Consider the following 111,961-nt stretch of genomic DNA (forward strand, 5'->3'; position numbering starts at 1 on the left):
ACCACCCCCCAGGTCATGCCTTCGACAGGGGGACACAGTCATGCCGGGCCCGGAGGCCAGCGGCCCCGTTGCAGGACCGCGAAGAACATAACGGGGGTGGGGGTTGTCGCCGGGGGCGGGCGTGCGGTTTCGGCTGGTCCGGGGTTTGGGGGCGGGGCGGTCTCCGTCCCGATCCCCCACCCACCCGCTGGGGGCGGACCTGCCTCTTCAGCCTGTCCGGCGTTTGAGGACGAGGCCCCTCAAGGGCCGACAGCGGGGGTCTGGGGGCGCAGCCCCCAGGGACGGATGGGAATGGGTAGGGGCGGCGGGGGCGAGAAAAACCGCCCCCTCAGACCCCTTCCGCCCGCCAGGGCAACTCCGCGGTGATCCGAGTGGGCCCGCCCACCGGCGAATCCACCACCAGAATCCCGTCCACCGAGTCCAACCGCCCCGCAAGCCCGGCCAACCCCGACCCACCCCCGGCCCCCCCGCCGGAGGCATCCGCTCCGCCCACCCCGTCATCCACCACCTGCACCATCAACCGATCCTCCACCCGCCACACATCCACCGCGGCCGACCGCGCCCCACTGTGCTTGCTGATGTTCTGCAACAGCTCCGACACGGTGAAGTACGCGATCCCCTCGATCGCCGGCGCCGGCCGCTCCACCAGGTCCACCTCCACCCGCACCGGCACCACGCACCGCGACGCCACCGCCGACAACGCCGCGTCCAACCCCCGGTCCGTCAGCACCGCCGGATGAATCCCCCGCGCCAGATCCCGCAGCTCCTGCAGCGCCGTCTTCACCTCACCGTGCGCGTCGTCCACCATCCGCGCCGCCTCCCGCGGATCCTCCCGCAGCTTCTCCTTCGCCAGCCCCAGATCCATCGCCAGCGCCACCAGCCGGGCCTGCGCCCCGTCGTGCAGATCACGCTCGATGCGCCGCAGATCGGCGGCCGCCGTGTCCACCACGACCCCCCGGTCCGACTCCAGCTCCACCACCCGCGCCCCCAGCGACGACGGCCCGAGCAGCCCGTGCACCAGCAGCCGGTCCACCGTCGTCAGCGCCCGCACGATCCACGGGGTGGCCAGCGTGATCAGCAGGCCCACCAGGGCCGTCACGGCGATCTCGAACGGGTTGTCGAGGTAGACGCTGTGCTGCTCGTCGCCGTACAGCTGAAGGCCGCCCTGACCGCCGTAGAGCGGAAAGACCCAGAACCACAGCGGATACGTCAGCATGCTCCAGCCGAACGACCACACGGTCACGGCGACGCCGAAGGAGAACACCGCCCACGGGAACTGCACCACCGCGTACAGCACGTTCCGCCACGACGTGCCGCTCTTGAGGACGGCCCCCATCCAGGCCATCGGGCCGCTGCCGCGCGGCCGCAGCGGCTCGGGGGCGGCGACCTCCAGGCCGAGCAGCCCGCGCGCCCGCGCCCGTTCCACCGCCCCGAAGCCCCGGCACGCGGCCAGCCCCGCCGCCAGCACCGGGATGCCGAGGAACGTCACCAGCAGGCCCGCACCCAGCGACAGCATCGTGACCGCGAAGGTGAACAGCACGATGCCGATCGGCAGACCGAGCAGGACGTAGAGGAGCTCACGCCAGTGACGAGCCGTGAGCGGCTCACGCAGCCCGGACGGCAACAGATGCCGGCGTTCCCCGCCCCGGCGCCCGTACCCAGGTCCGTGCTCGTCGTACCGGTCGTACTGGTCGTACTGGTCGTGCTCGTCGTAGTACTGCCCGTACTGCCCGTACTGCGTGGCCATCGGCGTCGTCCGTTCTACTCGTTCGTACCTGCTCGTCGCGCAGCTGTCGATCCGTACCTCCAACCCTCCTCGGCGGCCGGCGCGCGGACCATGGAGGCCGTCGGCCTCTTGAACGGGGGGTTTTCCCTACCTCGGACGGTCACGGCGCTCCAGGATCACGACCCCCACGGTCACCGACCCCCACGGTCACAGGCCCCCACGGTCACCGACCCCCAGGTCACAGGCCCCCACGGTCACCGGCCCGTACGGTCCCCGGCTCCCCGGTCCCGCCAGGGCAGTTCCGCGGTCACCGTCGTCGGACCGCCCACCGGCGACTCCACGACGAAGATCCCGTCGACGGCGTCCAGCCGCTCCGCCAGCCCGCGCATCCCCGACCCGCCGTCGAGCCGTGCCCCGCCCCTGCCGTCGTCCCACACCTGGACGAGCAGCCGGTCGTCCGACCGCCACACGTCGACCGACGCCGACCGGGCCCCGCTGTGCTTGCTGATGTTCTGCAGCAGCTCCGAGACGGTGAAGTAGGCGATGCCCTCGATGGCCTGCGCCGGCCTGGACGCCAGGTCGGCGGTCACCTTCACCGGCACCGTGCAGCGCGAGGCCACCGACGACAGCGCCGCGTCCAGCCCCCGGTCCGTCAGCACGGCCGGATGGATCCCGCGCGCGAGGTCCCGCAGCTCCTGCAGCGCGAGCTTCACCTCGCCGTGCGCCTCCTCCACCATCGCCGCCACGGCGTCGTCGGCCTGCCCCTCCAGCAGCTTCTCCTTCGCCAGACCCAGCCCCATCGCCAGATTCACCAGCCGGGCCTGCGCCCCGTCGTGCAGATCACGCTCGATGCGCCGCAGATCGGCGGCCGCCGTGTCCACCACGACCCCCCGGTCCGACTCCAGCTCCGCGATCCGCCGCTCCAGCTCGTCGGAGGGGGACAGCAGCCCCCGCACCATCGCCCGGTCCACGTTGGTCAGCCCGCGCGCCAGGAACGGCAGCACCGGCCACAGCACGAACAGCGAGGGCACGACCACGCTGAACGTCAGAATCCCCCAGGGCAGCCGGACGAGGTCGTACAGCACCGTGCGCCAGGCCACCGGATCCTTCAGCACCAGCCACATCCGCTGGAAGAAGCCGCCCGCCCTGCGCAGCGGCAGCGGGCTCGGCTCGTCGATCCGCACCCCGAGCAGCCGACGCGCCCGCCCGCGCTCGAACCGGCCCATCAGCCGCGCCCCGGCCAGCCCGAGCGCCAGCAGCGGGAACCCGACCACGGTGACGGTCATCGCGGAGCCGGTGACGATCATCGTCATCACATACGTGAACCCGATCAACGACATCGGCAGGTTGATCAGAAGATGCGCGATCTCCTTCCACGTCTGCGCGTCGTAGGCGAAGCGGGCCGGCGGCGGACGATCGTCGTCGTGCCCCGTTCCGCCCAGGTGGGAGGAGGGCTGGGAAGTGGTCATATGGGCTAGCGTGCCGCGCCGCGCGCCGCCGCGCCATGAGGTCATCCGCCTCCGTCCCCTGGGGAAAACCCCCGCCCCGCATCCCGAAGCGTGACGGGCTGCTTACCGTCCCTTTATCAGGGCCTAGACTCCCGTCCGTACAGATCGTCGAAGACGCTGAGGTCAGGGAGCGAGGGGACGGACGTGCGGGAACCGACCGTCGAAGTCGCGGCGGACTACTTCGAGTCCTATTCCGTCGTCGGACTGCTCGCCCTGGTCGGCGTGCTGTTCGTAGCCGTCGCCTTCGGCGCGGGACGCCTGCTGCGCCCGGTGGTCCCCACCCCCGAGAAGCTCCTGACGTACGAGTGCGGCGTCGACCCGGTCGGCGAGGGCTGGGCCCACACCCAGGTCCGCTACTACGTCTACGCCTTCCTCTACGTGATCTTCGCGGTCGACTCGATCTTCCTTTTTCCCTGGGCGACGGTGTTTGCTGGAGATGGGTACGGCGCGACGACGCTCGTCGAGATGTTCATCTTCCTCGGCTTCCTGGCCGTGGGACTGCTGTACGCATACAAGAAGGGCGTCCTGACATGGACGTGACCCCAGAAGCGACTTCCCCGGACGTGACTTCTCCGGAAGCGACGTCCGCCGAGCCGGTGCTGCTGCCCGAGCCGAAGCGCCTGGGCACCCTGGCCCGCCTCGCCCCCGAGCCGATGAAAGTGGTCCTGAACTGGGGCCGCCGCTACTCGCTCTGGGTCTTCAACTTCGGCCTCGCCTGCTGCGCGATCGAGTTCATCGCCGCGTCGATGGCCCGCCACGACTTCATCCGCCTCGGCGTCATCCCCTTCGCGCCCGGCCCGCGCCAGGCCGACCTGATGATCGTCTCCGGCACGGTCACGGACAAGATGGCCCCGGCCGTGAAGCGCCTCTACGAGCAGATGCCCGAGCCGAAGTACGTCATCTCCTTCGGCGCGTGCAGCAACTGCGGCGGCCCCTACTGGGACTCCTACTCCGTGACGAAGGGCGTCGACCAGATCATCCCGGTGGATGTCTACGTCCCGGGCTGCCCCCCGCGCCCGGAGGCCCTGCTCCAGGGCATCCTCAAGCTCCAGGAGAAGATCGCGCGCGAGTCCCTGGACGACCGCTACGCCACGCCCGCTACCCGCCCGACCGCGCCCCGCCCGTCGACGGCGGCCTTGCAGAGCGCCCTGGTACAGCCGCCCCCGGCCGCCCCTTCGCCCTCGGTACCGGAGGAGGGCCGATGAGCACGGTCGGCTGGCTCCCGGCCCCCGCCGAGGAACTCTTCGGCCCGCAGGCCACGGCCGAGGAGTCGTACGACGTCCTGACGGTGGACGTCCCGCCGACGTCCTGGACCGCTGCCCTGCGCGTCGCCCGCGACCGCCTGTCCTGCACCTACTTCGACTGGCTGAGCGCGGTCGACGAACCCGGCACCGGCTTCCGGGTCTCGGCCCACCTGGTCGCCCTGTCCCCGGTCCGCCGACTCCTCGTGCGCACCACGATCCCCCACGAGGCGCCCACTCTCGCCTCCGCCGTCGACGTCTACGCCGGCGCCGCCTGGCACGAACGCGAGACGTACGAAATGTTCGGCGTCACCTTCGAGGGCCACCCCGCCCTGAACCACCTCCTCCTCCCGGAGACCTTCGAAGGCCACCCCCTGCGCAAGGACTTCGTTCTCGCAGCCCGCGTCGCCAAGGCCTGGCCCGGCGCGAAGGAACCCGGTGAGTCCGAGCACGGCGGCCCCAAGCGCCGCCAGATGCTCCCCCCAGGCGTCCCCGACCCCAACGAATGGGGCCCCCTGAAAGGCCAACTCCCACCCGCCCCGGCCCGCCCGGCCCGAGCAGCAGCCCGCCCGGTCGGCGAGCGCCCGGTCCGCCGCGCCCGCACCACAGCAGAGGGCTCAGCAACCCAGACCCCGACGCCGACACCCCCGACCGAGACGCCCGCAACACCCCCGCGGCCCCCCTCGACCGGCCCCCGCCGAGCCCGAAGCGCAACCGCAGGCTCAGCATCACAACGGCCGGCGACTGCGGCGACTGCGGAGGCTGCTGCGACTGGGGAGGCTGCTGCGACCGCGGGGGCTGCGGCGACTGCGGCCACTGCGGGAGCTGCGGAGCCCGAGTCCGCCGCAGCCACGACGTCCGCCGCAGCCACGACGTCCGCCACGGAACCGACGGAACCGACGGCCCTCGAATCCCCGGCGCCTTCGCAGCCCCCGGCCGGCTCCCGCCGCACCCGAAGCGCAAGCGCCGGTTCGGCGTCACAGCGGGCGGCCGGCCCGGAACCCGCAAGTGCTCCGGAAACCGCGGAGGCCGCTGGTGCCGAGAGCGCCGCGGAAGCGGGGCCCACGGGTCCCGAGCCGACCCCGCAGCCCCCGGCCGGCCCCCGCCGCGCGCGCAGCGCCTCCCAGGGCTCGGCCTCCCAGCGCACCCAGCCCCCGACGACCGCCCCCGGCACCCCGACCCGCCCCGCCACGGCCCCCCGCAGCTCCGACGCCCCGTGGCACCACGCCCGCCCGGCATTCGACGAGCCGGAGCCACACCCGAAGCCAGAGCCAGACCCGGAGCCGAAGCCAGCTCCGGCTCCGGATCCGGATCTGGCTTCGGATTCGGAGCCCGAGCGGGAGCGGGAGCGGCAGCCGAAGCCACAGCAGAAGCCGGACCCGGAGCCGGATCAGAACGCACAGGCCGGGACTGGCACAGAGCCCAGGCCCAAGCCAGAGCCAGAGCCCAGGCCCAAGCCAGAGCCAGAGCCCAGGCCCAAGCCAGAGCCAGAGCCAGAGCTCAGGCCCAAGCCAGAGCCAGAGCCAGAGCCCAGGCCCAAGCCAGAGCCCAGGCACGGCGCACAGCCCGAGCAAGAGCCGGGGCAGTCCCACGCCGAGCAGTCCCACGCCGAGCAGTCCCACGCCGAGCAGTCCCACGCCGAGCAGTCCCGCGCCGAGCAGTCCCGCGCCGGGCAGTCGCCTACCGGGGAGAAGTCGGCGCCCGCTGAAGAGACCGAGCGCCCCCGCCCCGACGACCCCGCAGGAGGCCCGCAGTGAACGACGCTCTCGACGTCGCCCTGCGACTCCTGGTCGTGTTCGTCGTCTTCCTCACCTTCCCCCTGATCGTCGGCCAGACCGAGCACAAGGTGATGGCCCATATGCAGGGCCGCCTGGGTCCGATGTACGCGGGCGGCTTCCACGGCTGGGCCCAGCTCATCGCTGACGGTGTGAAGTTCGCGCAGAAGGAGGACATCGTCCCCGCGGGCGCGGACCGCCGTATCTTCCAACTCGCCCCTGCCGTGGCCCTCCTCCCGTATCTCCTCGTGCTTCTCGCCATCCCCGTCGGCCCCGGCGAGGGCGCCGTCGGCCAGGTCCTGGACGCGGGCATCTTCTTCGTGCTCGCCGTGATGGGCGTCGGAGTCCTCGGCTCCCTCATGGCCGGTTGGGCCAGCGCCAACAAGTTCTCCCTCCTCGGCGGCCTGCGCACCGCCGCTCAGCTTCTCGCCTACGAGCTCCCGATGCTGCTCACCGCCGCCTCGGTGGCGATGGCGGCCGGCACGGTCTCCCTGCCCGGCATCGTCGACGCCTTCGAGTGGTGGTGGCTGCCCTGGCAGATCACCGGCGCGATCGTCTTCTTCGTGGCCGGACTCGCCGAACTCCAGCGCCCGCCCTTCGACATGCCGGTCGCCGACTCGGAGATCATCTTCGGCGCGTACACCGAGTACACCGGTCTTCGCTTCGCTCTCTTCCTCCTCGCCGAGTACGCCGGAATCGTCGTCCTGTGCGGCCTGACCACCGTCCTCTTCCTGGGAGGCTGGCACGGCCCCTGGGGCGCCGACGGCCTCGGCTGGGTCTGGACCCTCCTCAAGACGGCCGTCCTCGCCTTCGTCGTGATCTGGCTCCGCGTCACCTATCCCCGCCTGCGCGAGGACCAGCTCCAGAAACTCTCCTGGACCCTCCTCGTTCCCCTCTCCCTCGCCCAGATCGCCCTCACCGGCGTCGTCAAGGTGGTGATCCAGTAACCATGGCCCCCATTCCCGGTAGTGGCCTCGCCAAAGGCCTGGCCGTCACCCTTCGCACGATGACGCGCAAGACCGTCACCGAGCAGTACCCGGACGCCCAGCCCGACCTTCCGCCCCGAACCCGAGGCGTGATCGGCCTGTTCGAGGAGAACTGCACGGTCTGCATGCTGTGCGCCCGTGAGTGCCCCGACTGGTGCATCTACATCGACTCCCACAAGGAGACGGTCCCGCCCGCCGCCCCGGGCGGCCGCGAGCGCAGCCGCAACGTCCTCGACCGGTTCGCCATCGACTTCTCCCTGTGCATGTACTGCGGTATCTGCATCGAGGTGTGTCCTTTCGACGCCCTGTTCTGGTCCCCGGAGTTCGAGTACGCCGAGACCGACATCCACGAACTCACCCACGAACGCGACAAGCTCCGTGAGTGGATGTGGACCGTCCCGGCCCCGCCTGCCCTCGACCCCGCCGCCGAGGAGCCGAAGGAGATCGCGGCCGCCCGCAAGACGGCCGAAAAGCTCGCCGAGAAGCTGGCGGCGGCCGAGGCCGAGCCGAACGAAGCCCAGGGAGGAGCATCGTGACCCTCGCTCAGGCGCCCCACGGCTTCCTCTCCCCGACCGGCGTGGAGATAGCGTTCCTGCTGGTCGGCCTGGTCACCTTCGGCGCCGCCCTCGTTACCGTCACCACCAAGCAGCTGGTGCACGCCGCCCTGTGGCTCGTGGTCACCCTCGGAGGTCTCGCCGTCGAGTACCTCCTGCTCACCGCCGAGTTCATCGCCTGGGTGCAGGTCCTCATCTATGTCGGTTCCGTCGTCGTGCTCCTCCTTTTCGGTCTGATGCTCACCAAAGCCCCCATCGGCCGCTCTCCGGACGCGGACTCCGGCAACCGCTGGGCCGCCCTCACCGTCGCCGTCGCTGCGGCAGCCGCCCTGATCTGGGTGGTCGTCGACGCCTTCCGTGCCACCTGGATCAACCTGGACGGCCCCGCCGCCGGCTCCACCGAGGTCACCGGTGCGAGCCTCTTCCAGAACTGGGTGCTTCCCTTCGAGGCCCTCTCCGTGCTTCTCCTCGCGGCACTGGTCGGCGCGATCGTCCTGTCCCGCAAGGCGAAGGCGGAGTCGAGCTCTCCCCCTGTGAACGCCCGGACCGCGACCAAGAGTTCCCCTCCGGTCACAGAGAGTTCCGAAAGATCGGCGAGTGCGTCGACCAGCCCGGACAGCCGTGAGAACCCGGCCGAGCAGGAAGGCGCCCGCTGATGCACCTCGCCTATCCCGCCGTCCTCTCCGCCCTCCTCTTCTGCACCGGCCTGTACGGCGTCCTCGCCCGCCGCAACGCGATCCTGATCCTGATGTCGGTCGAGCTGATGCTCAATGCCGTCAACCTCAACCTGGTCGCCTTCGACGTCTGGCTCAGCAAGGCCGCCGAGGAGACCCTGCACTCCGGCCAGGCCCTGACTCTGTTCGCCATCGCCATCGCCGCCGCCGAGATCGGCATCGGCCTGGCGATCGTCCTCGCCGTTCACCGCAATCGCGGCACCGCGGACATCGACCGGCTCCGCGACACCGCCGAGGGCCACGAGAGCCCCGTAGCCGACGGCCCCGACAGCGACGCCCCCGCGACCGGAACGGCCGTCGAGAAGGCTGAGGCCACTGCGTGACCACGACTACCCTCGCCGTCCTCGTCCCCCTCCTTCCGTTCCTGGGCGCCGCCGCCGGACTGCTCCTGGGCCGCACCGCTCCCGGATTCGTCCGCCCCCTCGCCGTCCTGCCGACCCTCGCCGCACTCGCACTGGCCGCGGTCGTCGCCGTACGCCAGGGCGGGGACGCCTCCGTCGACGCGGCCACCGAGCTGACCCCCACCGGGTCCGTCCCCGTCGAGCTCGCCCTGCACATCGACGGCTTCGCCGCGCTCGTCGCCGTCCTGGTCGCACTGGTCGCCACCTGCGTGCAGATCTACTCGATCGGCTACCTGCGCGAAGACCCGCGCTACCCCTCATATGCCGCGCTCGTCTCCTTGTTCACCTCGGCGATGCTGCTGGTCGTCTACTCCGGAGACCTGATCGTGCTGCTGGTCGGCTGGGAAGTCATGGGCATCTGCTCCTACTTCCTGGTCGGCCACTACTGGGAGACCCCGGAGGCCCGCGCCGCCTCCATCAAGGCCTTCCTGGTCACCAAACTCGGTGACGTCCCCTTCCTCATCGGCCTGTTCGCCCTCGCCACCGACGCGGGCTCCTTCCGGATCACGAAGGTCCTCGGCGCCGTCGCGCACGGCGAACTCGACCATCCGACCGTGGTCGCCCTGCTGCTCCTCGCGGGTGTCGCCGGCAAGTCCGCGCAGTTCCCGCTGCACACCTGGCTCCCCGACGCGATGGCGGGCCCCACGCCCGTCTCCGCGCTGATCCACGCCGCGACGATGGTCGCCGCCGGTGTCTACTTCATCGCCCGTCTCCTCCCCGTCTTCGAGGCCTCCTCAGCCGCGATGGTGGTCCTCGCCGTGATGGCCTCCGTCACGATGGTCGGCTCGGGCCTGGCCGCGCTCGCCCAGGACGACATCAAACGCGTCCTCGCCTACTCGACGATCGGCCAGCTCGGCTACATGACCGGCGCCCTCGCCGTCGGCGACCGCGGTGCCGCCGTCTTCCACCTCCTCTCGCACGGCGCCTTCAAGGCGCTGCTGTTCCTCGCCGCCGGCGTGATCATCCACGCCGCCGGCACCAACTCGCTGGCCGCCATGTCCCGCATGAGCCATCTGCGCGACCGCACCCCCGACGCCTACTGGACGATGACCGTCGCGCTCCTCGCGCTCGCAGCGATCCCACCGTTCAGCGGCTTCTTCTCCAAGGAGTCCGTCCTCGGCGCCGCCGAGCACGTCACGGCCGGCCACACCGAGCACGCCCCCGGCGCCGCAGGCTGGACCGTCCTCGTCGCCGGCCTGTTCACCGCCCTCCTCACTGCCGCCTACGCGACCCGTCTGTGGCTGCTGGCCTTCCGCGGCCGGGGCGCCGAGGCCCCCGACCACGGCCGCCAACCCCTGACCATGACCGTGGTCCTGTGGGTCCTGGCCGTCCCGTCCCTCGCCCTCGGCGGGTTCGCCTACCGCGTGCTCCCCGACTGGTTCGACGGCAACGACCTCGCCCCGGCCCTCACCACCTCCGTCCTCGGCACGGGCGTGGCTCTGGCCGGCGGACTCGTCACCTACGCCGCCTGGCGCCACCTCACCGGACTCGCCGCGCGCGTCCCGATCGGCGCGGTCGCCGCCCACCCCGAGGGCGACGCGGCCCAGGTCGAGGCCGAGGCCATCGCGACACACGCGCCCGCCTACGGAGACGTGGCCTCAGCCCCTGACCCGGCGGACCCCGGACGGCTCCTGCTCGGCCCGCTGCACCGCCACGCCGCCGTCGGCTTCCACCTCGACGCCGTCTACCAGGCGCTGTTCGTCCGCCCCGTCCAGGCCGCCGCGAGCCTCGTACGATTCCTCGACCGCGAGGTCGTCGAAACCTACGTACGCGGCGCGGGCGCCCTGCCGCGCTGGCTGGGGGCCGCCGTACGGCGCGCCCAGACCGGCAACGTCCAGACCTATGTGAGCGCGCTGCTCGCCGGCACCGTCGTCCTGGCGGTCGCCGCGCTTCTCGTCGCCTCGGGAGCGTGAGCAGTCGTGATCGATATCAACGAGTCCGTGATGCAGTTCCTTCTGGCGTTCATCGTGGTCGGCCCGCTCCTCGGCGCCGCCGCCGCGCTCCTGCCGGCCCCGCCCGGACTGAAGGGGAAGTCACCCGAGCAGGCCGTGCTGCGGCACGGCGTGACCGTGACCGGTGTGATCCTCATCGCCGCGATCGTCCTCGCGGTCGGCTTCGACCACGACCATCCGTCGAAGATGCAGGCCAGCACGGACATCAGCTGGATCCCCGCACTCGATGTGCGCATCCACCTCGGCATCGACGGCATCTCCCTCCCCCTGCTGGTCCTGACCGCGCTGCTGACCTTCCTCTGCGCGCTCTACTCCTACTTCAAGATGCCCGCGGGCCCGTCCCCGAAGGCCTTCGTCGCTCTCGTGCTCGTCCTCGAGTCCGGCACCCTCGCGACCTTCGCCGTCCTCGACCTGCTGCTGTTCTTCCTCGCCTTCGAGATGGTCCTCATCCCGATGTACTTCCTCATCGCCCGCTGGGGCGGCGAGGGCCGGACCCAGGCGGCCTGGAGGTTCATCCTCTTCACGCTGCTCGGATCCGTCGTCATGCTGCTCGGCCTGCTCCTGATCGGAATCAACGCGGGCACCTTCGACATGGTGGCACTCGCCACTGACAACGGCCGGTCGCTGACTACATCCGTGCAGGTCATCGCCGTTCTGGCGATCGGGATCGGGCTCGCGGTCAAGACGCCGATGTGGCCGTTGCACAGCTGGCTGCCCGACGCCCACACCGCCGCCCCGACCGTCGGCTCGGTCCTGCTGGCCGGCGTTCTGCTGAAGATGGGTACGTACGGGTTCGTCCGGATTCTTCTCCCGATTGCGCCCGACGGCTTCCGCACCTTCGCGCCCTACCTCGCCGCGTTCGCCGTCGTCGGGATCATCTACGGATCCCTCGCCTGCCTGGCCCTCGCCAAACAGGGCGCGAAGGGCGACCTCAAACGCCTGATCGCCTACTCCTCCGTCGGCCACATGGGCTTCGTCCTCCTCGGCATCGCGACCATGACCCCGACCGGCGTGAACGGCGCCCTGTTCGCCAACATCGCCCACGGCCTGATCACCGGCCTCCTCTTCTTCCTGGTCGGAGCCCTGAAGGACCGAACGGGCACGACCGACCTGGACACCCTCGCCGAGCAGACCGGCGCCGCCCTGTACGGCAGGACCCCCCGCCTCGGCGGCCTCCTCGCCTTCGCCGCCGTCGCCTCGCTCGGCCTACCGGGACTCGCCGGGTTCTGGGGCGAGATGCTGGCCCTGTTCGGCGCCTTCGACCCCGCCCACGACCTCAGCCGCCCCGCTTTCCTCACCTTCACGGCGATCGCCGCGTTCGGCACCCTGCTGACGGCCGCCTACCTGCTCGTCGTGGTCCGCCGCGTCTGCATGGGCACCGTCCCGCAGGACGCCCCGCACCTCGCCGACGTGCAGACCTACGAGTTCGCGGCCTGGACCCCGCTCGTCGCCCTCACCGTCGTCGCCGGCCTGTGGCCCAAGGCCCTCCTCGGCCTGACCGACCCGGCCGTGCAGCAGCTCCTTGCAGGAGGCACCCGATGAGCTCCCTGGCCCAGCCTTCGGCTGCCCAGCCCCTGGCCGAGTCGGTGGTCCAGTCCGTCGACTGGCAGGCCATCGCGCCGCCCACCCTCGCGGCGGTCGTCGCGCTCGTCGTCCTCGTCGCCGACCTCTTCGTCGGCGACGCCCGCAAGCCCCTTCTCGGCTGGCTCTCCGTCGCAGGCCTCACGGCTTCCACGGCCCTCCTCCTGCCCCTCCTGGACGGAGACCGCTCCACCTTCTGCCTCACCGGCGACCCGAGCGCATGCAGCTACACCGCCGACCGCTTCACCCTCGTCATCCAGTTCCTGGTGCTCGGGGGAGCGCTGCTGGCGGCCCTCCTGTCGGTCACCGCCCTGAAGGACGCGCGCGGGAGACTCCCCGAAGGGGAGTTCTGGTTCCTGCTGCTGTCCTCCGCCGCCGGCGCCGCCCTGCTGCCCGCCTCCCGCGACCTCGCCACCCTCGTCGTCGCCCTGGAGGTCGCCTCCCTGCCCGCCTTCGCCCTCGTCGGCATCCGACACGGCGACCGCAGGTCCTCCGAGGCGGCCCTGAAGTTCTTCCTGTCGTCCGTCACCGCGACCACCGTCAGCCTCCTGGGCATCAGCTTCGTGTACGCGACGACCGGCACCCTGTACCTGACCCAGGTCGCCGACCGCATCCAGCACGTCGACGGCCAACTGCACACCCTGCCCCAGACCGGCGTGGTCCTCACCCTCATCGGCTTCGCCTTCAAGACGGCCGCGGTCCCCTTCCACTTCTGGGTCCCCGACACCTACGTCGGCGCCCCCCTGCCCGTCGCCGCCTACCTGTCGGTCGTCGGCAAGGCCGTCGGCTTCTCCGGCCTCATCCTCGTCACCGTCATCGGCTTCCCCTCGTACGCCGACGTCTGGGGCCCCGCCCTCGCCGCGCTGGCCGCCCTCACCATGACTGCCGGCAACGTCGGCGCCCTCCGCCAACGAGCCACGCGCGCGTACAGCGCCGTACGTCTCCTCGCCTGGTCCTCCGTCGGCCAGGCCGGCTACCTCCTCGTACCGATTGCCGCCGCCGCGTACTCCGACGACGCCGAACACGCGATCGGCTCCACCGTTGCGTACGCCCTCATGTACGCCGCCGTGAACCTCGGCGCCTTCGCGGTGGCCGCCCTGGTGGGCCGTACGAGCACGACGAACCGGATCACCGACTACCGGGGCCTCTACGCCAGAAACCCCGCGGCAGCCCTCCTCCTGGCCTTCTTCCTGCTCTGCCTCGCAGGACTGCCGCCCGGCATCATCGGCCTCTTCGCGAAGGTCACCGTCTTCTCTGCGGCCGTCGACGCCGGCCTCGGCTGGCTTGCGGTCGTCATGGCCGTCAACGTGGTGATCGCGCTGTACTACTACCTCCAGTGGACGGCCCTGCTCTTCCGCGCCCCCGAGGGCGAGCTGGAGAAGCATCGCGTCCCCGCCCCCCTCACGGCCGCGATCAGCCTCACCGCGACCCTCGGCATCGCCCTGTCCGGAGCACCCCAACTGGTCCTGCGCTTCGCCGACACCGGCCTCTTCTGAGCCCCCACGCGCGCGTACGCCCCCGTCCTCACCCGGACGGCCCACGCCCCTGCCCGCAAGCACAAGGGAACTAGTGCCTCCCGCCTGGCGTTGACCAGTACGGGAAGGTGCACTGGGTGTGACACCACGACACCAGTGCCACCGGAGAACAGCAAGATCCGCAAGCAAAGGGTTCCCCTGCTGCACGACTTGGAGGGCGTACCGTGCACCGCCGGCACAACGGGCTCAGGACCGCAGTACTCCTCGGGGGACTGTCCGCACTCATCATCGTCATCGGCAGTTTCTTCGGCCGCACCGGGCTCGTCGTCGCGGTCCTGATCGCGCTCGGCACCAACGCGTACGCGTACTGGAACAGCGACAAGCTGGCGCTACGCGCGATGCGCGCCCGTCCGGTCAGCGAGTTCGAGGCCCCCGCCCTCTACCGGATGGTCCGCGAGCTCTCCACCCAGGCCCGCCAGCCCATGCCCCGCCTGTACATCTCCCCGACCGAGGCTCCCAACGCCTTCGCTACCGGCCGCAACCCGCGCAATGCCGCCGTGTGCTGCACGGACGGCATCCTGCGCCTCCTCGACGAACGCGAACTACGCGGTGTCATCGGCCACGAGCTCAGCCACGTCTACAACCGCGACATCCTCATCTCCTCGGTCGCCGGCGCGCTCGCCTCCGTGATCATGTTCCTGGTCAACTTCGCCTGGCTGATCCCGATCGGCCGCTCCGACGACGATGACGGCCCGGGCATCCTCGGCATGCTCCTGATCATGATCCTGGGTCCGCTCGCCGCAAGTCTCATCCAGCTCACCATCAGCCGCTCCCGGGAGTACGAGGCGGACGCCTCAGGAGCCCAGCTCACCGGTGATCCACTTGCCCTCGCGAGCGCCCTGCGCAAGCTGGAGAGGGGCACCAAGCAGCTCCCGCTGCCCCCGGAGCCCCGCATCGAGACCGCGAGCCACATGATGATCGCGAACCCCTTCCGCCCGGGCCAGGGAGTCTCCAAAATGTTCTCGACGCACCCGCCGATGGCGGACCGCATCGCCCGGCTCGAGAAAATGGCAGGTCGCCAACAGTGAAGACCATTCTGAACGTCATCTGGCTGATCCTGAGCGGCTTCTGGCTGTTCCTCGGCTACGTGCTCGCGGGCGCGCTGCTCTGCATCACGATCATCGGCATTCCGTTCGGCATTGCTGCCTTCCGTATCGGAATCTTCGCCCTCTGGCCCTTCGGCTACACGACGGTCGAGCGCCGTGACGCGGGCGCGCCCTCCTGCCTGGGCAACGTGCTCTGGCTGGTCCTCGCCGGCTGGTGGCTGGCCATCGGCCACATCGTCACCGGTTTCCTCCTCTGCCTGACCATCATCGGCATTCCGTTCGGCATCGCGAACTTCAAGCTGATTCCGGTCTCGCTGTTCCCGCTCGGCCGCGAAATCGTGCCCACCGACGAGCCGTTCGCCTCGCGCTGACGGCGCGAGCCCGACCTGCTCGCCGTCCACAACCGGACCGCGTCCGCGGCAGGCGGTTGTCCACAACGGGCGAGTTATCCACAGGCCGGCCCGATTGTCAGTGGCGGCTTGCATCATGAACGCATGACCGAGAACGAGCAGTTGCTGGCAAGGGTGGCGGCCAAGGCGGCCACCACCCGCCCGTGGGGCTGGCCTTCGCTCCCCGACCCCGTGGACGAGGCCACCCTCTCCCGCGCCGAGGCCGCCCTCGGCTTCCGCCTGCCCCCACTGCTCGCAGACCTCTACCTACGCGTAGGAGACGGCGGATTCGGCCCGGAGTACGGCCTGCTGCCCCTGTTCGACAGCCCTCCGGCCGGCGAACCCGCCGCCGTCACCCAATACCTCGCCCACCGCGAGAGCGGCCGCCAGGACCCCGACTGGCCCTGGCCCGAGGGCCTCCTGCCGATATCCCACTGGGGATGCGCGATGTACGCGTGCGTGGACTGTCACTTTCCACAGGCGACGGTCCTGCTTTTCGAACCCAACCCGGGCGACCCCGACCACGCCTGGTTCGTCGACGCCCCCAGCCTCACGGACTGGCTGCACGCCTGGCTCGACGGCACCGGCTGGTACGACGTCATGGACGAGGACCTGAGTCTGACTCCCTGGACCGAGTTCCGAATACGCACCTCGGCAACTCGGGCCACGACGCCGTAGAAAACACAGGAGAGGGGGCGAGGCAGAGGCCATAGAAGGATTCGGCGCCGTGGACGACGACGGCGGCAGCCGGCTGCCGCGCACGCGTTGAGCGGAGGCTTCCCACCGCCGTCCGGGCGACTGCACATCCGCCGAGCGCCGCCCCACGGGAACCCGCTCACATGCCGCCCCACCGGAACCGCACAGCCCACCCTCGGCCACGTTGCCCCACCCTCGGCCACGCTGCCCCGACCTCAGCCTCCGTTCCGGCCTCCGGCCTCCGGTCCCGGCCTCAGCCTCCAGTCCCGGCCTCCGGCCTCCGGGCGTGGCCTCCGGTCCCGGCTTCCGGCCCCCGCTCTCGGTCCACCCCGCCCTCGTACGGCTATCGCGCGCCCGCCCGCCGCCGTACCCCGTACGCGACCACGCCCACAGTCAGCACCCCCGCACCCACGACCACCGAAGTCCCCGGCAGCGCGAACGCGAGGACCGCGCAGCCCATGAGCCCCACGGCGGGCAGCACCCGCCGTGCGGGGGCCGAATCCAGCGTCCAGGCCGATGCGTTGGCCACGGCGTAGTACGCCAGCACACCGAAGGAGGAGAACCCGATAGCGCCCCGGACATCCACCGTGGCGGCCAGGACCGCGACCACCGAGCCCACAGCGAGCTCGGCCCGGTGCGGTACCTGGAAGCGCGGATGGACGGCCGCCAGGGCGCCGGGCAGATGCCCGTCTCTCGCCATCGCCAGCGTGGTCCGCGAGACGCCCAGGATGAGGGCGAGCAGTGAGCCCAGCGCGGCCACGGCCGCCCCGACCCGCACCACCGGCACCAGTCCGGGCACTCCCGCCGCCCGCACCGCGTCGGCCAGCGGCGCGCCCGCCCGCCCGAGGCCGTCCACTCCCAGCACGGAAAGGACAGCCACGGCCACACACGCATACACGGCCAGGGTGATGCCCAGGGCCAGTGGGATCGCGCGGGGGATGGTGCGCGCCGGGTCCCGCACCTCCTCGCCGAGGGTCGCGATGCGCGCGTACCCGGCGAAGGCGAAAAACAGCAGGCCGCCGCCCTGCAGCACCCCGCCGACGCCCCCAGAGACCCCGATATCCAGCCGCCCCGCGTCGGCGACGTCGGACGACAGGCACACGACCACCACGGAAGCGAGGACCGCCAGGACCACCGTCACGATCGCCCGCGTCAGCCAGGCCGACTTCTGGATGCCGCCGTAGTTCACCGCGGTCAGCGCCACCACTGCCCCGACCGCCACCGCGTGCGCCTGCCCCGGCCAGAGGTACGCCCCGACCGTCAGCGCCATCGCCGCACAGGAGGCCGTCTTCCCGACCACGAACGACCAACCCGCCAGATACCCCCAGAATGCGCCGAGCCGCTCGCGCCCATACACGTAGGTGCCACCCGAGGCCGGATACAGCGCGGCGAGTCGAGCCGACGACATGGCGTTGCAGTAGGCGACCAGCGCGGCGAGCGCGAGTGAGAGGAGCAGTCCGGAGCCCGCTGCGTGCGCGGCGGGAGCGAGGGCGGCGAAGACGCCGGCGCCGATCATCGAGCCGAGCCCGATGACGACGGCGTCGCCGACGCCCAGTGTCCGCCGCAGCTCGGCGGGCGATGCGGCAGGCGATCCGGGGGGCGATCCGGGCTGAGTCATGGGCCGCACCCTACTGATCGGCGGAACCACCGGGTGTCGTCGTGACGTCGTCCACATCAACACGGCACGAACCCGCGTGCGACGAAGGACGCGGGCAGCGCGGGGCGCGGCGAAAAGAGCACGGCCCGTCCGGAGCGAGCGACATCACAGTGCCCGGACAGCACGGGCACAGCACGGAAGGGCAGGTTCAGGACATGAGCATCATCAGCTGGATCATCCTGGGGCTGTTGGCCGGAGTCATCGCCAAGGTCCTGCTGCCTGGTCGTGACCCGGGCGGCTTCATCGGTACGACCCTCATCGGCGTCGCGGGCGCGTTCATCGGCGGCTGGATATCGGCCCGCTGGCTGGACCACCCGATCACCAAGGACTTCTACGACGGCGCCACCTGGGCGGCGGCGATCGGCGGTTCGCTCGTGCTCCTGATCGTCTACCGCCTGCTGTTCGGCAACTCGCGCGACTGAGCTCAGCCCTGAGCAGAGCAGTCCCTGACTGCGGCCGGGACGACCAGAAGGGTGGGCACCCGACGGGCGCCCACCCGGCCGACTACCGGTAGTTCACGAACTGCAGTGCGAAGTCGAAGTCCTGGCCCTTGAGAAGGGTGATGACGGCCTGCAGGTCATCGCGGCTCTTGGAGCTGACGCGCAGCTCCTCGCCCTGCACCTGGGCCTTCACGCCCTTGGGGCCCTCGTCGCGGATGAGCTTCGCGACCTTTTTCGCGTTGTCCTGGGAGATGCCCTCCTTGATCTCGGCGAAGAGCTTGTACTCCTTGCCGGAGAGCTGGGGCTCGCCCGCGTCCAGCGCCTTCAGCGAGATGCCGCGCTTGATCAGCTTGGACTGGAAGACGTCGAGGACAGCGTTCACCCGGTCCTCGGAGTTCGCCTCCATGAGGATCTTGTCACCGGACCACGAGATCGAGGCGCCGACGCCCTTGAAGTCGTAGCGCTGTGAGATCTCCTTGGCGGCCTGGTTGAGGGCGTTGTCGACCTCCTGCCGCTCGACCTTCGAGACGATGTCGAAACTGGAGTCGGCCATGTCCTGTGGCTCCTTGTATCGGGGTTGTATCGGAGTGCGTGTCGGGTGGGTATCGGCGTACGTGGGGGTGACCGCCGAGCCCGGCGTGATCCCGGGCCGCATCCGGACAAGCCTAGCCACCCCGCTCGCTCCGGGCGGCGAGGAATCAGGTGGCGGAGCACCCCTGGGCATCGGGTATCGTTTACGTCGTTGCCAGGGAGCACCGCCGAAAAGCGGTTCGAATGGGCAGCAAACCCGGCGGTGTGCCCGAGCGGCCAAAGGGAGCAGACTGTAAATCTGCCGGCTCAGCCTTCCCAGGTTCGAATCCTGGCGCCGCCACGCTGAGAGAGGGAACCCCTCCGTACTGCGGAAACGCAGCACGGAGGGGTTTCTTCGTGTGTGTGGGGGAAGTGCGCGGGGCGACGCGCTTCACTCTCCCTCAGGGGGTGTTTCCGAGGTGTCTCCCGGTGTCTTCGCCGCCCGTTTCACCTCCGCCTCGACGTCGGTGCGCGGTTTGTTCTCGTCCTTGGCGTGCTCGGTCACCGAGGCCTGCACGTCGCGGGCGAGGTCGCGCCAGGCGCGCCAGGCGGTTTCGTAGGTGTCGGTCTGGATCTCCGACCAGGGGGTGGCCGTGGGCGCGCCGTACGCGTCCCGCAGCTCTTCGACCCTCGCGTGTGCCTCGTCGGCCGCGCGTTGCTTCTCCACGAGTTCCTCGAAGGTATGTGCCACGTGTACGGATGCTAAGCAGGTGACCGCACTTCCGCGCGGCGAGCGGGGCGCGTTCCGCCACGGGGTACCCGCGTGGCCCACTGGGGCAGACTGGCTCCATGTCCAGCGCGTCCAGCCGTCGTAGAACCTGCCCCGAGTGCCGTCGCGAGATCGCCGTCGTCGCCGGACGGTTCGCCCGGCACGACCCGCCGGGGGCGCGGGAGAGCGGGGAGCTCGTCTCCTGCCCCGGCTCCCGTAGGACGGCGCAACTCGGCGCCGCCCAGCCGTCGTTGGACGGGTATGTGGTCCCGGAGTTCCCGGGACAGCTGCCTCTCTTCTAGCCCTTGCGGCGTGCGGCCGCCTCTAGCCCTGGCGGCGTGCGGCTGCCCTCAGTTCCCCGCCACCGCCTTCACCGCCACCGACACCGGCGCCGAGCCGCTGATCAGCTCCAGCGTGAGGCCGGACGTCGCCGGGGTGTCCAGCAGCTCCGCCAGCACGGCGGCCACGTCGTCGCGCGGGACGGGACCGCGGCCCGTACGAGCCTCCAGACGGACCAGACCGGTGCCGGCGTCGTCCGTCAGCGCGCCGGGACGCAGGATCGTCCAGTCGAGGGAGTCCAGGCCCTGCACATGCGCGTCCGCCTCGCCCTTGGCGCGCTGGTAGACGTCGAAGACATCGTCGCCCTGGTGAGCGGGGTCCGCGCCCATGGACGACACGACCACGAAGCGCCGTACGCCCGCCCGGACCGCGGCGTCCGCGAACAGCACCGCCGCGCCCCTGTCCACCGTGTCCTTGCGGGCCGTTCCGCTGCCCGGGCCCGCGCCCGCCGCGAACACCGCCGCGTCCGCGCCGCGCAGCCGCTCCGCGACCTCCTCGACGGACGCCGACTCCAGGTCCAGGACGACCGGTTCGGCACCGGCCGCCCGCAGGTCGTCGGTCTGTTCGGCCGTGCGGATGATCCCCGCGACCTCGTCTCCGCGCGCGGCGAGCAGTCGCTCCAGCCGCAGCGCGATCTGACCATGTCCACCAGCGATGACAATGCGCATGCTTCCGACCGTACGCCCGGACAGCCCCATCCGCCGCATGACTTCGGCCAGACCCCGCCCGTGTCCCCGACCACCCCACGAACCACCCCACGAACCCTCAAGCGCGCCCCTCCCGGCTGGGCGGCGGCCGCCCCAACTCCGCTGCGTCGCCGGCGTCCTCCGCGCCCTCGGCGCGCTACGAAAGCTCCCCCCGGCCCTGCCTCGGCAGGCCCAACTCCGTTGTGGCCGTCGAGTTCGTCGAGTTCGTCGAGTTGCAGTACTCGCGGGCCGCGCTCGTGCGGGCCACCACGCGCCCCCGGTGGATCACGATCCGGCTGTACGCCAGCGACAGGACGCCCGCCAGCCGGTCTCCGCGGACGGCCAGCAGGTCGGCCGGGAACCCTGCCTCCACACGGACCTCGGGCAAACCCAGAGCCGCCCGTGCGGACGTGCTCACGGCGTCATAGGCGTCCTCGGGGCGCAGGCCGTGGCGGGAGGCGAGCAGGTAAGCCGCATCCAGGGGGTCGCCGCGGCCGACCGGGTTGGAGACGTCCCGCAACGCCCCGCTGCCGGCCGCCACCCGCACCCCGGCCGCGCGCAACAGCCGTACGGGCGCGGCGCCCCGGTGTTGGGCGGCGCCGCAGCCTCCCTGGGGGAGGCAGACCACCGTCACGCCGACGGCGGCCAGTTGGTCGGCGGCGCGGCCGGCCGTCTCGACGGAGAGACGGTCGAGACCGCCGCAGGGGCTGAGGGTGACGCCGGGACGCAGACCGCCGGCCATCGCGGCGAGACGGGCGAGACGCGCCGGGTCGGCGGCGTCGGTGTGCAGGTCGACGGGGCAGCCGTGCTCGGAGGCGACCTCCAGGACGGCTTCCACGTAGCCTGTCGGATCGGGGTCCAGGTCCGGGCAGCCGCCCACCACCGAGGCCCCCATCTTCACCGCGTCGCGCAGCATCGCCAGCCCGTCCGCCCCGGCTGCCCCTGTCAGCACCCGGGGAACGGCCACCGCCGTCAGCTCGGCGAGCCCGCGCAGCGAACGCCCGGCCTGGAGGACGGCGGCCAGCGTGCCGAGGCCCTGGACGTCGCCCACCCGCACGTGGGCGCGCAGCGCGGTCGCGCCATGGCCGAGCTGCAACAGCGCGCCCTCCGTGGCACGGCGCTGGACCTCCAGAGGGGCGTACGAAACGGGGCCGTCGATGTCGGCCGTGAGCGCGGTGTCGGCGTGCGCGTGCGGCTCGGCGGGGGCGGGGAGCAGGAGGTAGCCCCCGAGGTCCAGGCGCGTGCCGCCGCGGGACGGATCGGCCGCCGGGCCCACCGTCAGGCTGCCGGCCGTGCCGACCGCCTCGATGCGCCCGCGGCCCAGCCGTACGTCCACGGTCCGGCCGTCCGTCAGAAGCGCCCCGCACAACAGGAGGTCGGCCGGATCCGGCGAGCCTCCCGAGGCATCGGACCAGGACGACCAGGACGACCAGGACGACCACGAGGGGGGCGGCTGCGGCTGACTGTCGGGCATCGCGCTCCAGGGGCTCGGCGACTGTGTCGTACGAGATCACGCGGGACGCAAGATCACGCAGAGTGAGTCGAGCCTAGGACGGCGGTTCGGCGCGGGCGGGGAGGAGCGCAATAGTCGTACCGGTGTGGTCCGCCGTGCCGGAGGCGCTCAGGAGACCGCCGGGACCTTGGGGAAACGGCCCTCCGAGCGGCCCCGGAGGGCCCCGCGAAACGGATTTGGGTGAACGGCTGCGGACCGTGTAATGTCTTCATCGCTCGCCCCAATAGCTCAGTCGGCAGAGCGTCTCCATGGTAAGGAGAAGGTCTACGGTTCGATTCCGTATTGGGGCTCTGGTGGGTGAGGTTCCCGTCGCAAGGCGGGACCTGATCCCATCAAAGCGGTGTAGCTCAGTCGGTAGAGCAAGCGGCTCATAATCGCTGTGTCACCGGTTCAAGTCCGGTCACCGCTACTGACAGTAGCCGATTGTGGGGTCGGTCCTTCGATCGGCTACTCTTCTATGCGTTAATCGTCCCATCCGTTCGTCAAGGAGCACTCCTGTGGCTGCCACCGACGTCCGCCCGAAGATCACGCTGGCCTGCGTGGAGTGCAAGGAGCGGAACTACATCACCAAGAAGAACCGGCGTAACAACCCGGACCGACTGGAGATGAAGAAGCACTGCCCGCGTTGCAACGCGCACACCGCGCACCGCGAGACGCGATAAATCAGGCTCGTATGCGAGGCCGTCCCCGAGTGATCGGGGGCGGCCTCGTGTCGTTGAGTGACCTGTACCGGTCGGTAAACCTGGTCGGTAAGGCTGATCAGTGAAGTCGGTCGGTAAAGGTGATCAGTGAAGCCGGTCAGTAGCCCGGTGGGTGTAGCCGGTCGGTGAAGTCGGTCAGTAATGCAACGCAGCGCAACCACGCAGAGCAACCAGGAGGTGCCGAGGCCCATGGCGCTCGATCAGTCCTTCGTAGGGCGGACCTATCCGCCCACCGATCCCTATGAGGTCGGCCGGGAGAAGATCCGCGAGTTCGCCGAGGCGGTGGGCGACGCCAACCCGGCGTACACCGACCCGGACGCCGCAAAGGCGCTCGGATACGCCGATGTGATCGCGCCGCCGACCTTCGTGTTCTCGATCACCTTCAAGGCGGCGGGACAGGTCGTGCGGGACCCTCAGCTGGGCCTCGACTACAACCGCGTGGTGCACGGCGACCAGAAGTTCGCCTACAAGCGTCCCGTGCGCGCCGGTGACCGGCTCACGGTCACCTCGACCATCGAGGCCGTCAAGTCCATGGCCGGCAACGACATCCTGGACATCCGTGGCGAGGTCCACGACGAGTCCGGCGAGCACGTCGTCACCGCCTGGACCAAACTCGTCGCCCGCGCGGCGGAGCCCGCAGAAGCAGATGGGGAGGCGTGAGGAACCGATGACGGCGAAGATCGCTTACGACGACGTCGAGGTCGGCACCGAGCTGCCGGGCCAGTCCTTCCCTGTGAACCGCGCCACACTCGTGCAGTACGCGGGTGCCTCGGGGGACTTCAACCCCATCCACTGGAACGAGAAGTTCGCCAAGGAGGTGGGCCTGCCGGACGTCATCGCGCACGGCATGTTCACCATGGCCGAGGCGATCCGCGTCGTCACCGACTGGACCGGCGACCCGGGCGCGCTCGTCGACTATGGCGTCCGCTTCACCAGGCCGGTCGTGGTCCCGAACGACGACCAGGGCGCCGTGATCGAGGTCGCCGGCAAGGTCGGCGCCAAGCTCGACGACAACACCGTGCGGGTCGACCTGACCGTGACCAGCGGCGGACAGAAGGTGCTCGGGATGTCCCGGGCGGTCGTGCGGCTGGGCTGACGGCAAGCGGCTGACGTCGAGCAGCTGACGGCAAACGACTGACGTCGAGCGCTGACGTCGGGCCACTGGGCCGGTGTCGGGCGGCTGCGATCGCGTATGTGAGTCGCGTAGGTGAGTAAGGGGCGTTCTCCAATTGTGGGGCGCTCCTTACTTGTTTGCGGCCCCCTACCTGCCCCAACGGGCGAGCTCGGGACGGCGTTCCGTCAGGTCCTTGGCCGCAGCCCCTCGCGGGCCCCTCCATGGCTCCTCGACGGCTCCCGGCTCCTCGACGGCTCCCGGCTCCTCGATGACTCCTGGTTCCGCTACGGCTCCTGGTTCCGCGACGGCCTCCTGGTTCCCTACCGCACCCTTGACGAAGTTAGTGATTGAGTACTAACTTATTTCCATGGTCAGGATGAGCGCAGAAGAGAGGCGTGAGAGCGTCATTCGGGCGGCGACCGCCGAGTTCGCCCGGGGCGGCTATCACGGCACCTCCACCGAGGCGATCGCCAAGCGTGTGGGTGTCTCGCAGCCGTATCTCTTCAGGCTCTTCCCGGGTAAGCGGGCGATCTTTCTCGCGGCCTCCGAGCGCTGCATGGACGACACCGTCCGTACGTTCGAGGAGGCCGCCGACGGGCTGAAGGGCCAAGAGGCCCTGCATGCCATGGCGAACGCGTACACCGCGGTCATCGCGGAGCGGCCCGAGTTGCTGCTGATGCAGATGCAGACGTACGTCGCGGTGGCCGCCGCCGAGGCGGAGGGCGACCGTGAGTTCGGCGAGGCCGTGCGGGCCGGGTGGATGAGGCTGTGGGAGACCGCCCATCTGCCGCTCGGCGCCGACGTGAACGAGACGACCACCTTCATGGCGTACGGCATGCTCGTCAACTGCCTGGTGACCATGGGGTTCGCGCCCGAGCACCGGATCTGGGAAGGGCTGTACCCGTCGGCTCGGAGCAAGGGCCGACTGGAGAAGTAGGGGGGCGGGCGGGGAGGGTGTGAGCGCTCTTTCCTGCCCCCAAAAGTTAGTCATCAATTACTAACCGAAATGATCCAACCGAAGCTCGATCAACCGCTTGGGGGAGCGATGTCACAACAGACCGCACGTCGCGGGGGAGCCGTCTGGGCCCTCGTCATCACCAGCGTCGCCGGATTCATGGCGGCCCTCGACAACCTCGTCGTCACCACCGCCCTGCCGTCCATCCGCGAGGACCTCGGCGGCGGGCTGGGCGACCTCGAATGGACCGTGAGCGCCTACACCCTCACCTTCGCCGTGCTGCTCATGTTCGGCGCGGCGCTCGGCGACCGGTTCGGCCGCCGACGGATGTTCCTCGCCGGCCTCACCGTCTTCACCGCCGCCTCCGCCGCCGCGGCCATGGCGCCCGGCATCGGCTCCCTCATCGCCGCCCGCGCGGTGCAGGGCGTCGGCGCGGCCGTCATGATGCCGCTGACGCTCACCCTCCTCACGGCCGCCGTGCCCGCCGCCAAACGCGGGATGGCGTACGGCATCTGGGGCGCCGTCAACGGACTCGCCGTCGCCTCCGGTCCGCTCATCGGCGGCAGCCTCACCGAACACGTGTCCTGGCACTGGATCTTCTGGCTGAACGTTCCGCTGGGCCTCGCCCTGCTGCCGCTCGCCCGGCTGCGCCTCGCCGAGTCGTACGGCGCCGGCGCCCCGCTCGACGTCCCCGGCACCCTGCTCGCCAGCGGCGGTCTCTTCGGGCTCGTCTACGGCCTGGTGCGCGGTCCGGCCGACGGCTGGACCAGCTCACTCGTGCTGACCGGCCTGTTCGCGGGCGGCGCCCTGCTCGTCGGGTTCGTCCTGCACGGGCTGCGGGCCAGGAACCCCATGCTGCCGATGCGGCTGTTCCGCTCCCGCGCCTTCGCCGGGATCAACGCCGCGAGCCTGCTGATGTTCCTCGGGATGTTCGGCTCGATCTTCCTGCTCAGCCAGTACATGCAGGGCGTCCTCGGCTACTCGCCCACCGAGGCCGGCCTCAGGATGCTGCCGTGGACCGGCATGCCGATGCTCGTCGCGCCGATCGCCGGCATCCTCTCCGACCGCGTCGGCGGCCGACCCGTCGTCGCCGCCGGCCTGTTCTTCCAGGCCGCCGGCCTCGGCTGGATGGCCGCCGTGGCGACCGTCGACGCTTCCTACGCAATCCAGCTGCCCGGCCTGATCGTCAGCGGCATCGGCATGGCGCTGTTCTTCGCCCCGGCCTCCAACCTGGTGATGTCCAGCGTCCGTCCGCAGGAACAGGGGATCGCGTCCGGCGCCAACAACGCACTGCGGGAGGTCGGCGGCGCCCTCGGCATCGCGGTCATGTCGTCGATCTTCTCGGCGCAGGGCGGCTACGAGTCCGGCCAGGCCTTCGTCGACGGACTGCGGCCCGCGCTGGTCACGGGCGCGGCCGTGGTCGCTTTCGCCGGGGTCGCGGCCCTGATGATACCGGCCCGGCGGCGAGCGGCCCAGGTCGAGGCGGTCACCGAGGGCGAGTCCCGGCCGGTGCCCGTCCTGGAGACCGCCGCCCACTGAGACACCAGCGGTCACCGGCACGCGCGCGCGTACGGCCCCGTCCACCTCGGCCGGGGCCGTACGCGCGCGTGCATCGACGGGCGGATGGCGGATGGCGGATGACGGACGACGAGTGGACGACGGGTGGACGACGGAGGTGCGGGCAGGACGGCGGGTGGGGCTGTCGGTGGTGTCTCGTAGGCTTGGGCGCGTGCAGGAACTCCAGGACGCCCCGCTCGCCCCGCTGACCACCTTCCGGCTGGGCGGTCCCGCCACCAGGCTGGTGACCGCGACGACCGACGCAGAGGTGATCGCCGCCGTGCGCGAGGCCGACGCCGACGGCACGCCGTTGCTCGTCGTCGGCGGCGGCTCCAACCTCGTCATCGGTGACAAGGGCTTCGAGGGCACCGCCCTGCGCATCGCCACCCGCGGCTTCGAACTCCTCGGGACCCGGCTGGAACTGGCCGCCGGCGAGGTCTGGACCGACGCCGTCGCCCGCACCGTGGAGGCCGGGCTCGCCGGCGTCGAGTGCCTGGCCGGCATCCCCGGCTCGGCAGGCGCCACGCCGATCCAGAACGTCGGGGCCTACGGCCAGGAGGTCTCCTCGACGATCACCGAGGTCATCGCCTACGACCGCCGCGAGGGCGAGACGGTCGCGCTCAGCAACGAGGAGTGCGCCTTCTCCTACCGCCACAGCCGCTTCAAGGCCGACCCCGAGCGGTACGTCGTCCTGCGCGTCCGCTTCGAACTGGCCGATGAGCACGGGCTGTCGGCGCCCCTGAAGTACGCCGAGACGGCACGCGCGCTGGGCGTCGAGCCGGGGGACCGGGTGCCGCTCGCGCAGGCCCGTGAGACCGTGCTGAAGCTGCGTGCCGGGAAGGGCATGGTCCTCGACGCCGAGGACCACGACACCTGGTCGGCCGGTTCGTTCTTCACCAACCCGATCCTCACCGACGCCGACTTCGCCGTGTTCCACGCGCGCGTGCGGGAACGGCTGGGCGACGGAGTGGAGCCGCCCGCCTATCCGGCCGGCGAGGGCCACACCAAGACCTCCGCAGCCTGGCTGATCGACAAGGCGGGCTTCACCAAGGGGTACGGCAGCGGGCCCGCCCGTATCTCCACCAAGCACACCCTCGCCCTCACCAACCGCGGCACGGCCACCACGGAGGACCTGCTGGCGCTGGCCCGTGAGGTCGTGGCCGGCGTGCGCGAGGCCTTCGGGATCACCCTCGTCAACGAGCCGGTGATGGTGGGCGTCGGCCTGTAGGCGCCTGAGCGGCCCTGAGCGGTGCCGAGCGGGCCCTGGACAAGCCACCCCTAGTAAGCCACTCCCACCCCCTGTTTCACCGTCCCCGCGTCTCCCACCATCGCCAGCATCGCGTGCGCCACGTCGGCCCGCCCGATGAACCGGCCCTTGCGCGGGAAGCCGCCCACGACGGTCCGGTAGGCCCCGGTCACCGGCTTGTCCTGCAGCCGGGGCGGCCGCACCGTCGTCCAGTCGGTGGCGCTGCGCGCCAGTTCCGCCTCCATCTCCCGCAGGTCGGCGTACACGTCCTTCAGGGCCGCCGAGACGATGCCGCGCACGGTGCGGTCCAGGGCGCCGTCGCCCTCCGGCTCGGGGCCGATCGGGCCGGCGCTCACCACGAGGAGCCGGCGCACGCCCTCCGCCTCCAGGGCTGACAGGACCGTGCGCGTGAGCCGGGCGGCGACGCCGGCGTCCTTACGGCGGCGCGCGCCGAGCCCGGACAGCACCGCGTCCCGGCCGGTCACGGCGGGGCGCAGCGCCTCCGGGTCGGTGAGGTCCGCGCGGACCACCTCCAGACGGGCGCCGGTGACGGCGAGCCCGGCCGGATCCCGTACGACGGCCGTGACCTCGTGGCCCGCGTCCAGGGCCTGTCGGACGAGCTCCCGGCCGATGCCTCCGGTGGCGCCGAAAACGGTGAACTTCATGGCGTGCTCCCACTCCCCGTCAGGTGGGTGAGCATTCACTCACCCCTGCTTCCTCTAGAGTGTGGGTAAGCGTTCACCCACCCGTCAAGAGGGGAACCCGCATGGATCGACCGGCCCGCGTCCGCATCCTCGACGCCGCGCACGAGCTGATGCTCACCGTCGGACTGGCCCGTGCCACCACCAAGGAGATCGCCAAGGCGGCCGGCTGCTCCGAGGCGGCGCTCTACAAGTACTTCGCGAGCAAGGAGGAGCTGTTCATCCGCGTCCTCGCGGAGCGGCTGCCCCGACTGACCCCGATGCTGAGCAGCCTGGCCGCGGAGCCCGGCCGGGGCACGCTGGAGGGGAACCTGACCGAGATCGCCCGCCACGCGGCTCACTTCTACGAGCAGAGCTTCCCGATCGCGGCCTCCCTGTACGCCGAGACCCAGCTCAAGCGGCGGCACGACGAGGCCATGCGGGACCTGGGCGCGGGCCCCCACGTGCCGATCGAGCAGCTGGCGGCGTATCTGCGGGCCGAGCAGGGCGTGGGCCGGGTCCGGCAGGAGGCGGACGTGTTCGCCGCGGCCTCGCTGCTGATGGGAGCCTGCGCACAGCGGGCGTTCGCCTACGACGCGCTGGGGGAGCGGCCGGACGCGGCCGACTTCGCCGCCCGACTGGCCCGCACCCTGCTGGCCGGCATCGCCGGCTGAGCGCTCAGGACGCCAGCCAGTCCTCCACCCCCGACAGCAGCTTCGCCTGCACGTCCTGCGGCGCCGCCGATCCCCGTACCGACTGCCGGGCCAGTTCCGCCAACTCCTCGTCCGTGAAGGCGTGGTGGTGGCGGGCGATGTCGTACTGGGCCGCCAGCCGCGAACCGAACAGCAGCGGGTCGTCGGCGCCCAGGGCCATGGGGACGCCCGCGTCGAACAGGGTCCGCAGCGGAACGTCGTCCGGCTTCTCGTAGACGCCCAGCGCCACGTTCGACGCGGGGCACACCTCGCAGGTCACGCCCCGGTCGGCGAGCTTCTTCAGCAGCCGCGGATCCTCGGCCGCCCGCACGCCGTGCCCCAGCCGGTTCGCGTGCAGATCGTCCAGGCAGTCGCGGACCGACGCAGGCCCCGTCAACTCGCCGCCGTGCGGGGCGGACAGCAGACCGCCCTCCCGCGCGATGGCGAACGCCCGGTCGAAGTCCCGGGCCATGCCCCGGCGTTCGTCGTTCGACAGCCCGAACCCGACCACCCCCCGGTCCGCGTACCGCACGGCCAGCCGGGCCAGGGTGCGGGCGTCCAGCGGATGCTTCATGCGGTTCGCCGCCACCAGCACCCGCATGCCGAGCCCCGTGTCGCGTGAGGCCGTCTCCACCGCGTCCAGGATGATCTCCAGCGCCGGGATCAGCCCGCCCAGCCGGGGCGCGTACGACGTCGGGTCCACCTGGATCTCCAGCCAGCCCGAGCCGTCCTTCAGGTCCTCCTCCGCGGCCTCCCGCACCAGCCGCTGGATGTCCTCCGGCTCCCTGAGACACGACCGAGCCGCGTCGTACAGGCGCTGGAAGCGGAACCAGCCCCGCTCGTCCGTGGCCCGCAGCTTCGGGGGCTCCCCGCTCGTCAGCGCCTCGGTCAGCGCCTCGGGCAGGCGCACGCCGTACTTGTCGGCCAGTTCCAGCACGGTGGCCGGGCGCATCGAACCGGTGAAGTGCAGGTGCAGATGGGCTTTCGGCAGCTCAGAGACATCACGTACACGCTCCATCTGGGAATCCTGCCGCACGTTCCCGTCGTCCTGGTACCACTTTCCCCGATAGTGGTCTTGCTCGCACAAAGCAGCGGGCCGCCTCCCGAAGGAGACGGCCCGCAACCTGCTCTTGAGAGCAGGGTCAGTCCCTGGCCTCCGCCAGCAGCTTCTGGATGCGGCTCACGCCCTCGACGAGGTCCTCGTCGCCCAGCGCGTAGGACAGGCGCAGGTAGCCCGGCGTGCCGAAGGCCTCGCCCGGCACGACCGCGACCTCGGCCTCCTCCAGGATGAGCGCGGCGAGCTCGACCGAGTCCTGCGGGCGCTTGCCGCGGATCTCCTTGCCGAGCAGCCCCTTCACCGACGGGTACGCGTAGAACGCGCCCTCGGGCTCCGGGCAGAGGACGCCGTCGATCTCGTTGAGCATCCGCACGATGGTCTTGCGGCGCCGGTCGAAGGCCTCGCGCATCTTCGCGACGGCCTCCAGGTCACCGGAGACGGCGGCCAGCGCGGCGACCTGCGCCACGTTGGAGACGTTCGACGTGGCGTGCGACTGCAGGTTCGTCGCGGCCTTGACGACGTCCTTCGGGCCGATGATCCAGCCCACCCGCCAGCCGGTCATCGCGTACGTCTTGGCGACGCCGTTGACGACGATGCACTTGTCGCGCAGCTCGGGGAGGATCGCCGGCAGCGAGGTGAACGTCGCGTCGCCGTAGACGAGGTGCTCGTAGATCTCGTCCGTCATCACCCACAGGCCGTGCTCGACGGCCCAGCGGCCGATCGCCTCGGCGTCCTCGGCGCTGTAGACCGCGCCGGTCGGGTTGGACGGGGAGACGAAGAGCACGACCTTCGTGTTCTCCGTGCGTGCCGCCTCCAGCTGCTCGACGGAGACCCGGTAGCCGGTCGTCTCGTCGGCGACGACCTCCACCGGGACACCGCCGGCCAGCCGGATCGACTCCGGGTACGTGGTCCAGTACGGCGCCGGGACGATGACCTCGTCGCCCGGGTCGAGGATCGCGGCGAACGCCTCGTAGATCGCCTGCTTGCCGCCGTTGGTCACCAGGATCTGGGACGCGTCGACCTCGTAGCCGGAGTCGCGCAGCGTCTTCGCGGCGATCGCGGCCTTCAGCTCGGGCAGCCCGCCGGCCGGCGTGTACCGGTGGTACTTCGGGTTCTTGCAGGCCTCGATCGCGGCCTCGACGATGTAGTCCGGAGTCGGGAAGTCGGGCTCGCCGGCGCCGAAGCCGATCACCGGACGCCCGGCGGCCTTCAGGGCCTTGGCCTTGGCGTCCACGGCGAGAGTGGCGGACTCGGAGATCGCGCCGACTCGGGCGGAGACCCGGCGCTCGGTGGGAGGGGTTGCAGCGCTCATGGGGTCCATGGTTTCAGACCGGAAACCGGCCCGGCACACGGGTTTCACGGACTGGTCAGCCGACGGGCCATCAGCGTGAACATCGCGGTGAACAGCGAAGCGAATCCGATCAAGAACGCTTTCCGTTCGACGAGGGGCCCAAGAGCACGTACACTCACACGTCGTTGGCCTTCAACAGCCGCGCCACAACAGGTGCACACCGAGCACCCGGTCGGATGCGGTACGTTGGGGAACACAACAAAGGGTCGTAGCTCAATTGGTAGAGCACTGGTCTCCAAAACCAGCGGTTGGGGGTTCAAGTCCCTCCGGCCCTGCTACACACACCATCACCAGGATGTGTGCGCAGCGCATGTACGTACAGCAGCAATGCACCGCCGTGCGGCTCAGACCGGGCGCGGCACGGCCACGACCCGGGAACAGGTGAGGACGAATGGCGGACGCCGTGGGCTCCATCGACACGCCTGATGCCCAGGACGAGGTGCCTGAGGCGCAGAAGAAGACCCGCAAGGGCGGCAAGCGCGCCAAGAAGGGCCCGCTGAAGCGTCTCGCGATCTTCTATCGACAGATCGTCGCGGAGCTCCGCAAGGTCGTATGGCCGACGCGGAGCCAGCTGACGACGTACACGACCGTGGTGATCGTCTTTGTCGTCATCATGATCGGCCTGGTGACCGTGATTGACTATGGACTCAGCCACGCCGCCAAGTACGTCTTCGGCTGATCCAAGAGCGAAGGGCGCCGAGGTATCCGGCGCCCCTTTCGCATGTTCCACCCCTATGTATCCAGGAAGAAGCAGCCACCGTGTCTGACCAGAACCTGAACGAGGACGTCGAGTCCGTGGACGACGAGCTCGACATCGTCGAGGGCGCGGACGAGGACCTGGACGAGTTCGAGGCTGCCGAGGCCGAGGCGGGCGAGCCCGCTGAGGAAGCCGCGCTCCACGTCGAGGACGAGGAAGCCGAGGGCGAGGAAGCCGACGAGGACGTCGAGGACGAGGACGTCGTCGCCGACGAGGCCGAGGAAGAAGAGCCGGCCGAGCCCGTCGACCCCGTCGTCGCCCTGCGCGAGGAGCTGCGCACTCTCCCCGGCGAGTGGTATGTGATCCACACATACGCCGGTTACGAGAACCGCGTGAAGACCAACCTGGAGCAGCGCGCCGTCTCGCTGAACGTCGAGGACTACATCTTCCAGGCCGAGGTGCCGCAGGAAGAGGTCGTCCAGATCAAGAACGGCGACCGCAAGACCATCCGTCAGAACAAGCTCCCCGGCTACGTGCTGGTGCGCATGGACCTGACGAACGAGTCCTGGGGCGTCGTCCGCAACACCCCCGGCGTCACCGGCTTCGTGGGCAACGCCTACGACCCGTACCCGCTGACCCTGGACGAGATCGTCAAGATGCTCGCCCCGGAGGCCGAGGAGAAGGCCGCCCGTGAGGCCGCCGAGGCCGAGGGCAAGCCGGCTCCGGCCCGCAAGGTCGAGGTCCAGGTGCTGGACTTCGAGGTCGGCGACTCGGTCACCGTCACCGACGGCCCGTTCGCCACGCTGCAGGCCACGATCAACGAGATCAACGCCGACTCGAAGAAGGTCAAGGGCCTCGTCGAGATCTTCGGCCGCGAGACCCCGGTCGAGCTCAGCTTCGACCAGATTCAGAAGAACTAGACCTCAACTCTTCCGACCAGGTCAGGCGGGCTGCCTCAGCTTGCCTGACCTGCTCGGTTTTTGGCCGCGCATCTATACCCGTTATCGTTGTGCGGTATGCCTGCGTTCGGTTGGTTCCCTGGCGCGGGCATGGACCCGAATGAAAGGACCCGGAGAGCAATGCCTCCCAAGAAGAAGAAGGTCACGGGGCTCATCAAGCTCCAGATCAACGCCGGTGCGGCGAACCCGGCCCCGCCGGTCGGCCCCGCGCTCGGTCAGCACGGCGTCAACATCATGGAGTTCTGCAAGGCCTACAACGCCGCGACCGAGTCGCAGCGTGGCTGGGTGATCCCGGTGGAGATCACGGTCTACGAGGACCGCTCCTTCACCTTCGTCACCAAGACGCCGCCGGCCGCGAAGATGATCCTCAAGGCCGCTGGCGTCGAGAAGGGCTCCGGCGAGCCGCACAAGACCAAGGTCGCCAAGATCACCGAGGCGCAGGTCCGTGAGATCGCCACGACCAAGCTGCCCGACCTGAACGCCAACGACCTGGACGCCGCGTCGAAGATCATCGCCGGCACCGCCCGTTCCATGGGCATCACCGTCGAGGGCTGACCTCACCCCCCCGTACCAAGCAGACGTGTGGAAGGGCCTGCTCGGCCCGTACCACGACTCCTCAGAATCACCAGGAGCAGTAGTGAGCAAGCGCAGCAAGTCTCTCCGCGCTGCGGACGCCAAGATCGACCGGGAGAAGCTCTACGCCCCGCTCGAGGCCGTCCGTCTCGCCAAGGAGACCTCCACGAGCAAGTTCGACGGCACCGTCGAGGTCGCCTTCCGCCTGGGTGTCGACCCGCGCAAGGCCGACCAGATGGTCCGTGGCACCGTGAACCTGCCGCACGGCACCGGCAAGACCGCCCGGGTCCTGGTCTTCGCGACCGGTGACCGTGCTGCGGCCGCGGAGGCCGCTGGCGCCGACATCGTCGGCTCCGACGAACTGATCGACGAGGTCGCGAAGGGCCGTCTGGACTTCGACGCCGTCGTCGCCACCCCGGACCTCATGGGCAAGGTCGGCCGCCTCGGCCGCGTGCTCGGTCCGCGTGGTCTGATGCCGAACCCGAAGACCGGCACCGTCACCCCCGACGTGGCCAAGGCCGTCACGGAGATCAAGGGCGGCAAGATCGAGTTCCGCGTCGACAAGCACTCGAACCTGCACTTCATCATCGGCAAGACGTCGTTCGACGACACCAAGCTGGTGGAGAACTACGGCGCGGCCCTGGAGGAGATCCTCCGTCTGAAGCCGTCCGCCGCCAAGGGTCGCTACATCAAGAAGGCCGCTCTCAGCACCACGATCGGCCCCGGCATCCAGCTCGACCCGAACCGCACCCGCAACCTCCTCGTCGAGGAGGACCCGGCCGCGGTCTGAACCTGACGGTTCGCCCTGAGTCGGCGACGAGCCCCGCAACCTTTCGAGGTGCGGGGCTCGTCCCTTTCCTCGTACGGGTGTCAGTGCTGTGCGTTAGCGTGCAGTCACGGGAATCCTTGGGGGTGGGGCGAGTGAAGCGTGCGACCGTGCGCCGTACGAGTCTGTCGATCGTTGCGATGACGCTGTTCGCGGGGGTGGCCGCCTGCAGCTCCGGCGGGTCGGGCGGGTCCGCAAGCTCCGAAAGCTCCTCAAGATCCAGCGGCTCCGACAAGGGCGGTGGGGACGGCAGCCCGCGGCTCAGCCCCATAGCGGCCCTGCGCACCGCCGAGAAGTCCACCGACGGCGCCGACTCCGCGAAGGTCGAGTCGACCACCACGATGGGCTCGGTGATGTCGATGACCGCCGACGGCGCCCTCGGCTGGGGCGACGGCCTCACCGGCACCCTCACCATCGTCTACACCGGCGGCACCATGGCCGACACGATGCGCCAGACTGGCACCACGTCGATGGAGGCCCGCTACCTGCCCGACGCCTACTACGCGAGGATGGGCGACACCTTCGCCGCACAGGCCGGCGGCCGGCACTGGATCAAGTACGCCTACGACGACCTGGAGAGCCTCGGCGGCAGCTCCGGCGCGTATCTGAAGGACCAGATGCAGAACACCACCCCGAACCAGTCGGTGAGGCTCCTGCTGGCCTCCGGGGACGTGCGGGAGGTCGGCGAGGAGAAGGTGCGGGGCCAGCACACCACGCACTACTCGGGGACGCTCGACGTGGCCGACCTCGCCGAGAAGAACTCCAGCCTCACCCGCGGCCAGCTCGACGACCTGCGCAAGACGCTGCAGCAGGCCGGCGTCACCACCGAGACCGTCGACATCTGGGTCGACGACCGGGACCTGCTGGTCAAGAAGATCGAGAAGGGCGAGAGCACGGCGGGCGCCTACTCCCAGACCGCGTACTACACCGACTACGGCACCAAGGTCTCCGCCCAGGCGCCCCCGGCGAGCGACACCGCCGACTTCACGGAGCTGCTGAAGCAGCAGAAGGGGGCGGGCGTCGGCTCGTAATTCACGGGACCTCCCCGGCCCCTCTGGGATACCTTCACGGTCTTGCTGTGCATCGACCGTGTGTTCTCTGTATGGGGTTCTGGGGGAAATGAATGAGGTCTTCCGTAGGCGTCCTCGGGCTGTCCGCGCTGCTCGTCACCGGGTGCGCGGCGACGACGGGCGGCACGGACGGCGCCGGTGACTCGGAGGCCGCGGCCGCCGTCACCCGCGCCGCGAAGAAGGCGGAGCAGCCCGTCTCCCTGCGCTACCGCATGACCGGCCGGACGCCGGAGGAGGGCCGGATCAAGGCCGAGGCCGCCATCGGCGTCAAACCGCCCATCATGAGCCTGAAGTCCACCGTGCTCAGCGGGCCGGACAAGGGCACGGGCGAGTACCGGATGGTCGACGGAGCGCTGTACGTGGGCACCGACACGGCCAACGAGGACGGCAAGCACTGGGTCAAGTTCGGTGCGCCGGGCAAGTCCGACACACCGAGCGGCATCAAGGTCGACACCGGCACGGCGGCCGACAAGGTCCGCGAGAACCCCTCCCGCGAGAGCGGCTTCCTCACCGCGGCCGACGACCTGAAGAAGGCCGGCGCCGAGACCGTCGAGGGCGTCCGCACCACCCACTACACGGGCACGGCCACCCTCGACGACATCCGCGCCGCCTACAAGGACGACGCCGCCGACGTCCGGCAGCGGACCGAGAAGAGCCTCGCGCAGTACGAGAAGCAGGGCGTCGACGAGCTCACCATGGACCTGTGGGTCGACGCCGAGGACCACACGCGGCAGTTGCGCGTACAGGGCATGGGGCGGCACGGCCAGCTCGACCTCACCATCACGTTCCTCGACTTCGGAAAGCCCGTGACCGTGAAGGCGCCGCCCGCCTCCGACACGGTGGACATGGCCAAGGAGCTGAAGAAGTCCCGCGGTTGAGCGGCAAGAGGGCCCGTCCGGGCGGATTTGCTTGACGGTGACCCGTTCACGTACTCTCCTACAGAAGCCAAAGACCGCTGGTCGTTGCCGTGCTCTCGGACAGAGGGGGCGGTGGCCGAAGGATCCGCTGCAATGCGGACGACCCGCGCAGGTGTCAGTGGATGCGCTCCCGGACTGAACTCCTTTCACGGAATTCATTCGGTCGAGCTACGCCCCGTGCGCCTGCGCCGGGGCGTTTCGTCTGTCACAGCCCCTTCTGAGCGGTCCTCATCACCCGGAAGGAGGCCGACGCTCTATGGCAAGGCCCGACAAGGCTGCCGCGGTAGCCGAGCTGACGGACGCGTTCCGCAGCTCGAACGCCGCCGTGCTGACCGAGTACCGGGGTCTCACCGTGGCGCAGCTGAAGACGCTGCGTCGTTCGCTCGGTGAGAACGCCCAGTACGCCGTGGTGAAGAACACGCTGACCAAGATTGCGGCCAACGAGGCCGGGATCAACACGCTCGACGACCTGTTCAACGGTCCGACGGCGGTCGCCTTCATCACCGGTGACCCGGTGGAGTCGGCGAAGGGTCTTCGTGACTTCGCCAAGGACAACCCGAACCTCGTCATCAAGGGCGGTGTCCTTGACGGCAAGGCGCTGTCCGCCGACGAGATCAAGAAGCTTGCGGACCTCGAGTCCCGCGAGGTTCTGCTCAGCAAGCTGGCGGGTGCCTTCAAGGGCAAGCAGACTCAGGCTGCTCAGCTCTTCCAGGCGCTTCCCTCGAAGCTCGTCCGCACCGTGGACGCTCTTCGCGCCAAGCAGGCCGAGCAGGGCGGTGCCGAGTAATTCGGCTCCCGAAATGACCGTCGCCTTCAGGCAGCCCGCCTGAAGCAGCGGTCGTAGCGGGCCGAACGTACGCCCGCCAGACATGTACATACCGGCACCAGCCGAATTAGTGGAAGGAAAGCCGTCATGGCTCTCACCCAGGACGAACTGCTCGCCGAGTTCGAGGGTATGACCCTCATCCAGCTCTCCGAGTTCGTGAAGGCGTTCGAGGAGAAGTTCGACGTCACCGCCGCCGCCGCGGTCGCCGCCGCCCCCGCGGGCCCGGCCGCCGTTGCCGAGGTCGCTGAGGAGCAGGACGAGTTCGACGTCGTCCTCACCGGCGCCGGCGAGAAGAAGATCCAGGTCATCAAGGTCGTGCGTGAGCTGACCTCCCTGGGTCTGAAGGAGGCCAAGGACCTCGTGGACGGCGCCCCGAAGCCCGTTCTCGAGAAGGTCGCCAAGGAGGCCGCTGAGAAGGCCGCCGAGTCCCTCAAGGCCGCCGGCGCCTCGGTCGAGGTCAAGTAAGTAACCATTTGCGGCTACCGCCGCGTGGCTGCCGGTCGGCGACGACCGTACGCAAAGGCTGAATCAGTCCCTCCGGGGCTGTAACGCCCACGCACCGAAGAGCGATCATCCATCTGGGTGGTCGCTCTTCGTCGTTCCTGGGGGCGCGGCCACGGTTGCCTGGTACCCCTGTGAGCGGGGGGTATGGTGATCTTCGTCGTGTCTCCGAGCGTCCCGGTCAGCGCAGGGGGGCCTTGACGAACCGCACGCAGCGCGCAATTCTCAGGACGCGTCGTCACAAGGATCCGAATCCGAGGCATGGATCGGCGACGAAGAGGGCAGTATCACCGTGCGTTGAGGACGAGCAGACCGAGGGCGTTGAGAACCACGAGGGTCTCGAAAAACCCGCACTGGACATCAGTGTGCCAAGTGGCTACACTGACCCTTTGCGCTGCCTGTTAGCTGTCCCCTGCCCGTCACCAGGGGCATGCCCTCCCTTGAGCTCGGACGACCAGACCTCTCTGACCTGGCCCTTTTCGCCAGATCCGGAAAGCTGTCTCCGTGCACAGGAGAGGGGCCGGTACGCGCGTAGTGAGTCCGAGCCCTCGGAAGGACCCCCTCTTGGCCGCCTCGCGCAACGCCTCGACCGCGAATACGAACAACGCTGCCAGCACCGCCCCGCTGCGCATCTCCTTTGCAAAGATCAAGGAGCCCCTCGAGGTTCCCAACCTGCTCGCGTTGCAGACCGAGAGCTTTGACTGGCTGCTCGGGAACACCGCCTGGCAGAGTCGGGTCGAGGCGGCTCTGGAGTCGGGTCAGGACGTCCCCACGAAGTCCGGTCTGGAGGAGATCTTCGAGGAGATCTCCCCGATCGAGGACTTCTCCGGGTCGATGTCGCTGACCTTCCGCGACCACCGTTTCGAGCCGCCTAAGAACAGCATCGACGAGTGCAAGGACCGTGACTTCACGTACGCGGCCCCGCTCTTCGTGACGGCCGAGTTCACGAACAACGAAACCGGCGAGATCAAGTCCCAGACGGTCTTCATGGGCGACTTCCCGCTCATGACGAACAAGGGCACCTTCGTCATCAACGGCACCGAGCGTGTCGTGGTGTCCCAGCTGGTCCGTTCGCCGGGTGTCTACTTCGACTCCTCCATCGACAAGACGTCCGACAAGGACATCTTCTCCGCCAAGATCATCCCCTCCCGGGGCGCCTGGCTGGAGATGGAGATCGACAAGCGCGACATGGTCGGTGTGCGCATCGACCGCAAGCGCAAGCAGTCCGTCACCGTTCTCCTGAAGGCTCTCGGCTGGACGACCGAGCAGATCCTCGAGGAGTTCGGCGAGTACGAGTCCATGCGCGCCACCCTGGAGAAGGACCACACCCAGGGCCAGGACGACGCGCTGCTCGACATCTACCGCAAGCTGCGTCCGGGCGAGCCCCCCACGCGTGAGGCCGCACAGACGCTGCTCGAGAACCTCTACTTCAACCCCAAGCGCTACGACCTCGCGAAGGTCGGCCGCTACAAGGTCAACAAGAAGCTGGGTGCGGACGCTCCGCTGGACGCCGGCGTCCTGACCGTCGAGGACGTCATCTCGACGATCAAGTACCTGGTCAAGCTGCACGCCGGCGAGACCGAGACGGCCGCGGACAACGGCCAGACGATCGTCGTCGAGACCGACGACATCGACCACTTCGGCAACCGTCGTCTGCGCAGCGTCGGCGAGCTCATCCAGAACCAGGTCCGTACGGGTCTGGCGCGTATGGAGCGCGTCGTCCGCGAGCGGATGACGACCCAGGACGTCGAGGCGATCACGCCGCAGACCCTGATCAACATCCGGCCGGTCGTCGCCTCCATCAAGGAGTTCTTCGGCACCAGCCAGCTGTCGCAGTTCATGGACCAGAACAACCCGCTGTCGGGTCTCACCCACAAGCGCCGTCTGTCGGCGCTCGGCCCGGGTGGTCTCTCCCGTGAGCGGGCCGGCTTCGAGGTCCGTGACGTGCACCCGTCCCACTACGGACGCATGTGCCCGATCGAGACCCCCGAAGGCCCGAACATCGGTCTGATCGGCTCGCTCGCCTCCTACGGCCGCGTCAACGCGTTCGGTTTCGTGGAGACGCCGTACCGCAAGGTCGTGGACGGCCAGGTCACCGACGAGGTCGACTACCTGACGGCCGACGAGGAGGACCGCTACGTCATCGCGCAGGCCAACGCCACGCTGAACGACGACATGCAGTTCACCGAGGCCCGCGTCCTGGTCCGCCGGCGTGGCGGCGAGGTCGACTACGTCGCCGGTGACGACGTGGACTACATGGACGTCTCGCCGCGCCAGATGGTGTCGGTCGCGACCGCCATGATCCCGTTCCTCGAGCACGACGACGCCAACCGTGCCCTCATGGGCGCGAACATGATGCGTCAGGCCGTGCCGCTCATCAAGAGCGAGTCCCCGCTCGTCGGCACCGGCATGGAGTACCGCTCCGCCGTCGACGCCGGCGACGTGGTCAAGGCCGAGAAGGCGGGTGTGGTCCAGGAGGTCTCCGCGGACTACATCACCACCACCAACGACGACGGCACGTACATCACGTACCGTCTGGCCAAGTTCGCCCGCTCCAACCAGGGCACCTCGGTCAACCAGAAGGTCATCGTCAACGAGGGCGACCGGATCATCGAGGGCCAGGTCCTGGCCGACGGTCCGGCCACCGAGAACGGCGAGATGGCGCTGGGCAAGAACCTGCTCGTGGCGTTCATGCCGTGGGAGGGTCACAACTACGAGGACGCGATCATCCTGTCGCAGCGCCTCGTGCAGGACGACGTCCTCTCCTCGATCCACATCGAGGAGCACGAGGTCGACGCCCGTGACACCAAGCTCGGCCCCGAGGAGATCACCCGGGACATCCCGAACGTCTCCGAGGAGGTCCTCGCCGACCTCGACGAGCGCGGCATCATCCGCATCGGCGCCGAGGTCGTCGCCGGCGACATCCTGGTCGGCAAGGTCACGCCCAAGGGCGAGACCGAGCTGACCCCGGAGGAGCGCCTGCTGCGCGCGATCTTCGGTGAGAAGGCCCGTGAGGTCCGTGACACCTCGCTGAAGGTGCCGCACGGCGAGATCGGCAAGGTCATCGGCGTCCGCGTCTTCGACCGTGAAGAGGGCGACGAGCTGCCGCCGGGCGTGAACCAGCTGGTTCGTGTCTACGTGGCGCAGAAGCGCAAGATCACGGACGGTGACAAGCTCGCCGGCCGGCACGGCAACAAGGGTGTCATCTCCAAGATCCTGCCCATCGAGGACATGCCGTTCCTCGAGGACGGGACCCCGGTCGACATCATCCTCAACCCGCTCGGCGTGCCGTCCCGAATGAACCCGGGACAGGTGCTGGAGATCCACCTCGGCTGGCTCGCCAGCCGCGGCTGGGACGTCTCCGGGCTCGCCGACGACTGGGCGCAGCGCCTGCAGGTGATCGGCGCCGACGCGGTCGCCCCCGGCACCAACGTCGCCACCCCGGTCTTCGACGGCGCCCGTGAGGACGAGCTGGCGGGTCTGCTGCAGCACACCATCCCGAACCGCGACGGCGAGCGCATGGTGCAGCCGACCGGTAAGGCGCGGCTGTTCGACGGCCGCTCCGGTGAGCCGTTCCCGGACCCGATCTCCATCGGCTACATGTACATCCTGAAGCTGCACCACCTGGTCGACGACAAGCTGCACGCCCGCTCGACCGGTCCGTACTCGATGATCACCCAGCAGCCGCTGGGTGGTAAGGCGCAGTTCGGCGGTCAGCGCTTCGGTGAGATGGAGGTGTGGGCGCTGGAGGCTTACGGCGCCGCGTACGCCCTCCAGGAGCTCCTGACCATCAAGTCCGACGACGTGACCGGCCGCGTGAAGGTCTACGAGGCCATCGTCAAGGGCGAGAACATCCCCGAGCCCGGCATCCCCGAGTCCTTCAAGGTGCTCATCAAGGAGATGCAGTCTCTCTGCCTGAACGTGGAGGTGCTGTCCAGCGACGGTATGTCCATCGAGATGCGTGACACCGACGAGGACGTCTTCCGCGCGGCGGAGGAGCTCGGCATCGACCTGTCCCGGCGCGAGCCGAGCAGCGTCGAAGAGGTCTGACGGGAGTCCGGTCCGGAGGTTCAGCGATGAAGATCCCTGAGCCTCCGGCCGGCCCCGGGACCCCCGTATCAGACCCCAAGACTTACAACCCTGAGAGGGATTGACGCATAGTGCTCGACGTCAACTTCTTCGACGAGCTCCGGATCGGCCTGGCCACCGCGGACGACATCCGTCAGTGGAGCCACGGCGAGGTCAAGAAGCCCGAGACGATCAACTACCGCACGCTCAAGCCGGAAAAGGACGGACTCTTCTGCGAGAAGATCTTCGGTCCGACCCGGGACTGGGAGTGCTACTGCGGCAAGTACAAGCGTGTCCGGTTCAAGGGCATCATCTGCGAGCGCTGCGGCGTCGAGGTCACTCGCGCCAAGGTGCGTCGTGAGCGGATGGGCCACATCGAGCTGGCCGCCCCCGTCACGCACATCTGGTACTTCAAGGGCGTTCCGTCGCGCCTCGGCTACCTGCTCGACCTCGCCCCGAAGGACCTCGAGAAGGTCATCTACTTCGCGGCGTACATGATCACGTACGTCGACGACGAGCGCCGTACGCGTGACCTGCCCTCGCTGGAGGCGCACGTCTCCGTCGAGCGTCAGCAGATCGAGAACCGTCGCGACGCCGACCTCGAGGCCCGCGCCAAGAAGCTCGAGACCGACCTGGCCGAGCTGGAGGCCGAGGGCGCCAAGGCCGACGTGCGCCGCAAGGTGCGCGAAGGCGCCGAGCGCGAGATGAAGCAGCTGCGCGACCGTGCGCAGCGCGAGATCGACCGTCTCGACGAGGTGTGGACCCGCTTCAAGAACCTCAAGGTCCAGGACCTGGAGGGCGACGAGCTCCTCTACCGCGAGCTGCGTGACCGCTTCGGCACGTACTTCGACGGTTCGATGGGCGCCGCGGCGCTGCAGAAGCGCCTGGAGTCCTTCGACCTGGACGAGGAGGCCGAGCGCCTCCGCGAGATCATCCGCACCGGCAAGGGCCAGAAGAAGACCCGTGCGCTCAAGCGCCTCAAGGTCGTCTCCGCGTTCCTGCAGACCAGCAACAGCCCCAAGGGCATGGTGCTGGACTGCGTGCCGGTCATCCCGCCGGACCTTCGCCCGATGGTGCAGCTGGACGGTGGCCGCTTCGCGACCTCCGACCTGAACGACCTGTACCGCCGTGTGATCAACCGCAACAACCGCCTGAAGCGCCTTCTCGACCTCGGTGCGCCCGAGATCATCGTGAACAACGAGAAGCGCATGCTCCAGGAGGCCGTGGACGCGCTGTTCGACAACGGCCGTCGTGGCCGTCCGGTCACCGGTCCCGGCAACCGCCCGCTGAAGTCCCTCAGCGACATGCTGAAGGGCAAGCAGGGTCGATTCCGTCAGAACCTGCTCGGCAAGCGTGTGGACTACTCCGCGCGTTCCGTGATCGTCGTCGGTCCGCAGCTGAAGCTGCACCAGTGCGGTCTGCCGAAGGCGATGGCGCTGGAGCTCTTCAAGCCGTTCGTGATGAAGCGCCTGGTCGACCTGAACCACGCGCAGAACATCAAGAGCGCCAAGCGCATGGTGGAGCGCGGCCGCACCGTCGTGTACGACGTCCTCGAAGAGGTCATCGCCGAGCACCCGGTGCTGCTGAACCGTGCTCCCACCCTGCACCGCCTCGGCATCCAGGCCTTCGAGCCGCAGCTGGTCGAGGGCAAGGCCATCCAGATCCACCCGCTCGTCTGCACTGCGTTCAACGCGGACTTCGACGGTGACCAGATGGCCGTCCACCTGCCGCTCTCCGCGGAGGCGCAGGCCGAGGCCCGCATCCTGATGCTGTCCTCGAACAACATCCTCAAGCCCGCCGACGGCCGTCCGGTGACGATGCCGACCCAGGACATGGTCCTCGGTCTGTTCTTCCTCACCACCGACGGCGAGCTGCGTGACACCAAGGGCGAGGGCCGGTCCTTCGGCTCCACGGCCGAGGCGATCATGGCGTTCGACGCCGGTGAGCTCGCGCTGCAGTCGCCGATCGACATCCGCTTCCCGGTGGGCACCATCCCGCCGCGTGGCTGGACGCCGCCGGCGCGCGAGGAGGGCGAGCCCGAGTGGCAGCAGGGGGACACCTTCCGCCTGCGCACCACCCTGGGCCGCGCGCTCTTCAACGAGCTGCTGCCCGAGGACTACCCGTTCGTCGACTACTCGGTGGGCAAGAAGCAGCTCTCCGAGATCGTCAACGACCTGGCCGAGCGCTACCCCAAGGTCATCGTGGCGGCGACGCTCGACAACCTGAAGGCGTCCGGCTTCTACTGGGCGACCCGTTCCGGTGTCACCGTGGCCATCTCCGACGTCGTCGTTCCCGAGGCGAAGAAGGAGATCGTCAAGGGCTACGAGGCGCAGGACGAGAAGGTCCAGAAGCAGTACGAGCGCGGTCTGATCACCAAGGAAGAGCGCACTCAGGAGCTCATCGCGATCTGGACCAAGGCGACCAACGAGGTCGCCGAGGCGATGAACGAGAACTTCCCCAAGACGAACCCCATCTTCATGATGGTTGACTCGGGCGCCCGAGGAAACATGATGCAGATGCGGCAGATCGCCGGTATGCGTGGTCTGGTGTCGAACGCGAAGAACGAGACCATCCCGCGGCCCATCAAGGCGTCGTTCCGTGAGGGTCTCTCCGTGCTGGAGTACTTCATCTCCACCCACGGCGCCCGTAAGGGTCTCGCTGACACCGCCCTGCGTACCGCCGACTCGGGTTACCTGACCCGTCGTCTGGTGGACGTCTCGCAGGACGTCATCATCCGCGAGGAGGACTGCGGCACCGAGCGCGGTCTGAAGCTGAAGATCGCGATCCGCGGCGAGGACGGCGTCCTGCGCAAGACGGACGACGTCGAGACCAGCGTCTACGCCCGCATGCTCGCCGAGGACGTCGTCATCGACGGCAAGGTGATCGCGCCGGCCAACGTGGACCTGGGCGACGTGCTCATCGACCAGCTCGTGCGCCACGGCGTCGAGGAGGTCAAGACCCGCTCGATCCTGACCTGCGAGTCCCAGGTCGGCACCTGCGCCATGTGCTACGGCCGTTCGCTGGCCACCGGCAAGCTGGTCGACATCGGTGAGGCGGTCGGCATCATCGCCGCCCAGTCCATCGGTGAGCCCGGCACCCAGCTGACGATGCGTACCTTCCACACCGGTGGTGTGGCCGGTGACGACATCACCCAGGGTCTGCCGCGTGTCGTCGAGCTCTTCGAGGCCCGTACCCCGAAGGGTGTCGCCCCGATCTCCGAGGCCTCCGGCCGCGTGCGGATCGAGGAGACCGAGAAGACCAAGAAGATCGTCATCACGCCGGACGACGGCAGCGACGAGACGGCGTTCCCGATCTCGAAGCGCGCCCGTCTCCTGGTCAGCGAGGGCGAGCACGTCGAGGTGGGCCAGAAGCTCACCGTGGGCGCCACCAACCCGCACGACGTGCTGCGCATCCTGGGTCAGCGTGCCGTCCAGGTCCACCTGGTCGGCGAGGTCCAGAAGGTGTACAACTCGCAGGGTGTGTCGATCCACGACAAGCACATCGAGATCATCATCCGGCAGATGCTGCGCCGGGTGACGATCATCGAGTCCGGCGACGCCGAGCTGCTGCCCGGCGAGCTCGTCGAGCGCTCGAAGTTCGAGGTCGAGAACCGTCGTGTGGTCCAGGAGGGCGGTCACCCGGCCTCCGGTCGTCCGCAGCTCATGGGTATCACCAAGGCCTCGCTGGCCACGGAGTCCTGGCTGTCGGCGGCGTCCTTCCAGGAGACGACCAGGGTGCTGACGGACGCGGCGATCAACGCCAAGTCCGACTCCCTGATCGGCCTCAAGGAGAACGTCATCATCGGTAAGCTCATCCCGGCCGGTACGGGCCTGTCCCGCTACCGCAACATCCGGGTCGAGCCGACCGAGGAGGCCAAGGCCGCGATGTACTCGGCCGTCGGCTACGACGACATCGACTACTCGCCGTTCGGCACGGGCTCCGGCCAGGCCGTTCCGCTGGAGGACTACGACTACGGTCCGTACAACCAGTAAGCGAGCAGTTCGAAGGGCGCCCACTCCGTCTCGTACGGGGTGGGCGCCCTTCGGCGTCTGCGGAACAGTCTGCGGAACCGGTCTGCGGACCGGTTCGCGGAACCCGGCTACGGGATGCCGAGCTCGAAGATCACGTAGTGCGCGTACCAGCCGGACGCTATGGACGCCGTCGCGAAGAACACCGCCAGGCTCGGCCACTTCAGCCGGCTCAGGGCCGCCGCCGGGGCCAGCAGCAGGGGAAAGGCCGGGAGCAGGTAGCGGCCCGTGTTGCCGAACATCTGCTGGGTGCCCAGCACGGTGATCACGCTCGCCAGCGTGTACGCGACCAGCACCAGCGGCGGCTTCTTGCGCAGCATCAGCGCGATCAGGAAGGGCAGCGCCAGGACGAGCTGGACGGCCAGCAGGTCGGGGACCGTGAACGCGAACAGGTAGTCGTGGCGGCCGACGGCCGTGTTGCGCAGCACGTCGAGGGTGTAGGCGCCGAAGTCGAAGTAGTGCGCCCAGCCGTCGCGCTGGAGCGTGAAGTACGCGGTGAGGTCGCCCATGCTGAGGCCGACCCAGGCGATGTAGGTGAGCAGGCCGAGCGGCGCGGCGATCATCGCGTACACGGGACCGGCGACCCCGTGCTCGCGCCTGCTGTCGCGCCGGGCGAGGGTCACGATCGCGGCCAGCCCGACGGCGCCGATGAGCGCGGCGGACGTCGGCCGGTTGAGCCCGGCCAGGAAGGCGAGGAGCCCGGCGGCCACCCAGCGGCCCTTCATCACGCAGTAGCAGCACCAGGCCGCTATGGCGACGAACACCGACTCCGAGTACACCGCCCACTCCACGCCCGCGCCGGGCGCCACCGCCCACAGTCCGGCCGCGATGGTGCCCGCCCGCACGCCGGCGAGGGTCGAGACGACGGCGTAGATGCCGGCGGAGGCGAGGAAGGAGGCCAGGACCGACACGAGGATCGCGGAGCCGTAGAGGCCCAGTCCTGTGATCTCGGACACGCCTCGGATCAGGCCCGGGTAGAGCGGGAAGAAGGCGACCGAGTCCTGCTTGACCTTGAACAGGCCGCCCGGATCGAGAGGTTGGAGCGGCTTGGGGTGGTAGCCCTTCTCGGCGACCTGCAGGTACCACCAGCCGTCCCAGGTGGCGAGCACGTCCCACCAGTGGGCGCCGCCGCCGAAGCGCGGGTTCTTCTTCTGGTACTCGTCGGCCCACTCCAGGAGCCAGGCGAACACGGTCAGCCCGACGAGCTTCATCGTGCCGTAGAGGAGCAGCGGGGCGAGGTACGGTCGTACACCGTCCGGCAGGGTGAGGCGGCGGAGCCTCGGGAGCCGCTCCCCTCGCCCGCCGGGCACGGCGGAGCCCGTCGCCGTGTCCTTGGAAGCCGTGCTCATGGCTGGGGTCCCCCCTCGGCCGATCGCCGGACACCAGGGCGGGGCGGCAGCGCTGTCCGGTTGATCGTGAAGTCTGGTCATAAGAATGTGGTCATAAGATCGCGCAACAGAGTCGCACATGTGCGCCACAGGTTGGGGGAGGACGGGTGACCGAAGCGCGAACCGCCGAGGACACGGCGACCGTGTTGTCGGTCGTCATACCCATGTACAACGAGGAAGAGGTCCTTCCGGCGCTGGTCAGCCGGTTGCGTCCGGTCCTTGCGGGTCTCGGAGTCCCCTACGAGGTCGTCGCGGTGGACGACGGCAGCGCCGACCGCACGGCCGAGCTGCTCGCCGCCTTCCGGCTCGGCTGGCCGGAACTGCGCATCATCGGTCTGCGCCGCAACTCCGGCCACCAGGCGGCCCTCACCGCGGGCCTCGACCGGGCGCTCGGGGCGTACGTCGTCAGCATCGACGCCGACCTGCAGGACCCGCCCGAGAAGATCGCCGACATGCTCGCGCTGGCCCGCGCCGAGAACCTCGACATCGTCTACGGCATCCGCGCGGACCGAGCCAGCGACACCGGGTTCAAGCGGTGGACGGCGGGCCTGTACTACCGTCTCGTGCGCCGGCTCGCGGGGGAGGACGTCCCGGCCCAGGCCGGTGACTTCAGGCTGCTGAGCCGGGCCGCGGTGGACGCCCTGAAGGCCCTGCCCGACCAGCAGCGCGTGTACCGGCTCCTGGTGCCCTGGCTGGGCTTCCCCAGCGGTGAGGTCACCTACGAGCGTGCGCCGCGGCCGGCGGGCGAGAGCAAGTACCCCCTGGGCCGGATGATCCGGCTGGCCGTCGACAGCGTCACCGGCTTCTCCGCGGCCCCCCTGCGCATCGCCACCTGGCTGGGCGGCTTCGCCTTCCTGGTCTGCCTCGCCCTGATGGGCTACACCCTGAGCGCCTACGCCCTGGGCCACACCGTGCCCGGCTGGACGTCCCTGTTCATCGGCGTGATGTTCGTCGGCGCGGTCCAGCTGATCTGCGTGGGGCTGCTCGGCGAGTACGTCGGGCGCATCTACACGGCCGTGCAGAACCGGCCTACGTACTTCGTCGGACGGGACACCGCGCACGACCCGGAGCCGGAGACTGCTCCGGTACCACAGACCCTGCGGCAGGGCTCGTAAACCTTCGGCGTGTCGGTGGCGGGGCCTTTGTTTTGACCGAAGTGAATGCGCTAGGTACGCTCAGACCTTGTGCCTGGGGTGTGCCCTGGCCCACGTGCGTGTCTGCAACCGCACAGGGGTCTAAGCAGTGGCCACCGCGATCTGCGCTTCTTTCTGCCTCGCGGCGGGAGTCCGCGGGTTCGACACACCCGACCGCGTGGGTCGGCGAAGTTCCAGGTTAGCTGTACAAATCGGCACACAGAAACCGGAGAAGTAGTGCCTACGATCCAGCAGCTGGTCCGTAAGGGCCGGCAGGACAAGGTCGAGAAGAACAAGACGCCCGCACTCGAGGGTTCCCCTCAGCGTCGCGGCGTCTGCACGCGTGTGTTCACGACCACCCCGAAGAAGCCGAACTCGGCCCTGCGTAAGGTCGCGCGTGTGCGTCTGACCAGCGGGATCGAGGTCACCGCTTACATTCCGGGTGAGGGACACAACCTGCAGGAGCACTCCATCGTGCTCGTGCGCGGTGGCCGTGTGAAGGACCTGCCGGGTGTTCGCTACAAGATCATCCGCGGCTCCCTCGACACCCAGGGTGTCAAGAACCGCAAGCAGGCCCGCAGCCGCTACGGCGCCAAGAAGGAGAAGTAAGAAATGCCTCGTAAGGGCCCTGCCCCGAAGCGCCCGGTCATCATCGACCCGGTCTACGGTTCTCCTCTTGTCACGTCGCTCATCAACAAGGTGCTGCTGAACGGCAAGCGCTCCACCGCCGAGCGCATCGTCTACGGCGCCATGGAGGGCCTGCGCGAGAAGACCGGCAACGACCCGGTCATCACGCTGAAGCGCGCTCTCGAGAACATCAAGCCGACCATCGAGGTCAAGTCCCGCCGTGTCGGTGGCGCGACCTACCAGGTTCCGGTCGAGGTCAAGCCGGGCCGCGCGAGCACCCTGGCGCTGCGCTGGCTCGTGGGCTACTCCCGCGCCCGTCGCGAGAAGACCATGACCGAGCGCCTGCTCAACGAGCTTCTCGACGCGTCCAACGGCCTTGGCGCCGCTGTGAAGAAGCGCGAGGACACCCACAAGATGGCCGAGTCCAACAAGGCCTTCGCGCACTACCGCTGGTAGTCGCTACCCACATCGAGACCGAGAGAAGACGAAAGCCTTATGGCTACCACTTCACTTGACCTGGCCAAGGTCCGCAACATCGGGATCATGGCCCACATCGACGCGGGCAAGACGACCACCACCGAGCGGATCCTGTTCTACACCGGCGTCTCCTACAAGATCGGTGAGGTCCACGACGGCGCCGCGACCATGGACTGGATGGAGCAGGAGCAGGAGCGTGGCATCACGATCACCTCTGCTGCCACCACCTGTCACTGGCCGCTCGAGGACGTCGACCACACCATCAACATCATCGACACCCCGGGTCACGTCGACTTCACCGTCGAGGTAGAGCGTTCCCTGCGTGTGCTCGACGGCGCCGTGACGGTGTTCGACGGCGTTGCCGGCGTCGAGCCCCAGTCCGAGACGGTGTGGCGTCAGGCGGACCGCTACGGCGTCCCGCGCATCTGCTTCGTCAACAAGCTCGACCGGACCGGCGCCGAGTTCCACCGCTGCGTCGACATGATCAGCAGCCGCCTCGGCGCGACGCCGATCGTCATGCAGCTGCCGATCGGTGCCGAGGCCGACTTCAAGGGCGTCGTCGACCTGGTCACGATGAAGGCCTTCGTGTGGTCCGCCGAGGCGGAGAAGGGCGAGATGTACGACGTCGTCGACATCCCGTCCACCCACACCGAGGCTGCCGAGGAGTACCGCGGCAAGCTCGTCGAGACCGTCGCCGAGAACGACGACGAGATCATGGAGCTGTACCTGGAGGGCCAGGAGCCTTCCGTGGAGCAGCTGTACGCCGCGATCCGTCGTATCACCATCGCGTCCGGCAAGTCCGACGGCGTCACCGTCACCCCGGTGTTCTGTGGCACCGCGTTCAAGAACAAGGGCGTCCAGCCCCTGCTCGACGCGGTCGTGCGCTACCTGCCCTCCCCCCTGGACGTCGAGGCCATCGAGGGCCACGACGTGAAGGACCCGGAGCAGGTCGTCAAGCGCAAGCCGTCCGACGACGAGCCGCTGTCCGCGCTGGCGTTCAAGATCATGAGCGACCCGCACCTGGGCAAGCTCACCTTCGTCCGGGTCTACTCGGGCCGCCTGGTGTCCGGCACTGCCGTGCTGAACTCCGTCAAGGGCAAGAAGGAGCGCATCGGCAAGATCTACCGCATGCACGCGAACAAGCGTGAGGAGATCGAGGCGGTCGGCGCCGGCGACATCGTCGCCGTCATGGGTCTGAAGCAGACCACGACCGGTGAGACGCTGTGCGACGACAAGGCCCCCGTGATCCTGGAGTCCATGGACTTCCCGGCTCCGGTCATCCAGGTCGCCATCGAGCCCAAGTCGAAGGGCGATCAGGAGAAGCTGGGCATCGCGATCCAGCGCCTGGCCGAGGAGGACCCGTCGTTCCAGGTCCACTCGGACGAGGAGACCGGCCAGACCATCATCGGCGGCATGGGCGAACTGCACCTCGAGGTGCTGGTCGACCGTATGCGCCGTGAGTTCAAGGTCGAGGCCAACGTCGGCAAGCCGCAGGTCGCCTACCGCGAGACCATCCGCAAGGCGGTCGACCGGGTCGACTACACGCACAAGAAGCAGACCGGTGGCACCGGCCAGTTCGCCAAGGTGCAGATCGCGATCGAGCCGATCGAGGGCGGCGACGCCTCGTACGAGTTCGTGAACAAGGTGACCGGTGGTCGTATCCCGAAGGAGTACATCCCTTCGGTCGACGCCGGTGCGCAGGAGGCCATGCAGTTCGGCATCCTCGCCGGTTACGAGATGACCGGCGTGCGCGTCACCCTGCTCGACGGTGGCTACCACGAGGTGGACTCCTCCGAGCTCGCCTTCAAGATCGCCGGTTCGCAGGCCTTCAAGGAGGCCGCGCGCAAGGCCAGCCCCGTGCTGCTCGAGCCGATGATGGCCGTCGAGGTCACCACGCCCGAGGACTACATGGGCGAGGTCATCGGCGACATCAACTCCCGCCGTGGTCAGATCCAGGCCATGGAGGAGCGGGCCGGTGCCCGCGTCGTCAAGGGCCTGGTGCCCCTGTCGGAGATGTTCGGCTACGTCGGCGACCTCCGCAGCAAGACGTCGGGTCGCGCGAGCTACTCGATGCAGTTCGACTCCTACGCCGAGGTTCCCCGGAACGTCGCCGAGGAGATCATCGCGAAGGCCAAGGGCGAGTAACGCACCGCGTTCACACGCTTTAGGCTTGACTCCGGAGCCTCTGGGGCAACCACCCGCATTCGTCACCGTTCGTGGGTGTTTGCTCCGGGCCCGGGCTATGACAGCAAAGATCACCTGGCGCCGATGAAGTAAGGCGTACCAGAACCACTCCCAGGAGGACCCCAGTGGCGAAGGCGAAGTTCGAGCGGACTAAGCCGCACGTCAACATCGGCACCATCGGTCACATCGACCACGGTAAGACGACCCTCACGGCCGCCATTACCAAGGTGCTGCACGACGCGTACCCGGACCTGAACGAGGCTTCGGCCTTCGACCAGATCGACAAGGCTCCTGAGGAGCGCCAGCGCGGTATCACGATCTCCATCGCGCACGTCGAGTACCAGACCGAGACGCGTCACTACGCCCACGTCGACTGCCCCGGTCACGCGGACTACATCAAGAACATGATCACGGGTGCGGCGCAGATGGACGGCGCCATCCTCGTCGTCGCCGCCACCGACGGCCCGATGCCGCAGACCAAGGAGCACGTGCTCCTGGCCCGCCAGGTCGGCGTTCCGTACATCGTCGTCGCCCTGAACAAGGCCGACATGGTGGACGACGAGGAGATCCTGGAGCTCGTCGAGCTCGAGGTCCGTGAGCTCCTCTCCGAGTACGAGTTCCCGGGCGACGACCTGCCGGTCGTCAAGGTCTCGGCGCTCAAGGCGCTCGAGGGCGACGCCGAGTGGGGTCAGACGGTCCTCGACCTGATGGCCGCCGTCGACGAGTCGATCCCGACCCCCGAGCGTGACGTCGACAAGCCGTTCCTCATGCCCGTCGAGGACGTCTTCACGATCACCGGTCGCGGTACGGTCGTCACCGGCCGTATCGAGCGTGGTGTCCTGAAGGTCAACGAGACCGTTGACATCATCGGCATCAAGCAGGAGAAGACCACCACCACGGTCACCGGCATCGAGATGTTCCGCAAGCTGCTCGACGAGGGCCAGGCCGGTGAGAACGTCGGTCTGCTGCTCCGCGGCATCAAGCGCGAGGACGTCGAGCGCGGCCAGGTCATCATCAAGCCGGGCTCGGTCACCCCGCACACCGAGTTCGAGGCCCAGGCCTACATCCTGTCGAAGGACGAGGGTGGCCGTCACACCCCCTTCTTCAACAACTACCGTCCGCAGTTCTACTTCCGTACGACGGACGTGACCGGCGTCGTGACCCTCCCCGAGGGCACCGAGATGGTCATGCCGGGTGACAACACCGAGATGAAGGTGGAGCTCATCCAGCCCGTCGCCATGGAAGAGGGCCTGAAGTTCGCCATCCGTGAGGGTGGCCGGACGGTCGGCGCCGGCCAGGTCACCAAGATCAACAAGTAAGTCTTGTTGTTCGACCTGGTAGCTCCAGCCTGAGCTGAGCACCTGAGAGGGCCCGTACGACTCCGGTCGTACGGGCCCTTTCGCCATGTCGCTGCGGGTTGCCGTGAGCTCAGATGCGCGCGAGCACCTGCCGGACGGGATGCCCGAGCGCCGCGCCGAGAGCGATCAGCTCCCCGTCGTCGAACGGCTCCCGGTCCGGATTCCACACGGCGATCTCGAACCGGGCGAAGCCGCAGGGACCGTCGTACTCCAGGGCGTCCAGCGTCTCGGCCGCCCCGCAGCAGGGGACCTTCACGGCGAGGCCAACGAAGCCGTCGTCGCCGTGGGCTTCGAGGAGGTCCTGGTACCACTCGTCGGAGATCGTCGCACCGCACTGCGGGCAGCCGATCCGTACGAGGTTCTCGCCGCAGTCGACGGCCATGACGGCGTCGTACCAGTCGACGTCGATCTCGGAGTCGAAGCCGCTGTCGTCCTCCGGGACGAGCCGGGCGACGAGTGCGGCGGTGCGGTCGGCCGCGGCTTGGTCGGGCTGCCAGTGCGGGTCTGTCGGAATGACCGAGAGGACGTTGTCGCTCATGAGTTCACTCGAATCGTCGAAGTCGTCAAGGGCCGTAGTCGTCGGGTGAAGTGTCGGCGAACCCTGCGCGACGGGCCGACGAGGGGTCGGTCAACCTTGCTCGCCGGGTGCGCGGAATGCTCACTTCTGCTCCCTGTGTGGTGATTGTGACGGCCGTAATGTCACGCGGGTGACTGGCCTGGCTCTCCCCCCGCTCGCCGTCCAGCCGGAGCAGCGCCCCGGCATCCCCGGCCGGCGGCAGGAACGTCCCCGTCTGTACGCCGTCGACGGAATCCGCCTGCTGGCGGCGCTCATGGTCGCCCTCCACCACTACGCCGGGACCCGCCGCGCGAACATGCCGGACAACCTGATCTGGGACCGCCCGGTGTCGGACATCATGCCGACGGTGTTCCATGTGGCGGCCTACGGCTGGATCGGCGTCGAGATCTTCTTCGTGATCAGCGGCTTCGTGATCTGCATGTCGTGTTGGGGCCGCACGCCGAGGCAGTTCTTCGTGTCGCGGGTGATCCGCCTCTACCCGGCGTACTGGTTCGCGGTGCTGTTCACGACGGCCGTGCTGGCGGCGCTGCCGGGCGTGTGGGAGCAACTGCGGGCGCGGGATGTCCTCTTGAACCTGACGATGCTGCAGTCGGGTTCGGGGGTGCGGAACGTCGACGGCGTGTACTGGACGCTCTGGTCGGAGCTCCGCTTCTATCTGCTGTTCCTGGCGGTCGTGTGGAGGGGCCTGACGTATCGCAGGGTGGTGGTGTTCTGCTGTGTGTGGGGTGCGGCGGCGATGCTCGCGCCGGTGGCGGACTTCCCGCTGCTGGACCTGCTGGCGGCCCCGGAGAGCGCCTGGTACTTCATCGCCGGCCTGGCCCTGTACCTGATGCACCGCTTCGGCCAGGACCTGCTGCTGTGGGGCATCCTCGGCATGGCCTGGCTGATGGCTCAGAAGGAGCTCGGCGACCGCATCGACGAGGTCGAGCACGTGTCCAGTTGGCGGGGGGCGGTGCTGATCTTCACGGTCTTCCTGCTGGTGATGGTCGCGGTGGCGCTCGGCTGGACGGACCGCGTCCGGTGGCGGTGGCTGGTGACGGCGGGCAGTCTGACCTACCCCCTCTACCTGATGCACTACGCGGCGGGCACGGCGGTGATCAACCGCCTGCGCGACGAGATGGACGCGCGGTTGCTGGTGGCGGTGGTCCTGGCCGGGTTCCTGCTGTTGAGCTGGGCGGCGCACCGGTTCGTGGAGAGGCCGGTGGCGGGGGCGGTGAAGCGGGGGCTGGAGGGGGCGTTCGTGCGGCTGCGCGCCGATCAGGCGGGGTAGCGGGGGAGGTCTTCGGTGGAGATCGTCCACTCCGCGATGGTGACGTCCTCGCCGTAGACGAAGTCCTTGCGGGTCGCGTAACGGGGGCCGTCGGGGGTGGGGTGGATGTCGGTGAGGACGGCGCCGGAGCCGGTGCGGGGGTCGAAGATCGCGTAGACGGGGATACCCATCAGGGGGTAGTCGCGCACCTTGCTGACCCAGTCGTTGTCAGGGTTGGAGCGGGAGACGACCTCGATGGCGGCGACCAGGGTGCGGGGGTCGAAGGAGCCCTCTCCCTGCATGTCCGCCTCGGCGATCACCATGAGGTCAGGCCGTCGCAGGATCCCTTCGGGCTCGCACTCGACATCGGGTTTGCCCGTGTGGGCGACGATCTCTTCCGGCATCGCCTTCTCAAGGCGCTTACGTAGATGGAGAGCAGTGAGCTCGTGCCGGCCGACGGGTGGAGATCGTGGACGATGCCTTCTGCGGTGACCTCGAACTTGCCGGGCAGGGTGTCGTCCACGGACTGAACGAAATCGCGCATGGCCCGGTAGATGTGGGAGGGGTGCTGGCGGATCGGCATGTTCAGAAACGGAGACAGGTGATCTGGACGATGTACACGCGTTCGCTACGCACGACGATCTGGTAACCGAACCAGCCGCCGGAGACGATGATTTCGCCGCCCTTGGGGTCGATCCCCTCGTGGGCACGACCGTGAATGTGTAGGGCTTCGGCTGCCCTCACCAGTTCGTCGGCCTTGCGTTCCACGGCGGTGAGGAAGTCCGCAGGGGCGGCACGAGCAGATTCTTCGGCAGCGAAGGCGTATTCCCACTTCCAGCTCACTCGCGCACTGCTTTCAGGGCCTCGTCGAGGATCGCGCTCAGCTCGCGGAGCGCTTCCCGCGCGATCACCGGATCCTCATGTTCCAGATCGCTCTCCGCCTGGGCGTAGCGGGTGGAGAGGTCCGGGCGGCGGGCGATCTCGATCTCCTTGGCCCAGATCAGGACCCAGCTCTGTACCGGGCTGAGCGATTGCCACTCGACCGCCTTGGCGAAGGCCTCGTCCTTCATGGCCTGCATCTCGTCCAGGCGACCTGGGGCAACGACGGCGAGAGCTGCGTGCAGGGCATCGGGAGTCAGCTCGGGACGGGGGATCAGCTCGTGCCCGTGGTCGGCCTGAGTGCTCATGATGTCCTCCTGGGGGTGCCCCGGCCAGAGTATCCGGTCTGAGGGCAGAGAACGGGACAGAACGGGCTCAGGGGGCGGTGGTGACACGGGAAGCGCGGCAGTCACGGCAGTCACGGCAGAGGAGTCCAGAGGTCGGCGAGCGGAAGGGGCGGTCGCAGCCGTCGCAGGTCGGCGAGGGGCCTCGCGTGGGCGGCGGAGGCTCCGGCGCTCGGAAGGGCGGTGGGGGTGGGAGTTGGGCGGCCAGGCGGTGGGCCAGGAGGGCGGCCGGTCGGCGTAGCGGGTCCGGGAGGTCCGCGGTGAGGGCTTGCACCACGGCTACGGAGCCGACGTCCCGTTCCAGCCAGGCGGCGACTCCGGGGGCGAGGTGCTCCACGTCCGTGGCGGAGAGCAGGAGGCGGGAGTCGTGGCGGCGGAGGCGGGCGAGGAGGTCGGTCGCCGTCTGGAGGAGTGTGGGGTGGGGGTGTGCGGGCTTCGGTACGGCGGGGAGAGCCTTGCGGGGTGCCGTCGCCGGCTTCCTGGGAGTGTGGTCCGCTGCCGGACGGCGGTCCAGGTGGCCGGGCTGGTTGCAGGAGACCGTGCGGGTGACGATCCGGCCGCCGGGGATGCGGGAACGCTCGCGGCGGAGGTAACCGTGGGACTCCAGCTCACGCAGAGCGGCGGCGATGCGGACCGAGCCCTCGGGGAAGCGGGCGGTGAGGGTCTTGATGTCGACTCGGGCGCCCTTGGGCAGCGACTGGATGTGCACGCCCAGGCCGATCGCTAGGAGCGACAGCTCCTGGTGCTGGGCGAGGTGGTTGCCGATCACTGTGAAGCGTTCGGTGTGGCGGGTGTTGTCGTGGGTGAGTCCGCCCGCGTGGGGGTGGTTTTTGCCCGGGATGCGGGACTCGGCGCATGGCGGCGCGCTAGGGTTTTCCGTGTCCATCAGGAAGGTGCTTCTTCCTCGGTGGTCAGGCCCTCGCACTGGGATTGCAGTCCCGGCGGGGGCCGTCGCATGTCTGCGGTTGTGTGGTGGTGATGCTGCGCTGAGCGTAGGGCAGGCAACCCGCCCCAAATCCACTCCAGTTGGCATATTCACTCGCGGGAGTGAGTTTGCGCTGCGGGCGGGAGGGGTGGGGCTTGGTGGGGTCATTTCACCTAGGTGGTCCTTGGGAAAGACCGCCCCTGCGACCGAAGTGCAGGGGATCGGGTTCCGGTGCCGATGACATGCGGACCTCCGCCCAGACCGTCTTGCGAGGCCGCCGCCCCTCGGTCACTCCCCAGCCGTCGGCGAGCGCGTCTACGAGGAGCAGGCCCCGGCCCGACTCGCTGTCGCCGGGGTCCTGTCGCAGGCGCGGCATCCGGTCACCGCGTGTGTCCGTGACCTCGATGCGGAGGGCGTCGCCGATGACGTACAGCACGAGCTGGAAGTCACGGCCGGGGACGCGGCCATGGGTGACGGCATTGGCCGACAGCTCCGCGACGACATGGGCTGCCGGGTCCAAGGGCAGCCCCCAGGAGCGGAGTTGCTCTGTGGCCAGCAGACGGGCGAGACGGGCTCCGCGGGGCGTGGGGGACAGGCGCACGTCGAAGTTGCGGATGGGGGAGTCAAGGCGGGGGGTTTTCTGAATCACGTCACTCAGCGTGCTGGCGCATGCGTACCGTTAACAGTGACAACGCGGTTGCGTAGGGTCACTGTCCATCTCTTGTCCGGCCGTGTCCAGGCCTGTCGAGGGCGGGCGTACGGGTAGCGCCGTGGTGGCAATGACGGGACGACGGAGGGGCGCGGAATGTCGGTCGACGGGCAGGCGGTACGGCTCAAGGACGAGACGGACGAACCGGGTTGGGAGGTGGACCCGGACGACGAGTGGGGCGTCGCGGTCGTCGCCACGGTGGGACGGCAGCTGAAGCTGCGGCGCGAGGCGGTGGGGATGCGCGTCACCGACTTCGCGGTGGCGGTGGGGTACGGCGAGGACATGGTGTACAAGATCGAAAGCGGAAAACGGATCCCTCGGCCCGAGTATCTGGACAGGGCGGACGAGATCCTGACGGCCGGCGGGTTGCTCTCGGCCATGAACGAGGACGTGAAGCGGGTCCAGTACCCGAAGAAGGTGCGGGAGATCGCGGAGCTGGAGGCGAAGGCGGTCGAGATCCAGCTCTACGATCCGCTGAGTATCCACGGCCTGCTGCAGACGCCCGACTACGGGCGGGCGCTGCTTTTGATGCGGCGGCCCGCGTACACCGAGGCGGAGGTGGAGCGGTTCGTCGCCGCCCGCGTGGGACGCAAGTCGGTCTTCGAACGAGACCCGATGCCTGAGCTCAGCTTCGTGCTCGAGGAGTGGACGCTCCGCCGTCCGCTCGGAGGGAGGGCGGCGTTGCGATGCCAGCTCGAACACCTGCTGGAGACAGGGCGGTTGCGCAACGTCGAGCTTCAGGTGATGCCGATGGATCGTGAGGAGCACGCCGGAGTCGACGGTGGCATCGAGGTGCTGAAATTCGGTGACGGGTCTGCCGTAGGGCGTTCGCCCGTGGTGGCCAACGGCCGGGCCGTATCCGACCTGAAGCAGCTCCGTATCCTGGAACTGCGGTATGGCATCATCCGAGCTCAGGCACTCACTCCGCGTGAGTCGTTGGCCTTTATTGAGCAACTGCTGGGGGATACATGATCCAGGAACTCGTGTGGTTCAAAAGCAGCTACAGCAGCGGCTCCGAGGGCGACTCCTGTGTCGAAGTCGCCGCCACCCCCGCCGCCGTCCACGTCCGTGATTCCAAGAACCCGGAGGAGGGTCCCACCTTTCACGTCGCCCCGGCCGCCTGGGCTGCCTTCATCGCCGCGGCGCGCTGACCGCGTAGCCCTTAACCGCCCTCTGTCTCAAGGGTGTTGGGCGCGCCTACCATGGGCCGCAGGGAGTGGCTCGGCCGTGCGTAGAGGGGATCTTGCTGGGCGAGATTTTCGTGGCACTCATCACCACTGTGGGCACGGTGTGGGTGGCCTTCATATCGCTCCGTGCCGGTTCGCAGCGGGTGAGCAGGCGCTACAACAAACCGTTGATGGACCTGTGTGCCCTCTGGGGGTGTACCAGAGGCGTGGCCGAAGCCGCCGTCGACAGCTGCGTCCAGGCATGGGAGGAGCGACGGGAGGAGGCGGCCTCCCGAATCACACTGACGGCCAACCAGCGCGACGAGCTGTTCTGTGCGGAGACGCGGCCGAGCCCAGAACTTCATGAGTCGCTGCGCGGCGAGTTCTCCATGTCCAGAGACGGGCTGCTCGCCGAGTTCGGCATGTACGAGGATGCCGTGAAACAGTTCCGGACGGAGCTTCGCAGGTTCGGCGATCGGATCGACGCCATGAGCTCTGCGCCGCGGCTTTCCGAGATCGGCATCGATCGCTATCTCCCAGCTCTGCAGTCCGCGCTGCAGGAGTTCGATGCAGCGTTCGAGCGGTGCCTGAGCAGCTACCTGCAACGGAAGAACGGCGCTTCCCTCTCACCGGAGCGGCGTAGGCTCCGCAAACAGGCAGAAGACCGCAACAAGAACTTCCGGCACAGCGGCAGGAGCGCCTTCGCCAGTCAGCCCGAGTCCGAGTCCGCCGACGGCTCTGGTCAGGGCGGAGGTGCGCCATCCGGCGGAGCCGAGCCGCCGCCCTGCGGGTAGTGCATCTGGCGCTGCCCTCACGCACCGGCCCATACGCCAGCGCCTGCGTCCGGCGTCCCCGCGACTGCCGACCTGACAGGCGTGCGAGCAGCACTCGCCGCGCCCCGCGTTTGACCTGCGTCACGTGCGGGGTATTCTCTCCGGCTCGATTGGCCAGGCCCCTGCCCCATATGGCAGACTGTCGGAGTTGCTCGGTCGAGTGTTGATGTTGCGCGCCTCCCGCCGGGAGGACCGGAAGCGAGTCCCACAGTACTCGTCGCCCTAACTGCCTGATGGCAGCGCTGGGGCGGACGTACGGGAATCTTCCGGGAAGTGTCAGTGCAGCACCGACCAGGCACCCGGTGGGCCTCTCGTCCCCGGCTTGCGGTTCCGGAAGGGCCGTGCTTTCCCAGCAGGGATGTTCGAACAAGGGGCATCTGTGTCGGTGAGAGCGCGACACACCCGACCGCGTGGGTCGGAGGATCGAGTGAACGGACCACCCGGTTCCAGAGCGTTAGAAGAGACAGGACTACTGAGTAGCCATGGCGGGACAGAAGATCCGCATCCGGCTCAAGGCCTACGACCACGAGGTCATCGACTCCTCGGCGAAGAAGATCGTCGAGACGGTGACCCGCACTGGTGCGTCGGTCGCGGGCCCGGTGCCGCTGCCCACTGAGAAGAACGTGTACTGCGTCATCAAGTCGCCGCACAAGTACAAGGACTCGCGCGAGCACTTCGAGATGCGCACGCACAAGCGCCTGATCGACATCCTCGACCCGACGCCCAAGACCGTTGACTCTCTGATGCGACTCGACCTCCCGGCCGGTGTCGACATCGAGATCAAGCTCTAGGGGTCGGTGATCTGAGAATGGCTAAGCAGATCAAGGGCATCCTGGGCGAGAAGCTCGGCATGACGCAGGTGTGGGACGAGAACAACCGTGTTGTTCCGGTCACCGTCGTCAAGGCCGGCCCCAACGTCGTGACCCAGGTGCGTACGAACGACAGTGACGGCTACGAGTCGGTCCAGATCGCCTTCGGCGAGATCGACCCGCGCAAGGTGAACAAGCCCCTCAAGGGTCACTTCGCCAAGGCCGACGTCACGCCCCGTCGCCACCTCGTCGAGATCCGGACGGCCGATGCCGCCGAGTACACGCTCGGTCAGGAAATCACCGCCGAGGTCTTCGAGGCCGGCGTGAAGGTCGACGTGACCGGCAAGAGCAAGGGCAAGGGCTTCGCCGGTGTCATGAAGCGTCACAACTTCAAGGGCCTCGGCGCCGGACACGGCACCCAGCGCAAGCACCGCTCTCCCGGTTCCATCGGTGGCTGCGCCACCCCGGGCCGCGTGTTCAAGGGCCTCCGCATGGCGGGTCGCATGGGCAACGAGCGGGTCACCACCCAGAACCTGACCGTCCACGCCGTTGACGCGGAGAAGGGTCTGCTGCTCATCAAGGGCGCTGTCCCCGGTCCGAACGGCGGCCTCGTCCTGGTCCGCACCGCGGCCAAGGGGGCCTGAGGTAACCGATGAGCACTGTTGACATCCTTTCGCCTGCCGGCGAGAAGACCGGTAGCGTCGAACTCCCCGCGGAGATCTTCGGCGTGGAGAAGGTCAGCATCCCGCTGATCCACCAGGTCGTCGTCGCGCAGAACGCTGCTGCCCGTCAGGGCACGCACAAGACCAAGACCCGCGGCGAGGTTCGTGGTGGCGGTAAGAAGCCTTACCGTCAGAAGGGCACCGGCCGTGCGCGCCAGGGCTCTACCCGCGCGCCCCAGTTCGCCGGTGGTGGCGTCGTGCACGGTCCCGTGCCGCGCGACTACTCGCAGCGGACCCCGAAGAAGATGAAGGCTGCCGCCCTGCGTCACGCCCTCACCGACCGGGCCCGCCACAACCGCATTCACGTCGTCACCGGCGTGATCGAGGGCGAGACCCCCTCCACCAAGGCCGCTCGCACGCTGTTCGGCAAGATCTCGGAGCGCAAGAACCTGCTCCTGGTCGTCGACCGCGCCGACGAGGCCGCGTGGCTGTCCGCCCGCAACCTGCCCCAGGTGCACATCCTGGAGCCGGGCCAGCTGAACACGTACGACGTGATCGTCTCGGACGACGTGGTCTTCACCCAGGCCGCTCTCGAGTCCTTCGTCGCCGGCCCGAAGGCCAACGACACCGAAGGGAGTGACGCCTGATGGCTACGCGTCACCCGAGCATTGCCGCCAAGGCCGCCAAGGCCGCCAAGGCCGCGCGCGTCGCCAAGGCGAAGCGTCACGCCACCGAGGGCAAGAACACCGTCGTCACCGCGCCCAGCAAGGCGTACACGGACCCCCGTGACGTGCTGCTGAAGCCGGTCGTGTCGGAGAAGAGCTACGCGCTCCTCGACGAGAACAAGTACACGTTCATCGTCGACCCGAACGCCAACAAGACCCAGATCAAGCAGGCCGTCCAGGCGGTCTTCTCGGTCAAGGTCACCGGGGTCAACACGATCAACCGCATCGGCAAGCGCAAGCGCACGAAGACCGGTTTCGGTCAGCGTGCCGCCACCAAGCGCGCGATCGTGACCCTTGCTGAGGGCGACCGTATCGACATCTTCGGCGGTCCGACCGCCTAAGGGCGGTCCGGATCGTCCGATATCGGACGAGGACTGAAAAATGGGAATCCGCAAGTACAAGCCGACTACGCCGGGCCGTCGTGGCTCCAGCGTCGCCGACTTCGTCGAGGTCACGCGGTCCACGCCGGAGAAGTCGCTGGTCCGCCCGCTGCACAGCAAGGGCGGCCGTAACAACGCCGGTCGTGTGACCGTTCGCCACCAGGGTGGCGGACACAAGCGCGCCTACCGTGTCATCGACTTCCGTCGTCACGACAAGGACGGCGTGCCGGCGAAGGTCGCGCACATCGAGTACGACCCCAACCGCACCGCGCGCATCGCGCTGCTGCACTACGCCGACGGCGAGAAGCGCTACATCCTCGCCCCGCGCAACCTGCAGCAGGGCGACCGCGTCGAGAACGGTCCCGGGGCCGACATCAAGCCGGGCAACAACCTGGCGCTCCGCAACATCCCGGTCGGTACCACGATCCACGCGATCGAGCTCCGTCCCGGTGGCGGCGCCAAGTTCGCCCGCTCCGCCGGCGCCTCCGTGCAGCTGCTCGCGAAGGAGGGCTCCATGGCCCACCTCCGCATGCCGTCCGGTGAGATCCGCCTGGTCGACCAGCGCTGCCGCGCCACGGTCGGCGAGGTCGGCAACGCCGAGCAGAGCAACATCAACTGGGGCAAGGCCGGCCGCAAGCGCTGGCTGGGCGTCCGCCCGACCGTTCGCGGTGTGGCGATGAACCCGGTTGACCACCCCCACGGTGGTGGTGAGGGCAAGACCTCCGGTGGTCGCCACCCGGTCAGCCCCTGGGGTCAGAAGGAGGGTCGTACTCGTTCGCCGAAGAAGGCTTCGAACAAGTACATCGTCCGCCGCCGCAAGACGAACAAGAAGCGCTAGGAGCGGGTTTAGATGCCGCGCAGTCTCAAGAAGGGGCCCTTCGTCGACGACCACCTCGTGAAGAAGGTGGACGCCCAGAACGAAGCCGGTTCCAAGAACGTCATCAAGACCTGGTCCCGTCGCTCGATGATCATTCCCAGCATGCTGGGCCACACGATCGCGGTGCACAACGGCAAGACCCACATTCCGGTGTTTGTCACCGAGTCGATGGTCGGCCACAAGCTCGGCGAGTTCTCGCCGACGCGCACCTTCCGGGGTCACGTCAAGGACGACCGGAAGTCGAAGCGCCGCTAGTAGCGGGGTGGAATGACCATGACAGACACTGGAAGGACAACCATGGAAGCCAGGGCCCAGGCGCGGTACATCCGCGTCACGCCCATGAAGGCCCGCCGGGTGGTGGACCTTATCCGTGGCATGGACGCCACGGAGGCTCAGGCGGTCCTGCGTTTCGCCCCGCAGGCCGCGAGCGTGCCGGTCGGCAAGGTGCTGGACAGCGCCATCGCCAACGCCGCGCACAACTACGACCACACTGACGCCGACAGCCTCTTCATCTCCGAGGCGTACGTCGACGAGGGCCCGACCCTGAAGCGGTTCCGTCCGCGCGCCCAGGGCCGCGCCTACCGGATCCGCAAGCGGACCAGCCACATCACCGTGGTCGTCAGCAGCAAGGAAGGGACCCGGTAATGGGCCAGAAGGTTAACCCGCATGGGTTCCGGCTCGGCATCACCACGGACTTCAAGTCCCGCTGGTACGCCGACAAGTCGTACAAGGAATACGTCAAGGAAGACGTCGCCATCCGTCGGATGATGACGTCCGGCATGGAGCGCGCCGGCATCTCGAAGGTGGAGATCGAGCGCACCCGTGACCGTGTCCGCGTCGACATCCACACCGCGCGTCCGGGCATCGTCATCGGCCGCCGCGGCGCCGAGGCCGACCGCATCCGCGGCGACCTGGAGAAGCTGACCAAGAAGCAGGTCCAGCTGAACATCCTCGAGGTCAAGAACCCCGAGGTCGACGCTCAGCTGGTGGCCCAGGCCGTCGCCGAGCAGCTCTCCTCCCGCGTCTCCTTCCGTCGCGCCATGCGTAAGAGCATGCAGTCGGCGATGAAGGCGGGCGCCAAGGGCATCAAGATCCAGTGCGGTGGCCGCCTCGGCGGCGCCGAGATGTCCCGCTCGGAGTTCTACCGCGAGGGCCGTGTGCCCCTGCACACGCTCCGCGCGAACGTGGACTACGGCTTCTTCGAGGCCAAGACGACCTTCGGCCGCATCGGTGTGAAGGTCTGGATCTACAAGGGCGACGTCAAGAACATCGCCGAGGTCCGCGCCGAGAACGCTGCTGCCCGCGCCGGCAACCGCCCGGCCCGTGGCGGCGCTGACCGCCCGGCCCGTGGTGGCCGCGGTGGCGAGCGTGGCGGTCGCGGTCGCAAGCCGCAGCAGGCTCCCGCTGCCGAGGCCCCCAAGGCCGAGGCTCCGGCTGCCGCTCCGGCTGAGAGCACCGGAACGGAGGCCTGACCGACATGCTGATCCCCCGTAGGGTCAAGCACCGCAAGCAGCACCACCCGAAGCGCCGTGGTCAGGCCAAGGGCGGTACGACGGTCTCGTTCGGCGAGTACGGCATTCAGGCCCTCACGCCGGCGTACGTGACCAACCGCCAGATCGAGGCGGCCCGTATCGCGATGACCCGTCACATCAAGCGTGGCGGCAAGGTCTGGATCAACATCTACCCGGACCGCCCGCTGACGAAGAAGCCTGCCGAGACCCGCATGGGTTCCGGTAAGGGTTCTCCGGAGTGGTGGATCGCGAACGTGCACCCGGGCCGGGTCATGTTCGAGCTGTCCTACCCCAACGAGAAGATCGCCCGTGAGGCCCTGACTCGCGCAGCCCACAAGCTGCCGATGAAGTGCCGGATCGTCAAGCGCGAGGCAGGTGAAGCGTGATGTCGGCCGGTACCAAGGCGTCCGAGCTGCGCGAACTGGGTGACGAGGAGCTTCTGGCGAAGCTTCGCGAAGCCAAGGAAGAGCTGTTCAACCTCCGCTTCCAGGCGGCGACGGGTCAGCTCGAGAACCACGGCCGGCTCAAGGCCGTCCGTAAGGACATCGCGCGGATCTACACCCTGATGCGTGAGCGCGAGCTGGGCATCGAGACGGTGGAGAGCGCCTGATGAGTGAGAACAACGTGACTGAGCAGACTGCAGAGGCCCGCGGCTTCCGCAAGACCCGTGAGGGTCTCGTCGTCAGCGACAAGATGGACAAGACCGTCGTCGTCGCTGTCGAGGACCGCGTCAAGCACGCGCTGTACGGCAAGGTCATCCGCCGTACGAACAAGCTCAAGGCGCACGACGAGCAGAACGCTGCGGGCGTCGGCGACCGTGTCCTCCTCGCGGAGACCCGGCCGCTGTCCGCGACGAAGCGCTGGCGCGTCGTCGAGATCCTCGAGAAGGCCAAGTAATTTCCTGCGGGCAAACCCGCAGGACAGTTCCGCCAGGCTCCGACGCGGGGTTGTCGTAACAACCCCGCGTCGGGGAACCGGCAGACAAACAGGAGATAGACGTGATCCAGCAGGAGTCGCGACTGCGTGTCGCCGACAACACTGGTGCGAAGGAAATCCTTTGCATCCGTGTGCTCGGTGGCTCCGGTCGCCGCTACGCGGGCATCGGTGACGTCATCGTCGCCACCGTCAAGGACGCGATCCCCGGTGGCAACGTGAAGAAGGGTGACGTCGTCAAGGCGGTCATCGTTCGCACCGTCAAGGAGCGCCGCCGTCCGGACGGCTCGTACATCCGCTTCGACGAGAACGCCGCCGTCATTCTGAAGAACGACGGCGACCCTCGCGGCACCCGCATCTTCGGCCCGGTTGGGCGTGAGCTGCGCGAGAAGAAGTTCATGAAGATCATCTCGCTGGCTCCGGAGGTGCTGTAAGCATGAAGATCAAGAAGGGCGACCTGGTCCAGGTCATCACCGGTAAGGACAAGGGCAAGCAGGGCAAGGTCATCGCGGCCTTCCCCCGTGAGGACCGCGTCCTGGTCGAGGGTGTCAACCGGGTCAAGAAGCACACGAAGGCCGGTCCGACCGCCAAGGGCTCGCAGGCCGGCGGCATCGTGACCACCGAGGCCCCGATCCACGTGTCCAACGTTCAGCTGGTCGTGGAGAAGGACGGCAACAAGGTCGTCACGCGCGTCGGTTACCGCTTCGACGACGAGGGCAACAAGATCCGCGTTGCCAAGCGGACGGGTGAGGACATCTGATGGCTACCACCACGACTCCGCGTCTGAAGACGAAGTACCGCGAGGAGATCGCGGGCAAGCTGCGTGAGGAGTTCTCCTACGAGAACGTCATGCAGATCCCCGGCCTCGTCAAGATCGTGGTCAACATGGGTGTGGGCGACGCCGCCCGCGACTCCAAGCTGATCGAGGGCGCCATCCGCGACCTCACCACGATCACCGGTCAGAAGCCGGCCGTCACCAAGGCCCGCAAGTCCATCGCGCAGTTCAAGCTGCGTGAGGGTCAGCCGATCGGTGCCCACGTCACGCTTCGTGGCGACCGCATGTGGGAGTTCCTGGACCGCACCCTGTCGCTCGCGCTCCCGCGCATCCGCGACTTCCGCGGCCTGTCCCCCAAGCAGTTCGACGGCCGTGGCAACTACACCTTCGGTCTCACGGAGCAGGTCATGTTCCACGAGATCGACCAGGACAAGATCGACCGCGTCCGGGGTATGGACATCACCGTGGTCACCACGGCGACCAACGACGCTGAGGGCCGCGCGCTCCTTCGTCACCTCGGCTTCCCCTTCAAGGAGGCGTGAGCGAGATGGCGAAGAAGGCTCTGATCGCGAAGGCTGCTCGTAAGCCCAAGTTCGCTGTGCGGGCTTACAACCGCTGCCAGCGCTGCGGTCGTCCGCACTCCGTGTACCGCAAGTTCGGCCTCTGCCGTGTGTGCCTTCGTGAGATGGCTCACCGCGGCGAGCTGCCGGGCGTGACCAAGAGCTCCTGGTAAACCCCCTAAACAGGGTTCCAGAGGCTCTCGGTAAGTAAAGGGCAGTGTCAGGTGCCCGTCCCTCCATGGCGTAGGCTGGGAGGGTTGGGCGCCTGACGCCCGTACGACTTACTACGCCGTAGGTCCACCGCGCCGCACCCGTCCCGTCTCGGATCGGGGAGAGGGATGGCGCACCAGGAAACCCCGGCGAGAGAGGCCACAGGCCAATTCATGACCATGACTGATCCGATCGCAGACATGCTTACGCGTCTGCGGAACGCGAACTCGGCGTACCACGACTCCGTGACGATGCCGGCATCGAAGATCAAGTCTCACATCGCGGAGATCCTCCAGCAGGAGGGCTTCATCACGGGTTGGAAGACCGAGGACGCCGAGGTCGGCAAGAACCTCGTTCTCGAGCTGAAGTTCGGCCCGAACCGTGAGCGCTCCATCGCGGGCATCAAGCGGATCTCCAAGCCCGGTCTCCGGGTTTACGCGAAGTCCACCTCCCTGCCCAAGGTGCTCGGTGGCCTCGGCGTGGCGATCATCTCCACGTCGCACGGTCTCCTCACCGACAAGCAGGCCGGCAAGAAGGGCGTAGGCGGAGAAGTTCTCGCCTACGTCTGGTAGCGGAAGGGAACGGAGGAAACAGCTATGTCGCGCATTGGCAAGCTCCCCATCACGGTTCCCGCCGGCGTGGACGTCACCATCGACGGCCAGACGGTCTCGGTCAAGGGCCCCAAGGGCTCGCTGACCCACACCGTCGTTGCGCCGATCGAGATCGCCAAGGGTGAGGACGGCGTTCTGAACGTCACCCGCCCCAACGACGAGCGTCAGAGCAAGGCCCTGCACGGCCTGTCCCGCACGCTGGTGGCGAACATGATCACCGGCGTGACCGAGGGTTACGTGAAGAAGCTCGAGATCAGCGGTGTCGGTTACCGCGTGACCGCGAAGGGCTCGAACCTCGAGTTCGCGCTCGGCTACAGCCACCCCATCACCGTCGAGGCGCCCGAGGGCATCAGCTTCAAGGTCGAGAACCCGACGCGGTTCTCGGTCGAGGGCATCGACAAGCAGAAGGTCGGCGAGGTTGCGGCCAACATCCGCAAGCTGCGCAAGCCCGACCCGTACAAGGCCAAGGGTGTCAAGTACGAGGGCGAAGTCATCCGCCGCAAGGTCGGAAAGGCGGGTAAGTAACCCATGGCATACGGGCAGAAGATCCTGAAGGGCGACGCCTACAAGCGCGCCGCGATCAAGCGCCGTCACATCCGGATCCGCAAGCGGATCTCCGGTACGGCGGAGCGTCCCCGTCTGGTCGTTACCCGCTCCAACCGCCACATCGTGGCGCAGGTGATCGACGACCTCAAGGGCCACACCGTGGCCTCGGCGTCCACGCTGGACACCTCGATCCGCGGTGCCGAGGGCGACAAGTCCGCCCAGGCGAAGCAGGTCGGCGCCCTGGTCGCCGAGCGCGCCAAGGCCGCGGGTGTCGAGGCAGTCGTGTTCGACCGTGGTGGTAACCAGTACGCCGGGCGCATCGCCGCCCTGGCGGACGCCGCCCGCGAAGCCGGGCTCAAGTTCTGAGCCGCTTCCGTAGCTAGCGGAAAGAGAGAGGTAATCCAATGGCTGGACCCCAGCGCCGTGGAAGCGGTGCCGGTGGCGGCGAGCGGCGGGACCGGAAGGGCCGTGACGGCGGCGCTGCTGCCGCCGAGAAGACCGCGTACGTTGAGCGCGTCGTCGCGATCAACCGTGTCGCCAAGGTTGTGAAGGGTGGTCGTCGCTTCAGCTTCACCGCGCTGGTCGTGGTGGGCGACGGTGACGGCACCGTGGGTGTCGGTTACGGCAAGGCCAAGGAGGTGCCGGCCGCCATCGCCAAGGGTGTTGAGGAGGCCAAGAAGCACTTCTTCAAGGTCCCCCGTATCCAGGGCACCATCCCGCACCCGATCACGGGTGAGAAGGCGGCGGGCGTCGTCCTGCTCAAGCCGGCGTCCCCCGGTACCGGCGTTATCGCCGGTGGCCCGGTGCGTGCCGTGCTCGAGTGCGCGGGCGTGCACGACATCCTGTCGAAGTCGCTCGGCTCGTCGAACGCGATCAACATCGTGCACGCGACCGTGGAGGCCCTGAAGGGCCTGCAGCGTCCCGAGGAGATCGCGGCCCGCCGTGGTCTGCCCCTCGAGGACGTCGCTCCCGCGGCTCTGCTTCGTGCGCGTGCCGGGGCTGGTGCTGCGTAATGGCTCAGCTCAAGATCACGCAGACGAAGTCGTACATCGGCAGCAAGCAGAACCACCGTGACACCCTGCGTTCGCTCGGGCTCAAGCGCCTGAACGACGTGGTCGTCAAGGAGGACCGCCCCGAGTTCCGCGGCATGGTGCACACCGTCCGCCACCTCGTGACGGTCGAGGAGGTCGACTGATCATGGCGGAGAACAACCCGCTCAAGATCCACAACCTCCGTCCCGCCCCGGGCGCCAAGACCGCCAAGACCCGTGTCGGTCGTGGTGAGGCGTCGAAGGGTAAGACGGCCGGTCGTGGTACCAAGGGCACGAAGGCCCGCTACCAGGTTCCGGAGCGCTTCGAGGGTGGGCAGATGCCCCTCCACATGCGTCTTCCGAAGCTGAAGGGCTTCAAGAACCCGTTCAAGACCGAGTTCCAGGTCGTGAACCTCGACAAGCTGGCCGCGCTGTACCCGGAGGGTGGCGAGGTCACCGTCGAGGGTCTCGTCGCCAAGGGCGCCGTTCGCAAGAACAGCCTCGTCAAGGTCCTCGGCCAGGGCGAGATCTCCGTCGCGCTGCAGGTTTCGGTTGACGCCGTCTCCGGCTCCGCCAAGGAGAAGATCACCGCCGCCGGCGGTACCGTCACCGAGCTCATCTGATCCAGTCAGGTGTCTCGATGACGTGAGCGATCCCGACCGGGGATACCCCACAAATGGGGTATCCCCGGTTGGTCGTTCCTAGGGCGGCGGTCTCGCCGGTAAGGTGACCAACACTGCCCACTTTTCACAAGGTGCTTCCCATGGGGCACCTTGAGCGGCAGTCGACCGTTACACATGTCGTTGTCGCTGTCGTTGTTCTTATTGGACCCTCAAGACCGTCACCCTTGACGCAGATGCGCGGGGGTCGCAGGAGGCACCGTGCTCACCGCGTTCGCCCGGGCGTTCAAGACGCCCGACCTGCGCAAGAAGCTGCTCTTCACGCTCGGGATCATCGTGATCTACCGGGTCGGCACGCACATTCCGATCCCCGGTGTCGACTACACGTCCGTTCAGAAGTGCGTGGACGAGGCGTCCGGCAACCAGGGCCTCTTCGGTCTGGTGAACATGTTCAGCGGCGGCGCGCTGCTGCAGATCACCATCTTCGCGCTGGGCATCATGCCGTACATCACGGCGAGCATCATCCTTCAGCTGCTGACCGTGGTCATCCCGCGTCTGGAAGCCCTCAAGAAGGAGGGCCAGGCCGGCACGGCGAAGATCACGCAGTACACCCGGTACCTCACCGTGGCGCTCGCCATCCTGCAGGGCACCGGCCTGGTGGCCACCGCCCGCAGCGGCGCCCTGTTCTCCGGTTGCTCGGTGGCTTCGAGCATCGTCCCGGACCGCGCGATCTTCACCACCATCACCATGGTCATCTGCATGACCGCCGGTACGGCCATGGTCATGTGGCTCGGTGAGCTCATCACCGACCGCGGCATCGGCAACGGCATGTCGATCCTGATGTTCATCTCGATCGCCGCGACGTTCCCGTCCGCGCTGTGGGCCATCAAGAAGCAGGGCACCCTGGCCGACGGCTGGATCGAGTTCGGCACCGTCATCCTGGTCGGCCTGGTCATGGTCGGTCTGGTGGTCTTCGTCGAGCAGGCCCAGCGCCGGATCCCCGTGCAGTACGCCAAGCGCATGATCGGCCGCCGGTCCTACGGCGGGACCTCGACGTACATCCCGCTCAAGGTGAACCAGGCCGGTGTGATCCCGGTCATCTTCGCCTCGTCGCTGCTCTACATCCCGGCCCTCGTCGCCCAGTTCTCCAGCGGTCAGTCCAGCTGGAAGACCTGGATCGAGACGAACCTGACCAAGGGCGACCACCCGATCTACATCAGCATGTACTTCTTGCTGATCGTTTTCTTCGCGTTCTTCTACGTGGCGATCTCCTTCAACCCCGAGGAAGTCGCCGACAACATGAAGAAGTATGGTGGCTTCATCCCGGGCATCCGGGCTGGCCGACCGACCGCTGAGTACCTGTCGTACGTGCTCAACCGGATCACCTGGCCGGGTTCGCTGTATCTGGGTCTGATCGCTCTTGTACCGACGATGGCGTTGGTTGGCTTCGGGGCAAGCCAGAACTTCCCGTTCGGTGGCACCAGCATCCTGATCATCGTGGGTGTCGGTCTCGAAACGGTGAAGCAGATCGAGAGCCAGCTCCAGCAGCGCAATTACGAAGGGTTCCTCCGCTGATGCGTATCGTCCTCGTCGGGCCGCCGGGTGCCGGAAAGGGAACGCAGGCCACTCGTCTGGCAGAGAAGCTGCGTGTTCCCCACATCTCCACGGGCGACCTGTTCCGCGCCAACATCAGCCAGCAGACGGAACTCGGGAAACTCGCGAAGTCCTACATGGACGCCGGCAACCTCGTCCCCGACGAGGTCACCATCGCCATGGCCAAGGACCGCATGGAGCAGCCGGACGCCGAGCGCGGCTTCCTGCTGGACGGTTTCCCGCGCAACGTGTCGCAGGCGGAGGCGCTGGACGAGCTCCTCACCACCGAGGGCATCAAGCTGGACGCGGTACTGGACCTGGAGGCCCCGGAGGAGGAGGTCGTCAAGCGGATCGCCGGCCGGCGCATCTGCCGCAACGACTCCGCGCACGTCTTCCACGTGTCGTACAAGAAGCCCGAGACGGACGGCGTCTGTGACGTCTGCGGCGGCGAGCTGTACCAGCGGGACGACGACTCCGAGGACACTGTCCGCACGCGGCTCGAGGTCTACCACACGCAGACCGAGCCGATCATCGACTACTACAAGGCGCAGGGCCTGGTCGTGACCATCGAGGCCATGGGCCCGGTGGACGAGGTCACCGGCCGTGCGCTGGCGGCGCTGAAGCGCGAGGGCGACGACCAGTAGTCGTCGGCCCTGGTACGGCCGTGGAGTCCTCCGGGACGCCACGGCCGTACTGTTGTGTACGTACTGACCGACCCACCTGAGTGACGGAGAGCGCAGGCCCCCCATGGTGCAGATCAAGAGCCCCGAGCAGATCGCCAAGATGCGTGCGGCGGGGCTTGTCGTCGCCGCCATCCACGCGGCGACGCGGGAAGCGGCGGTGCCCGGGGCGACCACGAAGGACCTGGACGAGGTGGCCCGCAAGGTCCTGGCGGAGAACGGCGCGAAGTCGAACTTCCTGGGGTACGGCGGTTTCCCCGCCACGATCTGCACGTCCGTGAACGACGTCGTCGTCCACGGCATCCCCTCCGACGAGGTCGTCCTCAAGGACGGCGACATCATCTCCATCGACTGCGGCGCGATCGTGGACGGCTGGCACGGCGACGCGGCCTACACGGCGTTCGTCGGCTCCGGGCACGCTCCGGAGCTCATCGAGCTGTCGCGGGTGACGGAGGAGTCGATGTGGGCCGGGATCGCGGCGATGAAGCAGGGCGCCCGGCTGGTGGACGTGTCGCGGGCCATCGAGACGTACATCCGTCGCCAGCCCAAGCCCGGCGGCGGCCGGTACGGGATCATCGAGGACTACGGCGGCCACGGCATCGGCACCGAGATGCACATGGACCCGCATCTGCTGAACTACGTCGACCGGCGACGGGGCAAGGGGCCGAAGCTGGTGCCCGGGTTCTGTCTGGCCATCGAGCCGATGGTGTCGCTCGGGACCCCGCGGACCGAAGTGCTTCAGGACGACTGGACCGTCATCACGACGGACGGGACCTGGTCCTCGCACTGGGAGCACTCGGTGGCGTTGACGGAGGCGGGGCCGCTGGTGCTGACGTCTCCCGACGGGGGGAAGGCGAAGCTCGCCGAGCACGGGGTCGTGGCTGCGCCGGATCCGCTGGGCTGAGCCCCGGCTCTTTCGCGCCCGCCGCCCCTACCCGTCCCGTCCCTGGGGGCTGCCGCCCCCAGACCCCCGCTTCGGCCCTTGAAGGGCCTCGTCCTGAAGCTCCCCCAGAGGGGGCACCCCCAACGGGTTGGGAGTAACGATCTCCGCCCTGGGGCAGGCTTTCCCGATTCGTCTTTCGGAGTGCGCTGACGTAGACTGACTCGTCGGCTCTCGTGCACCCGCATGTCCGCATGCGCCCTTGAGGGAAAAGCAGGAGAGTCGATCAAGGTAGTCGATTCGAAGGGCGAAGCGTGGCCAAGAAGCAAGGTGCCATCGAGATCGAGGGCACTGTCGTCGAGTCTCTTCCGAACGCCATGTTCAAGGTCGAGCTCCAGAACGGCCACCAGGTCCTGGCACACATCAGCGGCAAGATGCGTATGCACTACATCCGTATCCTCCCTGACGACCGGGTCGTGGTGGAGCTGTCTCCGTACGACCTGACGCGTGGCCGGATCGTCTACCGGTACAAGTAGATCTTGCCCATGCCCTCGTGCGCCGTTCTGGCGTTCGGGGCTGCCGGCAACTGACCCGGAGAACCTCACCCAATGAAGGTCAAGCCGAGCGTCAAGAAGATCTGCGACAAGTGCAGGGTGATCCGCCGTCACGGTCGGGTCATGATCATTTGCGAGAACCCGCGCCACAAGCAGCGCCAGGGCTGACCGCACACGGATCACACCCTCTGCATCGATATCGCAGAGACTTCGCGCGACGCGAGCTGAATTTGTTCATACGCAGAGCCCGGGCGGGACTTCCCGTCTGACACCCCCGGTTCGGAGGCCGGGGACCCAGTCCGTACCAAATCTTCTGAGCGAAGAGGCCGGCGGCTGGGATTCGGTTCTGTGGAAGACCTCCGAGGATCAACTGGAGCCATTGAATGGCACGCGTTTCCGGTGTCGACATCCCGCGCGAAAAGCGTGTGGAGGTCGCCCTCACCTACGTGTTCGGCATCGGCCGGACCCTTTCCCAGGAGACGCTGGCAGCGACCGGCGTCGACCCGAACACCCGCGTTCGCGACCTCTCCGAGGAGCAGCTCGTCGCGATCCGCGAGTACGTGGACGCCAACATCAAGACCGAGGGTGACCTTCGTCGCGAGATCCAGGCCGACATCCGCCGCAAGGTGGAGATCGGCTGCTACCAGGGTCTCCGTCACCGTCGTGGTCTGCCCGTCCGCGGTCAGCGCACCAGCACGAACGCTCGTACCCGCAAGGGCCCGCGTCGCGCCATCGCCGGCAAGAAGAAGCCGGGCAAGAAGTAGTCCTCAGCGGACAACGCTTCATCAGCGGTCTTCGCTGTAGGACCGACCACCTCCCCGTAGGAGTTTGTAGATGCCCCCCAAGGGTCGTCAGGGCGCTGCCAAGAAGGTGCGCCGCAAGGAAAAGAAGAACGTCGCGCACGGCCAGGCGCACATCAAGAGCACGTTCAACAACACGATCGTGTCCATCACGGACCCGGCCGGAAACGTGATCTCCTGGGCCTCCGCCGGCCACGTCGGCTTCAAGGGCTCGCGTAAGTCCACGCCGTTCGCCGCGCAGATGGCCGCCGAGTCGGCTGCCCGTCGCGCGCAGGAGCACGGCATGCGCAAGGTCGACGTCTTCGTCAAGGGCCCGGGCGCCGGTCGTGAGACCGCCATCCGCTCCCTGCAGGCCACGGGCCTCGAGGTCGGCTCCATCCAGGACGTCACCCCGACCCCGCACAACGGCTGCCGTCCGCCCAAGCGTCGCCGCGTCTGACGCACGGCCGGTAGGTTTCGGGTTTGTCGGGCGGTACGGCACCGTAAAGGGCCGTATCGCCCGTACCCTTGTCTCATCTCAGGGCGTCAAATAGCGGGCGCCCCTGACTGAAGGATCGCACCATGCTGATTGCTCAGCGTCCCTCGTTGACCGAAGAGGTCGTCGACGAGTTCCGCTCCCGGTTCGTGATCGAGCCGCTGGAGCCGGGCTTCGGCTACACCCTCGGCAACTCCCTCCGCCGTACGCTCCTGTCCTCGATCCCCGGCGCTGCTGTCACCAGCATCCGGATCGACGGCGTCCTGCACGAGTTCACCACCGTGCCGGGCGTCAAGGAGGACGTCACCGACCTGATCCTCAACATCAAGCAGCTCGTCGTGTCGTCCGAGCATGACGAGCCCGTGGTGATGTACCTGCGCAAGCAGGGTCCGGGTCTGGTCACCGCCGCCGACATCGCGCCCCCGGCCGGTGTCGAGGTGCACAACCCCGACCTCGTCCTCGCCACGCTCAACGGCAAGGGCAAGCTGGAGATGGAGCTGACCGTCGAGCGCGGTCGCGGTTACGTCTCCGCCGTGCAGAACAAGCAGGTCGGTCAGGAGATCGGGCGCATCCCGGTCGACTCGATCTACTCGCCGGTTCTCAAGGTCACGTACAAGGTCGAGGCGACGCGTGTCGAGCAGCGCACCGACTTCGACAAGCTGATCGTCGACGTCGAGACCAAGCAGGCCATGCGTCCGCGCGACGCCATGGCGTCCGCCGGTAAGACGCTGGTCGAGCTGTTCGGTCTCGCCCGCGAGCTGAACATCGACGCCGAGGGCATCGACATGGGTCCGTCCCCGACGGACGCCGCCCTGGCCGCTGATCTGGCGCTGCCGATCGAGGAGCTGGAGCTCACCGTTCGGTCGTACAACTGCCTCAAGCGTGAGGGCATCCACTCCGTGGGTGAGCTCGTGGCTCGTTCCGAGGCCGACCTCCTGGACATCCGTAACTTCGGTGCGAAGTCCATCGACGAGGTCAAGGCGAAGCTGGCGGGTATGGGCCTGGCGCTCAAGGACTCCCCGCCCGGATTCGACCCGACCGCTGCGGCGGACGCGTTCGGCGCGGACGACGACGCGGACGCCGGCTTCGTCGAGACCGAGCAGTACTAAACGCTCCGCGGGGAGGCCGTACTGCGTCTGCGGGCCGGTTGTGGCTGGTCGCGCAGTTCCCCGCGCCCCTTCCAGGCCCCTTCGGGGGGCCTGGATCTCCGACGGGCAACCGCCTGCTCGGATACTGACCCCGGTACCTGATACGGCCGGGGCAGACACCTAGGAGAAAGACCATGCCGAAGCCCACCAAGGGCGCCCGTATGGGCGGCAGCGCCGCGCACGAGAAGCTGCTCCTCGCGAACCTCGCGAAGCAGCTGTTCGAGCACGGCCGCATCACCACCACCGAGGCGAAGGCGCGCAAGCTGCGCCCGTACGCCGAGCGTCTGGTCACCAAGGCGAAGAAGGGCGACCTTCACAACCGCCGTCAGGTGCTCCAGGTGATCACGGACAAGAGCATCGTGCACACGCTCTTCACCGAGATCGGCCCGCGCTACGAGAACCGTCCCGGTGGCTACACGCGCATCACCAAGATCGGTAACCGCCGTGGCGACAACGCGCCCATGGCCGTCATCGAGCTGGTCGAGGCGCTGACCGTGGCGCAGCAGGCGACCGGTGAGGCCGAGGCCGCCACCAAGCGCGCGGTCAAGGAGGCCGACGAGGCCAAGGCGGAGGAGACCACCGAGGCTCCGGCCGAGGAGGCCGCTGCCGAGCCCGCCGCGGAAGCGGCTGGTGAAAGCGTGAAGGACGCCTGAGGCTCTGCCTCGCAGTGAACGGGCCCGCCCTCTTGAGGGCGGGCCCGTTCCGCGTTCTCGGGAGGCTGCAGTGCTGAGAGGATCCAGGGGTGAGTGACGAAGTACAGCCCGGGCACGTACGGATGCGGCTCGACCTTTCCTACGACGGGACCGAGTTCTCCGGGTGGGCCAAGCAGGCAGGCGGCCGGCGGACCGTGCAGGGGGAGATCGAGGACGCCCTGCGGACCGTGACGCGGTCCCGCGAGACGTACGAGCTGACCGTGGCCGGGCGCACCGATGCCGGGGTGCACGCCCGGGGGCAGGTCGCCCATGTGGATCTGCCGCGGGAGGTCTGGGTGGAGCACCACGAGAAGCTGCTCAAGCGGCTCGCCGGGCGGCTGCCGAGGGATGTGCGGGTGTGGGCCCTGCGGGAGGCTCCCAGCGGCTTCAACGCGCGGTTCTCGGCCGTCTGGCGGCGGTACGCGTACCGGGTCACCGACAACCCCGGGGGCGTCGACCCGCTGCTGCGGGGGCACGTCCTGTGGCACGACTGGCCGCTCGACGTCGACGCCATGAGCGAGGCGGCGGGGCGGCTGCTCGGCGAGCACGACTTCGCGGCCTACTGCAAGCGGCGGGAGGGCGCGACCACCATCCGCACCCTCCAGGAGCTGAGTCTCGTGCGCGGGGACGACGGGATCATCACCGCGACCGTCCGCGCCGACGCCTTCTGCCACAACATGGTGCGGTCGTTGATCGGGGCGCTGCTGTTCGTGGGGGACGGGCACCGGGGGCCGGAGTGGCCCGGGAAGGTGCTCGCCGCAGGCGTGCGGGACTCGGCCGTGCATGTCGTACGGCCGCACGGGCTGACGCTGGAGGAGGTCGGCTACCCGGCCGACGAGCTGCTCGCCGCGCGCAACAAGGAGGCGCGGAACAAGCGGTCGCTGCCCGGTACGGCCGGGTGCTGCTGAGTCGACCTCGGCGTCGGCGCGGGCGGTCAGCCGTTGGCGGCCGCCGACGCCTGGGCCTCGCCGCGCTGGCGGATCCGCTGGAACGCGAACTCGGCGAGGTCGTCGCCCGTGGCGAAGGCCGCGGTGTCCTTCGTCGTCACGTCCTTGCCGTCGGTGAAGCCGGTGATCGTGAAGTAGGCGTACCGGCCGTAGGAGTTGGTCGTCGAGCGGCAGACCGCGCCGTTGCAGAAGGCCTTGACGTCGCCGCCGGTGAGGGCCTTGACGATGCTCTTCGCGTCGGCCTGGCTCTTGACCTTGAGGGCCTGCGCCTCGGTGTCGAAGACGGCCACGCCGACCGTCACGGCGAGGCCGTCCTTGGTGTACGTGACGCGCATCATGCGGGTGCAGCCGTTGTCGGTGAGGACCTTGCCCAGGGTGCCCGCGGCGCCCGTGGCGCAGGTGGTGCTGTCCGCCTTGGGGCCCTTCTTGTACACGGCGGAGCCCATGGTGAGCTGCGTGCCGGGGAAGAGGAGGTCGGGTCCGTTGGGCGCGGTGTCCTTGGCCTTGCTGGCCACGAACTCCTTCGGGTCCAGCGGGGGCGGGGCGCTGGTCGGCGCGAAGGACGGGGTGCTGGACGCGCTCGGCAGGGCGCCGGTCGCCGGCAGTGAGGACGTCGGCTTGTTCGCCTCGTCCTTGCCGTTCGCCGACACCACGGCCATGGCCACGGCGGTGCCGATGGCGAGTGTGGCGAGCGCGCCGCCGCCTATGAAGAGCAGCCGGCGGCGCTTGTTGCGCGTCTCGGACGCCTCGGCGAGCGCGGCCCAGTCCGGGGTCCGGCCGTCATCGCCGGTGGCCCACGGCTGCTGGGAGTTCGGTTTCCACGGATCCCACTGGGACTGAGGTCCCCCCTGCCCATAGCTCATGGGCCGCATCTTAGACGGGGAGCGGGGGGTCCTGTTCCGCCCGGACAAGGGCCGAAGCCCCCGGCTTTCCGAACAGGGGTACGGGCAAACGTGACATCTCCGGGTGGTTGGTGCGGCGTTTCTCCAGGCGGCCGTCGTGCGTGTGGCGCGGGACACTCAGGACGGGGTTTCGGGGCGTGGTGGGCCTCGTTTTGACCCGGCCCCCGGGACGCGGGTATTCTGCTTCTTCGTTGTGTATTGGCGCGCTCTTCTCACGGGACGGGCCCTTACACCGGTCCACCGGGCCGATGACCAGCGACCAGCACGCGGTTTGCGTCACCGCAGTGCGGTCTGGGCTGTCGTGATCGTCTTCGGTGACCTTGTCAGGACCATTCACTGAAGAAGCGAAGGCTACGAACCGTGCGTACGTACAGCCCCAAGCCCGGCGATGTGACGCGCCAGTGGCACGTCATCGACGCTCAGGACATCGTCCTGGGCCGTCTCGCCACCACTGCCGCGTCCCTCCTCCGGGGCAAGCACAAGCCGATCTACGCGCCCCACGTCGACACCGGTGACTTCGTCATCATCATCAACGCCGACAAGGTGCACCTCTCCGGCAACAAGCGGACCCAGAAGATGGCCTACCGCCACTCCGGGTACCCGGGCGGTCTGCGCTCCGTGCGCTACGACGACCTGCTGGCGAACAACCCGGAGAAGGCCGTCGAGAAGGCCGTCAAGGGCATGCTCCCCAAGAACACGCTCGGCCGTCAGATGCTCTCGAAGCTGAAGGTCTACAAGGGTGACGTGCACCCGCACGCGGCGCAGCAGCCTGTGCCGTTCGAGATCACCCAGGTCGCGCAGTAAGTCCGGCCACACCACCCCAAGCTGAAGAGAATCTGAGGAGAACCGTGGCCGAGACCACTGCCGAGCAGCCGCTCGAAGAGACCGAGCTCGTCGACATCGACAGCTACACCACCGAGTCCGAGGTCCCCGTCGAGGGTGAGTACACCTCGGAGTCCCTGGCCTCCCGCTTCGGCGAGCCCCAGCCGGCCGCCGGCCTGGGGCGTCGCAAGAACGCCATTGCCCGCGTCCGGATCGTTCCGGGCTCCGGCAAGTGGAAGATCAACGGTCGCACCCTTGAGGACTACTTCCCGAACAAGGTGCACCAGCAGGAAGTCAACGAGCCCTTCAAGGTGCTCGAGCTCGAAGGCCGCTACGACGTCATCGCCCGTATCTCGGGTGGCGGTGTCTCCGGTCAGGCTGGTGCGCTCCGTCTCGGTGTCGCCCGCGCGCTGAACGAGGCCGACGTCGACAACAACCGCGGCGCCCTCAAGAAGGCCGGCTTCCTCACGCGTGACGACCGCGCGGTCGAGCGCAAGAAGGCCGGTCTCAAGAAGGCCCGTAAGGCCCCGCAGTACAGCAAGCGTTAAGCTTCGCTGCCTGCTCGTACGTATGTGGAGCGAGCTCCGGCTCACTCTCTCGTACTCCGAACGCCCCGGCGGCACGCCATTGTGCCGTCGGGGCGTTCGTTTTATCGCAAGTCTGGGCGTATAACGGCACAAGGTGCTCAAAGGCTTGTGTGATCGGATGTTCAGGGCATCCAATGCCTGGATGCGGGAGCCGCTCCGGCATCGACCGTGACGCACGGCTTTTGAAACTGACGCTTCCTCAGGAGGACAAGTGGGACGACTCTTCGGCACGGACGGCGTGCGCGGTGTCGCCAACGCGGATCTGACGGCGGAGATGGCGCTCGGCCTGTCCGTCGCCGCGGCGCACGTGCTGGCCGAGGCGGGCACCTTCCAGGGCCACCGGCCGGTGGCCGTGGTCGGACGGGATCCGCGTGCGTCCGGGGAGTTCCTGGAGGCCGCCGTGGTGGCGGGCCTCGCGAGCGCGGGTGTGGACGTGCTGAAGGTCGGCGTGCTGCCCACGCCCGCCGTCGCGTACCTCACCGGCGTGCTCGGCGCCGACCTCGGCGTGATGCTGTCCGCCAGCCACAACGCCATGCCCGACAACGGCGTCAAGTTCTTCGCCCGCGGCGGCCACAAGCTCGCCGACCAGCTCGAGGACCGCATCGAGTCCGTCTACGAGGAGCACCGCACCGGCGCGCCCTGGGACCGGCCGACCGGCGCCGGCGTCGGCCGCGTGCGCTCCTACGACGAGGGGTTCGACCGGTACGTCGCCCACCTCATCGCCGTCCTGCCGAACCGGCTCGACGGGCTGAAGATCGTCCTCGACGAGGCGCACGGCGCTGCGGCTCGGGTGTCGCCGGAGGCGTTCACGCGGGCCGGCGCGGAGATCGTGACCATCGGGGCCGAGCCGGACGGGCTCAACATCAACGACGGGTGCGGGTCCACGCACCTGGACAAGCTGAAGGCCGCGGTCATCGAGCACGGGGCCGACTTCGGCGTCGCGCACGACGGGGACGCCGACCGGTGCCTCGCCGTGGACCACACGGGCGAGGAGATCGACGGGGACCAGATCCTCGCCGTGCTGGCCCTGTCCATGCGGGAGCGGGGCGTGCTGCGCTCGGACACCGTCGTCGCCACCGTCATGTCCAACCTCGGCTTCAAGCTGGCCATGGAGCGCGAGGGGATCCAGCTGGTGCAGGCCGCCGTCGGCGACCGGTATGTGCTGGAGGAGATGAAGGAGCACGGGTACGCGCTCGGCGGTGAGCAGTCCGGGCATGTGATCATCCTGGACCACGCGACGACGGGTGACGGGACGCTGACCGGGCTCATGCTGGCGGCTCGGGTCGCCGAGAGCGGGCGGTCACTGCGGGAGCTGGCCGCTGTGATGGAGCGGCTGCCTCAGGTGCTGATCAATGTGCCGGACGTCGACCGGTCCCGGGTGGGGAACTCGGCGGAGCTGGCGACTGCCGTCGGTGAGGCGGAGCGGGAACTCGGGGCCACCGGGCGGGTGTTGCTTCGGCCTTCCGGGACCGAGCCGTTGGTCCGGGTCATGGTCGAGGCCGCTGACATCGATCAGGCTCGGGCTGTTGCCGGGCGGCTGGCGGATGTGGTGAAGTCCGCGCTGGGTTAAGGGCCGCAAGATCGGGTTCGGGGTGGGGGGATCGGTGCGTCGCGGGCTGCGGGCTCATGGTGGCTGTCGCGCCCACGCGGCGGAGCCGCATGTCGACAGAGCCCCGCGCCCCTAGGTGAGTTGCCCCGACCGGCGTTGTCTGGCCCAGAGGTACTTCTGGGCCAGCAGGGTCAGGGTGCCCGCCAGGATGATGCCCAGGAGGTTCAGCAGGAGTTGTGTCGTTGAGCCCCAGGTTTGTTTCGTGTCGCCGTAGCTGAGGGCTACGGCGGCGTTGGCGGCGGCCGGGACCGTGGTGACCGAGATGGCCACGCCGACCAGGGCGCCGGACTTCGCGGAGGTCAGGGAGAGGGTGCCGGCGGCACCCGCGAGGACGGCCACGATGAAGGAGAACGCGTCGGGGGCGTAGACGAAGCCGGTCTGGGGGCGGTCCGCCTCCAGTTGCTCTTTGCTGAACAGGTCGATCGCGTCCATGAAGAGGCTGAAGCCCACCGTCGCCGCCATCGCCACCGCGAAGCCGACCAGCAGGGCGATCAGTGAGCGCAGGGCCAGGCGGGGAGCGCGCTGCACGATCGACGTGGAGACGCCGGCCAGCGGGCCGAACTCGGGGCCCACGGCCATCGCGCCCACGATCAGGACCGCGTTGTCGAGCACCACGCCGCAGGCCGCGATCATCGTGGCGAGGGTGATGAACGCGAGGTAGGTGACGGAGAGCGTCGACTCCTCGTGGGTGGCGTCCGTGAGGTGCTCCCACAGGACCGCGTCTGCGCCCTCGCCCGGCGCCTCCGCCTCCGCTTTGTCGGCGCGCCGGGACAGTGACAGGTCGATGTTCTCCACGGCGATCGAGCCGGTCCTGTCCAGGCCCAACTCCCGGAGGCGGGTGAGGAGTTCGTTTCCCGCCTCGCGTGCCACGTCGCACATGACGACATCGCCGGCCGGGTTGCGGGCGGCGCCCGGCATGACGACGAGATGCGTGGTGCCGACGGTGTTCTCGATCAGGCGGACCACGGCGTCGGTCCTGTCGGCCGGGGTGATCAGGCGCAGGTGCAGCATGGGGGCAGGGTAGCCGTCAGAGTTTGCGCAGGCTCAGGCGCTGCACCTTGTGGTCCTGGCCCTTGCGGACGACGAGGGTGGCGCGGCCGCGGGTGGGCGCGATGTTCTCCACCAGGTTGGGCTTGTTGATGGTGCGCCAGAGGGTGCGGGCGTAGTCGAGGGCCTCCTCCTCGGAGACCTGGGTGTACTTCCTGAAGTACGAGTCCGGGTTCTGGAAGGCGGTCTGGCGCAGTTTCCGGAACCGGTTGAGGTACCAGCGCTCGATGTCCTCGGCGCTCGCGTCGACGTACACGCTGAAGTCGAAGTAGTCGGCGAGGCCGACGCGGGTGCGGCCGTCCTTGCCGGGCAGGGCGGGCTGCAGGACGTTCAGGCCCTCGACGATGAGGATGTCGGGGCGGCGGACGGTGAGCTTGCGGTCGGCCACGATGTCGTAGATCAGGTGGGAGTAGACGGGGGCCGTGACCTCGTCCTTGCCCGCCTTGATGTCGGCCACGAAGCGGGTCAGCGCCCGGCGGTCGTAGGACTCGGGGAAGCCCTTCCGCGACATCAGGCCGCGGGCCTCCAGTTCCCGGGTGGGCAGGAGGAAGCCGTCCGTGGTGACCAGCTCCACGCGGGGGTGTTCCGGCCAGCGGGAGAGGAGGGCCTGGAGGAGGCGGGCGACCGTGGACTTCCCTACGGCCACGGAGCCCGCGACGCCTATGACGAACGGGGTGCCGGACTGGGAGCCCTGTTCGCCGAGGAAGGTGTTCAGGGCGCCGCGCAGGCCGTCCGTCGCGCCCACGTAGAGGTTGAGGAGGCGGGAGAGCGGGAGGTAGATGTCGCGGACCTCGTCGAGGTCGATGACGTCGCCGAGTCCGCGCAGCTTCTCGACCTCCTCGGCCGTCAGCGGCAGCGGAGTCTTCTCGCGCAGCGCGCTCCACTCGCTTCGGGTGAGGTCGACGTAGGGAGTCGCCTCCGGCCTGTGCCGGTGGGCGCTCCGGGGCATCGGGGAGACCGGAGAGATCACACTCCATTGTTAACGGAGTTTGAACGGGGCGGTGGGTGGGGTCCGTCACGATCCGGGGAGGGGCAGGGGGACGGTGGGCGGGCGTACAGCCGTGGGAATTTCCGAAATCGGGCACGTGGAGGCTCTTTCGGGGTGGGAATCGGTCGTAGGCTGCCGCGCATGTGCGGAATCGTGGGATACGTGGGGTCTCAGTCGGCGCTCGACGTCGTCATGGCCGGGCTGAAGCGGTTGGAGTACCGGGGGTACGACTCGGCCGGTGTCGCCGTGCCGGCCGACGGGGGGCTCGCCGCGGCCAGGAAGGCGGGCAAACTCGTCAACCTGGAGAAGGAGCTGACGGAACGGCCGCTGCCGGCCGGGACGACGGGCATCGGGCATACGCGCTGGGCCACGCACGGCGGGCCCACCGATGCCAACGCCCATCCTCATCTCGACAACGCGGGGCGCGTCGCCGTCGTGCACAACGGGATCATCGAGAACTTCGCGGTGCTGCGGGCCGAGCTGGCCGAGCGGGGGCACGAGCTGCTCTCCGAGACCGATACCGAGGTCGTGGCGCATCTGCTCGCCGAGGAGTTCTCCGTGACCTCCGACCTGGCGGAGGCGATGCGGCTGGTGTGCCGGCGGCTGGAGGGGGCGTTCACGCTGGTCGCGGTGCATGCGGACGCGCCCGATGTGGTGGTCGGGGCGCGGCGGAACTCACCGCTGGTGGTGGGCGTTGGAGAGGGCGAGTCCTTTCTCGCCTCGGACGTCGCCGCGTTCATCGCCCACACGCGGTCGGCGATCGAGCTGGGTCAGGACCAGGTGGTGGAGCTCCGCCGGGACGGCGTGACGGTGACCGGTTTCGACGGCCGTCCGGCGGACGTGCGCGCCTACCACGTCGACTGGGACGCGTCGGCCGCGGAAAAGGGGGGTTATGACTACTTCATGCTCAAGGAGATCGCCGAGCAGCCCAAGGCTGTCGCCGATACCCTGCTCGGCCGTATCGACGCCTCGGGGGCGCTGACCCTCGACGAGGTGCGGATCCCGCCGTCGGAGCTGCGGGAGGTCGACAAGGTCGTCATCGTCGCGTGCGGTACGGCCTTCCACGCGGGCCTCATCGCCAAGTACGCCATCGAGCACTGGACGCGCATCCCGTGCGAGGTGGAGCTGGCCAGCGAGTTCCGGTACCGGGATCCGATCCTGGGCTCACGGTCGCTCGTCATCGCCATCTCCCAGTCCGGCGAGACGATGGACACGCTGATGGCGCTGCGGCATGCGCGTGAGCAGGGGTCCAAGGTGCTGGCCATCTGCAACACCAACGGCTCGACCATCCCGCGTGAGTCGGACGCGGTGCTCTACACGCACGCCGGGCCCGAGGTGGCGGTCGCCTCGACGAAGGCGTTCCTGACACAGCTGGTCGCCTGCTATCTGGTCGCCCTGTACCTCGGCCAGGTGCGCGGCACCAAGTGGGGGGACGAGATCCAGGCCGTCATCCGGGACCTCGCGCAGATCTCCGGCGCGGTCGACCGGGTGCTGGAGACCATGGAGCCGGTGCGGGAGCTGGCGCGGTCGCTCGCCCACAAGAACACGGTGCTGTTCCTGGGGCGGCACGTGGGGTATCCCGTCGCCCTGGAGGGTGCGCTGAAGCTGAAGGAGCTGGCGTACATGCACGCCGAGGGGTTCGCCGCGGGGGAGCTGAAGCACGGGCCGATCGCTCTCATCGAGGAGGACCTGCCGGTGGTGGTGGTCGTGCCGTCGCCGCGCGGGCGGTCCGTCCTCCACGAAAAGATCGTGTCCAACATCCAGGAGATCCGGGCGCGGGGTGCGCGGACGATCGTCGTCGCGGAGGAGGGCGACGAGGCGGTCGTGCCGTACGCCGACCATCTGGTGTGGACTCCGGTGACGCCGACGCTGCTGCAACCGCTGGTGGCCACGGTTCCGTTGCAGGTGTTCGCGTGCGAGCTGGCGACCGCCCGCGGCAACGAGGTGGACCAGCCGCGCAACCTGGCGAAGTCGGTGACGGTGGAGTAGCCGACGCCCGGGCGCCGAGGCTCTGAGGCTGCTCAAGTCCCTTGGCCGGTGCGGAAGATGACGGCCAGGATGATCCGCATGACAGGAATCGTGGGACTGGGCAGGAAGCAGGACGTCGTGCTGGTCGTCCGGGACGCCGACGTGGTCGCGGCGGCGTTGCGGCAGGCGGTGGCCGGGGCTTCGGACGGGGAGCGGGCGGGGCTGGAGCGTGCTCTCGCGCTCGTCGAGGCCACCGCCGCCGCCGGTGAGGCCCAGCTGCGTGCCCGCTGGGTGCGCTCCCGGTGGGACGCCGTCGGTTTCGCCGGTGACATCGCCTCGGTCGCGGCGGTGAGGGCCCTGCGTCAGGCGGAGCCGAGGCTGAGTCTCCTGGCGGCGGTCCAGCTGCAGAAGGACGCGGTGGCCCATCCGGAGTGATCCCGTATCACTCCGGACGGGTCCGGGGGCGGGCCGGCCCAGGCCGGCCCAGAGCTAGCCGCGCCTGCGGGCTTTGCGGGCCGTGTACAGCTTCCAGGTGGCGAAGGCCAGGGGGAGTTCCAGGATCCAGACGCCGACGACCGCGTCCCACTCCGGGTTGGCGGCCCCCGACTCGTCGGCGGTGATCACCGCGCAGAGCAGGCCCCAGGTCGCCGCCAGCAGGCCCACGAGCCAGAGAGCGGCGGTCCAGGCCCAGGTGGCGCCGTTGCCGGCGGCGGACGAGGGGGCCGACGTCCGTTTGCGGGGCTGGGGGATCTGGTCGGGCTCGCGGGCCGGCATCCGTACCGTCGCCTGCGGGGGGACCGCCGCGTCCAGCGCCGCTATCCGCTCCGGGGTCACTCCCCGGTACAGGGTGGGTTCCACCGTGACCGAGAACCCGTCGTGGCCGGTGAGGGTGCGGGCGCCGTCGGGGCGGGCGCCCATCGCCGAGCAGGCGTCGTAGCGGACGGTGACCGGGCCCCTGGGGGTCAGCAGGCTCACGCCCTCGGCGCCGATGACCAGGGTGACCTGCTCGTCCTCCAGGGACTGGTGACGGGTGCCGGTGACCGAGGTCGTGGAGAACTGGGGGGCGAGGGTGAAGCCCGCCCAGTCGACGCCCCGGCCGGGGACCTGGAGCAGCGCGCCGCCCCAGGCCTCGCGGGCGACCTCGCGCAGGTCCTCCAGCGTCACCGCGGTCAGCTCGGCCCGGTGCTGTTCGGGGGTGAGGATGGGGTGCCCGAGCAGCAGGCTGAGCGCGTACGAGGGGAGGGTGGCGGCGCCGAGGTCGGGAGTGTCGTACATCTTGAGGAGCTTGGTGCGCACCGAGTCCAGTTCCGCCTGCTCGATGCGGCCCGCGCGCAGGCGGGCGAGCGTGTCGACGAAGCCGCCGACGACCGCGTCCTGCTTCTGCGGGAGGGAGTCGGCGTAGGCGGTGAGGGTGGCGAAGTCGGCGTCGCGCGGGCTGTAGTCGGCCTCCGCGGAGTAGGAGTAGCCGCCCTCCTGGCGCAGGTCCTGGAAGAGGGCCCGGCCGAGGACGTCCGCGAAGACGCTGGCCGCGGTGGAGCGGCGCAGGACGGACGTGAGGACCACATGGCCGTCGTCGCCGCTGATGTACGCGGGGGTCGTGGGCAGGGCGCTGGTCGCGGTGGGGGCGGGGAAACGGACGCCCTCGGGGAGAGTGAGGTCGAGGCCCTCGGGGACGTGGTCGCTGGTGATCCACAGCACCGCGTTGTCCCGGGTGAAGCGGGTCTGCGCCCAGTGGCGTACCTGGTCGGGGGTCAGACTCCAGGTGCCCAGCTCGTTGTAGCTGGTCAGGCCGTAGCTCTGGGCGCCGTAGCGCCACAGCGGCATCTGGTGCTGGGGGCCGCCGCCACGGCCGGCCGCCTCCGTGCGGAGGATCTCCTTCTCCGTCTCCAGCCGTTCCATCGGCAGGTCGCGCAGCCCCGCGCACACGCTGTTGAGGTACTTGACGACCTCCTCCTCGCTGCCGGTGGCGTGGAAGAGGGTGTACGCGTTCGCCGTCGCGCCGTTGTAGTGCAGGTCGGACAGGCCGAGGCGGTGCAGGGCGAGGTGCTCGACGAGGTGGGTGAGGCCGGCGGTGGCCAGGGTCTCGTCGGCGCGGCCCACCCGGAAGAAGAGACCCGCGGTGATCTCGTTGCCCGAGGCGGGGGCGTAGAGGGTGGGGATGCAGTCGGTGGTGGTGTGGGAGATCAGGCCGTCGAGGGCGTGCAGTTCTGTGGTCATCGGTGGTCAGGCCCCCAGCGCGGACGAGCGGAACTTGAGGAACGCCGACTTCTGGTCGGGCAGGTACTGCCACGGGAACTCGGTCGCGCGGTCGCCGAGGAAGGCGAAGTGCGGGGCCGCGTCCGCGAAGTGGCCGCCGATCGAGAAGGCGAACGCGAACGCGTTGTGTGCGCCGATCGAGTTCCAGTCGGGCCGGTGACCGGGGTGCAGCACGGAGACCCGGGCGGCGTTGCGCAGGTCGTCGCGGACCGGCAGGCCCCGCATGTACGCGGTGCGCTCGCCGCTGTCCAGGTCGAGCCAGTGCTCGATGTGGGCGAGGGCGACCAGGGCGCCGGAGTTCGCGCCGTCGGGCGCGGCGGTCGCGCACTCGCGGGCGAAGCCGTGCGCCGCGTCCCAGGAGCCGCCCCACTTCGGGCACAGCTGCTGGAGGAGCTGCGTCTGGGCGCGGTAGTGGTGCGGGTGGTGGGCGGAGAGCCGGTCGTAGCGGCGGCGGGCCTCCGCCTGTCCCAGCTGCAGGCCGCGCGCGGTCATCAGACGGGCGGTCCAGGCGGGGGCGTACGCGGGCTGCTCGGCGCACACCTCGATCAGCAGCTGCTCGGCCCGCCGCAGCCAGTCGTGGAACTGGGTGAACTGGTCCTGCGAGACGTGCTGGGCGCGGGCGCCGCTGCGGATGTCCCAGCCGATGTAGACGTACCGCTCGGCGAGGAGCGTGCGGGGCAGCGGGTCGCCGGGGAGGTCGGCGGCCGCCCGCTCCAGGAAGTTCTCCACGCCGGCGATGTCGGCGACGAGACTGGCGGCGGAGGCGAGCTGGTCGACCGAGTCGAGCGCCGCGAAGCAGGCCCGGACGGCCTGCCAGTCCCCGGCCTGCGCGGCGGTGCGCAGCGGGATCAGCTCGGGTGTGTTGTCGTACGGGTCGAACGTCGGCCCCGAAGAGCCCGCGCTCATGGGTGTGCTGGTCATTCCTCCGCCCCCTGGCGTTGCTGTCCGCGGCGCGCGGGCTGGCCCCCCAGGGCGCGCGGCGGTGAAAGTCTGCTTCTGACTAGACGCGATCAAGTCGCCGCAGGCTAGCAGCCGCCTGTGACAGCCCGGCCGTAGGGTGCTCGGCATGAGCATCATCGGGGTCGGTATCGACGTGGCCGAGATCGAGCGGTTCGCGGCGTCGCTGGAACGGACGCCGGGGCTCGCCCAGCGGTTGTTCCTGGACAGCGAGCTGCTGCTGCCGAGTGGGGAGCGCAGGGGGCCCGCCTCGCTGGCGGCGCGGTTCGCGGCGAAGGAGGCGCTCGCCAAGGCGCTGGGGGCGCCGCCCGGGTTGTTGTGGACGGACGCGGAGGTGTTCGTCGAGGACAGCGGACGGCCGCGGCTGCGGGTGCGGGGGAGTGTCGCCGCGCGGGCGGCCGAACTGGGGGTGACGGGGTGGCATGTGTCGTTGAGTCATGATGCGGGCGTCGCTTCGGCGGTGGTGGTGGCCGAGGGGTGAGCCGACCGCGTGCGGCGGTGGGGACAGGCGGGGCAGACTCGACGTATGCGTACTGCCTACTGCGTCGAGACCGTCCGTCGTGCCGAGCGGGAGCTGATGGCCCGGGTTCCTGAAGGGGCGCTGATGCAGCGGGCCGCCGCCGGGCTCGCCGCCTCCTGCGTGGATCTGCTCGGGCGGGTGTACGGGCGGCGGGTCGTGCTGCTGGTCGGCAGCGGGGACAACGGCGGTGACGCCCTGTACGCCGGGGCTCGGCTGGCCCGGCGGGGGGCGGGGGTGAGCGCGGTGCTGCTCGCGCCCGAGCGCACGCATGCCGGGGGGCTGGCGGCGCTACGGCGGGCCGGTGGGCGCACGGTCGCGTCCGGCGGCGCCGAGGAGGTTCTGCGGCGGGCCGATCTCGTGCTGGACGGCATCGTCGGGATCGGCGGGAAGGGCGGACTGCGGCCGGACGCCGCCGCGCTGGCCGCGGTCGTCGCCGACACGCGGGCCCTCGTCGTCGCCGTCGACCTGCCCAGCGGCGTCGACGCCGACACCGGCGAGGTGCACGGGAGGGCGATCCGCGCCGATCTGACCGTCACCTTCGGCACGCACAAGCCGGGGCTGCTCGTGGATCCCGCGCGGGAGTACGCCGGGTCGGTGCGGCTCGTCGACATCGGGCTCGGGGACGCGCTGCCCGCCGCGCCCGAGCTGGAGGCCCTGCAACACGCGGACGTGGCGGCCCTGCTGCCGTTGCCGGGCGGGGAGAGCGACAAGTACCGGCGGGGGGTCGTGGGGATCGCCGCCGGGTCCGCCCGGTATCCGGGGGCCGCGGTGCTGGCCGTGGCGGGGGCGCTGCGGGGCGGGGCGGGGGCCGTGCGGTACGTCGGGCCGGCCGGGGACGCGGTCATCGCGCGGTTTCCCGAGACGCTCGTGTCCGACCGGGGGCCGAAGCAGGCCGGGCGGGTGCAGGCGTGGGTGGTCGGGCCGGGGGCCGGGGACGACGCGGGGACGGTGGCGGAGGTGCTGGCCGCGGAGGTGCCGGTGCTGATCGACGCGGACGGGCTGCGGCTGGCGGACGCGCGTGCGGTGCGGGGGCGTGGCGCGCCCACGTTGATGACGCCGCACGCCGGGGAGGCGGCCGCGTTGCTGGGCGTGGCGCGGGAGGAGGTGGAGGGGGCCCGGCTGGCCTCGGCGCGGGAGCTGGCGGCGCGGTATGGGGCGACCGTGCTGCTGAAGGGGGCGACGACGTTGGTCGCGCAGGCCGGGGGCGAGGGCGTGGTCCGGGTGAACGCCACGGGGACGGCCTGGCTGGCGACGGCCGGGAGCGGGGACGTCCTGTCCGGGCTCGCGGGGTCGTTGCTGGCGGCCGGGCTGAGCGCGCTGGACGCGGGAAGCGTCGGAGCGTATCTGCACGGCCTGGCCGGACGCTTCGCGGCTCAGGGAGCGCCGGCGGGCGCCCACGACGTGGCCGAGGCGATTCAGGAGGCCTGGCGGGACGTACGGGACTGAGCGGGGTTGGTGGGCCTGCGGGCTGGTAGGGCTGGAGGGGGGGTGGGGCCGGACCGGAGACTGGGTCTCCGGTCCGGCCCCGTGGGCCGGGGTCAGCCGGTCCGGTGGTTCAGGACGGCCTCCCTCGCCTTGTGGAGGGCGAAGCCGATGATCGGGATGAAGACCACGAAGCACACGTCACGTGCGGTGCCCGGGGACATCACGAGGTGCGTCAGCGCGTCCGAGGCGAGGACGGCGAGCACGAAGATCAGCGCGTCGGTCCCGATCCTCTTCCAGTCGGTCTTCCTGCCGTTGTCCGTCACGTCCTTGCCTTCCACTTCTTGAAGATGCTCCAGATCTTTGCGAAGAACTTCTCCTGCTTCGCCTTGGTGAGCCCGAATCCGGTGAGGCAGCCGAGGGCCGCGTACCTGATCTTCGTCTTGAGGTTGCCGGACTTGAACAGGAACGCGACGCATGCGCCGGCCACACAGTCCGAGATCTCCGTGCGGTAGGGCAGAAGATACGGTGCCCACTCGCCGATCGCCCAGTACACGAAGACCTTCAGCGCCCCGGACAGGGCCGCCTTGAGGGCCTCCTTGAGCGGGCCCCACATGTGGCCGTCGAGGTCCGTCATGTTGACCGGGTCCGACGGGTACCCGTAGTGGTTCGGCGAGCCCGAGGCGACCGGGTCGGACTGCAGGAAGCGGCCGGTGGCCGGGTCGTAGAGGCGGCTGCCCATCACCGTGTAGCCGGAGAGCGTGTCGCCGGAGCGCTGCGCGGCCCCGAGCCAGCCGTAGGCCGTGGCCGCGGTGGCGTCGAGCGCGTTGCCGTACTCGTCGTAGTGCTGGACCGTGCTGGCCGCGGACGTGTCCAGCGGCTGCTGGACCACGATGTCGCCGTGCAGGTCGGCGAGTTGCAGGACCGTGTTGCCGGTGGCCGAGGTGAGGGCGCCGAGGGAGCCCGTCAGGTCCGTCACGTCACGGCTGACGGCGCTGCCGTTCTGGCTCCAGGACGGGGTGTCCGTCGCTCCGCCGTAGTGCTGGGTGGTGGTGCCGGTGGTGGTCCAGGTGCCGTCGGCGGCCTGGGTCTGGGCGGAGCGGACGGCGAGGCGTCCGGCGGCGTCCAGGGTCCAGGTGTTGCGGGCGGCGCCCCGGGTCTCGGTGCGGACCAGGTCGTTCGTGTAGTACGTCAGGGCGGTGTTGCCGCCGGCCGTGGTGCGGCCGAAGGCGTCGTAGACGTAGCCGGGGTTCACCAGGCGGTCGGCCTTGTCGTAGGCGTACGACGTGGTGGTCGACGTGGTGTCGGAGGTGCTGCTGTCGCAGTCGTCCGAGCTGGTGGTCAGCTGCGTGCGGTTGCGGTCCGCGTCGAAGGAGTAGGCGCGGGCGGTGCAGCCGGCGGCGGTGGTGTCGGCGGCCTTGATGAGGTTGCCGGCGTTGTCGTAGGTGTAGGCGGACTGGGTGGTGGAGCCGTCGGTCCTGGTGTGCCCCGCCTGGCGGCCGTCGATGGTGTAGCCGGCGCTGTCGGAGGCGACGGCTGTGCCGTCGGACGCGGTGTAGGCACGGTCGGTCTGCTGACCGGCCGGGTCGGTGGCCTGGGTGAGGGTGTAGCTGCCGGGCAGGGTCTCGGTGGTGAGGTTGCCGTCGGCGTCGTAGCTGCCGGTGAACGCGCCCGCGACCGAGTCGGTCAGGGTCGCCAGGTCGCCGGCGGTGCTGTAGGCGTACGTGGTCGTGGACGGCGCCGAGTCGGTGTTCTTCACCGGGCGGTCCAGGATGTCGTATGCCGTGGTGGTGGTGTTTCCGGCGCCGTCGGCGTAGGAGATCTGGCGGCCCAGGTCGTCGTAGCCGTAGGTGACGGTCTGGCCGTTGGACGCCCGGGTGACGATCTGCCCGTTGGTCTGGCTGTAGCCGAAGGTCGTGACGGGGGTGGCCGTGCCGGTTCCGCCGGTGACGGCCGTCGTGGTGAGGCGGCCCGCGCCGTCCACGGTGGCGGTGGTCGTGCGGGTCACGCCGTTGGCGGTCTCGGCCTTGGTCGCGACCTGACCCCAGCGGTCGTAGGTGTAGACGGTGGTGACGGCCTCGGCCGGGTTGCTGCCGCCGCCGGTGATGGCGGCCGCGGGCGCGGTCCTGCAGAGCAGGCCGTCCCACTCGACGGAGGCGCAGACGCCGCTGGCGGACGCGCTGTAGTAGGTGTGGTTCAGGGTGTCGGCGTCCGAGCCGGAGGATCCGGCGGTGCGGGTGGAGGCCACCCGGCCGGCGCTGTCGTACGTGGTCACCGGGTCGATGCTGCCGATGCCGGTGGTGGTCTGCTGCGCGCCCGTCGCCCAGTTGTAGGCAGCGGTGGTCGTGGTGATGTCGGCGTCGGAGACGTGGCCCGCGATCGCGGCGCCGGTCGTCGTCGTGGTGGGCAGGTCGGCCACCGCCGCGCCGGCCGGCCGGTTCTCGTCGTAGGTGTACGCCGTGTGCTCACGGGCCGGGACGACCGAGCCGGCCGGCAGGGTCGACTCGGCGTCGGAGCCGGTCAGTTCCGTCGCCAGGGTGGTCTGGTGCAGCGGGCCGAACTCGTCGGTGAGGCGCTTGCCGTCCGCCGAGTACGTGGAGACCGTGGCCAGTTGCCGGGCCCGGTCCGCGGTCGGCAGCGCGGCGAGGCCGAGCTGCGTGAGGGTGTCGGAGGAGCCGGCGAGGGCCAGCGCCCGGTTGGCGGCGGTCAGTTCGAAGACGGTGTCGCCGAACTCGTCGTGGCCGGTCGTGGAGATCCCGCCGCCGGGCTTGGCGGTGTTCGTCTCCGCGCCGTCCGCGTCGATGTAGGTGACGGTGGCCCGGCCGTACGAGGACGACGTCAGGCCGGAGCCGGCGTTGGCGGACGGCACGCTGTCGGCCGGGAAGACGGCCGTGGCGTCCGTGGGCGCCTCGTCCTGGCCCCAGCCGGCCACGGTGGCGGCGTCCATCTGGTACGGGGCGGTGGAGCCGGACAGCGGCACGTCGTAGACGACGGTGGTGGCCGCCGTGCCCGACGTGGTGCTCGCGCTGCCCTGGGCCAGGCCCGGCCGGGAGGCCTTCAGCAGCATGCCCGCGCCGGCGGTGAGCGTGGAGCCGGCCGTGCCGTAGGTGAACGTCCAGGGCAGCTCGCCGGGCTTGGTGAGAGTGGCGACGCGGCCGTCGGAGGCGTAGGTGTACTGGGTCTTCAGAGCGGGGCTGATGCGCGGGTCCCACTCCTGGCGCAGGTGGCCGGAGCCGTCGTAGGCGTAGGAGGCGATGGTCTCGGCGGTCGCGGCGGAGGCGCCGGGCGTCGTCGCCCACAGCTTGATCGACGAGACCTGGTCCTTGTAGTCGCCCGGCACGCTGTCCGTGGCGGTCGTGGCGCCGGCGTAGACGAACTCCAGGACCCGGCAGCCCTTCGTGGCGGGCGCGGCCTGGCAGGCGGCGGAGGTGACGGCCCCGGTCGGGGAGATCACGTACTTGGGGCGGGCCAGGGTCTTCGTGCCGGACGGCACGGTCTGCGAGGCGACGGTGACCGTCGTGTCGTTGACGGCCGCCGCGGTCGACGCCAGGGTCCAGGTCGTCGTGCCGGTGCCGGCCTTGCCGAAGACGCTGACATCGGCGGCGGAGTCCTTCAGGGTGAAGGTGTCGCCGGACGACGCGTAGGTGAGGGTCAGGTTCTCCGCGCCCGGCTGGGGCTGCCAGCCGCCGGCGTTGGTGGCGGTGAAGGCGACCGTGTCGCCGTCGGCGGCGAGGAGCTCCACCGACGTGCCGGAGGTGCTGCGGATCTGCGTGTAGGCGTGGTCTGCGCTCGCGCCGGTGACGGAGGAGGCCCAGCCGGGTCCGAAGATCTGCGCCTGGCCCTCGCTGTCGTTGGCGTTGGCGCGCGAGGAGTAGGTCCGCTCGACGTTCGCCTCGAACTGCGCGGCGTCGGTCGCCGTCAGGGTGTAGTCGCCGGTGAGTTCGTTGACCTCGCCGGGGCCGACCTGGGCGGTCGGGGCGGTGCCGGCGTCGCGGTCCAGGGTGACGCCGACGGTCTGCGAGTAGCCGGTGGAGGAGCCGTCGGTGAACGCGGCGCGCAGCTCGATCACGCCGTCCTCGGCCAGGCTGGAGACGGTGTTCCAGACCAGCTTCGTGGCGGTGCCGGAGGTGACGGCGACCGGCCAGGCGGAGACCGCGTTGCCGGCGGCGGTGACGTCGCCGACCGGGACGGTGTGCCAGCCGTCGGCCTCGCCGCGCCGGTACTGCCAGGTGACCCCGGTGTAGGTGGACAGGCCCTTCGCGGCGAGGGTCAGCCGGCGGGCGGTGGTGTCGCCGTCCTGCGGGGACAGGATCGCGGCGCCGTCCGCGCCGACGCCGAAGCTGTACGCGGTCGTCGTTGAAGAAACGTTTCCGCCGGAGTCGACGGTCTTGGCGTAGAGCGTGTGCCAGCCGTTCGCCGGGGCGATGCTGATCGTCTGCGCGTCACCGCCGCTGCCGTCGGTGGTGTCCAGCTTCTGGTTCGGCGTGGCCGGGTCGTCCAGCCCCCAGTAGTAGCCCGCGCCGTCGGTGGAGGCGGTGTCGAGGGTGCAGGAGACCGCGCCGCTCGCCTTCGCCGTCCAGCCGTTCTCGCCGTACGTGGCGCAGCTGACCGTCGGGGCGGTCGGCAGGCCGGTGTTCAGCACGAACGTGGTGTAGCCCGTCCAGGAGCCGTAGTCCGTGCCGTCGTACGCCCGCGCCCGGTAGCGCAGGTGGGCGCCCACCGGGAACGCGTTCGCGGAGGGGATCGTCAGCTTGGCGGTGGAGCCGGAGGTGACCGACGAACTGGTGCCGGTGTAGGTGTACGTGGTGTCCGCGTACGCCGGGTCCGCCGTGACCTCGAACTGCGCCTTCGTGGCGGAGCCGTCCGGGTCGGCGACCTTCGCCGACAGGGTGGGCGTCAGGGAGGTGACGTACCGCTTGCCGTTGTAGGTGTTGACCTGCGACGGCGCGATCGCGAGGGAACTCGGCGTCGACGGGTAGGAGTTGTAGGTGACGACGAGCTTCGGTGCGTATCCGGAGGTGGAGTAGTTCGCGGAGCGGAAGCGGCGCCAGGTGGTGGAGTCGGTCTCGTCGGCGGCGCGGACCTGGAGGCCGTAGTTGGCAGAGCCGTCGGCCCAGGCCTGGACGATGGTCTGCAGGTTCCAGTTGGACCAGTTGGCGGGGCAGGTCGAGTCGTAGCCCCAGTGGCCGGTGTTGGTGGCCATGCCGGTCGTCGTGGTGGTGGGCTGGGCGCCCCAGGTGATGGAGGAGGAGGACCAGGTGGAGGTGATCCGGCGGGCCTGGGTGGCGGCTCCGGCGGTGGAGCAGGTCGCGGAGTAGTAGTTGTACAGCGACATGGTGGCCGCGGTGACGTGCTTGCCGGTGAACTTGGAGACGTCGAACTTCAGATACGAGTGGGCGGTGTCGGTGCCGCCGTCGTAGGTGCCCGACTTCAGCTCCTCGGAGGAGATCTGGGAGTCGGGGTAGTCGGGGTTCTGCACCCAGGTGTCGGTGGTGACGGCGAGGGTGGTGGTCGGGTCGACCGTCACCGGATAGGTCGCCGTGGCCAGGAAGTCCGCGCTCGGCGTCAGGACGAGGGTCTGCGCGCCGTTCGCGGCCGTCTCGATCTTCGTGGCGACGCGCTGCTGGTGCGCGGACTCGCCGGAGGCCTTGTCCTTGGAGGAGTCCCACATCATCGGCGCGGGCGCCTCGGCGACGAGCTTGCCGGCGCCGTCCTTGAGCAGCAGGTGTCCGGAGGCGGCCTGGGACAGCTTCAGCCCGTCGAGGTCCAGCGGGATCCGGTAGGCGGTGGCCGTGCCGGCGGCGGGCTTCTGGGCGAGCCGGATGTTCTCCGAGAAGCCCTGCGCCAGCGCGCTGACCGACAGGGTCTGGCCGCCGCCCAGGCTGTAGGAGGCGGTGTTGTGCTTCACGGACGGGGTCGGCAGCTTGCCCGACCAGCCCAGCCCGAAGGACTGCTTGCCCTTGGTCACCGAGGCGAGCTTGGCGTCGCCGCCGTCGGAGACCGCGACGTCCGCGGCCGCGACCGCCGGGGTCAGATCGGCGCCGGTGTCGGACAACGACGTGTCGATGTCCTTCCACACCGAGCCGACCTTCGTGCGGACCGGCCCGGCGAACGCGTCCGTCTCCAACTCCCCGCTCGGCAGCGCATACGTCGACGAGTCAGCCGTGCGCGCGCTGGTCACCTCGATCTTGCGGCCCTGGAGCCGGGCCATCAGCAGCGCCGCCTCCACGGAGTCCGCGGACGAGGCGGCGGCCTTGGCGCTGTGCGCCCGGCCGGCCCCCGCCTTCGCGGCCCCGGCCGTGGCGCCGGAGTCGAAGCCGGCGGCGAACACCGACCCCGTTCCCAGCGACAACAGGGCTGTTTCCGCCGCGAGTACGGCGGCGACCGCGAGTGCGGTGCGCCGGACGGATTCGCTTCCGCGTCTCCGTCCGGAGCGTCCCCCCGGAGTCGGGAAGACCCATCTCCCCTTGAGTCTCATCACATCTCCTGTGCGTACTTCGACAGCGCGCGGTGCACTGCCGAACGTGATGATGAAGGAGGATTCCGTGGAGAAACCGGAACGGAAGTTTCACCGGGGAAACGTGATCCTCAGATTCTCCTCAAACCCTCTTGACCTGGAGGAAGGGAGGATGAGTGAACCTTCAAGGTTTGGCTAAGGCGACAGAAACGAAACGCAAACCACTCTTTCGCCAATGACCGCAAAACGGGCAGGCCTGTCTGCTCCGGGATTTCCCGACGGAACTCGGCGACGGTTTCCGGCCGTTGGAGATTTTGGCTGATCGTTATCTGTGCGATGAAGGGCCGTCTCCGGTCCAGGGAGAAAGCAGACCGGCTCTTTGTTTCTGCTTTTCCTTGCCGACATGGGGAGTTCATGCGCGTCGTCGCGGCACCTCCTTACGGGTGGCTCGCGAGTGGCTTACGGGTGAGCCGCCGCGCGCCCCTGCCCGGACCACGGATCGCCGCGTTTGGCTGATCGCATGATCAGCACACGAATCGCCGCCGTCCTCCTCGCCGTCGCGTCCCTCCTCTCCTGCACGGGCGCCGCCCGCGCCGCCCCCGCTCCCCCCGACCGGCAGACCCAGCTCGTGCCCGGTGTGCCGCCGGGGCCGTATCAGCCCTGGCAGATCGACACCCCCGACCAGCTGCTCGCCCCCACGGTGTACGAGCCGACCGCCGCCGAGGACGCCGTCGAGCCGCCGGACGCCGCCGTGGGGACGTACGCGCTGGTCGAGTACGTGCCGTTGGAGGAGGTCGTCGCGCGGACGGCGTGCAGCAAGCTGGCCGGGCCGTATCAGCGGGCGGTCGAGCGGTGGCTGAAACTGAAGGTGGACGGGAAGCAGTCCGCCGCCGACTGCAAGGCCGTCCGCGCGTTTCAGCAGGCGCAGAAGATCCAGCCGGCGATCGGGTTCGCGGGGCCCGTCACCTGGGCGCGGATGCAGCTGATCTCCGCCGGGAAGAACCCGAACGCCGGCAAGAAGTGCCCGGTGCGGGCGTACCGGGTCGCCTGCGTCGATCTCGACCGGCAGGTGACCTGGGTGCAGAAGGGGGCGAAGGTCGTCTTCGGGCCGGTGTCCATGCGCAGCGGGCGGGCCGTCCATCCGACCCGGAAGGGCTGGCACACCGTCTACTGGCGGCACAAGAACCACGTGTCGACCCTCTACGGCACCCCTATGCCGTACGCCCAGTTCTTCGACGGCGGAGAGGCCTTCCACGCCGTCTACGGCACCATCCACACCGTCATCGGCTCCATGGGCTGCGTCAACCTCACCCTCGGTGACGCCCGCGCACTGTGGGGCGTGCTGAAGAAGGGCGACAAGGTCTACGTGTGGGGGCGTCGGCCCGGCACGTGACGCGGTCGCGGCCCGGTACTCGGGGGGCCGTCCGAGCGCTCTGAGACACTGGGCGCGATGAGTGAGACTGCCAAGCCGCCCGCCGGCCCCGCGCGCGCCCGGGCCGAGATCGACCTGGCCGCGCTGCGGGCCAATGTGCGGACCCTGCGTGCCAAGGCGCCGGGGGCGGCGTTCATGGCCGTGGTGAAGGCCGACGGGTACGGGCACGGCGCCCTGCCCTGCGCCCGGGCGGCCGTCGAGGCCGGCGCCGCCTGGGTGGGCACCGCCACGCCCGAGGAGGCGCTGGCGCTGCGCGCGGACGGCGCGCTGCCGGCCGACGTCAGGATCATGTGCTGGCTGTGGACGCCGGGCGGGCCCTGGCGGGAAGCCGTCGAGGCCGACCTCGACGTGTCCGTGAGCGGACTGTGGGCGCTGCGCGAGGTCGAGGAAGCGGCACGGGCCGCCGGACGGGCCGCCCGGGTGCAGCTCAAGGCCGACACCGGGCTCGGGCGGAGCGGCTGCCAGCCCGCCGACTGGCCCGAACTGGTCGGCGAGGCGCTGCGGGCCGAGGCGGCGGGACTGCTCCGCGTCACGGGGCTGTGGTCGCACTTCGCCTGCGCCGACGAGCCCGGGCATCCCTCCATCGGCCTTCAGCTCGGGCGGTTCCGCGAGATGGTGGCGTACGCCGAGGGGCAGGGCGTGCGGCCCGAGGTGCGGCACATCGCCAACTCGCCGGCCACGCTGACGCTCCCCGAGACCCACTTCGACCTGGTCCGCCCGGGCATCGCGATGTACGGCGTCTCGCCCAGCCCCGAGCTGGGCTCCTCCGCCGACTTCGGACTGCGCCCCGTGATGACGCTCGCGGCCTCGCTCGCCCTGGTGAAGCACGTCCCGGGCGGACACGGTGTGAGCTACGGCCATCACTACGTCACCCCGGGCGCCACCACCCTCGGGCTGGTGCCCCTCGGCTACGCCGACGGGGTCCCCCGGCATGCCTCCGGGACCGGGCCCGTGCTGGTCGGCGGCAAGTGGCGGACGGCCGCCGGGCGCATCGCCATGGACCAGTTCGTCGTCGACCTCGGCGGCGACGAACCCGGGCCCGGCGCGGAGGCGGTCCTCTTCGGACCCGGCGACCGCGGCGAGCCCACGGCGCAGGACTGGGCGCAGGCGGCCGGAACCATCGGGTACGAGATCGTCACGCGCATCGGAGCGCGCGTTCCCCGCGTCTATGTGAATGAGTGACAAGACGGGTAACCCGCAGTCAGTGCACGGACATCGGCCTAGGAGGAGCGGTACGTGAGCGAGAGCAGCGCGGAGGCAGTGACGAGTGCCGCCTCGGCGGCCGTCGCCGCCGCCTCCGCCACGGGGGCGGGCGGCTGGCGCCGGGCGACCGGTATCGCCGGCGCCGCGATAGGCGTGATCGCCGCGGGCGCCGCGGCCGGTGTCGCCCTGGAACGGATGACCGTGGGGCGGGGCATGCGGGCCAAGGCCCGGCTCGCCCTCGACTCGGCGGGACCCTACGGCGGGCTGCGCGGCACCCCGGGCAAGGCGAACGCCGACGACGGCACCGAGCTGTACTACGAGGTCGACGACGTCGAGCCGCAGGGCGGGCCGGCGGGCCGCCGGCGGCGGCTCTTCGGCCGCAAGGCACCGCTGCCCGTCACCGTCGTCTTCAGCCACGGCTACTGCCTCACCCAGGACTCCTGGCACTTCCAGCGGGCGGCCCTGCGCGGCGTCGTGCGGACCGTGCACTGGGACCAGCGCAGCCACGGCCGCTCCGGGCGCGGCAACGCCCAGGTGCGGGACGGTGAGCCGGTCACCATCGACCAGCTGGGACGGGACCTGAAGGCCGTCGTCGACGCGGCCGTGCCCGAGGGGCCGATCGTGCTCGTCGGGCACTCCATGGGCGGGATGACGGTGATGGCGCTGGCCGCGCTGTACCCCGAGCTGATCCGTGACCGGGTCGTCGCCACCGCCTTCGTCGGGACGTCGTCCGGGCGGCTCGGCGAGGTCAACTTCGGGCTGCCGGTCGCGGGCGTGAACGCGGTGCGGCGGGTGCTGCCGGGGGTGCTGAAGGCGCTCGGTCAGCAGGCGGCCCTGGTGGAGAAGGGGCGGCGGGCCACCGCCGATCTCTTCGCCGGGATCATCAAGCGGTACTCGTTCGCCTCGCGGGATGTGGATCCGGCGGTGGCGCGGTTCGCCGAGCGGATGATCGAGGGCACGCCGATCGACGTGGTCGCCGAGTTCTACCCGGCCTTCACCGACCACGACAAGACCGAGGCGCTGGCCTGCTTCACCGACATGCCGGTGCTGGTGCTGGCCGGGATCGGGGATCTGGTCACGCCGAGCGAGCACAGCGAGGCGATCGCCGACGTCTTGCCGGGCGCCGAGTTGGTATTGGTGCCGGACGCCGGGCACCTGGTCATGCTGGAGCACCCGGAAGTGGTCACCGACCGCCTCGCTGATCTGCTCGCCCGCGCGGGGGCGATGCCGTTCACCGCTACCGTGAACGGTTGTGACTCCGCCTCCTCCTGACGGAGGTGGCTTCCAGCCGTCGGCTGCGGTCCAGCCCGAACCGACCCCGTTGCGGGGCGTGACCAGTGTACTACTGCAAGTGAGTGACGATGGATGAAAAGGCAGCATTGCCCCGGTCTGTGCAGCTGATCGTCAACTCCCCTGAACAGATGAGGGAGTTGGGCCGCCGTCTGGCCAAGCTGTTGCGGGCCGGCGATCTCGTGATGCTCAGCGGGGAGCTCGGCGCGGGTAAGACGACGCTCACCCGTGGGCTCGGTGAGGGCCTCGGGGTCCGGGGCGCCGTGACCTCCCCGACCTTCGTGATCGCCCGCGTGCACCCGTCCCTCTCGGCGGGTCCGCCGCTCGTTCACGTCGACGCGTACCGCCTGGGCGGCGGGCTCGACGAGATGGAGGATCTCGATCTGGACGTCTCGCTGCCCGACTCGGTGATCGTCGTGGAGTGGGGCGAGGGCAAGGTCGAGGAGCTGACCGACGACCGGCTCCAGGTCCGTATCCACCGCTCCGTCGGCGATACGACGGATGAGGTGCGGCACGTCACCGTCACCGGGCTGGGTGAGCGGTGGGCTTCGGCGGACCTGAGCGTCCTCACCGCGTGAACGTTCCGACAAGACGTCGGCAAAGTGTTGCGTTCGGCGTCTTGTGCGTGGTCACATGATACCCAGTTCGAAGTTAGGTCTACCTAACTTCGCCCGCCCCCGAACTTCAGGAGGCGTCCATGTCGGCCACCGAGAACAAGCAGCGCCAGCCGTTCGCGGTTGCCGCCGGGGTGTCCATGCGTGACCTGCTGGCGTCGTGCGCGGCGGCCGAGGCCGTCTCCACGCCGCCACGACCGCCCGACCCGGGGACGGTCGTGGAACCGCCCGCGGAGCACCCCAGGGCGGCGTGAGCGCCCGGCAGGGCCGGCCCTACGGGATCACGACGACCGGCTCGCCGATCGTCGCGAATTCCCACATCGCGTCGCCGTCCGCGGTGCGCTGCCGGATGCCGCCCGTGAGCATCGTCGGGTCGGGCTCCGGCAGCGAGCCGTCCAGCGCCGCGCTGAAACCGATCGTCACGTCGTTCACGGTGGCGAAGCGCACCACGTGCTCGATGGGGGTGCCGTCGGTGCCGGTGACGGCGCCCGCGCGGGAGGTGACGCGGTAGCTGCCCGGGAGCGGGTCCACACTGCCGGGGGCGACCTTGAACGTTCGGTTGACCTTGCCGTTCGCGCCGACCAGCCAGACCCGGTCGTCGTCCAGCGAGTACACGACCCGCTCACCCGTGCCGGAGTCGCCCGGGAGTGCCGCCGGGTGCCGCTGGTCCCGGGGCGCCTTCGACGCCGCCGTCGCCGGAGCCTTGCTGCGCTGCGCCCCGGCGAGGTCGGCGGGCGCGCTCGCCGAGGCCCGGAAGGCGAGGAACCCGACCGTCGCCAGGGCTGCCACGGTGAGCCCGGCCACGAAAGTCGAGCTGCTGCTTGGCACCGGCGACCACCTCGTCCGTTCTTTCTGCCCGACTACGGGTCTGTCCCGTACGTCACGTTTCGCGGTGACGTTAGCAGTCCGTACGGGCCCCGCCGGCGCGGCCGTGTCGGGGGCGCGGGAGCCGTAGGCTGTTTGCGTGCTCTTGCTCGCTCTCGATACCGCCACCCCCGCCGTCACCGTCGCACTGCACGACGGCACGGACGTCGTCGCCTCCTCGAGTCAGGTGGACGCCCGCCGGCACGGCGAGCTGCTGCTGCCCGCCGTCGACCGGCTGCTCGCCGGGGCCGGGCTCAGACTCGACGCCGTCACCGGGATCGTCGTCGGCGTAGGCCCCGGCCCCTACACCGGGCTGCGGGTCGGTCTGATGACCGCCGACACCTTCGGGCTCGCCCTCGGCGTCCCCGTGCACGGCCTGTGCACGCTCGACGGCCTCGCGTACGCCTCCGACCTCGAAGGCCCCTTCGTGGTGGCGACCGACGCCCGCCGCAAGGAGGTCTACTGGGCGCGCTACGCCGACTCCCGGACCCGGGTCTCGGGCCCCGCCGTGGACCGGCCCGCCGACATCGCCGAGCAGGTGGCCGGACTGCCGGCCGTCGGCGCGGGCGCGCTGCTGTACCCGGACACGTTCCCGAACGCGCACGAGCCCGAGCACGTCTCCGCCGCCGCGCTCGCGAGCCTGGCCGCTGAGAGACTGACCGCCGGCGAGGAGCTCCCGGCGCCGCGCCCGCTGTATCTGCGCCGGCCGGACGCCCAGGTGCCGAAGAACTACAAGGTGGTCACCCCCAAGTGACCGAACCCGTCAACCCACCCGGCCGCCCCGTGCTGCGCGAGATGCGCTGGTGGGACATCGAAACCGTGCTGGAACTGGAGAAGGACCTCTTCCCCGAGGACGCCTGGTCCCGGGGCATGTTCTGGTCCGACCTCGCCCACGCCCGCGGCCCCGAGGCGACCCGGCGGTATCTCGTCGCGGTCGACACGACGGCCGAAGCGGAGCGGATCGTCGGGTACGCGGGCCTGGCCGCAGCCGGGGACCTGGCCGACGTCCAGACCATCGCCGTCGCCCGCGAGCACCAGGGCACCGGACTCGGCGGGCGGCTGCTGACGGAGCTGCTGCGCGCGGCGACCGACTTCGAGTGCGCCGAGGTCATGCTGGAGTGCCGGATCGACAACGTCCGCGCCCAGAAGCTCTACGAACGCTTCGGCTTCGAGGCCATCGGCTTCCGGCGCGGCTACTACCAGCCGGGGAACGTGGACGCCCTGGTGATGCGCCTGACCGACCCCTCCACATCCGTGGCCGGAACACAAGGAACCGAGACCAATGGCTGACGAACCCCTCGTACTGGGGATCGAGACCTCCTGCGACGAGACCGGCGTCGGCGTCGTGCGCGGCACCGCCCTGCTGGCGGACGCGATCGCCTCCAGCGTCGACGAGCACGCCCGCTTCGGCGGGGTCGTGCCGGAGGTGGCCTCCCGGGCCCACCTGGAGGCGATGGTCCCGACCATCGACCGGGCGCTGAAGGAGGCGGGCGTCAGCGCGAAGGACCTCGACGGCATCGCCGTCACCGCCGGTCCCGGCCTCGCCGGCGCCCTCCTGGTCGGCGTCTCGGCGGCGAAGGCGTACGCCTACGCCCTCGGCAAGCCCCTCTACGGCGTCAACCACCTCGCCTCGCACATCTGCGTGGACCAGCTGGAGCACGGCGCGCTGCCCGAGCCGACGATGGCGCTCCTGGTGTCCGGCGGCCACTCCTCGCTGCTGCTGTCGACCGACATCACCTCCGACGTCCGTCCGATGGGCGCGACCATCGACGACGCGGCGGGCGAGGCCTTCGACAAGATCGCCCGGGTGCTGAACCTGGGCTTCCCGGGCGGCCCGGTCATCGACCGGTACGCCAAGGAGGGCGACCCCTCCGCCATCGCCTTCCCGCGCGGCCTGACCGGTCCGCGCGACCCGGCGTACGACTTCTCCTTCTCCGGGCTGAAGACGTCGGTCGCCCGCTGGATCGAGGCCAAGCGGGCGGCGGGCGAGGACGTGCCGGTGCGGGACGTGGCGGCCTCCTTCCAGGAGGCGGTCGTGGACGTCCTGACCCGCAAGGCCGTACGGGCCTGCAAGGACGAGGGCGTCGACCACCTGATGATCGGCGGCGGCGTGGCCGCCAACTCCCGGCTGCGGGTGCTGGCCCAGGAGCGCTGCGAGGCGGCCGGCATCCGGCTGCGGGTGCCGCGCCCCAAGCTGTGCACGGACAACGGCGCGATGGTGGCGGCCCTGGGCGCGGAGATGGTGGCCCGGGGGCGGGCCGCGTCCAGCTGGGACCTGTCGGCGGACTCGTCCCTGCCGGTGACCGACCCGCACGTGCCCGGCCATCCGCACGACCACGATCATGTGCACGAGGTCAGCAAGGACAATCTCTACTCATGAGGACCAGGTCATGACGGTCGCGTTGATGTGGGAGGCCCGGGCCGTGCAGGGGCGGGGCGACGCACTGCTGGCCTGGGCGCGGGCGCAGCGGCTCGTGGGCGAACCCCTGCGCCGCGAGACGTTCCGCGGCCCGCAGGACCGGGTCCTGGTCATCACCTGGTGGGACGCGGACCACGACGAGCCCGGCCTGCCCGAACTCCCGGAGCCTGACGCGGAGTTGGTGACGCGGGCCGTGCACCGGTGGCGGTTCGAGTCGGTGGAGAGCCGGTAGGGAGTCGGCAGGCGGCGGGTGGCGAGCGGGCAGGGAGCGGCTGGGCGGGCCCGGTGTCGGGCCGGTGGAGAGCCGGTGTCAGGGCTCGTCCGTCTCCGCTTCGAGCGAGGCCCGGGTCGCGGCGCCGTAGACCCCGGACTCGTCCTGGAGGACGGCTCGGGTGAGCTGGTACGTGCGCACCGCGCTCTCGACCTGACGGCCGTACTCGCCGTCGGCCTCGCCGCCGTAGAAACCGATCTGACGCAGGCGGAGCTGGAGCTCGACGACCTCGGGGCCGGAGTCCCCGAAGCGCAGGACCGCCGGCGTGGAGTTCGTCGCGCTGGGCCCGGGGGACGCGGTGCCGGTGGCGCCGGTGGACGGGGCCGAGGGCGGGGCGGCTGAGGAGGACGGGGTCTCCGACGCGGGGGAGGGCGAAGGGCTGGGGGAGCCGGAGGCGGTCGACGACGGCTCGGTCCGGGAGGCCTGCGGGGAGGACGATCCGGTCGTCGCGGCCCTCCCGGACGTCACGTCGGGCACCGGCGCCCGGACGCCCTCGGCCAGGGAGCCGTCACGGTCGGGGGCGTCGTACAGGAGGAGTCCGGCGAGCACGGCCGCGGTCACGGCGAGGGCGAGGGCGCCTGCGAGAGCCAGGAGGGGTAAGCGGCGTCGACTCCGGAGCGGAGGGTCGGAGGCGTCCGGCGCCGGGGTCTCGGACTCGCCGGTCTCCGCACCCTCTTCGGAGGGCGGCGTGGGCATCGGGGCAGGAGCGGCCGTGGTCCCGGGACCGGTGCCGTCCTGCGGGTCCTGGTCCCCGTCGAGCACGACGAACGGGCGGATCCGCACCGGATCGAAGTCCTCGGCGGCGGCCGCCTCCGCGGTGCGGGCGCTGCGATGGGCGTCGGACGCGAGCCGGGCACAGGCGCACGCGGGGGCGCCGTCCGCGGAACGGGGCGCGCCGCACAACGGGCAGACACCGGCCTGCGGTTCGCTCACCTGAAGCCCTTCTTCGAACGGGCTTCATATCCTATTCATATCTCCCGCACGTCATCTCCAACATCGCATCTCCTATGGACTGCCTGCATTGTTCGGGTGTGATGAGGGATGCCCTTATATACCGTCAAGAAATGGGAAACCCTCGCTTTGCGGAGGCAATGGCAAGTGCGCCTGCGAGGGACGGGCAAAAGGGGCGGCCGGTTGCGTCGAAGTCCCTGTCAGTACTATCTCTTTGACCTCGCTTTGTCCTTCCTGGGGACATCGTTGAAGCTGCCCCTGAGCGCCTGACCCCCAGTGGCAATGATCAGCCGACTTTGCCCGTGTGACCGCACGCGGGCTCGGAGGGGACTGATCATGAGTCACAGGCACAGAGCCAGAACCAGATCCGGGAAAAGAGACAGAAACCGAAGGGGAATCAGGCGCACCGCCACTGCTGTCCTCCTCGTACTCGCCGCCCAGGTCGCACTCGTCGACCAGAGCAGCGGCGCGTCGTTCGCGGCCGACGGGAACGCGCCGGCGGCGCACAAGCCCAAGGCGTCCAAGAAGGCTGCCGGACCCGCCCAGGCGCAGGACGAGGCGTCAGCCGTGCTGATGGCCCGCCTGCAGAAGCGGAAGATCGAGGTGCTGTCCGCCCGGACCGCCGACTCGTCGACGTATGCGCTGCCAAGCGGGGAGTTGGAGACGGACGCGTTCGCCGGGCCCGTCCGGGTGAAGCAGGGCAGTGCGTGGAAGGACATCGACACGTCGCTGTCCGACACCGGCACCGATCTGACCCCGGCCGTCGCGGCCGCGGACGTCGCGGTCTCCGACGGCGGTGACACGAAGCTCGCCTCGGTGACCAAGGGCAAGCAGTCCTTCGGACTGGGCTGGTCGGGCAAGCTGCCGACCCCGTCGGTGAAGAACAACACCGCCTCCTACAGCCTGGGCGGCGGCCAGACCCTGTCGGTCAGCGCGCTGGCGCAGGGCTTCTCGGAGAACATCCGGCTCGCCCAGAAGCCCGCCGCCGGCACGGCCACCGCCTACCGGATCCCGCTGGACCTCGACGGGCTGAAGCTGTCCCAGGCCGCCTCCGGACACCTGCTGCTCAAGGACGGCGCCGGCAAGCTCGTCGCCGAGGCGCCCGCGCCGATGATGTGGGACTCCTCCAAGGACAAGGCCTCCGGCGAGTCCGCGCACCAGCAGCGCGTCGCCACGAAGATCGAGACCGCCGCGAACGGCGCGCAGACCCTCGTCCTGACGCCGAGCGCGGACTTCCTGGCCACGGCGACCTATCCGGTGACGGTCGACCCGACCACCACCCTCGCCGTCACCACCGACACCTGGGTGCAGAACCCCGACTACCCCGACTCCCAGATCTCCTCCGAGGAGCTGAAGTCGGGCACCTACGACGGCGGCACCGACACCGCCCACTCGTATCTGAAGTTCGACGTCTCCAAGTTCACCGGCAAGCACGTCACCGCGGCCACCATGTCGCTGTACAACTACTACTCCGCGACCTGCTCCACCGCCGGAGCCGCCACCCAGGCCCGCCGGATCACCTCCACCTGGTCCTCCTCCTCCATCACCTGGGGCGCCCAGCCCACCACCACCACGACCGGCATGGCCACCAACACCGGCCACTGGGGCTACGACTCGACCTGCCCCGCCAACTGGTCCAACTGGAACCTGCAGACCATCGTCCAGGCCTGGGCCGACGGCTCTGCCAACTACGGCCTCCAGGTCCGCGCCGCCGACGAGACCGACTCCACCACCTGGCGCCGCTTCCGCTCCGCGAACTACTCCACCTCCGGATACGCACCGAAGCTCGTCGTCACCTACAACTCCTACGCCACCACCGCCTCGTCCGCGATCTCGCCGTCGGCCGTGAACGCCTACAACGGCAAGCGGTACGTGACCTCCCTGACGCCGACGCTGTCGGCGAAGGTGACGGACGCGGACGGCGGCACCGTCAAGGGCCAGTTCGAGGTCACGGCGGACCCGGCGTACGCGGACACCACGTACACGTACACCGCCACCTCCGCCTCGGTGGCGTCCGGTTCGACGGCGAAGCTGACCATCCCGTCGGCCTCCGCGTTCCCGGCCGGCAAGCATCTGCGCTTCCGCGTCCGCGGCTACGACAACACCGACTACGGCTCGTGGTCCGGCTACACGACGTTCGTGATGAACACCGGGCTGCCGAACGCGCCCACCATCAGCTGTGACCCGTACACGGAGAACACCTGGACGACGCAGGCCACCGGCGGCGCCACCTGCACCCTGGACACGTCCTCGACGGACGGCATGGGCTACGCCTGGGGTCTGGACGACTCCTCCGTGCCGAACCGGGTCTACGACACCACCGACGGCTCGGGCGGCGACCCGCTGACGATCACCGTCAACCCGGGCGAGGACTGGCACAAGCTGTACGCCAAGACCGTCGACTCCGGCGCCAACCTCTCCTCGGCGACGACCACGTACGCCTTCGGCGTCGGTGACGGCGCCGGTCTGCTCACTCCGGCCGAGGGCGACACCGCCGCCCGCCGGGTGAGCCTCACCTCCACCGGCAAGACCACCTACACCGGCGTCACCTACCAGTACCGGCGCGGCGAGACCGACACCTGGCAGAGCGTGCCGCTCGCGGACGTCACCAAGTCGTCGGACGGTTCGGCGGTCTCCGCCTGGCCGGTCGCCGTCACCAACGGCAGCCCCGCCGCGCTCACCTGGAACGTGACCACCTCCCTGGCGGACGACGGTCCGGTCGACGTCCGTGCGGCCTTCACCGACGGCACGACCACCGCCTACTCGCAGCCGCACACGCTCACGGTGGACCGCAACGCGGGCACCGCGCCGAGCGCCGCCGTCGGCCCCGGCTCGGTGAACGCGCTGACCGGTGACTTCACCGTGTCCGCCACGGACGCCTCCGGCTTCGACCTGTCGGTGTCGCGTACGGCGTCCTCCCGCCGCCCCACCATGGGCGCGAGCGCCGCGGGCCAGTCGGCGATCTTCGGCCCGCAGTGGACCTCCGGCACGACCGCCGAGATCACGGACTCCGACTGGGCGTACGTCAGCCAGCCGTCGTCCACCTCGGTGCAGCTGGTGGACGTGGACGGCGACGAGACCGGGTTCACCGCGACCTCCGCGGGCGGCTGGAAGCCGGAGCCCGGCTCCGAGGACCTGACCCTGACCTTCGACTCCGCGTCGAGCACGTTCACGCTGAAGGACGACCAGGGCACCACGACCACCTTCGCGAAGGTGGACCCGGCGGCCGCGACCTGGCAGGTGTCCAGCACCTTCCTGCCGACCGACAACTCCACCACCAAGGTCGTCTCGGAGAAGGACCCGGCGAGCCCCGCCAACCAGCCGCTGGCCCGCCCGAAGTACGTCATCGCGCCCACCTCGGCCGTGTCGTCCTCCACGTGTGGGACGACCCCGTCCACGAAGGGCTGCCGACTGCTGGAGTTCGTCTACGCGACCTCCACCACGGCCACGAGCTCGGTGTTCGGCAACTACACCGGGCAGGTCAGCCAGATCAAGGAGTGGGCGACCGACCCGGGCGCCTCGGCGGCCACGGCGACCGTCGTCGCGCAGTACTCCTACGACGACTCCGGCCGCCTGCGCGAGGAGTGGGACCCGAGGATCAGCCCCGCGCTGAAGACGGCCTACGCCTACGACAGCGCCGGCCGCATCATCACCCTCACCCCGCCCGGCGAACTGGCGTGGACCCTCACCTACGGCCAGGCCGGCAACGCGGCCACCGCCGGTGCGGGCATGCTGCTGTCGGCGTCCCGGCCGAACCTGACGGCGGGCACCAAGAGCACCACGGACGGTACGAACGCCACCACCAGCGTGGTCTACGACGTGCCGCTGTCCGGCGCCGCCGCCCCGGGCGCCATGGGCGCCTCGGACGTGGCGGCCTGGGGACAGACCGACGTGCCGACCGACGCGACCGCCGTCTTCCCGGCCGACTCGGTCCCGGCGTCCAACACCGGCGGCAGCCTGTCGGCGTCCGACTACAAGCGGGCGACGATCACCTACACCGACGCCTCCGGCCGCGAGGTCGACACGGCCGCGCCCGGCGGGCACATCTCCACCACCGAGTACGACCGCTTCGGCAACACGGTCCGTCAGCTCTCCGCCGCCAACCGTGAGCTGGCGCTCGCCACCAGCGGAGCCGGTCAGGCCGAGCAGGTGGCGCTGAGCATCGACCAGCTGACCCCGGCCGACCGCGCCCAGCGGCTGTCGACGACGTCGGTGTACTCCGCCGACGGCCTGCGCGAGACCGACGAGTACGGTCCGCTGCACCAGGTGACGCTCACCTCCGCCCTGGCGGCGGGCAGCGGCGGCACCGACCTGCCCGCGGGCAGCCAGGTCCCGGCGCGCCAGCACACCGTGAACACCTACGACGAGGGCCGCCCGACCGACGGCACGGCCACCGTCGCCAACCAGGTCACCACCTCCAAGGTGGGCGCGTCCGTGGACGGTTACCCGTCGGACGGGGACGTGCGCACCACGGCCACCCAGTACGACTGGGTCAAGGGGCTGCCCACGACGACGATCACCGACCCGAGCGGTCTCAACCTGAAGAAGATCACCGGGTATGACACGCAGGGCCGGGTGATCCTCACCCGCCTGCCGAAGTCCACCGGCACGGACGCGGGCGCGACGGTCACCACGTACTACTCCGCGACCGGCACGGGCGCCTGCAACGGCCGTCCGGAGTGGGCGGACCTGGTCTGCTCCACCGGCCCGGCGGGAGCGATCACGAACGGCGGGTCCAACCCGTCCCAGCTGCCCACCAAGACGGTCGAGTACGACCGCTGGGGCAACACGGCCAAGGTCACGGAGACCGCCAACTCGGTCACCCGGACGACGACGAACTCGTACGACGGGGCCGGCCGGCTCACCACCACGTCCGTCTCCGGAGGCGTGGGCACGGCGGTGCCGGACACCACGACCACCTACGACGCCGACAGCGGTGACGTGGCCACGGTGACGTCGAACGGGCAGACCGTCACCCACACCTACGACCAGCTCGGACGGGAGATCTCCTACGCCGACGGCGCGGGCAACACCGCCGCCACCAGCTACGACGCCCTGGGCCGCGTGGTGAAGACCACCGACTCGGCGCCCTCCACCACCACCTACGCCTACGACACCACCAAGGACCCGCGCGGTCTGGAGACCTCCCGCAACGACTCCGTCGCCGGGACCTTCGCGGCCACCTACGACGCGGACGGCGAGCTCGCCACCGAGTCCCTGCCCGGCGGCTACACCCTGACGAACAGCCAGGACGAGACCGGCACGGAGACCTCCCGCACCTACACCAAGGACAGCGACGGCACCGTCGTCGCCTCCGACACGACCGACCACTCGGCGCAGGACCAGACGGTCGCGGACACCGACACCAACGGGCAGACCCGCAGCCGGAGTTACGGCTACGACGCGGCCGGCCGCCTCACCAGGGCGGACGACACCGACCCCAACGGTGCCTGCACCCGCCGCGACTACGCCTTCGACGACAACACCAACCGCGCCTCGCTCGCCACGGTGACCGGTGACGTGGGCGCCGCCTGCACGTCGACGGGAGAGACGACGACCTCGTACTCCTACGACAGCGCCGACCGCCTGGAGACGGCCGGCACGGTCTACGACGCCTTCGGCCGCACCACGACCCAGGCGTCCGGCGCGACCGTCGGCT

At 69.5% G+C, this 111,961-nt stretch carries 114 protein-coding genes, 4 tRNA genes and 1 pseudogene (1 of these 119 cut by a window edge); 93 read left to right on the forward strand and 26 right to left on the reverse strand.

The features are described from left to right. Positions 1-328: 328 nt before the first annotated feature. Entirely contained in the window at positions 329-1,747 is a 1,419-nt protein-coding gene (locus ACIBAF_RS18190; protein ID WP_399464241.1) for a sensor histidine kinase, read from the reverse strand. Positions 1,748-1,980: 233 nt separating this feature from the next. Continuing rightward, positions 1,981-3,195 carry a sensor histidine kinase gene (locus ACIBAF_RS18195; protein WP_399464242.1) on the reverse strand — a complete coding sequence of 405 codons (1,215 nt, stop codon included), beginning with the start codon at positions 3,193-3,195 and terminating at the stop codon, positions 1,981-1,983. 183 nt (positions 3,196-3,378) lie between these two features. Between ACIBAF_RS18195 and ACIBAF_RS18200 the strand changes: the two genes are divergently transcribed. The 13 genes from ACIBAF_RS18200 to ACIBAF_RS18260 all read left to right on the forward strand — a co-directional run bounded on the left by ACIBAF_RS18200 (position 3,379) and on the right by ACIBAF_RS18260 (position 16,106). After that, positions 3,379-3,774, forward strand: a complete 396-nt coding sequence (locus ACIBAF_RS18200; protein ID WP_399464243.1) for an NADH-quinone oxidoreductase subunit A — start codon at positions 3,379-3,381, stop codon at positions 3,772-3,774. Next, positions 3,765-4,439, forward strand: a complete 675-nt coding sequence (locus ACIBAF_RS18205; RefSeq protein ID WP_399464244.1) for an NADH-quinone oxidoreductase subunit B — start codon at positions 3,765-3,767, stop codon at positions 4,437-4,439. The genes ACIBAF_RS18200 and ACIBAF_RS18205 overlap by 10 nt, the downstream gene beginning before the upstream one ends. Beyond that, positions 4,436-6,232, forward strand: a complete 1,797-nt coding sequence (locus ACIBAF_RS18210) for an NADH-quinone oxidoreductase subunit C (RefSeq protein ID WP_399464245.1) — start codon at positions 4,436-4,438, stop codon at positions 6,230-6,232. Before ACIBAF_RS18205 ends, ACIBAF_RS18210 begins: the two co-directional genes overlap by 4 nt. Next, positions 6,229-7,197 carry an NADH-quinone oxidoreductase subunit H gene (locus ACIBAF_RS18215; protein ID WP_399464246.1) on the forward strand — a complete coding sequence of 323 codons (969 nt, stop codon included), beginning with the start codon at positions 6,229-6,231 and terminating at the stop codon, positions 7,195-7,197. Before ACIBAF_RS18210 ends, ACIBAF_RS18215 begins: the two co-directional genes overlap by 4 nt. A gap of 2 nt (positions 7,198-7,199) precedes the next feature. Then, on the forward strand, positions 7,200-7,772 hold the full coding sequence (locus tag ACIBAF_RS18220) for a NuoI/complex I 23 kDa subunit family protein (RefSeq protein WP_399464247.1): 573 nt from the start codon (positions 7,200-7,202) through the stop codon (positions 7,770-7,772). After that, on the forward strand, positions 7,769-8,446 hold the full coding sequence (locus ACIBAF_RS18225; RefSeq protein ID WP_399464249.1) for an NADH-quinone oxidoreductase subunit J: 678 nt from the start codon (positions 7,769-7,771) through the stop codon (positions 8,444-8,446). The genes ACIBAF_RS18220 and ACIBAF_RS18225 overlap by 4 nt, the downstream gene beginning before the upstream one ends. Continuing rightward, complete coding sequence (gene nuoK, locus ACIBAF_RS18230) at positions 8,446-8,847, forward strand: NADH-quinone oxidoreductase subunit NuoK (protein WP_399464250.1); 402 nt, start codon at positions 8,446-8,448, stop codon at positions 8,845-8,847. The genes ACIBAF_RS18225 and nuoK overlap by 1 nt, the downstream gene beginning before the upstream one ends. Beyond that, complete coding sequence (locus ACIBAF_RS18235) at positions 8,844-10,838, forward strand: NADH-quinone oxidoreductase subunit L (RefSeq protein ID WP_399464251.1); 1,995 nt, start codon at positions 8,844-8,846, stop codon at positions 10,836-10,838. Before nuoK ends, ACIBAF_RS18235 begins: the two co-directional genes overlap by 4 nt. Positions 10,839-10,844: 6 nt before the next feature. Next, the gene (locus ACIBAF_RS18240) at positions 10,845-12,419 is read left to right on the forward strand and encodes a NuoM family protein (protein WP_399464252.1); all 1,575 of its coding nucleotides are present in this window, start codon (positions 10,845-10,847) and stop codon (positions 12,417-12,419) included. Beyond that, positions 12,416-13,954, forward strand: a complete 1,539-nt coding sequence (locus ACIBAF_RS18245) for an NADH-quinone oxidoreductase subunit N (protein WP_399464253.1) — start codon at positions 12,416-12,418, stop codon at positions 13,952-13,954. The genes ACIBAF_RS18240 and ACIBAF_RS18245 overlap by 4 nt, the downstream gene beginning before the upstream one ends. Before the next feature lie 203 nt (positions 13,955-14,157). Next, positions 14,158-15,021 carry a zinc metalloprotease HtpX gene (htpX, locus tag ACIBAF_RS18250; RefSeq protein WP_399464254.1) on the forward strand — a complete coding sequence of 288 codons (864 nt, stop codon included), beginning with the start codon at positions 14,158-14,160 and terminating at the stop codon, positions 15,019-15,021. Beyond that, complete coding sequence (locus tag ACIBAF_RS18255) at positions 15,018-15,410, forward strand: YccF domain-containing protein (RefSeq protein WP_399464255.1); 393 nt, start codon at positions 15,018-15,020, stop codon at positions 15,408-15,410. Before htpX ends, ACIBAF_RS18255 begins: the two co-directional genes overlap by 4 nt. Positions 15,411-15,533: 123 nt before the next feature. Further along, entirely contained in the window at positions 15,534-16,106 is a 573-nt protein-coding gene (locus tag ACIBAF_RS18260) for an SMI1/KNR4 family protein (protein WP_399464256.1), read from the forward strand. Positions 16,107-16,467: 361 nt separating this feature from the next. On the opposite strand, the gene ACIBAF_RS18265 is transcribed toward ACIBAF_RS18260, so the two are convergent. After that, positions 16,468-17,742, reverse strand: a complete 1,275-nt coding sequence (locus ACIBAF_RS18265) for an APC family permease (protein ID WP_399464257.1) — start codon at positions 17,740-17,742, stop codon at positions 16,468-16,470. A gap of 194 nt (positions 17,743-17,936) precedes the next feature. On the opposite strand from ACIBAF_RS18265, the gene ACIBAF_RS18270 reads away from it, so the two are divergent. Then, a complete protein-coding gene (locus ACIBAF_RS18270; protein WP_020132690.1) occupies positions 17,937-18,203 on the forward strand; it encodes a GlsB/YeaQ/YmgE family stress response membrane protein in 267 nt (88 codons plus the stop codon). Positions 18,204-18,285: 82 nt separating this feature from the next. Here ACIBAF_RS18270 and ACIBAF_RS18275 read toward each other — a convergent pair whose 3' ends face one another. Continuing rightward, positions 18,286-18,774, reverse strand: a complete 489-nt coding sequence (locus ACIBAF_RS18275) for a YajQ family cyclic di-GMP-binding protein (protein ID WP_363168844.1) — start codon at positions 18,772-18,774, stop codon at positions 18,286-18,288. Between the two features lie 236 nt (positions 18,775-19,010). Here ACIBAF_RS18275 and ACIBAF_RS18280 point away from each other — a divergent pair. Next, positions 19,011-19,092, forward strand: a tRNA-Tyr gene (locus ACIBAF_RS18280). A 90-nt stretch (positions 19,093-19,182) separates the two neighbouring features. Here the strand turns inward: ACIBAF_RS18280 and ACIBAF_RS18285 are convergent. Further along, entirely contained in the window at positions 19,183-19,482 is a 300-nt protein-coding gene (locus ACIBAF_RS18285; RefSeq protein ID WP_399464258.1) for a hypothetical protein, read from the reverse strand. 98 nt (positions 19,483-19,580) lie between these two features. Here ACIBAF_RS18285 and ACIBAF_RS18290 point away from each other — a divergent pair, with 98 nt between their 5' ends. Further along, positions 19,581-19,802 (forward strand): hypothetical protein, encoded by a 222-nt coding sequence (locus ACIBAF_RS18290; RefSeq protein ID WP_399464259.1) that lies wholly within the window; start codon positions 19,581-19,583, stop codon positions 19,800-19,802. A gap of 48 nt (positions 19,803-19,850) precedes the next feature. Here ACIBAF_RS18290 and ACIBAF_RS18295 read toward each other — a convergent pair whose 3' ends face one another. After that, on the reverse strand, positions 19,851-20,507 hold the full coding sequence (locus tag ACIBAF_RS18295; protein ID WP_399464260.1) for an SDR family oxidoreductase: 657 nt from the start codon (positions 20,505-20,507) through the stop codon (positions 19,851-19,853). Between the two features lie 175 nt (positions 20,508-20,682). Then, on the reverse strand, positions 20,683-21,999 hold the full coding sequence (locus ACIBAF_RS18300) for a hydrolase (protein WP_399464261.1): 1,317 nt from the start codon (positions 21,997-21,999) through the stop codon (positions 20,683-20,685). Between the two features lie 256 nt (positions 22,000-22,255). Here ACIBAF_RS18300 and ACIBAF_RS18305 point away from each other — a divergent pair. From ACIBAF_RS18305 to ACIBAF_RS18340, 8 genes are all read left to right on the forward strand, one after another. Next, a tRNA-Thr gene (locus ACIBAF_RS18305) sits at positions 22,256-22,328 on the forward strand. A gap of 46 nt (positions 22,329-22,374) precedes the next feature. Then, positions 22,375-22,447 (forward strand) — tRNA-Met (locus tag ACIBAF_RS18310). 88 nt (positions 22,448-22,535) lie between these two features. Further along, positions 22,536-22,700, forward strand: a complete 165-nt coding sequence (gene rpmG / locus ACIBAF_RS18315) for a 50S ribosomal protein L33 (protein ID WP_003948671.1) — start codon at positions 22,536-22,538, stop codon at positions 22,698-22,700. 228 nt (positions 22,701-22,928) lie between these two features. After that, positions 22,929-23,399 carry a MaoC family dehydratase N-terminal domain-containing protein gene (locus ACIBAF_RS18320; RefSeq protein ID WP_399464262.1) on the forward strand — a complete coding sequence of 157 codons (471 nt, stop codon included), beginning with the start codon at positions 22,929-22,931 and terminating at the stop codon, positions 23,397-23,399. 7 nt (positions 23,400-23,406) lie between these two features. Then, positions 23,407-23,835 (forward strand): MaoC family dehydratase, encoded by a 429-nt coding sequence (locus tag ACIBAF_RS18325; RefSeq protein WP_399464263.1) that lies wholly within the window; start codon positions 23,407-23,409, stop codon positions 23,833-23,835. A 385-nt stretch (positions 23,836-24,220) separates the two neighbouring features. Further along, entirely contained in the window at positions 24,221-24,790 is a 570-nt protein-coding gene (locus ACIBAF_RS18330) for a TetR/AcrR family transcriptional regulator (RefSeq protein WP_399464264.1), read from the forward strand. 108 nt (positions 24,791-24,898) lie between these two features. Next, the gene (locus ACIBAF_RS18335; protein ID WP_399464265.1) at positions 24,899-26,347 is read left to right on the forward strand and encodes a DHA2 family efflux MFS transporter permease subunit; all 1,449 of its coding nucleotides are present in this window, start codon (positions 24,899-24,901) and stop codon (positions 26,345-26,347) included. Positions 26,348-26,537: 190 nt separating this feature from the next. Continuing rightward, the gene (locus ACIBAF_RS18340) at positions 26,538-27,593 is read left to right on the forward strand and encodes a UDP-N-acetylmuramate dehydrogenase (RefSeq protein ID WP_399464266.1); all 1,056 of its coding nucleotides are present in this window, start codon (positions 26,538-26,540) and stop codon (positions 27,591-27,593) included. A 50-nt stretch (positions 27,594-27,643) separates the two neighbouring features. Here the strand turns inward: ACIBAF_RS18340 and ACIBAF_RS18345 are convergent, their stop codons facing one another. Next, positions 27,644-28,276, reverse strand: a complete 633-nt coding sequence (locus tag ACIBAF_RS18345; protein ID WP_399464267.1) for an NAD(P)-dependent oxidoreductase — start codon at positions 28,274-28,276, stop codon at positions 27,644-27,646. A gap of 101 nt (positions 28,277-28,377) precedes the next feature. On the opposite strand from ACIBAF_RS18345, the gene ACIBAF_RS18350 reads away from it, so the two are divergent. Next, a complete protein-coding gene (locus tag ACIBAF_RS18350; RefSeq protein WP_399464268.1) occupies positions 28,378-28,965 on the forward strand; it encodes a TetR/AcrR family transcriptional regulator in 588 nt (195 codons plus the stop codon). 4 nt (positions 28,966-28,969) lie between these two features. Here the strand turns inward: ACIBAF_RS18350 and ACIBAF_RS18355 are convergent, their stop codons facing one another. After that, positions 28,970-30,001 (reverse strand): adenosine deaminase, encoded by a 1,032-nt coding sequence (locus ACIBAF_RS18355; RefSeq protein WP_399464269.1) that lies wholly within the window; start codon positions 29,999-30,001, stop codon positions 28,970-28,972. Positions 30,002-30,125: 124 nt separating this feature from the next. Further along, positions 30,126-31,352 (reverse strand): pyridoxal phosphate-dependent aminotransferase, encoded by a 1,227-nt coding sequence (locus tag ACIBAF_RS18360; protein ID WP_319334140.1) that lies wholly within the window; start codon positions 31,350-31,352, stop codon positions 30,126-30,128. Between the two features lie 241 nt (positions 31,353-31,593). On the opposite strand from ACIBAF_RS18360, the gene ACIBAF_RS18365 reads away from it, so the two are divergent. The 11 genes from ACIBAF_RS18365 (at position 31,594) to ACIBAF_RS18415 (ending at position 45,820) form a co-directional block, all read left to right on the forward strand. After that, positions 31,594-31,666, forward strand: a tRNA-Trp gene (locus ACIBAF_RS18365). Between the two features lie 116 nt (positions 31,667-31,782). Then, on the forward strand, positions 31,783-32,070 hold the full coding sequence (gene secE / locus ACIBAF_RS18370) for a preprotein translocase subunit SecE (RefSeq protein WP_079660434.1): 288 nt from the start codon (positions 31,783-31,785) through the stop codon (positions 32,068-32,070). Between the two features lie 80 nt (positions 32,071-32,150). Then, on the forward strand, positions 32,151-33,008 hold the full coding sequence (gene nusG / locus ACIBAF_RS18375; RefSeq protein ID WP_399464270.1) for a transcription termination/antitermination protein NusG: 858 nt from the start codon (positions 32,151-32,153) through the stop codon (positions 33,006-33,008). 159 nt (positions 33,009-33,167) lie between these two features. Beyond that, the gene (rplK, locus tag ACIBAF_RS18380; protein WP_005481290.1) at positions 33,168-33,602 is read left to right on the forward strand and encodes a 50S ribosomal protein L11; all 435 of its coding nucleotides are present in this window, start codon (positions 33,168-33,170) and stop codon (positions 33,600-33,602) included. Positions 33,603-33,684: 82 nt separating this feature from the next. After that, positions 33,685-34,410, forward strand: a complete 726-nt coding sequence (rplA, locus tag ACIBAF_RS18385; RefSeq protein ID WP_399464271.1) for a 50S ribosomal protein L1 — start codon at positions 33,685-33,687, stop codon at positions 34,408-34,410. A 131-nt stretch (positions 34,411-34,541) separates the two neighbouring features. Then, positions 34,542-35,477 (forward strand): hypothetical protein, encoded by a 936-nt coding sequence (locus ACIBAF_RS18390; RefSeq protein ID WP_399464272.1) that lies wholly within the window; start codon positions 34,542-34,544, stop codon positions 35,475-35,477. Between the two features lie 92 nt (positions 35,478-35,569). Beyond that, on the forward strand, positions 35,570-36,394 hold the full coding sequence (locus ACIBAF_RS18395; protein WP_399464273.1) for a hypothetical protein: 825 nt from the start codon (positions 35,570-35,572) through the stop codon (positions 36,392-36,394). 295 nt (positions 36,395-36,689) lie between these two features. Next, positions 36,690-37,220: a 50S ribosomal protein L10 gene (gene rplJ / locus ACIBAF_RS18400; protein ID WP_399464274.1), complete on the forward strand. Its 531-nt coding sequence runs from the start codon at positions 36,690-36,692 to the stop codon at positions 37,218-37,220. A gap of 126 nt (positions 37,221-37,346) precedes the next feature. After that, positions 37,347-37,724, forward strand: a complete 378-nt coding sequence (gene rplL / locus ACIBAF_RS18405; RefSeq protein WP_399464275.1) for a 50S ribosomal protein L7/L12 — start codon at positions 37,347-37,349, stop codon at positions 37,722-37,724. 600 nt (positions 37,725-38,324) lie between these two features. Then, the gene (rpoB, locus tag ACIBAF_RS18410; RefSeq protein WP_399464276.1) at positions 38,325-41,810 is read left to right on the forward strand and encodes a DNA-directed RNA polymerase subunit beta; all 3,486 of its coding nucleotides are present in this window, start codon (positions 38,325-38,327) and stop codon (positions 41,808-41,810) included. A gap of 110 nt (positions 41,811-41,920) precedes the next feature. Continuing rightward, on the forward strand, positions 41,921-45,820 hold the full coding sequence (locus tag ACIBAF_RS18415; RefSeq protein WP_399464277.1) for a DNA-directed RNA polymerase subunit beta': 3,900 nt from the start codon (positions 41,921-41,923) through the stop codon (positions 45,818-45,820). Between the two features lie 107 nt (positions 45,821-45,927). On the opposite strand, the gene ACIBAF_RS18420 is transcribed toward ACIBAF_RS18415, so the two are convergent. Further along, positions 45,928-47,205, reverse strand: a complete 1,278-nt coding sequence (locus ACIBAF_RS18420; RefSeq protein ID WP_399464278.1) for a hypothetical protein — start codon at positions 47,203-47,205, stop codon at positions 45,928-45,930. 146 nt (positions 47,206-47,351) lie between these two features. Here ACIBAF_RS18420 and ACIBAF_RS18425 point away from each other — a divergent pair, with 146 nt between their 5' ends. The 5 genes from ACIBAF_RS18425 (at position 47,352) to tuf (ending at position 52,984) form a co-directional block, all read left to right on the forward strand. Continuing rightward, a complete protein-coding gene (locus ACIBAF_RS18425) occupies positions 47,352-48,359 on the forward strand; it encodes a glycosyltransferase family 2 protein (protein ID WP_399464279.1) in 1,008 nt (335 codons plus the stop codon). Between the two features lie 255 nt (positions 48,360-48,614). Further along, entirely contained in the window at positions 48,615-48,986 is a 372-nt protein-coding gene (gene rpsL, locus ACIBAF_RS18430) for a 30S ribosomal protein S12 (protein ID WP_003948652.1), read from the forward strand. Positions 48,987-48,989: 3 nt separating this feature from the next. Next, positions 48,990-49,460 carry a 30S ribosomal protein S7 gene (gene rpsG, locus ACIBAF_RS18435; protein WP_030788318.1) on the forward strand — a complete coding sequence of 157 codons (471 nt, stop codon included), beginning with the start codon at positions 48,990-48,992 and terminating at the stop codon, positions 49,458-49,460. Positions 49,461-49,499: 39 nt separating this feature from the next. After that, positions 49,500-51,626: an elongation factor G gene (fusA, locus tag ACIBAF_RS18440; protein ID WP_399464280.1), complete on the forward strand. Its 2,127-nt coding sequence runs from the start codon at positions 49,500-49,502 to the stop codon at positions 51,624-51,626. Between the two features lie 164 nt (positions 51,627-51,790). Further along, positions 51,791-52,984: an elongation factor Tu gene (gene tuf, locus ACIBAF_RS18445; protein ID WP_319164282.1), complete on the forward strand. Its 1,194-nt coding sequence runs from the start codon at positions 51,791-51,793 to the stop codon at positions 52,982-52,984. 109 nt (positions 52,985-53,093) lie between these two features. Here the strand turns inward: tuf and ACIBAF_RS18450 are convergent, their stop codons facing one another. Beyond that, positions 53,094-53,561 (reverse strand): hypothetical protein, encoded by a 468-nt coding sequence (locus tag ACIBAF_RS18450; protein ID WP_399464281.1) that lies wholly within the window; start codon positions 53,559-53,561, stop codon positions 53,094-53,096. Positions 53,562-53,739: 178 nt separating this feature from the next. Between ACIBAF_RS18450 and ACIBAF_RS18455 the strand changes: the two genes are divergently transcribed. Then, positions 53,740-54,870 (forward strand): acyltransferase family protein, encoded by a 1,131-nt coding sequence (locus ACIBAF_RS18455; RefSeq protein ID WP_399464395.1) that lies wholly within the window; start codon positions 53,740-53,742, stop codon positions 54,868-54,870. Here ACIBAF_RS18455 and ACIBAF_RS18460 read toward each other — a convergent pair. From ACIBAF_RS18460 to ACIBAF_RS18480, 5 genes and pseudogenes are all read right to left on the reverse strand, one after another. Continuing rightward, positions 54,858-55,432: pseudogene (locus ACIBAF_RS18460) on the reverse strand (Uma2 family endonuclease). The gene ACIBAF_RS18455 and the pseudogene ACIBAF_RS18460 overlap by 13 nt on opposite strands. Before the next feature lie 2 nt (positions 55,433-55,434). Then, positions 55,435-55,692 carry a hypothetical protein gene (locus tag ACIBAF_RS18465; RefSeq protein WP_399464282.1) on the reverse strand — a complete coding sequence of 86 codons (258 nt, stop codon included), beginning with the start codon at positions 55,690-55,692 and terminating at the stop codon, positions 55,435-55,437. Continuing rightward, the gene (locus ACIBAF_RS18470) at positions 55,689-56,036 is read right to left on the reverse strand and encodes a hypothetical protein (protein WP_399464283.1); all 348 of its coding nucleotides are present in this window, start codon (positions 56,034-56,036) and stop codon (positions 55,689-55,691) included. Before ACIBAF_RS18470 ends, ACIBAF_RS18465 begins: the two co-directional genes overlap by 4 nt. Positions 56,037-56,103: 67 nt before the next feature. Beyond that, the gene (locus ACIBAF_RS18475) at positions 56,104-56,958 is read right to left on the reverse strand and encodes a helix-turn-helix domain-containing protein (RefSeq protein WP_399464284.1); all 855 of its coding nucleotides are present in this window, start codon (positions 56,956-56,958) and stop codon (positions 56,104-56,106) included. A gap of 208 nt (positions 56,959-57,166) precedes the next feature. Beyond that, positions 57,167-57,646, reverse strand: coding sequence for an ATP-binding protein (locus tag ACIBAF_RS18480; RefSeq protein ID WP_399464285.1), 480 nt, complete (start codon positions 57,644-57,646; stop codon positions 57,167-57,169). Between the two features lie 156 nt (positions 57,647-57,802). On the opposite strand from ACIBAF_RS18480, the gene ACIBAF_RS18485 reads away from it, so the two are divergent. From ACIBAF_RS18485 to truA, 34 genes are all read left to right on the forward strand, one after another. Beyond that, positions 57,803-58,678 carry a helix-turn-helix domain-containing protein gene (locus ACIBAF_RS18485; RefSeq protein ID WP_399464286.1) on the forward strand — a complete coding sequence of 292 codons (876 nt, stop codon included), beginning with the start codon at positions 57,803-57,805 and terminating at the stop codon, positions 58,676-58,678. Then, positions 58,675-58,857: a DUF397 domain-containing protein gene (locus ACIBAF_RS18490; protein ID WP_399464287.1), complete on the forward strand. Its 183-nt coding sequence runs from the start codon at positions 58,675-58,677 to the stop codon at positions 58,855-58,857. Before ACIBAF_RS18485 ends, ACIBAF_RS18490 begins: the two co-directional genes overlap by 4 nt. 92 nt (positions 58,858-58,949) lie before the next feature. Continuing rightward, a complete protein-coding gene (locus tag ACIBAF_RS18495; RefSeq protein ID WP_399464288.1) occupies positions 58,950-59,666 on the forward strand; it encodes a hypothetical protein in 717 nt (238 codons plus the stop codon). Between the two features lie 521 nt (positions 59,667-60,187). Continuing rightward, positions 60,188-60,496: a 30S ribosomal protein S10 gene (gene rpsJ / locus ACIBAF_RS18500; protein ID WP_003948644.1), complete on the forward strand. Its 309-nt coding sequence runs from the start codon at positions 60,188-60,190 to the stop codon at positions 60,494-60,496. Between the two features lie 17 nt (positions 60,497-60,513). Beyond that, positions 60,514-61,158: a 50S ribosomal protein L3 gene (rplC, locus tag ACIBAF_RS18505; protein WP_069770402.1), complete on the forward strand. Its 645-nt coding sequence runs from the start codon at positions 60,514-60,516 to the stop codon at positions 61,156-61,158. Positions 61,159-61,166: 8 nt separating this feature from the next. Further along, the gene (rplD, locus tag ACIBAF_RS18510) at positions 61,167-61,823 is read left to right on the forward strand and encodes a 50S ribosomal protein L4 (RefSeq protein ID WP_079660415.1); all 657 of its coding nucleotides are present in this window, start codon (positions 61,167-61,169) and stop codon (positions 61,821-61,823) included. After that, positions 61,823-62,242 carry a 50S ribosomal protein L23 gene (gene rplW / locus ACIBAF_RS18515; RefSeq protein ID WP_079660414.1) on the forward strand — a complete coding sequence of 140 codons (420 nt, stop codon included), beginning with the start codon at positions 61,823-61,825 and terminating at the stop codon, positions 62,240-62,242. The genes rplD and rplW overlap by 1 nt, the downstream gene beginning before the upstream one ends. A gap of 40 nt (positions 62,243-62,282) precedes the next feature. Further along, the gene (rplB, locus tag ACIBAF_RS18520) at positions 62,283-63,119 is read left to right on the forward strand and encodes a 50S ribosomal protein L2 (protein WP_007494772.1); all 837 of its coding nucleotides are present in this window, start codon (positions 62,283-62,285) and stop codon (positions 63,117-63,119) included. Between the two features lie 12 nt (positions 63,120-63,131). Further along, positions 63,132-63,413: a 30S ribosomal protein S19 gene (gene rpsS, locus ACIBAF_RS18525; RefSeq protein ID WP_069770399.1), complete on the forward strand. Its 282-nt coding sequence runs from the start codon at positions 63,132-63,134 to the stop codon at positions 63,411-63,413. 42 nt (positions 63,414-63,455) lie between these two features. Beyond that, positions 63,456-63,803, forward strand: coding sequence for a 50S ribosomal protein L22 (gene rplV / locus ACIBAF_RS18530; RefSeq protein WP_003974262.1), 348 nt, complete (start codon positions 63,456-63,458; stop codon positions 63,801-63,803). Beyond that, positions 63,803-64,630, forward strand: a complete 828-nt coding sequence (gene rpsC, locus ACIBAF_RS18535) for a 30S ribosomal protein S3 (RefSeq protein ID WP_399464289.1) — start codon at positions 63,803-63,805, stop codon at positions 64,628-64,630. Before rplV ends, rpsC begins: the two co-directional genes overlap by 1 nt. A gap of 5 nt (positions 64,631-64,635) precedes the next feature. Further along, a complete protein-coding gene (rplP, locus tag ACIBAF_RS18540) occupies positions 64,636-65,055 on the forward strand; it encodes a 50S ribosomal protein L16 (RefSeq protein WP_006140905.1) in 420 nt (139 codons plus the stop codon). Beyond that, positions 65,055-65,279: a 50S ribosomal protein L29 gene (gene rpmC, locus ACIBAF_RS18545; protein ID WP_003998824.1), complete on the forward strand. Its 225-nt coding sequence runs from the start codon at positions 65,055-65,057 to the stop codon at positions 65,277-65,279. The genes rplP and rpmC overlap by 1 nt, the downstream gene beginning before the upstream one ends. Beyond that, positions 65,279-65,566: a 30S ribosomal protein S17 gene (gene rpsQ / locus ACIBAF_RS18550; RefSeq protein ID WP_351903784.1), complete on the forward strand. Its 288-nt coding sequence runs from the start codon at positions 65,279-65,281 to the stop codon at positions 65,564-65,566. Before rpmC ends, rpsQ begins: the two co-directional genes overlap by 1 nt. A 101-nt stretch (positions 65,567-65,667) precedes the next feature. Further along, positions 65,668-66,036: a 50S ribosomal protein L14 gene (gene rplN, locus ACIBAF_RS18555; RefSeq protein ID WP_003998823.1), complete on the forward strand. Its 369-nt coding sequence runs from the start codon at positions 65,668-65,670 to the stop codon at positions 66,034-66,036. Positions 66,037-66,038: 2 nt separating this feature from the next. Then, positions 66,039-66,362 carry a 50S ribosomal protein L24 gene (rplX, locus tag ACIBAF_RS18560; RefSeq protein ID WP_030039760.1) on the forward strand — a complete coding sequence of 108 codons (324 nt, stop codon included), beginning with the start codon at positions 66,039-66,041 and terminating at the stop codon, positions 66,360-66,362. Further along, complete coding sequence (rplE, locus tag ACIBAF_RS18565) at positions 66,362-66,919, forward strand: 50S ribosomal protein L5 (RefSeq protein ID WP_030788262.1); 558 nt, start codon at positions 66,362-66,364, stop codon at positions 66,917-66,919. Before rplX ends, rplE begins: the two co-directional genes overlap by 1 nt. 5 nt (positions 66,920-66,924) lie before the next feature. Further along, positions 66,925-67,110, forward strand: a complete 186-nt coding sequence (locus tag ACIBAF_RS18570; protein WP_030890724.1) for a type Z 30S ribosomal protein S14 — start codon at positions 66,925-66,927, stop codon at positions 67,108-67,110. Positions 67,111-67,320: 210 nt separating this feature from the next. After that, positions 67,321-67,719, forward strand: a complete 399-nt coding sequence (gene rpsH / locus ACIBAF_RS18575; RefSeq protein ID WP_055592171.1) for a 30S ribosomal protein S8 — start codon at positions 67,321-67,323, stop codon at positions 67,717-67,719. A gap of 24 nt (positions 67,720-67,743) precedes the next feature. Then, entirely contained in the window at positions 67,744-68,283 is a 540-nt protein-coding gene (gene rplF, locus ACIBAF_RS18580) for a 50S ribosomal protein L6 (protein WP_399464290.1), read from the forward strand. 3 nt (positions 68,284-68,286) lie between these two features. Beyond that, positions 68,287-68,670: a 50S ribosomal protein L18 gene (gene rplR / locus ACIBAF_RS18585; protein ID WP_079660410.1), complete on the forward strand. Its 384-nt coding sequence runs from the start codon at positions 68,287-68,289 to the stop codon at positions 68,668-68,670. Positions 68,671-68,708: 38 nt separating this feature from the next. Next, complete coding sequence (rpsE, locus tag ACIBAF_RS18590) at positions 68,709-69,317, forward strand: 30S ribosomal protein S5 (protein ID WP_010354225.1); 609 nt, start codon at positions 68,709-68,711, stop codon at positions 69,315-69,317. Then, on the forward strand, positions 69,317-69,499 hold the full coding sequence (gene rpmD, locus ACIBAF_RS18595; RefSeq protein ID WP_030788246.1) for a 50S ribosomal protein L30: 183 nt from the start codon (positions 69,317-69,319) through the stop codon (positions 69,497-69,499). Before rpsE ends, rpmD begins: the two co-directional genes overlap by 1 nt. Before the next feature lie 2 nt (positions 69,500-69,501). After that, entirely contained in the window at positions 69,502-69,957 is a 456-nt protein-coding gene (gene rplO, locus ACIBAF_RS18600) for a 50S ribosomal protein L15 (RefSeq protein WP_079660409.1), read from the forward strand. Positions 69,958-70,215: 258 nt separating this feature from the next. Next, positions 70,216-71,529 (forward strand): preprotein translocase subunit SecY, encoded by a 1,314-nt coding sequence (secY, locus tag ACIBAF_RS18605; protein WP_399464292.1) that lies wholly within the window; start codon positions 70,216-70,218, stop codon positions 71,527-71,529. Further along, the gene (locus tag ACIBAF_RS18610; RefSeq protein ID WP_399464293.1) at positions 71,529-72,191 is read left to right on the forward strand and encodes an adenylate kinase; all 663 of its coding nucleotides are present in this window, start codon (positions 71,529-71,531) and stop codon (positions 72,189-72,191) included. Before secY ends, ACIBAF_RS18610 begins: the two co-directional genes overlap by 1 nt. 103 nt (positions 72,192-72,294) lie before the next feature. Beyond that, positions 72,295-73,131, forward strand: a complete 837-nt coding sequence (gene map, locus ACIBAF_RS18615) for a type I methionyl aminopeptidase (protein WP_399464294.1) — start codon at positions 72,295-72,297, stop codon at positions 73,129-73,131. 290 nt (positions 73,132-73,421) lie between these two features. Beyond that, positions 73,422-73,643, forward strand: coding sequence for a translation initiation factor IF-1 (gene infA / locus ACIBAF_RS18620; protein WP_003948620.1), 222 nt, complete (start codon positions 73,422-73,424; stop codon positions 73,641-73,643). 72 nt (positions 73,644-73,715) lie between these two features. Further along, positions 73,716-73,829: a 50S ribosomal protein L36 gene (gene rpmJ / locus ACIBAF_RS18625; protein WP_004984509.1), complete on the forward strand. Its 114-nt coding sequence runs from the start codon at positions 73,716-73,718 to the stop codon at positions 73,827-73,829. 215 nt (positions 73,830-74,044) lie between these two features. Further along, positions 74,045-74,425, forward strand: a complete 381-nt coding sequence (gene rpsM / locus ACIBAF_RS18630; RefSeq protein ID WP_020132619.1) for a 30S ribosomal protein S13 — start codon at positions 74,045-74,047, stop codon at positions 74,423-74,425. A gap of 70 nt (positions 74,426-74,495) precedes the next feature. Next, positions 74,496-74,900: a 30S ribosomal protein S11 gene (rpsK, locus tag ACIBAF_RS18635; protein WP_010354218.1), complete on the forward strand. Its 405-nt coding sequence runs from the start codon at positions 74,496-74,498 to the stop codon at positions 74,898-74,900. Between the two features lie 122 nt (positions 74,901-75,022). Next, entirely contained in the window at positions 75,023-76,045 is a 1,023-nt protein-coding gene (locus ACIBAF_RS18640) for a DNA-directed RNA polymerase subunit alpha (RefSeq protein ID WP_003966937.1), read from the forward strand. Positions 76,046-76,218: 173 nt separating this feature from the next. Beyond that, positions 76,219-76,737 carry a 50S ribosomal protein L17 gene (gene rplQ, locus ACIBAF_RS18645; RefSeq protein ID WP_399464295.1) on the forward strand — a complete coding sequence of 173 codons (519 nt, stop codon included), beginning with the start codon at positions 76,219-76,221 and terminating at the stop codon, positions 76,735-76,737. An 89-nt stretch (positions 76,738-76,826) separates the two neighbouring features. Further along, the gene (gene truA / locus ACIBAF_RS18650; RefSeq protein WP_399464296.1) at positions 76,827-77,684 is read left to right on the forward strand and encodes a tRNA pseudouridine(38-40) synthase TruA; all 858 of its coding nucleotides are present in this window, start codon (positions 76,827-76,829) and stop codon (positions 77,682-77,684) included. Between the two features lie 26 nt (positions 77,685-77,710). On the opposite strand, the gene ACIBAF_RS18655 is transcribed toward truA, so the two are convergent. Continuing rightward, on the reverse strand, positions 77,711-78,586 hold the full coding sequence (locus tag ACIBAF_RS18655; protein WP_399464297.1) for a hypothetical protein: 876 nt from the start codon (positions 78,584-78,586) through the stop codon (positions 77,711-77,713). 399 nt (positions 78,587-78,985) lie between these two features. On the opposite strand from ACIBAF_RS18655, the gene rplM reads away from it, so the two are divergent. The 3 genes from rplM to glmM all read left to right on the forward strand — a co-directional run bounded on the left by rplM (position 78,986) and on the right by glmM (position 81,604). Continuing rightward, on the forward strand, positions 78,986-79,429 hold the full coding sequence (gene rplM / locus ACIBAF_RS18660) for a 50S ribosomal protein L13 (RefSeq protein WP_020132189.1): 444 nt from the start codon (positions 78,986-78,988) through the stop codon (positions 79,427-79,429). 44 nt (positions 79,430-79,473) lie between these two features. Next, positions 79,474-79,995: a 30S ribosomal protein S9 gene (rpsI, locus tag ACIBAF_RS18665; RefSeq protein ID WP_079660402.1), complete on the forward strand. Its 522-nt coding sequence runs from the start codon at positions 79,474-79,476 to the stop codon at positions 79,993-79,995. Positions 79,996-80,245: 250 nt separating this feature from the next. Beyond that, positions 80,246-81,604 (forward strand): phosphoglucosamine mutase, encoded by a 1,359-nt coding sequence (gene glmM / locus ACIBAF_RS18670; protein WP_399464298.1) that lies wholly within the window; start codon positions 80,246-80,248, stop codon positions 81,602-81,604. A gap of 111 nt (positions 81,605-81,715) precedes the next feature. On the opposite strand, the gene ACIBAF_RS18675 is transcribed toward glmM, so the two are convergent. Beyond that, the gene (locus ACIBAF_RS18675; RefSeq protein WP_399464299.1) at positions 81,716-82,654 is read right to left on the reverse strand and encodes a DUF389 domain-containing protein; all 939 of its coding nucleotides are present in this window, start codon (positions 82,652-82,654) and stop codon (positions 81,716-81,718) included. A gap of 16 nt (positions 82,655-82,670) precedes the next feature. Further along, on the reverse strand, positions 82,671-83,639 hold the full coding sequence (coaA, locus tag ACIBAF_RS18680; RefSeq protein ID WP_399464300.1) for a type I pantothenate kinase: 969 nt from the start codon (positions 83,637-83,639) through the stop codon (positions 82,671-82,673). A 180-nt stretch (positions 83,640-83,819) separates the two neighbouring features. Between coaA and glmS the strand changes: the two genes are divergently transcribed. Together glmS and ACIBAF_RS18690 are read left to right on the forward strand one after the other, a co-directional pair. Next, positions 83,820-85,667, forward strand: coding sequence for a glutamine--fructose-6-phosphate transaminase (isomerizing) (gene glmS, locus ACIBAF_RS18685; protein WP_399464301.1), 1,848 nt, complete (start codon positions 83,820-83,822; stop codon positions 85,665-85,667). Between the two features lie 78 nt (positions 85,668-85,745). Further along, positions 85,746-86,081 carry a hypothetical protein gene (locus ACIBAF_RS18690; RefSeq protein WP_399464302.1) on the forward strand — a complete coding sequence of 112 codons (336 nt, stop codon included), beginning with the start codon at positions 85,746-85,748 and terminating at the stop codon, positions 86,079-86,081. 54 nt (positions 86,082-86,135) lie between these two features. On the opposite strand, the gene ACIBAF_RS18695 is transcribed toward ACIBAF_RS18690, so the two are convergent. Beyond that, positions 86,136-87,863 carry a M16 family metallopeptidase gene (locus ACIBAF_RS18695; RefSeq protein ID WP_399464303.1) on the reverse strand — a complete coding sequence of 576 codons (1,728 nt, stop codon included), beginning with the start codon at positions 87,861-87,863 and terminating at the stop codon, positions 86,136-86,138. 6 nt (positions 87,864-87,869) lie between these two features. Continuing rightward, on the reverse strand, positions 87,870-88,823 hold the full coding sequence (locus ACIBAF_RS18700; RefSeq protein ID WP_399464304.1) for a hypothetical protein: 954 nt from the start codon (positions 88,821-88,823) through the stop codon (positions 87,870-87,872). Positions 88,824-88,968: 145 nt separating this feature from the next. On the opposite strand from ACIBAF_RS18700, the gene ACIBAF_RS18705 reads away from it, so the two are divergent. Beyond that, positions 88,969-89,340, forward strand: a complete 372-nt coding sequence (locus ACIBAF_RS18705; protein ID WP_399464305.1) for a holo-ACP synthase — start codon at positions 88,969-88,971, stop codon at positions 89,338-89,340. 45 nt (positions 89,341-89,385) lie between these two features. After that, a complete protein-coding gene (locus ACIBAF_RS18710; protein WP_399464306.1) occupies positions 89,386-90,825 on the forward strand; it encodes an NAD(P)H-hydrate dehydratase in 1,440 nt (479 codons plus the stop codon). Positions 90,826-90,917: 92 nt separating this feature from the next. On the opposite strand, the gene ACIBAF_RS18715 is transcribed toward ACIBAF_RS18710, so the two are convergent. Together ACIBAF_RS18715 and ACIBAF_RS18720 are read right to left on the reverse strand one after the other, a co-directional pair. After that, the gene (locus ACIBAF_RS18715) at positions 90,918-91,142 is read right to left on the reverse strand and encodes a hypothetical protein (RefSeq protein WP_399464307.1); all 225 of its coding nucleotides are present in this window, start codon (positions 91,140-91,142) and stop codon (positions 90,918-90,920) included. Beyond that, on the reverse strand, positions 91,124-97,279 hold the full coding sequence (locus ACIBAF_RS18720) for a DNRLRE domain-containing protein (RefSeq protein ID WP_399464308.1): 6,156 nt from the start codon (positions 97,277-97,279) through the stop codon (positions 91,124-91,126). Before ACIBAF_RS18720 ends, ACIBAF_RS18715 begins: the two co-directional genes overlap by 19 nt. A 499-nt stretch (positions 97,280-97,778) precedes the next feature. Here ACIBAF_RS18720 and ACIBAF_RS18725 point away from each other — a divergent pair, with 499 nt between their 5' ends. The 5 genes from ACIBAF_RS18725 to ACIBAF_RS18745 all read left to right on the forward strand — a co-directional run bounded on the left by ACIBAF_RS18725 (position 97,779) and on the right by ACIBAF_RS18745 (position 102,051). Beyond that, the gene (locus tag ACIBAF_RS18725) at positions 97,779-98,651 is read left to right on the forward strand and encodes a L,D-transpeptidase family protein (RefSeq protein WP_399464309.1); all 873 of its coding nucleotides are present in this window, start codon (positions 97,779-97,781) and stop codon (positions 98,649-98,651) included. A gap of 57 nt (positions 98,652-98,708) precedes the next feature. Continuing rightward, on the forward strand, positions 98,709-99,872 hold the full coding sequence (alr, locus tag ACIBAF_RS18730; RefSeq protein WP_399464310.1) for an alanine racemase: 1,164 nt from the start codon (positions 98,709-98,711) through the stop codon (positions 99,870-99,872). Positions 99,873-99,926: 54 nt separating this feature from the next. Beyond that, a complete protein-coding gene (locus ACIBAF_RS18735; RefSeq protein ID WP_399464311.1) occupies positions 99,927-101,165 on the forward strand; it encodes an alpha/beta fold hydrolase in 1,239 nt (412 codons plus the stop codon). A gap of 89 nt (positions 101,166-101,254) precedes the next feature. After that, positions 101,255-101,761 carry a tRNA (adenosine(37)-N6)-threonylcarbamoyltransferase complex ATPase subunit type 1 TsaE gene (tsaE, locus tag ACIBAF_RS18740; RefSeq protein ID WP_399464312.1) on the forward strand — a complete coding sequence of 169 codons (507 nt, stop codon included), beginning with the start codon at positions 101,255-101,257 and terminating at the stop codon, positions 101,759-101,761. A 119-nt stretch (positions 101,762-101,880) separates the two neighbouring features. After that, a complete protein-coding gene (locus tag ACIBAF_RS18745; RefSeq protein ID WP_399464313.1) occupies positions 101,881-102,051 on the forward strand; it encodes a hypothetical protein in 171 nt (56 codons plus the stop codon). Positions 102,052-102,070: 19 nt separating this feature from the next. Here the strand turns inward: ACIBAF_RS18745 and ACIBAF_RS18750 are convergent, their stop codons facing one another. Beyond that, positions 102,071-102,625: a hypothetical protein gene (locus ACIBAF_RS18750; RefSeq protein ID WP_399464314.1), complete on the reverse strand. Its 555-nt coding sequence runs from the start codon at positions 102,623-102,625 to the stop codon at positions 102,071-102,073. 136 nt (positions 102,626-102,761) lie between these two features. Here ACIBAF_RS18750 and tsaB point away from each other — a divergent pair, with 136 nt between their 5' ends. The 4 genes from tsaB to ACIBAF_RS18770 are packed head-to-tail and all read left to right on the forward strand — an operon-like array spanning position 102,762 to position 105,312. Next, a complete protein-coding gene (gene tsaB, locus ACIBAF_RS18755; RefSeq protein WP_399464315.1) occupies positions 102,762-103,415 on the forward strand; it encodes a tRNA (adenosine(37)-N6)-threonylcarbamoyltransferase complex dimerization subunit type 1 TsaB in 654 nt (217 codons plus the stop codon). Between the two features lie 41 nt (positions 103,416-103,456). Next, entirely contained in the window at positions 103,457-103,951 is a 495-nt protein-coding gene (gene rimI / locus ACIBAF_RS18760; RefSeq protein WP_399464396.1) for a ribosomal protein S18-alanine N-acetyltransferase, read from the forward strand. After that, entirely contained in the window at positions 103,944-105,041 is a 1,098-nt protein-coding gene (gene tsaD, locus ACIBAF_RS18765) for a tRNA (adenosine(37)-N6)-threonylcarbamoyltransferase complex transferase subunit TsaD (protein WP_399464316.1), read from the forward strand. The genes rimI and tsaD overlap by 8 nt, the downstream gene beginning before the upstream one ends. 10 nt (positions 105,042-105,051) lie before the next feature. After that, positions 105,052-105,312: a hypothetical protein gene (locus ACIBAF_RS18770; RefSeq protein ID WP_399464317.1), complete on the forward strand. Its 261-nt coding sequence runs from the start codon at positions 105,052-105,054 to the stop codon at positions 105,310-105,312. 78 nt (positions 105,313-105,390) lie between these two features. On the opposite strand, the gene ACIBAF_RS18775 is transcribed toward ACIBAF_RS18770, so the two are convergent. After that, complete coding sequence (locus tag ACIBAF_RS18775; protein ID WP_399464318.1) at positions 105,391-106,284, reverse strand: peptidoglycan-binding protein; 894 nt, start codon at positions 106,282-106,284, stop codon at positions 105,391-105,393. A gap of 354 nt (positions 106,285-106,638) precedes the next feature. On the opposite strand from ACIBAF_RS18775, the gene ACIBAF_RS18780 reads away from it, so the two are divergent. Beyond that, positions 106,639-111,961 carry the 5' portion of a DNRLRE domain-containing protein gene (locus ACIBAF_RS18780; RefSeq protein ID WP_399464319.1) on the forward strand. The gene runs 941 nt beyond the window's last position, so the window shows 5,323 of its 6,264 coding nt (coding positions 1-5,323); its start codon is at positions 106,639-106,641; the stop codon falls past the right edge of the window.

This window comes from Streptomyces sp. NPDC051677 (assembly GCF_044453465.1).
Taxonomy (GTDB): domain Bacteria; phylum Actinomycetota; class Actinomycetes; order Streptomycetales; family Streptomycetaceae; genus Streptomyces.

Bases quoted from the DNA above. Each gene is read 5' to 3' on its own strand.
- ACIBAF_RS18300 (WP_399464261.1), bottom strand. From the start codon at position 21,999: ATGCCCGACAGTCAGCCGCAGCCGCCCCCCTCGTGGTCGTCCTGGTCG.
- glmS (WP_399464301.1), top strand. From the start codon at position 83,820: ATGTGCGGAATCGTGGGATACGTGGGGTCTCAGTCGGCGCTCGACGTC.
- rpsG (WP_030788318.1), top strand. From the start codon at position 48,990: ATGCCTCGTAAGGGCCCTGCCCCGAAGCGCCCGGTCATCATCGACCCG.
- map (WP_399464294.1), top strand. From the start codon at position 72,295: ATGGTGCAGATCAAGAGCCCCGAGCAGATCGCCAAGATGCGTGCGGCG.
- ACIBAF_RS18710 (WP_399464306.1), top strand. From the start codon at position 89,386: ATGCGTACTGCCTACTGCGTCGAGACCGTCCGTCGTGCCGAGCGGGAG.
- ACIBAF_RS18395 (WP_399464273.1), top strand. From the start codon at position 35,570: ATGAGGTCTTCCGTAGGCGTCCTCGGGCTGTCCGCGCTGCTCGTCACC.
- ACIBAF_RS18655 (WP_399464297.1), bottom strand. From the start codon at position 78,586: ATGAGCTATGGGCAGGGGGGACCTCAGTCCCAGTGGGATCCGTGGAAA.
- ACIBAF_RS18690 (WP_399464302.1), top strand. From the start codon at position 85,746: ATGACAGGAATCGTGGGACTGGGCAGGAAGCAGGACGTCGTGCTGGTC.
- rplC (WP_069770402.1), top strand. From the start codon at position 60,514: ATGGCTAAGCAGATCAAGGGCATCCTGGGCGAGAAGCTCGGCATGACG.
- rpmD (WP_030788246.1), top strand. From the start codon at position 69,317: ATGGCTCAGCTCAAGATCACGCAGACGAAGTCGTACATCGGCAGCAAG.
- rpsQ (WP_351903784.1), top strand. From the start codon at position 65,279: ATGAGTGAGAACAACGTGACTGAGCAGACTGCAGAGGCCCGCGGCTTC.
- rplK (WP_005481290.1), top strand. From the start codon at position 33,168: ATGCCTCCCAAGAAGAAGAAGGTCACGGGGCTCATCAAGCTCCAGATC.
- ACIBAF_RS18355 (WP_399464269.1), bottom strand. From the start codon at position 30,001: ATGGAGCGTGTACGTGATGTCTCTGAGCTGCCGAAAGCCCATCTGCAC.
- rplV (WP_003974262.1), top strand. From the start codon at position 63,456: ATGGAAGCCAGGGCCCAGGCGCGGTACATCCGCGTCACGCCCATGAAG.
- rplB (WP_007494772.1), top strand. From the start codon at position 62,283: ATGGGAATCCGCAAGTACAAGCCGACTACGCCGGGCCGTCGTGGCTCC.
- rplD (WP_079660415.1), top strand. From the start codon at position 61,167: ATGAGCACTGTTGACATCCTTTCGCCTGCCGGCGAGAAGACCGGTAGC.
- ACIBAF_RS18295 (WP_399464260.1), bottom strand. From the start codon at position 20,507: ATGCGCATTGTCATCGCTGGTGGACATGGTCAGATCGCGCTGCGGCTG.
- ACIBAF_RS18705 (WP_399464305.1), top strand. From the start codon at position 88,969: ATGAGCATCATCGGGGTCGGTATCGACGTGGCCGAGATCGAGCGGTTC.
- ACIBAF_RS18345 (WP_399464267.1), bottom strand. From the start codon at position 28,276: ATGAAGTTCACCGTTTTCGGCGCCACCGGAGGCATCGGCCGGGAGCTC.
- rplP (WP_006140905.1), top strand. From the start codon at position 64,636: ATGCTGATCCCCCGTAGGGTCAAGCACCGCAAGCAGCACCACCCGAAG.
- rplE (WP_030788262.1), top strand. From the start codon at position 66,362: ATGGCTACCACCACGACTCCGCGTCTGAAGACGAAGTACCGCGAGGAG.
- rpmC (WP_003998824.1), top strand. From the start codon at position 65,055: ATGTCGGCCGGTACCAAGGCGTCCGAGCTGCGCGAACTGGGTGACGAG.
- ACIBAF_RS18570 (WP_030890724.1), top strand. From the start codon at position 66,925: ATGGCGAAGAAGGCTCTGATCGCGAAGGCTGCTCGTAAGCCCAAGTTC.
- ACIBAF_RS18350 (WP_399464268.1), top strand. From the start codon at position 28,378: ATGGATCGACCGGCCCGCGTCCGCATCCTCGACGCCGCGCACGAGCTG.
- rplW (WP_079660414.1), top strand. From the start codon at position 61,823: ATGGCTACGCGTCACCCGAGCATTGCCGCCAAGGCCGCCAAGGCCGCC.
- nuoK (WP_399464250.1), top strand. From the start codon at position 8,446: ATGCACCTCGCCTATCCCGCCGTCCTCTCCGCCCTCCTCTTCTGCACC.
- ACIBAF_RS18325 (WP_399464263.1), top strand. From the start codon at position 23,407: ATGACGGCGAAGATCGCTTACGACGACGTCGAGGTCGGCACCGAGCTG.
- ACIBAF_RS18420 (WP_399464278.1), bottom strand. From the start codon at position 47,205: ATGAGCACGGCTTCCAAGGACACGGCGACGGGCTCCGCCGTGCCCGGC.
- rplF (WP_399464290.1), top strand. From the start codon at position 67,744: ATGTCGCGCATTGGCAAGCTCCCCATCACGGTTCCCGCCGGCGTGGAC.
- ACIBAF_RS18450 (WP_399464281.1), bottom strand. From the start codon at position 53,561: ATGAGCGACAACGTCCTCTCGGTCATTCCGACAGACCCGCACTGGCAG.
- ACIBAF_RS18335 (WP_399464265.1), top strand. From the start codon at position 24,899: ATGTCACAACAGACCGCACGTCGCGGGGGAGCCGTCTGGGCCCTCGTC.
- ACIBAF_RS18195 (WP_399464242.1), bottom strand. From the start codon at position 3,195: ATGACCACTTCCCAGCCCTCCTCCCACCTGGGCGGAACGGGGCACGAC.
- ACIBAF_RS18695 (WP_399464303.1), bottom strand. From the start codon at position 87,863: ATGACCACAGAACTGCACGCCCTCGACGGCCTGATCTCCCACACCACC.
- alr (WP_399464310.1), top strand. From the start codon at position 98,709: ATGAGTGAGACTGCCAAGCCGCCCGCCGGCCCCGCGCGCGCCCGGGCC.
- ACIBAF_RS18745 (WP_399464313.1), top strand. From the start codon at position 101,881: ATGTCGGCCACCGAGAACAAGCAGCGCCAGCCGTTCGCGGTTGCCGCC.
- ACIBAF_RS18220 (WP_399464247.1), top strand. From the start codon at position 7,200: ATGGCCCCCATTCCCGGTAGTGGCCTCGCCAAAGGCCTGGCCGTCACC.
- rplO (WP_079660409.1), top strand. From the start codon at position 69,502: ATGGCGGAGAACAACCCGCTCAAGATCCACAACCTCCGTCCCGCCCCG.
- rplL (WP_399464275.1), top strand. From the start codon at position 37,347: ATGGCTCTCACCCAGGACGAACTGCTCGCCGAGTTCGAGGGTATGACC.
- ACIBAF_RS18640 (WP_003966937.1), top strand. From the start codon at position 75,023: ATGCTGATTGCTCAGCGTCCCTCGTTGACCGAAGAGGTCGTCGACGAG.
- ACIBAF_RS18475 (WP_399464284.1), bottom strand. From the start codon at position 56,958: ATGGACACGGAAAACCCTAGCGCGCCGCCATGCGCCGAGTCCCGCATC.
- ACIBAF_RS18675 (WP_399464299.1), bottom strand. From the start codon at position 82,654: ATGCTGCACCTGCGCCTGATCACCCCGGCCGACAGGACCGACGCCGTG.
- ACIBAF_RS18770 (WP_399464317.1), top strand. From the start codon at position 105,052: ATGACGGTCGCGTTGATGTGGGAGGCCCGGGCCGTGCAGGGGCGGGGC.
- ACIBAF_RS18190 (WP_399464241.1), bottom strand. From the start codon at position 1,747: ATGGCCACGCAGTACGGGCAGTACGGGCAGTACTACGACGAGCACGAC.
- ACIBAF_RS18210 (WP_399464245.1), top strand. From the start codon at position 4,436: ATGAGCACGGTCGGCTGGCTCCCGGCCCCCGCCGAGGAACTCTTCGGC.
- ACIBAF_RS18270 (WP_020132690.1), top strand. From the start codon at position 17,937: ATGAGCATCATCAGCTGGATCATCCTGGGGCTGTTGGCCGGAGTCATC.
- ACIBAF_RS18330 (WP_399464264.1), top strand. From the start codon at position 24,221: ATGGTCAGGATGAGCGCAGAAGAGAGGCGTGAGAGCGTCATTCGGGCG.
- ACIBAF_RS18320 (WP_399464262.1), top strand. From the start codon at position 22,929: ATGGCGCTCGATCAGTCCTTCGTAGGGCGGACCTATCCGCCCACCGAT.
- rimI (WP_399464396.1), top strand. From the start codon at position 103,457: ATGCGCTGGTGGGACATCGAAACCGTGCTGGAACTGGAGAAGGACCTC.
- ACIBAF_RS18610 (WP_399464293.1), top strand. From the start codon at position 71,529: ATGCGTATCGTCCTCGTCGGGCCGCCGGGTGCCGGAAAGGGAACGCAG.
- fusA (WP_399464280.1), top strand. From the start codon at position 49,500: ATGGCTACCACTTCACTTGACCTGGCCAAGGTCCGCAACATCGGGATC.
- rpsK (WP_010354218.1), top strand. From the start codon at position 74,496: ATGCCCCCCAAGGGTCGTCAGGGCGCTGCCAAGAAGGTGCGCCGCAAG.
- ACIBAF_RS18485 (WP_399464286.1), top strand. From the start codon at position 57,803: ATGTCGGTCGACGGGCAGGCGGTACGGCTCAAGGACGAGACGGACGAA.
- ACIBAF_RS18290 (WP_399464259.1), top strand. From the start codon at position 19,581: ATGTCCAGCGCGTCCAGCCGTCGTAGAACCTGCCCCGAGTGCCGTCGC.
- ACIBAF_RS18275 (WP_363168844.1), bottom strand. From the start codon at position 18,774: ATGGCCGACTCCAGTTTCGACATCGTCTCGAAGGTCGAGCGGCAGGAG.
- ACIBAF_RS18725 (WP_399464309.1), top strand. From the start codon at position 97,779: ATGATCAGCACACGAATCGCCGCCGTCCTCCTCGCCGTCGCGTCCCTC.
- rpsS (WP_069770399.1), top strand. From the start codon at position 63,132: ATGCCGCGCAGTCTCAAGAAGGGGCCCTTCGTCGACGACCACCTCGTG.
- ACIBAF_RS18700 (WP_399464304.1), bottom strand. From the start codon at position 88,823: ATGACCAGCACACCCATGAGCGCGGGCTCTTCGGGGCCGACGTTCGAC.
- ACIBAF_RS18205 (WP_399464244.1), top strand. From the start codon at position 3,765: ATGGACGTGACCCCAGAAGCGACTTCCCCGGACGTGACTTCTCCGGAA.
- rpsJ (WP_003948644.1), top strand. From the start codon at position 60,188: ATGGCGGGACAGAAGATCCGCATCCGGCTCAAGGCCTACGACCACGAG.
- ACIBAF_RS18245 (WP_399464253.1), top strand. From the start codon at position 12,416: ATGAGCTCCCTGGCCCAGCCTTCGGCTGCCCAGCCCCTGGCCGAGTCG.
- ACIBAF_RS18470 (WP_399464283.1), bottom strand. From the start codon at position 56,036: ATGAGCACTCAGGCCGACCACGGGCACGAGCTGATCCCCCGTCCCGAG.
- ACIBAF_RS18490 (WP_399464287.1), top strand. From the start codon at position 58,675: ATGATCCAGGAACTCGTGTGGTTCAAAAGCAGCTACAGCAGCGGCTCC.
- rplQ (WP_399464295.1), top strand. From the start codon at position 76,219: ATGCCGAAGCCCACCAAGGGCGCCCGTATGGGCGGCAGCGCCGCGCAC.
- secE (WP_079660434.1), top strand. From the start codon at position 31,783: ATGGCGGACGCCGTGGGCTCCATCGACACGCCTGATGCCCAGGACGAG.
- tsaE (WP_399464312.1), top strand. From the start codon at position 101,255: ATGGATGAAAAGGCAGCATTGCCCCGGTCTGTGCAGCTGATCGTCAAC.
- rpmJ (WP_004984509.1), top strand. From the start codon at position 73,716: ATGAAGGTCAAGCCGAGCGTCAAGAAGATCTGCGACAAGTGCAGGGTG.
- coaA (WP_399464300.1), bottom strand. From the start codon at position 83,639: ATGCCCCGGAGCGCCCACCGGCACAGGCCGGAGGCGACTCCCTACGTC.
- rpsH (WP_055592171.1), top strand. From the start codon at position 67,321: ATGACCATGACTGATCCGATCGCAGACATGCTTACGCGTCTGCGGAAC.
- rplJ (WP_399464274.1), top strand. From the start codon at position 36,690: ATGGCAAGGCCCGACAAGGCTGCCGCGGTAGCCGAGCTGACGGACGCG.
- rplR (WP_079660410.1), top strand. From the start codon at position 68,287: ATGGCATACGGGCAGAAGATCCTGAAGGGCGACGCCTACAAGCGCGCC.
- ACIBAF_RS18265 (WP_399464257.1), bottom strand. From the start codon at position 17,742: ATGACTCAGCCCGGATCGCCCCCCGGATCGCCTGCCGCATCGCCCGCC.
- ACIBAF_RS18720 (WP_399464308.1), bottom strand. From the start codon at position 97,279: ATGAGACTCAAGGGGAGATGGGTCTTCCCGACTCCGGGGGGACGCTCC.
- ACIBAF_RS18260 (WP_399464256.1), top strand. From the start codon at position 15,534: ATGACCGAGAACGAGCAGTTGCTGGCAAGGGTGGCGGCCAAGGCGGCC.
- tsaD (WP_399464316.1), top strand. From the start codon at position 103,944: ATGGCTGACGAACCCCTCGTACTGGGGATCGAGACCTCCTGCGACGAG.
- rpsC (WP_399464289.1), top strand. From the start codon at position 63,803: ATGGGCCAGAAGGTTAACCCGCATGGGTTCCGGCTCGGCATCACCACG.
- rpsE (WP_010354225.1), top strand. From the start codon at position 68,709: ATGGCTGGACCCCAGCGCCGTGGAAGCGGTGCCGGTGGCGGCGAGCGG.
- ACIBAF_RS18360 (WP_319334140.1), bottom strand. From the start codon at position 31,352: ATGAGCGCTGCAACCCCTCCCACCGAGCGCCGGGTCTCCGCCCGAGTC.
- rpsM (WP_020132619.1), top strand. From the start codon at position 74,045: ATGGCACGCGTTTCCGGTGTCGACATCCCGCGCGAAAAGCGTGTGGAG.
- rplX (WP_030039760.1), top strand. From the start codon at position 66,039: ATGAAGATCAAGAAGGGCGACCTGGTCCAGGTCATCACCGGTAAGGAC.